Consider the following 115,343-nt stretch of genomic DNA (forward strand, 5'->3'; position numbering starts at 1 on the left):
TGAGTTTTAAACGGTGTAACGTCTCGTCGTACGTGTAGGACGTCCCCATGAGATCTGCAATGTAATACAGTGGGACGTAGAGCTTGCCGTCTTTAGTAAAAGTTGAATACTTCAAGTATTCGTGTTCGTTGTTCACTGTGATTTTATCCGATTCTGAACGGAAAACATAGACATCTTCATCATGACTAAGCACTGCGTACTTAGAATATTCGAGCCACTCCATCTCTAGATCAAAGCGCTCTACCCAATCGAAAAATTGAACATACAAAGTACCGTCCCTATCTAAAACGGTCTGTTCATTTTTGATGAGTTGGTCGTTGTAACTCACGATTACATCGTAATCTTGAGCAAAGCCTACGCCTAAAAGACATACGGCAGCGACCAAAGTCAAAAACAAAAGTTTTAACTTCATAAATCCTCCTTAGTTTTTTGGAAGGCAACCCTTCCGAGTTTAATAGTTTCCCTCGCAATACCATTTTTGCTATTTCTTAGTGTGCGAGAGGACTTTTTAAATACATTTATGCATTTTATCACACTTTCGCAAAATTGCAAATTTTTTTGTCTTTTCTCAAGTATAGTCACCTGTCTTAAAACTGCCAAGGGGGTTTAAATTTCGGCGATTAGTGGTATAATAAACACAAATAAATTTTTTAAAGGAGCGCGCCTATGTTTTTTCCGTTTAGCAGACAGTCTAAAGTCCAAACCAAGAAAAGCTGGTTCTCTAACAACGACAACCCGGTTCACAACCATTTTCGCTTCAGCTTTTTCGACATCAACCCGGTGAACCACAACAAGTCCATACACAGCAGTTCGCCTGAACAAGCCGCTCACATAGATGACATCGTACTCGACGCCAGCGAAGACGCCACAGAGACCATCGCTTGCTGCGGCGGCGAGACTTTGGAGTCGAACCTCGCCGCATTCCTCAAGGGCATCGTCATCGGCGTCGCCGCCACAGCGTTGATTTTCACCGGCGTTTTATGCCTCGTCAAATGGCTTCGAAAGAAAAACGCCAAAATCGAGCTGATGGACTAAAGTATCGCAGGCGTTTTGCCGATACCCTATACGTTAAGCGTTTTGCGTGCCCGTAGCGCGTCAAGCGCCACCGCGAGGAGGCTATTCATGTTAGGAAAAACTTTTAATAAAATCAACATCATCAACAAGGCACTGGACGGCGCTTGGATGAAGCAAACCACCATTGCCAACAACATCGCCAACGTCAATACGCCGGGCTACAAACGCCAAACGGTGAGTTTTGAAGACGCCCTGCGCGCCGAACTGGGCAAAGCGCAAACGGTGCCGATGACTCGGACGCATTCGATGCACATGGACCCTAATTTCCCCAATGTGCCGCGTGTGGAAAACGTCGGTGACAGCAGCTACAGAGCTGACGACAACAACGTCGACGTCGATGTTGAAAATGCGGAAATGGCAAAGAACACCCTTTACTACAACGCCATGATCGACCGCGTCAACGGCCAGTACAACCGCCTTAAAACCGTCTTTAACATCAGCAAGTAGGAGATGACTTATGACGATTAATCCCATAGCTGCGAACGCCATTGGCGTCCAAAATAAAATAGCCGATACACAGAAGACGCTTCAAAAATCCAGCGTGGATTTTTCGGAGCTGCTCGTGAACGCACTCAACGAGGTCAACAGCGCTCAAAAGGCCTCTGAAATCATCGGCGACCAGTTTATGCTCGGTGAAATCGACAGCATTCACGACGTCAAAATCGCCGGATTAAAGGCCGATTTGACCCTTAACCTCGCCGTCGAAGTCACCAACAAAGTGCTGGGCGCATACAGCGAAATCATGCGTTTACAGCTCTAACGCACCGTTTCGGTCTAAATAAAACAGCAAAAGCTTTGGACAGTTGTCCAAAGCTTTTTTTATGTCGATTTTCACCGCTGTTTTACAAATTGTCTTTAAAAATTTCTAAAAAAACCGTACAGATTTCCGCCAATCGCGCGTCATCCAGTTCGATGGGGGCACCGCCGGTAGCTGCCTTGAACTCCTTAACTGTCACTTCGCCTGAAGCGATGTCCATTTCCGCATACACATAAGGCCCTTCGACAGTGCCTGTCTGCGTACCGTCTGAACGGGTGATGCCAAAGGCAATCAGCTGTTCGCTCGGTTTGTACACAGCGCCGCCTTCATTGACGTCGCCAAACTCTTCAAACATGTTTATATCGGTGACGTAAAGCCACGGGTCCTTCGTTTCTACGAGTTCGAGATAGCCCCAATCTCCTTCAATCACTTTGCGCGCTTCTTTTACAATCACAGGCGTGGGTTCTGCGTCTTCGCCATCTTCAATGGCCACTGCGACAACGGGTTTGTCATCTTTAGAGTCCAATGTACCGATGAGTGAACAACCGGTCATACTGGCGATGGTCGCCGCACATACGACGCTGTAAAGCCATTTCTTCATAATCGCCTCCTACTGTCTTATCGACTTCTCCTCTATGGTAACACAGATGGCGGCGTCATTCAATCGCGAAGGCATCGACGCATCGTCTGTGCAAAGTGATTTAAAGCACGGGCAAAAGGGGGGCTGCTATTCTTCTAAATCGTAGACCACCGACGCCCGAACGCGCTCTGTCATCTCTACAATGGCCTTTTGAACCGCTTCGTATTTGACGCCTAAGATGCGCGCCGCCAACAGGCCTGCGTTTTTAGCGTTGTTTACGCCCACAGTGGCCACGGGCACGCCGCCTGGCATTTGAACGATGGAAAGCAGAGAGTCCAGACCGTCTAAGGCCTTCAGCTTTACAGGGACGCCGATAACCGGCAGCGGCGTTAACGACGCCACCATCCCCGGCAGATGTGCCGCGCCGCCGGCACCGGCGATAATCACTTCAATGCCCCTATCCGCCGCTTCTTTGGCATACGCCACCATGCGCTCAGGGGTTCTGTGCGCCGATACCACTTTGAGTTCATAGGGCACCGACAGCGCCTTTAAAATATCCACTGCGGCCTGCATCACAGGCAAATCCGATTGACTGCCCATAATAATGCCCACGCGTTTAATCGATTGATCCATTCTTAGCCTCCTTGCTTAAAACCGTTTACGCTTTAATGTACTCTATATCCGAAACAATTTGTCTTGCTATCCGTTGTGCCGTTTCCACATCGGCGTCGAGCACCGTTACATGCCCCATTTTCTTTCTCGGCGCCGTCTCCGGCTTGCCGTAGAGGTGCAAGTAACAGTCGTCGTGCATCAACGCCTTTTCAATGCCCTTGACGTAATACGTTCCCGTAGTTCCCGGCGTTCCCAAAATGTTGTGCATCACACATGGGGACAGAAGGCGCACATCGCTGAGCGGCATGCCCGTCATAACGCGCAGAAGTTGGCCGTACTGGGAGATGTTGCACCCTTCAATGGTGTAATGCCCCGTGTTGTGTGGTCTCGGCGCAATTTCATTGACCACGACGTCACCGTCTTCGCCCACAAACATCTCCACGCAAAACACGCCGTAGTCGTCGATGGCCGCCGCCACCTTTTCCGCCAGCGCCACAGCGCGCGCCTTGACCGCGGCGTCTATGGCCGCCGGCACTTTAGAGGTAATGAGGATGCCCTCGTCGTGGGTGTTTTCCGCTATGGGAAAGACCTTTACCCCGGCGTCACCTCTGGCGTAAATCACGGAAATCTCTTTGGTGTAATTGAAAAATGCCTCGACGTACAGCGGCAGATGTCCGATTTTCTCATAAAGGGGCTCAATGTCCGCCGCATCGGTGACAAACCAGTTGCCCTTGCCGTCGTAGCCGCCTTTACACGCCTTGATGACCACATTGCCGCCGTGTGCCTCGAAAAACGCCTTGAGCTGTTCGGCGCTTTCGACGGCTTCAAAAGTGTTTGTGGCAATGGCCGCCGCTTCCAGCATGCACTTTTGTTCGTACTTGTTCTGAATCAACTTCAGCGTCTTAGACGACGGGTACACGGTGTAACCGATTGCCTCAACTTTTTCGAGGACACCGGCGTCGATGTGTTCAAACTCGTAGGTGAGCACCTGCGTCTTCATGGCGAGGCGCTCTACAGCGCCGTAATCCGAAAACTCCGCCACAATCTGCTCGTCGCATATTTGTCCTGCCGGCGCGTGGGGCTTGGGGTCTAAAACGACCACCTTATACCCCATTTGCTTCGCCTCTTGTGCCAACATTTTTCCCAGTTGCCCCGCGCCGATAATGCCAATGGCCTGAGGCGGCACGATGCGTCTCACTTTTCTCATATAAGCCCCCTCCTATTTGAAGTAGTGTACACCTGATTTAAAGATGTCAAACATCTTGTCGCCGACAATGTTCTTGTACAGATGGTTGCCCATGCGCTCCACATGACCCATTTTACCGAAAATGCGGCCACAAGGCGATGTAATCCCTTCGATGGCATCTACTGAGCCGTTGATGTTGTGCGTGGCGGAAAGGGCTACCTGCTCGAGGTCGTCGACGTACTGTGTCGCAATCTGTCCGCCGGCACTGAGTTTTTGAATCATATCTTCCGATGCGTAGAAGCGCCCCTCGCCGTGTGAGAACGCCGTCTGGTACACTTTGCCCACCTCAGTATGTGCCATAAACGGCGACATTACAGAGGACACGCGCACCTTGGCCATACGCGCCACATGGCGGTTGATGGCGTTAAACGTCAACGTCGGCGACTTTTCGTCAAGTGGTCGGATTTCGCCGTAAGGGAGTAACCCCACCTTTACAAGCGCTTGAAAACCGTTGCAGATGCCCAGCATCAAACCGTCGCGCTCTTTGAGCAGCGCCATTACCGCTTCGGCAATCTGAGGGTTTCTGAGCACCGATGCGATGAATTTGCCCGAGCCCTCGGGTTCGTCGCCTGCACTGAACCCGCCTGGAAGCGCAATCATTTGAGCGTTTTTAATCTCCGCAGCCATGGCCTCAAGAGAGTGTTCAATGGCCGATTGGCTTTGATTTTTAAATACAAAATGCGTCACTGCCGCCCCGGCGTCTTCAAAGGCGCGAAGGGTATCGTATTCGCAGTTCGTCCCCGGGAAAACCGGCACAAATACTTTTGGCTTTGCCGTCTTTACCGCTGGGAACGCCGTGTTCTTTTTATAGTAATCGTGCTGTCGCGCACTGATTTTCTCGCCGTGTACACTTGGTAAAATCGGTTCGAGCGGCGCTTCCCAAATCTCTTTTAGCGCACTTAAAGGGTGTCGCTTGCCACAGAACGCCAAAACGGGTTCCTCTACCGTTCTACCGATGCGCTGTGCCCCCTCTATGGTACATGTGTGCCCTGCTTTCATCTCAAACACAATGCTGCCGTAAGCCTCTTCCATTAAGAGCGCTTCGTCAGCGACATCAAACTGTACGCCGATGTCGTTGCCCGCCGCCATTTTAAAGACACTTGTCAATACGCCGCCCTTGCCCACAGCGTACGCCGAGACGATATCGCCGGCGATAATGCCGCTGTGAATGGCCGCATAGCCCTTCTTCAGCGCTTCAAAAGCCACCATATCGTCGGCATCGCGCTCTGCTTTGAACAGGTACAGTGCCGCGTGTGGCGATTTGAACTCCGGCGAAATCACATCGTGTGCCTTGCCGTGCCCCACTGCAAAGGCAATGAGGGTCGGCGGCACGTTTAAGTCTTTAAAGGTGCCGGACATGGAATCTTTGCCGCCGATGGCCGCTGTGTCAAAAGCGTACTGCGCGTAAGCCGCGCCGAGAAGTGCCGAAAACGGCTTGCCCCATTTGACAGGGTCTTTGCCGAGGCGCTCAAAGTACTCTTGAAGAGACAGACGCACCTTTCTGTAATCGCCACCTGTCGCCACGATTTTCGCCATGGCGTCGACGACGGCATAAGCACCGCCGTGGAACGGCGACCAGCTGGCGAGGTCGGGGTCGTACCCGTAGCTCATCATGGAGACCGTCTCCGTTTCACCGCCTAAAACCGGCAACTTGGACACCATGGTTTGGATTGGCGTCTGTTCGTTGACGCCGCCGAAAGGCATCAACACCGTGGCGGAACCGATGGTGTTGTCAAAGCGCTCCACCAAACCTTTTTGAGAGCAGATGTTGAGGTCTGCCAGCGCCGTTTCAAGCGGCTGTGCCGGCTTTTGGAAAAACGATGGGCCCACCGGTGCCTCAACAGCGACTTCGGCGGTTTGACGCACGCCGTTTTCGTCGAGAAACGCGCGCTTGATGTCGAGGATTTTAGCCCCGCGCCATTTCATAACGAGGCGACCGGTGTCGGTGACCCGTGCCACCACAGTGGCTTCGAGATTTTCCTCGGCGCTCATTTCAATAAAGCGCGCCGCATCTGCCGCCGCTACCACGACTGCCATGCGCTCTTGAGATTCAGAGAGTGCGATTTCCGTCCCGTCGAGTCCCTCGTATTTTTTCGGTACGGCATCGAGGTCGATTTCGAGGCTGTCGGCCAGTTCGCCAATAGCCACTGAAACGCCGCCGGCGCCGAAGTCGTTGCATTTCTTAATCAGTGTCGTCAGTTCTTTTTTACGGAACAGACGCTGTATTTTGCGTTCTTCAGGCGGGTTGCCCTTTTGGACTTCCGCGCCGCAAGTCATAATACTGTCTTCGTCGTGTGCCTTGCTGGAGCCCGTCGCACCGCCGACGCCATCTCGGCCGGTTTTGCCGCCGAGTAAAATAATCACATCGCCGGCTTCCGGCGCCTTGCGCACGACGTTTTCAGCAGGTGCCGCGGCAATTACCGCCCCCACTTCCATGCGCTTGGCCATAAAGCCCGGGTGGTACACTTCTGAAACGAGGCCCGTTGCGAGACCGATTTGGTTGCCGTAGGCACTGAAGCCCGCTGCGGCTTTTTTGGTAATGACCTTTTGAGGCAGTTTGCCCGGTAGCGTCTCTTCCACAGGCATCAGCGGATTTGCCGCCCCTGTGACGCGCATGCTCTGGTACACGTAGCTTCTCCCTGAGAGCGGGTCTCTAATGGCGCCGCCGAGACAAGTGGCCGCGCCACCGTAAGGCTCGATTTCCGTCGGGTGGTTGTGGGTTTCGTTTTTAAACATAAGCAGCCACGGCTGTTCCACGCCGTCGACATCCACGGGCACCCTGATGCTGCACGCGTTGATTTCATCGGAGACGTCGAGGTCGTCGAGGCCGCCGGTTTGACGCAGGTACTTCATATTGATGGTGGCGAGGTCCATAAGCGTCTTGAGGCGCTTGCCGTCGGGGTACACCGTTTTGCGCATGGCTTCGTACACTTCGTAAGCCTTTAATGCGGGTTTAAAACCGCCGAGGTCAATGGCGTCAATGGCGCTCATAAACGTGGTGTGTCGGCAGTGATCCGACCAGTAGGTGTCCACCACTTTGAGCTCTGTTACCGTCGGGTCGCGCTGTTCGTCTTCTTTGAAGTACCCCTGTACAAAGGCGAGGTCTTCGAGGGTCATAGCAAAGCCCATGGACCCGTGGTACGCTCCCAACGCCTCCGGCGTCATCTCTGTAAAGCCCGTGACTTCTGCAACTGCTTCTGGCGCTTCAAACGCCATGTGCACTGTCTTCGGTATGTCCAGTGGGCACGCGTGTGCCTCTACGGGATTGATGAGGTAATCGCGGATGCGCTCGAAGTCGCCGTCGGACAAATCGCCGGCTAAAATGACGATTTTCGACACTTGGAGTGCCGGCTTCTCTTTTAGTGTGACGAGCTGGATGCACTGCATGGCAGAATCCGCACGCTGGTCGTATTGACCGGGTAAAAGCGCCATTCTAAAGCAGCGCGTACCCTTTACCGGTTCAAATGCCCCCATGCGCACGTGGTCCACATTGGGTTCTGAAAGCACGGTGCCGATGACTGTATCGAGGTCAGACGCCTCGATGCCTTCGAAATCGTAGCAGTTGACAATGCGCAAATCTTCGAGATTTAATGGATTCAGTGTCTGTCTGATATCGCTTAAAAGGCCTCTCGCCTCCACATCGAATCCGGCTTTTTTTTCCACAAGTACGCGTGTTACCATAAGTCTCTCCTCCAGGGCAATTTTCTTAATAGTTGCCTTTATTTTACCACGTTTATAACGATTAATAAAATTAATATTATTAATGTTTATTATTAGCCACACTAATTTAAAATTAGATAACAAAAACGAGATAGGTGTTTTAAGGGATTCAATAATTGGTATAATAGGAATAGCAATACGTATGACCATTTTTATATTAGGAGGCGCCAACGCCATGGACAAAGCAACACTCGATGCCAGCATTAACTTTGAACTCTACAAAATATTCTACTACAGTGCCCGTGCGCTCAACTTCTCCAAAGCGGCCATAGAGCTGCACGTCACCCAATCTGCCGTCAGCCAGGCGATTAAGTCCCTCGAAACGCAACTTGGCGTCGCCCTCTTCTCCAGACAAGGGCGACATGTAAAGCTCACCTACGAGGGCGAAATTCTCTACCAGCACATTGAAAAGGCGTTCAACTTCATCAAGTCCGCCGAGAACTCCATACGGAGCATCAAGTCCCTCGACGAAGGCACGGTGTTTATCGGTGCCAGCGACACGATTACGCGCTATTTTTTAATCTCCAAAATCAAGGCGTTCCACGCGCTGTACCCCAAAGTCAAAATCGCCATTAACAACCGGCCGTCACCGAGATCGGTGGCCCTACTCCAAAACGGCGAAATCGACATCGCTGTCATCAACGTAAACCCGACGGTTGAATACGACGGCCTCGACATGTTGCCCATAGCCGAAATTGAAAACGCCTTTATCTGTGCGGCGTCTCGAACTGACCTCACCGAAGTGCCTCAATCCCTTGAAGCCATCAGCGAGCACCCCCTCGTCTGCCTCGAGCAAAAATCCACCACGCGGACGGTGCTCGAGACTTACTACAAGGCACACGGCGTTCCGCTGACACCCGCTTTTGAATTCGGGTCCCTCGAGGTCATCCTGGAGTCGGTAAAATCCGACATGGGCATTGGGTTCGTGTCGCGCAACATCGCGCTAACCGCACTGGAAGCCGGCAGCGTAAAAGAAATCGAGGTGAACGAACAGGTGCCGAGCATCACCGTCGGCGTTTTAACCAATAAAAGCAAACCGCTCTCCATCGCCGCGCAAAAATTTTACGAACTTCTACAGTAACTGAAAGGAGCCGTCTATGAACCAAGAGCCTCTAAAAGAACACATTTACGAAAAAGGTTACTTTTACTTAAACGAAGGCGATTTCGACGTCCACCTCTTTCACGAGGGCACGTTTTACAAAAGCTACGAATTCTTCGGCGCCCACCCCATCGAGCGGTATGGCGTCGACGCCGTGCGCTTTACCGTCTACGCACCAAACGCCGCTCACGTCGCCCTCGTCGGCGCGTTTAACGATTGGTCAGACGACGGCTACCCCATGCAGCGCCTTATGGGCAGCGGCATCTACCAAATTTGCGTTCCCAATGTCCAGATTTTCGACGCGTACAAATACAAAATCCACACCCAGAGCGGCGACGTCCTCTACAAAGCCGATCCCTATGCGTTTCACGCAGAGGAGCGCCCGCACACCGCATCCAAATACTTCAACCTAGAGGGCTACATATGGCACGACCAAAAGTGGATGAAGCGCCGCGCCAAAAAGAGCGCCTACGATCGGCCCATGAGCATCTACGAAGTCAACCTGCTGTCGTGGCGCCAAAAACACGACGGCGCTCAGTACAGCTATCGAGACCTCGCCAAAGAGCTCGTGGCGTACGTGAAGACCATGCACCACACACATATTGAACTCATGCCCATTATGGAGCATCCTTTCGACGGTTCCTGGGGGTATCAAGTCACCGGCTATTATGCGCCCACCAGCCGATTCGGCACGCCGGACGACCTGATGTACCTCATCGACGTCTGTCACCAAAACGACATCGGCGTCATCCTCGACTGGGTGCCCGTGCACTTTTGTAAAGACGCCCACGGCCTCTACCGATTCGACGGCACGCCCACCTATGAGTCCGGCAACCCCGATCTCGCCGAAAACGACGCTTGGGGAACGGCCAACTTCGACTACGGCAAACCGGAGGTCCAGTCGTTTTTAATTTCGAACCTCCTCTACTGGCACGACCGCTACCACGTAGACGGCATACGCGTCGACGCCGTGGCGTATATGCTGTACCTGAACTTCAGCGGCAAAGTGCTCAAAAACAAATACGGCGGCTACGAAAACCTCGAAGCCATCGCCTTTATAAAAAAAATGAACGAAGTGGTCTTTCAGTACTACCCCGACACCTTGATGATGGCGGAAGAAAGCACCTCATACCCCATGGTTACTTGGCCCACCAGCGCCGGCGGCCTCGGTTTCAACTTCAAGTGGAATATGGGCTGGATGAACGACATCCTCGAGTACATGGCCCTCGATCCCGTTTACAGAAGCGGTTTCCACTCGGCGCTGACCTTTACCATGACCTATGCGTTTTCGGAAAACTTCGTGTTGCCGCTGAGTCATGACGAAGTGGTTCACGGCAAGAAATCCCTACTGGAAAAAATGCCGGGCAGCTACGAAGACAAATTTGCAAACCTGAGACTTCTCTACGCCTATATGTTCGCCCACCCCGGGAAAAAACTCCTGTTTATGGGCAACGAATTTGCGCAGTTCATCGAGTGGAACGAATGGCAAGCCCTCGACTGGCACCTTTTAAACTACGATTCCCATCACTTTATGCAGCTCTACATCCAATCACTGAACAAACTCTATCTTAAAGAACCCTGCCTATACGAATTAGACACCACACAAGACGGCTACGAATGGATCGAAGTCGACAACAAAGACGAAAGCATCATCTCCTTTGAGCGACTGGATAAAAAGGGACGGCGCCTCATCGCCCTCTTTAACTTCACACCTGTGCCCCGCCATCACCACCCCATCGGCGTCACAGAACCCGGCGCGTACAAAGTGGTGTTTAACGCCCAGTCCAGCGCTTACGGCGGCATCGTCACCACACCGCACCCAACTTATGAAGCACTGAACACCCCTGAACACGGCAGACCTTATGCCATCCGAGTGGTCGTGCCGCCTTATGGGGCACTCTATATAAAAAAGAAGGACAAAAGACAGAAGAAGAAGGAGGGCCAGTAATATGATTCACGGTAAAATGATTGCCATGCTCCTAGCAGGCGGACAAGGATCGAGACTAAAAGCACTCACTACTGAACAGGCAAAGCCCGCAGTTCCCTTTGGCGGCAAGTACCGCATCATCGACTTCCCACTGAGCAATTGTTCCAACTCCAATATCTTTGACGTGGGCATCCTCACACAGTACAAGCCCTATCAACTCAACGCCCACATCGGCATCGGCAGCGCGTGGGACCTCGACAGGCGCAGTGGCGGCGTGAGAGTTTTACCGCCCTACACCAGTGAACACGGCGGTCGGTGGTACAAAGGCACCGCCAACGCCATCTACGAAAACATATCGTACATCGACGAACTCGACCCCGAGTTCGTGTTGATTCTCTCAGGCGACCACATCTACAAGATGGACTACTCGCAGATGCTCGCCGAACACGAAGCCAAAGGGGCTGACGCCACCATCAGCGTCATTGAAGTCCCTTGGGAAGACACGTCGCGCTTCGGCATCCTCGCCTGCGACGCGGAAGACTTTATCGTCGAGTTTCAGGAAAAGCCCGAAAACGCCAAGTCCAACCTCGCCTCCATGGGGATTTACATCTTCAATTGGGAAGTCCTCAGACGCTATCTCCTCGAAGATGAAGACGACGAGACCTCAGTCAACGACTTCGGCAAAAACATCATCCCGAAAATGCACTCAGACGGTCTCAAAATGTTCGCCTACAGGTTCGACGGCTACTGGAAAGACGTCGGAACTGTGCGCAGCTATTGGGAGGCCAACATGGACCTCCTACGTGAAGACAACACGCTGAACCTCTACGACAGAAACTGGCGGATCTATACGAAAAACAGGCATTTGCCACCCCACTACATCTCGCCTAACGCCAGTGTTATCAACAGTCTCATCAATGAAGGCTGTAAGGTTTTGGGCTCGACGGAAAACAGCGTTTTGTTTAACGAAGTCACCATAGGCGTCGGCGCAAAAGTCAACCACAGCGTCCTTCTCTCAGGTGCCGTTATTGAAGACGGCGCGGAAGTTTACAACGCCGTCATTATGGAGAACGTCGTGGTCAAAGCCTGTATGAAAATCGGAGACCCCGATAGCGACACCGTCTACCTCGTCAGTGAAAACATCGTCATAGAAGCGAAAGCCTAAGGAGGGGAACTCATGAAAAATTGTCTCGGTATTATCAACTTAAGTGAAAACGATCTCGAGATGGGGGCACTGTGCCAAAGCCGCCCAGTGGCTATGCTGCCTTTTGCCGGCCGCTACAGGCTCATCGACTTCACCCTCTCCAATATGGTCAACGCCGGCATCACCGGCATCGGCGTCTACACGGGCAACAAAGTGCGCTCGGTAATGGATCACCTCGGCTCCGGCGGTCCTTGGGATCTCGACCGAAAAATCAACGGTCTCTACACGTTCTCGCCGACGTACAGCTACGACAGCATCCAGCAGCGCCCCGGCGACGTAAGCCTGTTTTACCGCAACAACGCGTTTATCGAAATGGCCAAGCAGGACTACCTGCTCTTTTCCAAATCCTATATGATTGCCAACATCGACCTCAGAGAAGCCTTTGAAGCCTTTGTGGATTCCGGTGCCGACATCGGCATCCTGTACAAAGAGGTGCACGACCGCAAGAACCGCTACATCGGCCTCGATAAAATACATTTAGACGCCGACGGCAACTTCGAGAGCATCGGCACCAACCTCGGCATGGACGACACCTTTAACCTGTCGCTGGAAATGTATTTTATGAAAAAGTCGGTCTATTTTGAGCTGTTTAACGACGCCATAGAAAAGGGCACGGCCAACTACCTCAAGCAAGCTGTGCTCGACCACCTCGGACAATTTGAAGTCACCACGTTTCCGGTGACGGGGGAACTGCTTTGTATCAACAACATCAAAAATTACCTCACAGGCAATATGGCGACGCTCAATCCGGAAGTGGCCGAAAGCCTGTTCAACCGTCAGAGACCGATTTACACCAAGGTCAAAGACGAGCCGTCGACGTTTTACAAAAGCGGCTCTAAGGTGCGCAACGCCTATGTGGCCAACGGCTGCGAAATCGCCGGCTTTGTGGAAAACTCCATCATCTTCAGAGGGGTTAAAATCGCCAAAGGCTGTATTGTGCGCAACAGCATCATTATGCAAAAGACGCACATCGGCGAAAACGCCCATTTAAACTATGTCATCTTAGACAAACGCCTTACGGTACAGTCCGGCGTCACCTTAATCGGGGACCCGAGCAGTCCGTTTATCAGCGGCAAGGACTACACCGTTAAAAAGGAGGCACGCTAATGAAACGACTGGCTTTTGTCGCTTCTGAAGCGACACCGTTTTCAAAGACAGGAGGACTCGCCGATGTGGCGGGTTCTCTGCCGAAGGCCTTAATGCAGACCGCTGAAAAAGCCGGAGAGGCCTTCGACGTCTGCGTCTTTCTCCCCCTGCACCCCACCATGCCGCTAGAGTTTAGAGAAGCGCTGACCTTTGTGGACAGAACCGATGTCCACATGGGGTGGCGCTGTCAGTATGTAGGCATCTTAACTTTGATGCACGACGGCGTGCGCTATTATTTTATCGACAACGAATTTTATTTTAAACGGCATCATCTCTACGGCGAAGGCGACGACGCCGAACGCTACATCTTTTTTTCAAAAGCCGTTCTCGCGGCGCTGAAACAATTGGACCTCAAACCGGCTATTATCCACACCAACGACTGGCACACCGCCTCAGTGAACATTTTGCGCCAAGAGTACGCGTATTACGACGATTTTTACAAGGACATCAAAACCGTGTTCACCGTCCACAACCTGAGATACCAAGGGATTTTCGACCCGTTTATCCTCGGCGACCTCCTCGGCCTCTCCTACGATTATTTCAACGAAGACGCCCTTAAATTTCACCAGAGCATCAACCTATTAAAGGGCGGACTCGTGTTTAGCGATCATATTACAACTGTTTCAAAGAGTTATGCCAAGGAAATTGGGTATCCATTCTTTGGGGAGAACCTCGAAGGAGTGATTCAAAAGTACGGCTACAAACTCACCGGCATCGTCAACGGTATCGACTACGACGTTTTTGACCCAGCCACTGACCCGGCGCTGAGGGAAAACTACAACCGGACGACGCTGGCACAGAAAAAAGAGAACAAGGTCCACCTTCAGATTCAATACGGTCTGCCGGTCGATCCGGCGATTCCGATGCTGTCCATGGTTACGCGACTTGCGGATATGAAGGGCCTCGACCTCGTGGAACACATCTTGGAAGAACTCCTGCTCGAAGACATTCAGCTCGTCGTCCTCGGCACCGGTGAAACCAAGTACGAAAACCTGTTCAGACATTTTCAGTACAAATATCCCCACAAAGTCAGCGCGCGCATCTATTTCAGCCCACAAGAAGCAAGCCGCATCTACGCCGCCTCCGATATTTTTTTAATGCCGTCTCTCTTTGAACCCTGCGGCCTAAGCCAACTCATCGCCCTCAGGTACGGAACGATTCCCGTGGTGCGACAGATCGGCGGCCTCAAGGACACCGTGGTGCCGTACAATCGGTACACCGGCGAGGGCAACGGTTTCGGTTTCTTAAACTACAACGCGCACGAACTCCTGTTTGCGATAAAAGACGCGCTGAACGCCTACCGAACCCCCGAGGTTTGGAACGGGCTTATGCAACACGCCGTAGAGGCCGACCACAGCTGGGCGGTGTCATCGAAAGCGTACATGGCCATCTACGAAGAGCTTTTAAAAGTATGAATTGAGAATTGAGGTGAACACATGAAAGTCACGGTAACACAGTTCAAAGAGGACTTTTTAAACGCCATCGCCACCACCACCGCCAGACAACCCGGCGACACCACACCACTGGAACGCTACAACGCACTCGGACTTGTTGTAAGAGAATATATTGCAAAACTTTGGGCGAGCACCAACAAAAGGTACCGCGATGAACAAAAGAAACAGGTGTATTATTTTTCTATGGAATTTTTAACGGGTAAGTTTCTGTCGAGCAACCTCCACTCACTGAGCCTCTACAAAGTCGCCGATCAGGCGCTGCGCGAACTGGACATGAGCCTCGACGACATCGGCGATGTGGAACTGGACCAAGGCCTGGGCAACGGCGGCCTCGGGCGGCTTGCCGCTTGTTTTCTGGAGGCGTTTAGCGCTCTTGAGATTCCCGGACACGGCAACGGCATCCGCTACAAAAACGGACTCTTTGAGCAAAAAATTATCAACGGGTACCAAGTAGAGTACCCCGACAGATGGCTGGTCAACAACAACGTTTGGGAGTTCAAGCGCACGAACAAGGCGGTAGAAGTGCACTTCAACGGTCGCGTGGAGTCGTATATGGACGGCGACCGATTGAAGTTTAAACACGTGGATTACGACGCGGTGCGCGCTGTTCCTTACGACACGCCGATTATGGGCTATGAAAACGACACTGTTAACACATTGCGCCTTTGGTCAGCTGAAGAAATCGAGGACGTTCTCGACTTTGAAACTTTTTCAAAGGGCAATTACGCCAGCGCTTTTGAGAAGAAACACTCGGTGGAAATCATCACGCAGATTCTCTACCCCAACGACTCGTACGAGGAAGGCAAGCTCCTCAGACTGAAACAAGAGTACTTTTTCGTCTCGGCGGGCATTCAGAGCATCTTTGGCACCTACAAAAAGACGGGAATGCCGATGAAAGACTTCGGCAAAAAAATCGCCATACACGTCAACGACACCCACCCGGCGCTGTGCGTACCGGAACTGATGCGCCTGCTCCTAGACGAAGAGGAGATGAGCTGGGACGATGCTTGGGCCGTTACGCAATCTTGCATCTCCTACACCAACCACACGATTATGGCGGAGGCCCTTGAAAAGTGGCCGTTGTTTATGCTGAGGGAACTGCTCCCGCGCGTTACGATGATTATCGAGGAAATCCATCGCCGCTTTATGTTAGATGTCCCTGAGCACCTCGCCCACGACATGGCCATTATCGACGGCGACATGGTTAAGATGGCGCATCTGGCCATTGTGGCGTCTCACAGTGTCAACGGCGTGGCTGCCCTGCACACGGAGATTCTCAAAACTAAGGAACTCAAGCCGTTCCACGAGTTCTATCCCGGCAAGTTCAACAACAAGACCAATGGGATTATGCACCGACATTGGCTCTTAAACGCCAATCCGAAGCTGACACAGCTCATTACACAAACCATTGGTGACGGGTTTAAAAAAGAACCTGTCGCCCTAAAAAATCTTTTAAAATACAAAAACGACAACGCTTTTCTGGACGACTTGTTTGAAATCAAGCATCAAAATAAGGAAGCACTTGCCAAATACATCTGGGAGACGGAGCACATTAAGGTCGACCCATACGCGATTTTTGACGTTCAGGCCAAGCGGATTCACGAATACAAAAGACAACATCTCAACATTTTGCACGTGATGCACCTTTACAACTGTCTCAAGGCGAACCCGAATCTCGACGTGCCGCCGAGGGTGTTTATTTTCGCCGGCAAGTCTGCACCGAGCTACTATGTCGCCAAGCAGATGATTAAGCTTATCACCACTGTCGGCGATATGATCAATCATGACAAATCCATTAAAAATAAGCTCAAAGTTGTCTTTTTACCGAATTATGGTGTATCATTAGCTAGTAGAATTATACCGGCGGCAGATGTCAGCGAACAAATTTCCACGGCTTCTAAGGAAGCTTCGGGCACCGGCAATATGAAGTTTATGATGAACGGTGCGGTGACGCTGGCGACGCTGGACGGTGCCAACATTGAAATCATGGACGCTGTGGGCGAAAACAACATCGTTATTTTCGGTCTGAAAGATGAAGAGGTGTACCGCTATTACCACGAAGGCGGCTACAGCGCTTACGACACGTACAACGGCAACCCGCACCTCAAAACGGTTGTGGACCAGTTGATCAATGGGTTCTTCCCCGTGTCGCGCGAAGAGTTTTTACCGATTGTCGACCGCCTCCTGCGGTTTAACGACGAATTCTTTATCTTAAAAGACTTCGAGTCGTACTGCGAAGCCCAAGAGCGCATGGCGCTCTACTACCGAGACAAGGTACACTGGAGCAGAATGTCTCTGCACAACATCGCGGCTTCTGGCAAGTTTTCTGCCGACTACACCATTGAACAGTACGCAAAAGAGATTTGGCACATTACCCCTTAGACCACGGTTCATTTCAAAAAGGTGAGATTATGAGTTATAACAATTACCCAACGACTAAGAAAAAGCTCGGCGTCACCTACACCCAAACGGCGACGACGTTCCAGGTGTGGGCGCCGCCTCAAAAACAGATGAGTGTCGCGCTGTACGAAGACGCGCGGCACGTCCACCGGACGATCTACCCGATGGAAAAGAGCCTCGACGGCGTATTTTCTGTCACCATTCCGGGCGATCTTCACGGTCAGTTTTACACGTACATCATCGACCACCACCTCGAAGTGACAGACCCTTATTGCGTTTCGTGCAGTGCCAACAGCATCAGAAGCGCTATTGTCGACCTCGAGCGCACCAATCCGGTGGGATGGGACAACCACAGCAGACCACCGGCTGCGAGCCCTTGCGACGCCGTTCTCTACGAGGTACACGTCAAGGACTTCACTGGGAACGTTTCCAGCGGTTCTGTCCTCAACGGCAAGTATTTGGGCTTTGTGGAGCCCGGTACTGACTGCGACGGTTACGCCACGGGCATCGACCACCTGGTCGACCTCGGCATCACCCACGTCCACTTGCTCCCCGTCTACGATTTTTTAACAGTGGACGAAACGGAGGATTCTGACGATAACTATAATTGGGGGTACGATCCGGAGCACTACAACGCACCGGAGGGCAGCTACGCCACCGACCCCGACGACCCCGTGCGGCGCGTAAAAGAGCTCAAGACACTGATTATGGCGCTTCACGAACGCGGTCTCAAAGTGGTCATGGACGTGGTTTACAACCACACGTACCGCACCTTGGACTCCAACTTTAACACGTTGGTGCCCAACTACTACCACCGCACCACACACGACGGGATTTTCTCCAACGGTTCGGGCTGTGGCAACGAGTTTGCCTCAGAACACGCCATGGGGCGCAAATTCATCGTGGATTCTCTGTGCTACTGGGCAGAGGAATACAAGATCGACGGCTTCCGCTTCGATTTGATGGCGCTTATTGACATCGACACCATCAAGCTGGCACGTGCCAAGCTCCACGCCATCAATCCGGATATCCTGCTCTATGGGGAGCCGTGGACGGGTGGCCTGTCGACACTCCCTGAAAACAAGCGCGTCTACAAGGGGGCGCAGTGCAATCAGGGCTTTTCGGTGTTTAACGACGACTTCCGAAACGCTATAAAGGGCGACAACGACGGCACCGAGCGGGGCTACGTTCAGGGCAACCGCAACGACATGCACGATGTCATGGTAGGGCTCCTCGGCTCTATCCCTTACGACCACTCGCTCATAGGGTTTGCAACGCATCCCAGTGAGTCGGTGAACTACTTCAACGCCCACGACAACCTGATTATGATGGATAAGCTGAAAAAATCCAATCCAGGGGCGAATCTCGAGACGCTTATCCGCCTGAACAAACTGGCCTTCGGCATCTTGTTCACCGCTCAGGGGATTCCGTTTTTCCACGCGGGCAACGAGTTCCTAAGGGACAAAAAAGGGCATCACAATTCGTACAATGCCCCTATGGACATCAACGGCATCGACTGGACGTACAAAGGGCGCTACTACGAGTTTTACAACTACGTCAAGGACTTAATCGCCCTGAGAAAAGCGTATCCTTGCCTCCGCATGGACGACGCAGAAGAGATTAAAAAGCGCATTCAGTTTTACGACGACGCCTCTATGCACGGCGCCATCGGCTTTGTCATTCACCAAGACCCGGACGATGACTTCGACTGCCTGTTCGTGGTGCACAACCCATCTCACGACCCGGTGATGCTGTCTATTGAGAACTTGGTCAAGCACATTTGCAGCTTGCCGAAACCCAATGTCAAGAAACTGATTTGCAACCTAAAAATCAAGCATTTGTTTGATGAAAACGGCCTCTTTTCAACCCCTGTAGAAATCGATGCCCTACACCACCATTTAATCAAACTCGATCCAATCAGTACCAATGTGTTTACATTTAAAAACGAGTGCCAATAAGTGATGCTACCCGTTGTCCGGGACAGTTTAACACCACGAGAAGAAGGAGTAACCTATGATCAAAAAACGCTATGGCCTAATCCTATTGATGCTTTTGGCCTTTGCATGGGCCGGGACTGCCTATGCGGCAAATACCCCCGGGGTTATCGTCGACGGCGACGCCGTCGACTTCACTGATGCAGAGCCCATGGTCAGCGACGCACAGCGCATCCTCGTCCCGCTGAGATTCGTCTCTAACGCACTGGATGCCGACGTCAACTGGAACGACGCGACAAAAGTCGTCACTGTAAAAGACGCCACCCGCACCATTGTCCTACCGGTGGACGTCCTCTCTGTTACGGTCAACGGCAAAACGCAGGAAATGGACACCCCGGCTGTTATCGACAAGGGCCGTGTCTACGTGCCTCTGCGCTTTATCAGTGAATACCTCGGCGCCGATGTTCAGTGGGATGGCAAGCGTTATACCGCTGTAATCGAAAGTGCCGAGTACCACAAACTCGACGACTACACCCTGCTCGTCTACATGAACGGCACCGACCTCGAAAGCACCCTCGATGAAGAAACCGGCTTGCTCTTCGGCGCCGCTTCACTAGACCTCGAAGAAATGATGGCTGTCGGCGCAGGCGCGGGCATCAACGTCCTCGTCGAAACCGGTGGCACCAAACAATGGGCCATTGAAAACATCGATCCCAACCTCAATCAGCGGTTTTACGCCGATAGGGGGCGACTCATTCTTCAAGAATCCGTGCCTCAAAGCAATATGGGCGCCCCGGAAACACTGGCGGCGTTTATCGAATGGGGCATGAAAAAATACCCGGCGAAGAAGACGGGGCTCGTTATGTGGAATCACGGCGGCGGCCCCATCTACGGTTACGGTGTCGACGAATGGTTTGACAGCGACGCCCTGACCCTCCCAGAGCTGGACAAGGCGCTTAAAAAGGCTCTTCCCGGTGGGGACAAACTGTCGTTTATCGGCTTTGACGCCTGTCTGATGGCTTCTGTTGAAACGGCCAATGCCCTCACACCATATGCCGACTACTTGCTGGCTTCTCAAGAATTGGAACCACAGGGCGGTTGGGACTACTCAGGAGTCATCAGCGCCATTATCGACTACCCTTACTACGAGACTGAAGGCATGCTCAAACTTATCGCCGACGGTTTTAAGGTGCACTCCATCGTCGGCGGCGTCGGCGAAGACGTGACCCTCTCTGTGGTGAAACTCGACCAAATGGCGGCGGTGAACACGGCTGCAGGCAATTTGTTTAAGGCCATGGGACAGAACCTTTCAAATAAGGACGCGCTCATTGCCATCAGCAGTGCTGTGGCCAAGACCAAAGCCTATGGCGGCAATACCACCGACCAAGGGTATACCAACCTCTACGATGTCGTCGGATTCGCTTCGAATCTGCCGAGCACGTACAGCGCTCAGGTCAATGCTTTAAAAGACGCCGTCAACCGTGCGGTACGCTACAAGGTCAGCGGCCCGATTAACGCTTCGGCAAGCGGCCTCAGCGTCTTTCTGCCGTACTACGGTTTAGACGACATCAAATACAGCCTCGACATCCACAAGCAGCTCCCGCTGCCGAATGCACAGCTGGCATTTGTCTCGGCTTTCCCGAGTATCCTCCAGTCTTCCGGTATCGGCGAAGGGATGGAAAACAGCTTTACGGTAACCGAACCTACTGACGACAAACCGTTCTACACGTTAAACGTCGATAAAGACCACCGAGACATGGTGGAAGGGGTTTACCTCAACCTGCTCCAATATGTAGAAAAGGGCGGTGCACGGTACCGACTCCTCGGCTACGACACCCTTGTTGAAAACAAAGGTAACGGCGTCTACGAAGAGGCATTTAACGGCGCTTGGACGACTTTTGGCGGCCATCCGGTGGCCATGCAGGTGGTGAATGAAACCGATGCCTTTGTGGAATACGAGATTCCCCTAATGATTAACGACAAGCGCATGACGCTTCTCGCGGCATGGTATTATGACAAGTCCCTCGATGCAGGCGGCTACTATAAGATTCTCGGCGCACGTGCCGGTATCGACGCCGACACCAATATGCCGGATCGTAAAATCATCCAGCTTAAAAAAGGCGATGTCATCCAGCCGATTTACCTGTCGGTGTATCTGGACAAGGAAGAAGTGGTTGAGGAACTGGGCGACGCCTTTACACTGGGTGCCGACTTCGGCCTCTCCTTTAGCCAACTCAGCGATAAAACCGGCGGCAGTTACGCGCTTCAGTTCTTGATTAGCGATTACGCCGGCAACACGTACACCACTGATGCGTACGACTTCACATTAGAATAGAGCACTGCAACGCCCCTATGCGTCAAGTGACGTATAGGGGCGTTTTTCAGTCCACGGTGTTTTTAGGCATAAAAAAAAATCCGTTTCACTTAATGTGAGACGGATTTTTACGCGCTGTGCTTAGCCACATGATGTACAAGAGCCGCAAGCAGAGGGTTGTACGTTAACAGGTTGTACGGAATAGCCGTTGCCTGCCCACTCTACTTTAATTTCGCCCATTGCGTCGAAAACTGCTTTTTCTACGACAAAGTTCACGCCGTGAATATTCTCTTGTAAATCGCCTTCGTTAACGTTGTCGAGACCGAGACCAAAGCTCGGGCCACTACAACCGTTTCCCGCGATAAATACTCTAATGTTTTGCGGCTTGTCGGCTTGTGCTGATAAGACTTCGCCGATTTGAGCGCATGTTTCTTCGTTTGTCACAATGTACATATCGTCACCTCCATAATATAAACCCATTATAATATAATTCCTACTAAATTAGTAGAGTAATATGCGTTTATTTACAATTTTTTTTTATTTTGTCCACATTTTTTGGCCTATATGAACGTACTGCTGGCACACCATTAACGCTTTGATGTCCATTTTTAGCGGCTTTTCCAGCAAGGCAGCCGCTTCGTCTTGTGAAATCAACACGGTTTCGATTTCTTCATCTTCTTCTTGATACGCGCTTGAGGGTTCGCCGCTGCAGATGCAGTACACGAGATCCACCGATTCGTCGGTCATCCCCGCCGATGCGTATGCGCCGTACTGAGTGAGCGAGGCCACCACCTCTGTCATGGTGAGCCCGGTTTCTTCTTTGAGTTCTCTTGCGGCACAGGTTTCAGCCGATTCACCGTCTTCCAAGAGACCCGCCGGCAATTCGTAGACGTAGTCGTTTACCGGTACTCGGTACTGGCGAATCAATACGAGTTTTTGTGCCGTTTCGTGGTACGGCACCAAGACCACGGCGTCGCTCTGCGGCGCCACTTGCTTTTTCATAATGGCTTCGAGGTGCTCTGCCGATTTTCTCGAAGCGACGATCCATTTCTTATCGCGCCCATATTTGTTTTTATACCCCACTTCATAGAGGCTTAGAAAGGCTGTTGTCGCGATGGTTTTTAGTCGATTAATTCTCATATAACCTCCAGGGGACGGTTCTTTTGTGCCAGAATCCACTATTTTTTTCCATATTCCATTTGTGCCAAACGCTCTAAAGCATCGCCGGTGACGCGGAAAACCGTCCACTCGTCCATGGGCACAGCGCCCATTTCTTTGTAAAAGTCTATCGAAGGCGTGTTCCAGTCCAGACACCACCAGTCGAGTCGCGCGCACCCTTCTTTTTGCGCGATGCGCCCGAGTTCAATAAGGAGTGCTTTACCGATGCCCTGTCCCCTCGCCTCCGGTGTGACATACAGGTCTTCGAGGTACAAATTGGCCTTGCCGATAAACGTGGAGAAGTTGTAAAAGTACAGGGCAAATCCCACGGGTACGCCGTCGAGTTCCGCGATAATTACTTCGGCGCTCTTTTTGTCAAAGAGACTTTCTTCCAGCACCACTTCTGTTGCAACCACTTCATGGCGCAGTTTTTCATACGTTGCGAGTTCCACTATAAAGTTTAAAATGGTTGAGACATCGGCTCTTTCAGCGCTCCTAATGTTCAGTTGTGACATGGTGACCTCCTACTGGCTTTTCTACAGTTTACCACTGATTGAAACAGATTTAAACCGGTGCGGCGATATTTGGCCTGTGTTGGCTCAATAAAAAAACGCCCCATGGGCTAGGGCGTTTTATAGGATCAAAGACGACCGCCGACATTACTGATTAGAAATGCAGAGGGTGTCGCCGGAAATGGTGACGGCGTCTTCGTTCGAAAAGAGAAGGGCAAATAAGTCTGCCGGTACATACGTGTTGCCTTCAATGGCTTCAGGTGCCGCACCTAGTGCGGTCTCCTGAGTTAAACCGAGGGCTCCACTGCTTTCTTTGTAGTATTTGTCTTCACCTAAGATGACTTTAGTCTGAACTTCGCCGTTGTCGAGTCTAACGCCGCCAATTGACGCGTCCCATTTGACTTTAAAGCCGAGGGCTTCGCTCACGGCTCTTAGCGGAACCATCAAGTGGTCGTCTTTAACCACGATGTCAAGACCGTTTAAGTCGAGGGTCTCACCATTGATGGCCATCTTCTTCGGCATCTCACTTTGACCGTAAATGACGGCTTTTGTAGCAGTTGTCTGTCCCGGATAACTCAACGCTACGGCGTCAAACCATGCAAACATCTTTGTACCAATGGTGATGTCGTCCAGACCGACCATTTGCTTTGTCTTATAAGGTGACAACGCGCTGTCTTTTGTGAGTGTGAGAATCAAGTCGCCTTCTTGGTTTAAGACGCGAACTTCGCCGTCTTTAGATGAGACAACTTTTTTAACTGTGAAGAGCTGTGGCACTTTTGTGTCTTTTTTAATGCCTGTGACAACGGCTACAGCATTGGATTGAGGCGGTAAGCTTTTCGTCATGATACCACTGTAGTAAACGAATACTTTTTCGCCGGCTACAAGGTCTTTTACCATGCTCGGCGTGCCGGTTTCCGCGTCGATGACGACGGTTTCGTCAGTGATGTTCAGCATCACATCTCCGTCTTTGGCGGTTACCAACACCCTGTCGTCTTCAACCGATTTTACGACAGCTTCGCCTCTTAAGTTCTCCAGTTCAGGTGCCGCCGGACAGATGGCGATTTTCGGAAGTTCCGCGTTTGTATTTTCAACTGGTACCGATTGTGCAAAAGCACTTGTACCAACACCGGCCATCATTGAAACGGCTAATACCACTGATAATCCTTTTTGACTTGCTTTCATTTTAGATCCTCCATTTCTCGGGCTTTACGCCCTTTTCTCTCTCTAAATTTTGTTAAGGGGTTCGGGGAGGTTACCGCAGGTCTGAGAAAGGGGCATTTCTTCGAGACCCGTTTCAAACTGGGGGGTTTTGAAAGGCCTTTTCAGCAACCTCTCCGAAGGTGTTTATACTGATTAGACGCAAAGGTTTCAAAATAGTTCCCTGGCATTTGTAAAGGAACTGTTAATGATTTTTTAAAGGGACGGTTCTTTTGGGCACGATTCACCTTGGATTTTCCAGCCCACCTAATTGAGGATATCGGCGCCGGCCTTGAAAGCACTTGGTGTCAGCGCTACGTGACGCATTTGGCTATGGCGTTAAACTGAGAACGACACGGGGCATATGGCCTATACGATTTTTGCACGCACCCGCTTTTTTTACGCTATAGAAGTCACGGAACCCCTTGCGGCGCCTGTGTTCTTTCACTTGTATGTGCCCAAAAGAACCGTCCCCCCGCGGCACAGGCCTGTGCCGCGGAAGTGTTTAACGCAACTGTAATATTACCATTCTGTTACAACTGTAATATTACCATGGGGTTATACGTTCTATGAGTAAGGGTGTTTATACACGCCTTAAGTTTCCGGCTATTTGTGGCCGGCTCTAACCCGACAGGTCTTGTGCCTGTTCTTTATGCAGAGATAGGAGGCATCGTGATGACGACACATTCTTTTAGGTTCTTTCAATGCATGACCCAAACGATGAGAAAGGCGGTGACGCTATGAAGGTCTGTTTTTTACCGATGGATTCGCGCCCGTGTACGTGTGATTTCCCGGCTCAGCTGGCGGCTGTCTTCGGGAACTGCGAGGTGGTTCAGCCCCCTGCGTCTATGATGGATTTTTTTAAGACGCCATCTAATGCCGACGCCATTTGGGCGTGGGTGACTGAAAACAGCGCCGACGCCGATTACTTGGTGTTTTCGGTGGAACAGCTGATCTTCGGCAGTTTGCTTGCTTCGAGAACGCCTGAGCGCTCTGAGGCCGAGGCCGTTAGGCGCCTAGAAGGCCTTTTGGCGCTGAAACATCAGAACCCGCGGCTGAAACTCTACGCTTTTAATGTGATTATGCGCACGACGGTGAGCGCTTTAAGCGATGACTCGGTGCACTGGCTCGCTAAGATTACGCGGTACTCGAAGCTCCGCTATTTGCTCGAAACGGCGCCGCCGGAAGAAAAGCCTGCGATTCAAAAAGAGCTGGACGCGCTTGTGGCGGAGATTCCCCCTGAGATTTTAAACACGTTTTTAGCGGTGCGAGAGCGCAACCACGTGGTGAACCGCCGCTGTGTGGAACTGTGTGCCGACGGCGTTTTTGAGAAACTGGCACTCCTTCAAGAAGACAGCTGGCCTGAAAGTCTCCAAGTGCTCGAACAGCAAAAGCTTCATCAGTTAATAGATGCGAAGGGGGTCCGCGACCGCGTATGGCTTCACAACGGCACTGACGAAGCGGGGATGGAGATGCTCGTACTGGCGGTTTCCGGTGGTATTCGTCGACCGGTGGCCATTAAGTGGCTCAGCGACAACACCGACTTTACGGCACGTTACGAAGACCGGCCTTTCAAAGACAATCTCTACAGCCATCTGCGCCTGATGCAGTTGACGGAGGACGCGTCTGCGGAGGACTGTCTGGTGATTTTGCCGCCGAAATCGCGACAACTGGATTGCTGTCCGGCCTACGACCCCGAAACGCATTATGCACCGGAGGTGTACCGCGAGATGTGCGAGGTGTTGTACGATCTGGAAAGACAGGGCAAGCGCTGTTACTTGTTAGATATAAATTACGCCAATGGCGGCGATTGGGCTTTCTTCGAGGCGCTGGACAACGCTTTTTCGCTCTACGGTTACGCCGGTTGGAACACCGCCTGCAACGCCCTCGGCACGATTCTGGCACAGCTCGTGGCTTCCAGGGGCTGTCATTCTGACGCCAATACGTGTTTCACTTTTGAACGGTTCCTCGACGATGTGTTCTATCAAGCGGTGGTGCGCCGAAAGCTGTCGGTGAAGTTAAAGGCGATTGGCGAGGATACGCTGTCGATTAAAGACACGGTGCGCGCACAAGCGCTGATGGACGAAACGGTGTGTGAGAACGTCGAAGCGTTGGAAGCGCTCTTTGGACACTGTCCGCCGTCGTTTGCGATGACGTTGCGCTGGCCGAGAATATTTGAAGCCAAGGCGGCGATTCGCCACTTCTAACGTCTTTAAAGCCTGAAAGATGTCAAGTTGCATCTTTGAGGCTTTTTTTGTTGCCATTTAGGGGCGGTCTGGCGATTTAAAACTATAAATTATGGGGGGAACTGTAAGATTTTTTAGAGTTGTACGTTATTATAATAGAACGCTACTCAATTTTTCTCTATTCAGCAAAGGAGTGCTTATGAAACGCTTTAGGAAAACAGGCGCTGTCGTCGTGTGCGTTGTGGTCACGGCCTGTGTGCTCATCTGTGCCTTTTTACGTCGACCACAGGCGTCTGCTGTGACGGTTTCGTGGTCCGAGTACCAAGACTTGTTTGAGTATGTGGTGGATCACTTTGAGGTGGACGGTCTCGAGGTGAAGGCCAGCACTAAAGGGCGCAATGTGGTGGCCATGGACGCTTACGCCCCTCTCGACAACCGCCGTTTTTTAACCCTGAGCGGTGGCCTAGACGGTGCGACGCCACAGACGACGCTGGAGCAATTTGTGGTGGAGGATGCGGCGCAGTCGGTTCAGGTGACGTTTTCACTGATTTATACGACGACGCCTCTTGGCAACGATATTTTGGCGTATACGACCAACGACGGGTTCGACACGCTAGACGCTGTGCTGAAGCGGCGGTCTACTGCTGTGCTGGGCACTTATGAAAACCTGCTCTTTATGGTGTCTCAAACGGCGCTGTCCGAGGTGGATGCGACGCTCAACCACCGCGTTGTCGACGGCGTTATGGCTGCTGTCGAGGCGTTTTACGACGGGAGATGATGCCTTCTCGGCGGCGGTCTGCTCTGTGGAAAAGCCACTGCAACACACGGCGATGGTGTGTTGTGGTGGCTTTTTTGTGTGGGGAACTTTTTGTGTGGCTTTTACAAGAGAGGCCTCTTGTGTTTGGGGGTGACAATGGTACTGTTATGAGAAACTGGACAGATGAAATATCTGAATACATCTCATGTTCTGGTTCAACCCAAAAAGGACCTGTCAAGAATTTTGTGTAAAGTTTGATTTAAAATTTTAAGTGAGCAGCGATTCTGTCAGAAAAAAGGATCTCTAATTGATTCATGACTTGACCCCAATTTTGGACAGGACGAGTCCACGATTGCTTTATATCCATGGTTCTTAAGTAAACCAACTTGTATAGAGCCATTTCATTAGGAAAAGCACCTTTGCGATCCGTAACCTTTCTAAGCTGATTATGATAACTTTCAATCGTATTGGTGGTGTATATAATTTTTCTTATCTCACTAGGGTATAGACACTATGATAAACGAACTAATCTACACTGTCTTATATAATATTGTAAGTCAAAGGTTCATGTATAGAACTGGATTACTCTATCCTAAATTAATAGTTTGTAAATGAACATGTCTATACACTAGTGTATAGACACGATGAAAATTGAAACAATTCATAAACTTTGATATGATAGTCTTTGATGATAAAATATTACTATCGGAGGTTATCCCTATGGCGCGTCCAAAGAAAAATAAAATATTGTTAACAGACATTGAGTTAAAACAACTAAAAGCTCTTCTAAAGAAGAAAAATACAACCCAAACCATCTGCAATCGTTGCCGAATTTTAATTGATCTTGATGAAAACCACTTACCTGCTCTAACATATGAACAATGTGTTCAGCGGCAAAATGTAAGTCGAGCGACTATCGCAAAAATGGTAAAACTATATGCTTCTGGCGGTATTGACTCAGCGCTTGCTACGCACCGAAATATCAATTCTGATAATGCACGCCGCAAAGTAGATGGAAGAGTTGAAGCACATATTATTGAGCTTGCATGTGGTCCCGTTCCAGAAGGTCATAGCCGCTGGACGATCCGTTTATTAGAAGAACATATGAGAATTGAATTTGATGAGTCGATCAGCCGAGAAGCAATCCGAAGATCATTAAAAAAAACAGGCTTCGACCTCACCGCTCCGACTATTGGTGTTTGCCAAGAAAAAGAGATCCCGAATTCATAGCGTGTTTAGAAGATATTCTTGATGTCTATGAACTGCCCTATAATCCAAACCTTCCAGTCGTTTGTATGGATGAGAAACCCTACCAATTACTTGGTGAGGCACGCGATTCATGGGCAATGCGACCTGGCGATCACAAAAAAGTGGATTCTGAATATGTTCGAAAAGGTACTTGTAGTATATTTTCATTTGTGGAACCGCTTGGAGGCAAACACCATGTCAGTGTTAGAACACAACGTACAGCTATAGACTGGGCACAAGAAATCAAATATCTTGTGGATGAATTTTATGCTCATAATGAAAAAATCATTCTTGTCATGGATAATCTCAATACACATAAACCATCGTCATTATATAAAGCGTTTCCACCAGCAGAAGCCAGAAGAATACTAAAGAAACTCGAAATTCACTATACACCAAAACATGGCAGTTGGCTGAATATTGCTGAGATAGAACTTAATGTTATGACCCGACAATGCTTATCACGAAGAATCGAAAATATCGATTTACTTCGCAAAGAACTTTTTGCTTGGGAAAGTAAGAAGAACAACAGCTATGCAAAAATCAACTGGCAGTTTAGAACAAAGGATGCAAGGATAAAACTGGCATCACTTTATCCTGAAATATAGAGAGGACAGGCTAATTATAGTTCGTTAATGAACGTGTCTGTACACTAGCTACATCCCGTCAAGCACATCCAATCATTCTTTTCGTGAATTTGCAAATCTGTAAAACCTAATTCATACATTAATTTTATTAGCTTTGAACTTGTCTCATAGCTATTCATATGATAATTCATCTTATAATTTTCAGCGAGTATTAGTACTCTACCACCACTTTTCAACACCCTTTTTATCTCAATAATGGAGCCTTTTATGTCTGGCCAAAAATAATGAGTTTGAACTGCTGTTACCAGATCAAACTCTCCGTTAGCAAAAGGTAGACTTTCAACATTCCCATGCTTTACCTTTACTAAACCTTGATAAACAGCCTTCTTATTCTTAATAGTTGACTGCTTAACAGCTTCATAAGAATAATCTACTCCCGTTACCTCTCCCTTTGTTGCTCTATTCAACAATAGCTTTATGTTTATTCCTCCGCCACAACCTATATCAAGTATTGATGCTGTTTCTTCTATCTCAATATTGCTAAGTCCCCATATCATCATTTTTTTATGTGCTGAGTTCATTATGGACACCATTATTCCACCTAAAGTTCCCCTTGGATTCTTCGCTTGCTCAATAAGTTTACTTAAAAGACTCATAATACGCTCCATTTCCAAAATATAACAATTAAACATCTTACGACAATTTGAAGCTAATCGATGCTTAAGCATACTTGAAATCGACTCATCGTCATATGGTTGTTGCCTTTTACTCAAACTCAACTTTCTTCGTGATCTTTCGCGTAATTTCTCTCAATATTCTTTTTAAATTTATCTCTATATATTTTCGAATATTCTTCTTGATTTACTCCAAATCGATTCAGTACATCCGAATAATACATCATTACATCACACATTTCCTCAACAAATCGTTCACGTACTTCTGCATTATTCGTTATTTGATCTTCACCTTTTTTCTTTACACAAAATATCTTACACCATCACTTTTTACTATAAATTTATCAAAATCGCTATTTCAATACATCTAATGTTTTGGTTCAACTGGAAAGGAGTACATAAAAACCCAGTATGAAGTTTAATTTCAATACATCTAATGTTCTGGTTCAACAGATGGTGCTTTTAATCGGCGGTATTAGTCTAGTGTATTTCAATACATCTAATGTTCTGGTTCAACGTAACTGCAACCACAAGTATATACGCCACAAAGGTATTTCAATACATCTAATGTTCTGATTCAACCGCCACAGGGTACGGTATCTACAAGAACTATTACAAATTTCAATACATCTAATGTTCTGGTTCAACGCGTGATATAACGACAATTAATGGTTTCAATATACTATTTCAATACATCTAATGTTCTGGTTCAACATTACAGCCAACCCACCTATCGCATTAAACGGTGCAATTTCAATACATCTAATGTTCTGGTTCAACATGAGAGCAGGTTATAGCCCTGAAACAATCAGCCAATTTCAATACATCTAATGTTCTGGTTCAACACCTTAATCAAGAACTTACAGGCATAGGAGCAGTAAATTTCAATACATCTAATGTTCTGGTTCAACGACGATGACGATGCAAAGGAACTTGTCCACAGGGTATTTCAATACATCTAATGTTCTGGTTCAACATCATGAGAGGTTTCATTAATCCAAAGACCGACAGATTTCAATACATCTAATGTTCTGGTTCAACACATAAAAATAAATGTTGACAAGTACACTAGATTTATTTCAATACATCTAATGTTCTGGTTCAACTTTGTTTATTAGTGTAAATAGCAAGGTAAAATTTCCATTTCAATACATCTAATGTTCTGGTTCAACTAAGGCACGCATCAAGAAAGCCGATGTGTGTATCATATTTCAATACATCTAATGTTCTGGTTCAACACCCAACTTTAACACCTGCCGTTCTTCTTCTATGTCCATTTCAATACATCTAATGTTCTGGTTCAACTATATCCCGTATGTATTCCGTGTGCTTATTGCGTAATATTTCAATACATCTAATGTTCTGGTTCAACAGATGAAGATGACGATTCAGAAGAATACGAAGATGAATTTCAATACATCTAATGTTCTGGTTCAACTAAAAAACAAGAAGATTGGATGGGAAAAAGAACGAATTTCAATACATCTAATGTTCTGGTTCAACTTAAACAACCAATAAGACTTATGGACTTTACCACAATTTCAATACATCTAATGTTCTGGTTCAACATTAAGAATTAAATGGAAAGGTGAACATTCGTATAAATTTCAATACATCTAATGTTCTGGTTCAACATCACAGGCGATGGTGGCGACGTCCTTATATTCGAATTTCAATACATCTAATGTTCTGGTTCAACCTGCAAACAGACCTTGACATGGCAGCTGTAAGAGCATTTCAATACATCTAATGTTCTGGTTCAACTTTAAAGTCTGAAAGGCATTTTGGGGACATAGACCCATTTCAATACATCTAATGTTCTGGTTCAACACTGTCCTCTTTGTGGCTCGGACATCGCAGAGGATAAATTTCAATACATCTAATGTTCTGGTTCAACCCAAGTGCCAACAACTAATCACATCGCACAAGTTGCATTTCAATACATCTAATGTTCTGGTTCAACCACTGTAAAATGCCCATTCTCACTTTCTATATTACCGTAAAAACACTGTATTTGCAAGCGTTTTAGAGATTTCTTTTCAATGAGTTTTCATTTTTTTCCATGTGCTTTTTAAACCGCCTGTATCTGTTCTTATAGCACACACAGGCGGTTTTTTGTAAAATTTTAGATAATAAAAATTGGAAATCACATCCTATTGTTACTGACGTCCTGAATACGGCACTGGTGGCATTAGCCCCGTTCGGTGTACCCCATGCCGAGGATGGCATTTTTCTCAAGTATTCCCGTCCCCAAAAGCAAGTTGCCCACAGCATTGCCGCATGGGTCTTGGCTGAGCTCGATTTGCACTTTGTAGCCGAGAATACCAATGGGGGTGTACGCAGAACAAGGGGCATTGCATCGCCGGCTGTTGTAAGGACAGCTCTCTCTGCCTTTCTTTTTGCACTTGTAGTGTGTCACGATGGGCTTGTCGCTGAGCACCTGAATCCCTTGTAGCCAATTTTCATGAGGAATCAAGGTGTTGTAAACCAGTTGGTATTTGTGCGCCGTATTTTTGACAATGGCGTCTGCTAAGGAGAGAATGCCTTTGTCTTTTGTCCACGGGGCGTTGTCTATAAAACTGCTCACTGGGGTCACGGTTTTAAGGGCTTTGATGTTGGCGCTGTCTTCAAAATGATCCAGTGATGCATGAATCACTTTGAAAAAAGGGCTTTCTGTAAGGGGAATCGCCGCAGTAAACATCTGAGCCAACTCAACAAAAGGCGTCTTAATATGAAAACTGTATAGGCGACCTTTTTTCACCGTGCCATCTGCTTCAAAGGGGTAGAGCCCGTCGTATACAAAGGGTTTGATGAGGTTGCTTGCGTGTAGTGCCTTGAGTTCCGGCACCTTGAGTTGGGCAAAGCCTAAAAACTGCGACAGTCTATAGGCCACGTCTTTTTTATACACCGCCGCTTTCATTTCAACGGTGACGGTTATTCTTGAGTACATGTATCGTCCTTTTCTTCAAATTCGTCTTTAAACAGTTTGGCGTAGGCATAATGCGGAAACAGCATCGGGTTGTTGATTAGCATAAGGAGTTGGTTGAGCTGGAAGTTTAAAGAGAGCAATGGGTTCCCCGGTACTTTAAGGGCGCTGAGTTTTGTGTACACTTCAAACCGGCCACCTTCAGCTTCTGTAACGGTTTCAAACAAATTTTCAAGTTGCTCTTTTAAAGCATCTTGATCTCCACCACTCTTTAGTTTAAATACAGCGTTTGTCAAGAGGGAGTTACCGACATTTAACTCATGGCGCCACCACTCGATGCTGTTGTCTTCGCAACGCATATAGTAATTTACTTTTGCCTCCTGAGCATCCTCTGTCTCTTTTTCAAAATAAAGGATAATATCAAATGTTTTACCTAGGGCCTTTGGAGACTTTTTATTAGAATATGTTTTCATACTCGCTAAGATCGTAATAGGTCTGGTGTTGGTTTGAGAAACGTTACCGAGGCCGGTTTCCAGACCATTAAACATTCGGGCGACTCCGCCGGGATTTGTACGAAGCGCCTTAATGCTATCGCACCATTCTTTAAGTTGCTTGGTCCTAGGGTCTGTGCTCTTACACTCGATGACCACTGACACCGCCTCAATAGGTACAAACTTAAACTGCCCATAGTTAAAGACAAATGGCGTGTACTGACAATCGATAACAGCAAGGTCTACTTCTCTAGAAAAGCGCCCTTCTGAGTCCATAATAATGATGTTGTGTTCTAGCGTAAACTTTTGGGGAATGATTTTTCTAAAATACTGTTCCCAAAAGTTTTCTCGCCCACCACCGGTGAGCCCCGGATGCGTGGTCATCATTTGAAGTTCGTTTTCAAGCACTCGGTTTAAGTTTAAATAGTTCTCTTTAATTTTTGAGAGAATGTCGTTTTTTTTCTGGGTATTCTCCACTGAAGCCTCCTTACATCTCTTTAAGCGCCTTAACAAACTCTTTGAGACGCCTCTTATAACCTTTGCCTTCTGTATCGGATACGAAACAGGTGTCTAGACCATCCTGTCTCAGCTTTTCCATCCACTCCAGCACATCCTTTTTGGGGTAGCCTCGATTGAGAAGTGCGTAGTAAATATAAGCGTACTCATCACTTGTAGTGGTAGCAAAGACACTGGGATCATCTGAGTTTATCGTCGTAATAACAGCTCGTGACGGTTCCACTTCCTGCCTTGAAAACGCGGTGTTAAGTTTCATAATATGCCCTTCAAAGATATCGTCAATCTCACCAATAACGCTGTTAGACGTGGGGTTGATTTCTACCACAATTCCCCGGCGCTCTATTTCGCTCAAAAGATGTGCCTGAGCAAAGGTCATAAGCGCCACATCGTTGGCTGTAATTTCAACACATTTCACCTGTTCCATACGCTTGAGCACTTTCCCGCAAGACCCCAGGTAGTAAAGGTGTTTTGGTTGCTCCTCAGCCATTAGCACACATGGACATTTGCTAGCGCCATTTGATTTTGAACCTTCTGAACAGTCTTCCACGGGAACTTGCACCGATTGGATTTCTCTGTAATCAGATGTAAACCGATCTTCATAGGCTTTGTAAAGGGCGCTTGTCCCATTTGAAAGCTTAGCCATTAAGTCTTCGCCGTACACGAAGTGCCCCAGTTCCGCTATTTTATCTTCTAAGTACCCACGATACAAATACGCTTTGTCCGAATGGTCGTTTAAGAGTTTCCAAAGCCACAAGTAGTCGTCCAGCAGCTCACCGTGGGTTACATACACGAAGGCATTTTTTTTGGCGTAATCTTCTGGGGATACCCCTAGCGCTATACCATGACCAATTCGGTCGCCGGACATGTAGCTGAAATGGGTCATAACTTCATGAATATGACGAAGGCCGGACAAAAGATGTCTAAAATCCTCTCCGACGTGAAACGAAAACGCAATGGCTTTTTTCCGACAGTCATAATTGGGCGGCAATTTTGCATAGTGCGCCCGAATGTCTCTGTAGAACTGCGCAAACACCCAGGGCTCTGCATCGTGTTCACCACTTGCGGCATCTAACCCCACCACAAACTCCGTATAATTCGGCACTTTTTCGGCATACATTGAAATCTTCTTAATCTGTTCTCGGTATTCTGAACGCACCTTATCGTAATAAAGATGCTTGTTAGCACCGTATCCATTGAGGCGGTATGCCATCACACAACAGTCAGATACCTGTGAAGGCTTTTTCTTAATTAAATGATGAACCACCCCGAGCTTTATAGGACTTCTTATGGGTTCGAGTTTGGAAGTGACCGCATCAAAGGCTTCAAAAATACGGAGAAGCGCGATTCGGTAGTTCTCTACATTAGGCGTCGTCCTAATTTCAAGCGCCGATAAGTTTCTATCGCTCAGTTGTTTTCTAAACATCATTCGGTAATCTTTCTTGTGGAACTGTTTAGTAGACGTTCTGAACACTTTCTTAAAGTAATCGAGGCCTTTAATGGCGTGGGCTTGTACCATCCAACAGTACAAATTGTTTTTAACGACGATGTACCTGTAGAGAAAAGCGCTGAGCAAGTCGTCTTTTTCAGTGCCCTTCTGCGCGGTTACGTACTCAATCAGCCTGTACAAAAAAATGTTTTCAGAATAAGTCAATACATATTCTGTACAAACATAAGCGTTAAATTCAGAATCTCCAACACTTTCTTTGGGATAGACGTGTTCTGAAAAGCTTGAGGTCTCTGAAAAGTAGTTTTCCATCAGCGTATCCTTGATGGCTAAAAAGTCTATGTCGTCATAGAGGGCGTTATCGCTAAACCGGGTGTTTAAAAAACGTTCTAGAAAGACTTCGAGATCATCCACTCCGCCACTGGCCGCTTCGTGTTTTGTTAAAAACATTTTCTTTAAAAATGCCTCAAAAGAGGCAAACATGTCACCACTATTGAGATAGACCACCACGAGCATCCTCAAGATTGCGAGCCCCTTAATTTGATTGTCAACAGCAGGCAAAGAGAGTTCAAAAAACTTAAACAGATCTTCAATAGGCCGAGATTTTCTTTCAGGACTTCGGGAGTTGAACGGCCTCAACAACATAAGGTTTTCCCAAAACATGGTGAAATCTGTTGCCGCACTAAAGTGAAGATGCGTTTCTGCAATGCCTTTAGAAAGTATTTTACTCAGTTGTTGATCTTCGAGGACGATGCTGCCGTAGTAATTGTTGAGAAAAGCGATGCTGTACCCATTTTGAACCAAGTAATTGATGACGAAGAAGTCTGTACACACCCGCCTTTTTAAATGGTTCCAAACGATGACGCGGTCAAAACCTTTATACGGCAGAACCGGTTCTTTTTTGCCATCGGTGTGTTTAATACTCAATGCGCCACTGTGGACTTCTAAGAGTTCACCTGCTATGTCGTTGTAGTGTACAAGGAGCGTTTCGATGTCTGTAGACGCTTCCACGCCATCTAGCTTATTAAAACAGTGCTGAATCATCAAATAGAGTGTGTCGAGGTTCTCAACGCGGCAATGCAGCCTCAAATAGGCGAGCAGTTCTTTTTCTTTAATCGTTTTCTTATTGACTGGGGTTTTCTTTATGTCAAAATACGGCGCCCCGTCACAAAAGTCAATGGCCTTTACAGGGGTAAAAAGGACTTCTAGCAGCAGACTGAGTTTGTGTACATCCATCTTAAGACGCTTCCTTTCGAGACTTTTCCTTATAGTCAGGGTATGCCAACAACTCGATAATGGCAGTATAATAAGCTTTTAGGACTTGAGCCTCGGTCACTTCGAGCAGTTCAAATGTGGCTTTCTTAAACAGCTCTTTAATTGGCGCCGCCCAAAATACTTTTGGTGGAAGAGCCGATTCTATGGTTGAGACGGCTCCAAAGAAGGCGTTTTTATCAATGGGTTCAGCCCCCTCACCGATTCCGCCGTCGAGGTACTGAATCGTCTCAGGCACTTTTTCATAATCTTTAAGAAAAGGCCAACTGCTTTGAAGGCGTTCGCTGTATTTTTGAGTTTCGACACACTTTAATTGGCGCCCATAAGTGTCGTTAATTTTTTTTAACGCTTCGACAAAATTCTTTTTGCGGTGCGTTTTTTTCTCAGTGTCAAAAGGCTTTTCGAACCACTCTTTTAGCTTTTCCTGAACATTCTTGTGTAATAGGCTCGCCTCGTAAAAGTTTACCTCTTTTAGCGCTACTATGACCTGTTGATTGTCCTCGCTGAAAAAAGTCGTGTCTGTTCTCGGCAACCTTTTTTCTTCAGTAAAAATAGCTTCCACTGTGGTTTTTGCTCGATCCAACCAACAATCTGGAGAGCCATAATTATCGACAAGTTCTTTTAAAATCGCTTTTCCACACGCGTCGTAATCATCTATCACGTGTTTGAGTTCGTCTATAGCGCTCTTTGAGGCGCTAAGTACAGCTTTTTCTGTATTAAAGGTCGCCTCTGCGGTCTCTAGAGCAGCGCCTAACGCCTCCACGAATTCTTGGGTGCGTGTGTCAAAAGAGCCGTCACTCTTTATGGCTTCTTCTACAGCGTTAAGAATGGCCGCCTGTTGATTTTTAGTGCCCTCAAACTTATAGGTGCAAGCTTTTTCTAAGGCCCCCTGAGTTTCTGAAAGTCTTTCACTTTTGACTTTCTGAGGCTCGATCGACCCTTGATCTTCTTTATCCAGCACCAATGTTTTAGGAATCTTAGACAACTGGTCTTTTAAATCTTCTAGCTCTTTGCCGAGTTTATCGAGGTCTTCAAGCATGCGGTATAAGTCTTTAGTTCGCTGAAACAACGGCATCAACTCAACCGGTATGGCATAGGCGCTTTTGGGGGCATCCAGCGCAATGGTTTTTTCTACAGCGTTAATGGCCTCTGACACTTTTGATAGCTGTTCTAGCAACGCCTCTTTGTCAACACCCTCCAAGTTTTTATTGAATTTGTCAAGCGCATCCTCAAGGGTCTTATCCTTTTGATACATCTCTTCTTTGTAGCGGACGCAGCGGTTTAGAAACACGTATTTGTAATCACTTTTTTGAGCTATTAAATCATCGCTACTCATTTTTTGATGCGCCACCTGGGTGATAATTTGATGCAGTTCTGCTAACAAATCGGTATCATGTACGTCCCCCTCCCCATGTGCTTTCACATAAAACACTTCCTCCATTACGGTTTCGCGTGCTTCAGTGTACACCTGATTATCTGCTTTTTCAACCGCCTTGTGGGTGCCATAATAATTGGCTATGGCTCTTAAACCCACGCGTTCCAATAAGTATTTTTTAGCTTTCTCCATACTTCACCTCGTTTGATGCCAATGCCAACAGGTAGTCGTAGTCCTCTGCATACGCCCAAATGTCTGCCGTAATCTCTGTTTGATTTTCGTCGTGTTCATAGGCGACAACGCCCATTTTGCGAAGGGTTGCCATGGCGCACTTTAAGTAGCCAAGCACCTGATCTGAATCCCAATCTAGCGGCATCGGGTGCCATCCTGCTCCCTTGCGTTTGGTTGCCAAACTGTTAATCAGCTGCGAAATGTATCTCATGAGCTCTCCTTTATGATTCGGCCCCTGTGTCGTCTTATCGTCTATATCTTTGCCTCTGAAAATCAACACAGACAGCAGCAGTTTAACCAACCTTATCTGTTCCTCAACATCCGAATGGTTAGAAATTTCACCGACGATGTCCTCTAGACTTCTCCAAGTGGTTGAATCTTTAGGGGCACGGGCAACCCTCTCAACGGCAAAATACGCATCGCTTTTATCTTCAAGGCCACTACAGTCTAAAAAGCGGTTTAAGACTTTCAGTCGCCAAGCGCTCTTATCAGTACCTTCTTTATTTTCTATGTCTTTAAGTTCTTCAGAGACTTCCGAAAACAGTGTGTAAAGGTTTATAAGTGTGCGCGGCTGACCACCGGCAATAGCGGTTAGCCATGTCGATGTACAGGCAGCATCATTTTTAGGGTCATTTTTAGAGTCTATCGACTTTAGGGTTTTTATAATCACCTCATTTAAGGGCGGACCATCTTTTGATGCCTCTAAAGGGACAAACGCCGCACGCACTTTAGGATCAGCATCCTTTAAATAATAACGCTTAGAAGGCGGAATGAACTTCTTTAACCGTTCTTCCACCAAGTGCTGTTTTTTAACAAGACCCTCTGACATACCCCACTTTTCCGCCATCTCGTGTTCAAAAAGAAACTTCAAGCTCTCTAAATCCCCCGAGATAACATTAACGATGCGCTCATGGGCACAAAAGTTGCCAATATCGAGGATAAACGACAGCGCTTTTTCCGGAAACATATCCAGGTCGTCTATCAACAGCACAAAGCGAAAACCATCGACTTCGTGAAGGACTTCGTAATACACAGAAAAAAAGTCAAGGAAAGAATGAAAATCGTCAATAAGATCAATTTCAGACTTTAAAACATCATTGGATTTATCTAAATAATACAAATCGTCATAATTCGTTTTAATTAAGTGCGTCTTGTACATTGTGTTGCACTTAAAATACCCTGCCGTCAGCTTTTCGTATGCGTTTTTCACCGGAAACGGCCGTGGGTAGTTTTTTGATTCACAGGGCTGTTGGGTCATCTGAACATACTTGTTTTTGTCTTTTCCCAGCTTCTCTTCGACGCATTTCTCAACATCTTCCTTTTTTATGACCGAAGAATTCGCCCACTCTTTCTCCAGTTTTTTCATAGGCGCACTTAAGGCGCCTATAATCCATGACAAGAGCTCACCATCTTTAACCCCTTCCAGTCGTAAGACACTGAGCACTGAAGCAGTCGAGGCCTTTCCCTCCATAGATGAAGGTAGGTTTTTTTTAAGGGCTTTCAGTATGGTGGTCTTACCGAATCCCCGTGCCCCCAGTATTGAAAAGGTGTTCAGGTCCCTAAAAACAGGGTCTTCGCTTATGGCCTTAAGACAGGCTTCGAACTCCGGAAAAGTTCTTTTTACTTTTTCGTTCTCAAATTCCATGTCATTACACATCATTTTCCATACGCCTCCAATAATCAACCAAGTTGTGAAAGTTCGGCATCACCGTCGGTGGCGCTGACGCAAATGCCTGATACGGTAGCGCTGCGGTTAACCCTCTGTCGATAAATTGACCTTTGTCGTTGTAGTAAAAAAAGAGTTTGTTTGGTGTCAATGAGATGATTTTAGCGATGATGTCGTAATCAGCATCTGTTTTCACCCCACTCAAGTTGTTAAAGAGAATCGCTTGACACGCCGTTATTGCCTCGCTTTTCTTCAGCACATCGCCTTTTAAGAGGAACACTGCGCTTTTGTACCTTCTAAACAACAGCTTGAATCGATTTTCATCTTCTCGCGAGTTTGAGAGCACCGCTATGTCTAGGTGTTTTTCTGCCCAGGCTTCCACGCCCTCAACGTCTAAGGTTTTATCAGGTTCAGCATGCCCCGATTGGTAGTTTGCCGATATCATGGCTTTGCGGTAGGGAATTTGCTCAATATACTCCTGAACCCCCCTGAGCATCGGTCTGTCTCTAAAGGCCTTTAGGTCCATGTACTGGAACGTTTCGTCTGTCTTAAACGCCGGCAACTCTTTGGACAAACGGTATGCCCACAGCACCTCGTTGTCAAGCGCTTCAAACTTACAGGCCGGACTGATTTTTTCATTGTAATACGCGCGGTACGCTTCTTTGAAACGCTTAATCATCCCTTCTTTAGGCGCAGAACCACTGTCATCGACGTAACGGCTCTGCATATCCAGAAGTGTCAGCGCATCAATGCCCACGTGGACTCTGCCAAAGCCGTACGGTTTGCCCTGTCCAATGCTCTCATAAGTGATGTACCCGTCGCTTTCTGGATCGTGCGTATCGTCCAGTTTTAAGCTGTAAATTAACAGCCCCAGTTCTGCTTCAGATAAGTTCTCAAAACGGATTCTCCCCTGAAAGCGCGTACCCGCTTTTACGGGCTTTAAGGTGCTGAAGCTTTTTTGAAACCGGTCGGGGGCCACATACGGGTCGACGGTCTCTTTGAGCCAGTAGAATTTTCTGCCGCGCAACGTGAAATTGGCGTTGCCTTCAAGATCTTCCGAGTTGTAGTGTCGGTATTTTTTCAAATCTGGCGACGTCTGTGTCAAGTACATTTGAAAGGCAGTGGGTTTAGGTTCTAGCAGCGCCCTTTGTTCCGTCTGGGCGAAGAAGTCTGTTTGGCCCGGTGTGAGGTCTGCATTTTCAAAAGAAACCCTCGACGCATAGCCTTTGGCGGTACCGAACAGTGCCTCGGCAAAGTCGATGCCTGCGGCCGCCTCACGGGTCGGTAACCCCGCATGGGTTGAATACTTATACGGTAGTCGCATGTAAGGGGTGTACCCAATGGCCAGAATGCCACCTGTTTTATTTTCCACGTAAAAACACGGTCTGCAGTTGCCTTTAGACGGTAGGGCGTCGTAATCGCTCGCCTGTGCCTGTCCTTCTTCGGTGCGTCCTTTTATGCGCTGGTTGCGGGCTTTGAACTCCGCCACCACTTTGCCGTGTACAGTTAGCGGCTTTTCTAAATAGTCGGCTTTAAAGGTGTAGTGACGCTTTTTTTTGTAAATTTTGTTGGAGTTCATCAAATAGACGTATTGGCCAGGGGCGTTTTCAACTTTGTCTTTAAGGGCCTTAAACGGCATTTGATAGCCTGTCGCTTCCACTTCATAGCTCCCCAGTTCATTTGAGGTGATGCTATTGGACAAAGAGGTGTTGTTCTTCATTTTGCACAGCATCACATAAGGCGCATAGCTTCTACTGTCCAGCGTTTTTTTGCTTATGGCGGCCTTGGCTGTACGCTTTATAGCAGCGTCTGTTACAAACTGAAAATACGTTTCTCTGCCAGTGCTGTCGTAGTTCTCTATGGGGCTAAACGGGTAAATCTTGTACACATCGTTTTCGTTGACGAGTAGCCCTACGCGAACGACGCTGTTGACTTTGCGTTCCTCAGTGGTTTTGATAACGGCCTCATAAGCCGTTTTTATGGAAGAGGCTCTGCTGGCCACTTCTCTATAGGAGAAGGTCTGGTCAGCGACAAACGCCGGAAACGCGTGACTCAAAACTTCGCAGTTGGCTCGAACGACGCCTTTCATCGTGGTGCCTGGGATGGCGTACCCGCTATTTGCCTTGTAAAAATCCAGTTTTGAGCCCGTTTCACCGTTGCTGACAAAAAGTTTGGTCTGAGCGGTTAAGGTATAGGTCAACCAACCGGTGAAGCGCTCGGAGTCGTAATAACTTCTGTCGGGTAGCGCCTCTAAACTTTTGTAAGCGCTGTGTGGCTCTGAAGGATAGGGGATAAAATTATAAGGGCTATCGGCATAGGTTTTACGCATGGCTTTTCTCCATTTCATAAAGACTTAGGTAAGTGTCTCCCGCTTTAAGGTAGGTGCGTACTTTGAGGCTCTGACAGCCAGCATCGGTGTAGACGAACTGGCGAACGGTGCGGTACGGCACAGAACGGCTCTGATTAGAGAGATGGGTAAGCCGGTAATATGTGCCCCCTGCTCGCACCGTCAGCTCTTCCATGGGATTGAATACCCGGCACTCTACGATGTCCTGCGGCGCTTCTTCAAAAAACGCCAACACCTCTTCTCGGGTAACTTCGGCATACATGATGTCAGAAGGGGTCTGTTTCATCCAGTAAACAGGCGGATGTAAAGTCGCCACTGCCGCTTTAAAGGCGTTAAAGTCGATCTTTTTACGCATGGGTCTCCTCCTCTATTTTTAGTAAACCGGCACCGACACTGCCCAGTGCCCCCATGGTTACGAGGCCATCGGCGATGTCTTTTTTAAACCACGCCATGTAGCGTTCGATGTCTTCTGACAGTTTGGACTGCTTGTTGTAGGCGATTGACAGTTTAAACGGTTGATTCGGGACAACCCACTGATAGGTTCTGAGAGCACCTCTATAAGCGCCACCTGTAAACCGGTCGATTTTAATTTGTGTCTTTTCATGCGACTCTAAGCACTTTGTAGCGTGTTCGCCTCTAAGAATGACATCTGAGAAGATCAAGTCGCCCTTTTTGTCGAGGGCTTGTGCTGCGTTCTCCCTTTCGTTACGGGTAGCCTCGGCGGATTCCATACGCCAGTGTTGACCGGTGCGATTGAGATATTCCTGTGTGTACCCGAACATTTCGGCTACTTTATCGCGCTCCTCTGTGGAGATGGCGTCCCTGCTGTTCATCCGGTCGATGGTATGGGCTATTTTCTCAAAATGTGCGCGCACCATGCCCTTCACTGTACTGGAAGGCACGATAATCTCCCGACTCTCGCCCTTGTAGTGACTCTCTGAAAAAGACGTCTGTTGATTGGTCATCTCTGAGTACTGTCCAATAAAGAACCCCTCGTCACAGCGCACTGCAAAACCGATGTCGACAAACGCCGGCTTAATACCGTGTTTTTTGACAAGCTTTTCAATAGGTTGATAGGCCTCCGACTCTCCGCTCCACCCCAAATACGTTTCAAGGTCTTTTGGGAAAGCAAAGCTTTTATGGGCGTAAGAAGTGATATCAAAACGGCCGTAGTCAAAAGTGGTTTTGCCACAAAATCGAATGTTGCCTTGGTGAATATGCGCCACAAATTGTTCAACCAGTGTTTCAATGGCGCTGAAAACGGCGGCGCCATCAAGGGTGTCTCTACCGGAAAGGGCGATGAGCGCACTTTCGACGTCTTGGCGAGACAACTTGTTTCGAGCAGTTGCGACGTCTTCTGTGCTTTTAAGCGCTCGGCGCAAGAAACGTTCTTCGTTTGTCAGTGCGCATATGTTTTCAGTACAGCCATCAAAGAGGTCATCTGACCATTGATCGACTTCTATCTCAAACTGAAAGGCGTTGCCGATGTCCAACAGCAGGTCTTGAAACAGTGCGTTCTTTTGAGCGGCTTGATGCGTTCTGCTCATAAGCAAATGGTCTCTCATGAGCACCTTCGCATTTTTGGTGCGCAGTGTGGCGTCTGTAAACTTTAAAAACCCTTGATTTTTGTAGAGTTCTATTAAGCCCTGCTCGACGATACACTGTTCTTTAGCCCCCTTATTCGCCAAAAAAGACTCTTGAAAAACCAACAACAGTGCAAGTCGCGCTGCGGGGTTTCTCGGCGCTTCCCCCTTGACGAAGTTTCTAAACAAGCCCGATAGGGTCGTCGCCGGGATAAAGAAGGGGGTTGCCCACTGAAATTTGTCAAAGACCGTATCGTTGTCCTGTGCCACATGTACTGGGGTTGTGTTCTGCATAACCACCACATGCTTCGATCTATTCACTAACATCTGAGCTCCTCTCTGTTGTAGATATTCTCTTAAAGGTCATCACTTTGTAAAGATGCGTGTAGACGATTTTTTCCATAACGCGATGGTTTTTACGAAGCCACTCTTCTAGAAAAGCCTCATTTACTGATTGGATAATCGCTTCCTTTAACGCATCGGAATTTTGAGACACCTCTTTTAAACACACGTCTCCTATCGAAGACGATGTCCAAGGCAGCGCATCTCTTGAAAAAAGCTGTAAGTCGCCAATTTTAAAGGCTTTGTGTTGACGCTCGTCTAGGGTCGATGCTTCTTGAATGACTCGCGCACTGTCATAAAGCTCAGTAAGACAGGCGTCGAGGGTGTTTTGTTCGGCATAGCTTTTGTGGATGAAACTTTGAATGCTCCCAATTGCGCTTTTAGAAAGCGAATTTACATTTGTACCGCTCACCATCGTGTAGTCGTAATAGGTGTCCAGCCACAAACTGATGCTCTCATACAAAAAGCGCTCTTCTACTTCTGTAAAGACGTGGTCACTAGGTATGCTAGGTGCTGCTTTATCAGACGGCTTTTCTTTGAACTTCACAATTTTTTCAACTTCTGTGATTTGAGGCACAAAGCGGAAAACACCAAAGCCTTCTTCTGTGCGCTTACCGTAAAAACGGCCTTCAAAATGGCTTGCCAAAGCATCGACATCAAGTGACTTAGAGGCAGTAAAGACGAAGACACTTCCCTTTTGAGCGTACTTTTCAACGGGTAAGAGCCCACCGATATGGTGATTGAACCCCGTTACCCATTCCGGCTGTAAGAACGCCCCTTTAAACGCTAAGCCAAAATCCGATTTCAGCTCTTCTTTTAGGGTTTCAACACCTTCTGCACTGACATCGGAATACGCCATAACCGTGACATACCCCGGCGCTGTTGGGACCTTCGAAGTGTCTTCAGGCGCTTGCTCAAAGCTCACTGAGCACCTACCGTAGCCGCTTGTTACAGAGCCGCCGATGTACAGGGGCTCTGTAAGGATGTCCACCAACTGCTGAACCTCTTCTTCTGACGCGTCCCCAAGGTCCACAGTGCCATAAAACCGCTGTCCTTTTTCTATAAATTCGTACCTGAACAAATTCTCGCGGGTGAATGTCTCCGCATCTGCCACAGGACTGGCATGGTGTAGCGCTTCACCTGTTTTTACAGTAGCTGCGTAACACTTGCCGGCGTCTATAAAGGCAAATTTATTATCTAAGAGGCGCTTTTCATACGCCCCGTCTTCGTCGTCTCTCTCTTTAAAATGGTACGCCAAAACATCGGCCATCTTTATAGAGACGGTGCCTTCAATGTCGTATGCCCTCTTGTGTTTCTTTTCGCCATAGAAGCAAAGCGGTATAGGCGCAAATGGACGCGGCGTCCCGTCAACCGCTTGATACAAGTAAGCATTTGAAAACTTAAATGTTTTTAAAAAGCGCTCCACAGTGCCGGTATCGACGTTCTGCTGGGTTAAGCTGTTGATTACAGCACCTCTTAATGCGCTACCGGTGATGTAGTGCTTGCTGCTTTCGTAGTCATAACCGTTAAATGAACGGCTGAGTTTAATGTTTTGCTCGGCTGTGAGAACAACATGCAGTGTTTTGCCATCGTGCTGAATGCGATTGCCACCGTCGTTTGAATCCCTATCCTCTCTTCCAGTGATTTCAAAAGCGATTTGACCGCGTCCTCGATTCTTTTTTGAGCCGAGATGTCTCAGCGCCCGAAAACCCAACTCGAGCTTTTCTATATCGACGTCACTCAAAGTGTCGCTTAATCGAACACGGGTTTCAAGTGTGGTACCTTTGAGAATGACCCGCTCTGCTCTCAAGCTATGGTCTTGTGCCAAACCGTCTTCCACTCGAATGCTCCGGCGCACAGTGGTGAAGGTATTTCTAACAGTTTCTTTAAGGGGATACGTCTCATCCACAGCGTTTTCCAAACGGGCTTTTATTGGGTTTAAACGCCTCTGCGTTTCGAGGTCTATAGTGAGGTCCTCAAAAAACACCGCCCCTTTATTTGAGCGCCCACTTTGGGTGCCCTCGGCGCCAAAATAGCGGCTTAAGGTTTTTTCATCACAAATCCCATAGTCTTTCATCACGCGTCTTAAACAGCCTTTTAAAGTTTTTGCTTTTAAATAGGGCCAGCCGTTTTTGTCTGTTTCAACCTCCGTGTGGACACCAAAAAGAACGGCTGTCCCATTGCCAAAGGTGGCGTCGGATAATAAGGTGGCTTTTAAATGAAGCTGTCTCATACGCGTTTCCTTTCCTTTAAACTGTTGAGGGTGACGGCATCTCTAATAACAGGATAACGGCTTTCAACAGAAACTTCAGATGCCGTTTTCAAAGCCGATAGTTCATGGGTTTTCAAGTACGCTGTGGCGGCTTTTTCGCCTTTTGTAAAGGCGGCTAAAAGCTTTACGACAGATGATTTGCCTTTGAGGTCGCCACCAAGCTCTTGCACGACGTTCTGAAGGCTTTCAAAATGAGAAAACTCACTTGTTTTTTCTTCTGCCGCTGCTAATAAAAACTGCGGGTAGACGGTACCAAAAACAGAACTGCTGCTCAACTGATAGATTGCCACCTCTTTATCGGAGTCCTTGGTATTCTCGATGTCTCCACGGTACAGTTTGAAAGCCATTAAAGTGGCATCGGCTTTTTCATCTGATTTAACCGTCTTACCCAGTTGGTTTTCATAATAGAGATTCAAATGCGCCAACTTTCTTTTACACAAACTTTGCAGATGCTCTGCCGCTGCTACAGCTCTGTAAAGTGGGTACTTGGAATCAATGAGCACGGTTCCAATGGCAAAATGCAGTGTTTTTTTGGCTATAGGGTCTTTTCGGTAGTCATTTTTATGAGGCGCACTGTTAAAGAAAGTGGCGATGTCATCGAGGTGCTTTGTCAGCTGTGCATCCCGTACATGCCCTACACCAAACAGCGCTGATGTCTTTCCCTGTTGGAATTGCTCTGTGAAAGAGTTTAGGAACTCGAGGTATTGCGCTGCGCCAACGAGGACGCTGATGTCATCTCCAGAACTGATTAAAACACGGTATGGGAATAAGGTTCTTTCCTCTGTATCTCGCTCGACAAGTGCTTCACGCGTCTGGTCGAGGGCAGATTTGAACGCGGTATGGATACAATCCGAAACCGCTTGTTGCTCTAAGATGCAGGAAAAGTTTACTGCCTCTAACGTTTCACCGGCGGTCTGCTGATTTTCAAAAGCCGTCAGTCGGTATTTCGGTAACCCTCTAATAAAGTCTCCCATGTGATTGCCGTCCATGGTGATGACGGCATAGAATTTATTGCCTTCATCTGACATAAAGGCATCGATGTCGTTGGTAAACTGCGCTCTTGTGGACGCATCTCCAAAGCCCTTTTCTTCACAGACCAAAGGAAAGAACTCAGCAAACCATTTTGCGATGACATCGAGTTCACGGTCTTCGAAGTTCTCTTGACAATAGATATTATTTTGTAATGTCCTCTTTATATCCGACTCCTCTTTAGATAGTCCAGTAAAGGGGTCTGTAATGCTGTAGTAAAGTTGTCTCAAGTAAGCGTCTGCCGAATAGGTGCTTTTTTTATTGTTGTCTTCTGTCTCCACCATATAGCCGGCGATGCCTCCAGTGGATTTGCACCTTTCGGTCTTTCCAAAACTCAGCGTCCCCAACTGTCCACAGTGATTTTTCTGCTTAAACAGCTCGCGGTTAGAAGCAGATAGCACATCGGTTAATTTTTCCTTTGTCATGTCAAAAGACGTTTTAACGAGGTGGTAGTGTATGCCTGGGAACATGCGAAAGGCGTAGGTATGAAACGTCTCTATAAACGCATCACAAGTACTTTCGCTGTCGAATATGTACATCGACTGACCACCTTTGTCAAACAACACGCATCCCTCTAGGTTGTTCTCTCCAAAGTAAGTCCCCGATCTCGGGTCTTCGCAGACGCGTTCTATGATTTTTTTTCCTAAAAACTCCGATAAAAACTTTATGGCGTACGAGCCGCCAACAATTTCTTTTAAGCTGTTGGAACTAAAGATGTACGCCTGTTTTTTGGCAACATCTAAGTTGACGATGTAACGATTGCCCATTTATGCCTCCTTGTAAATTTCTTTCTCCATTTAAAGACGCCCTTCTGATGTGTTGCTCTATCGACATCGTATTAAAAATGTTAAATGCTTTGTACCCAGAGTAAATTCAACTATCGATGACTACTTGGGATACATGGAGCGATTTTAATGCCACAATGTGATGTCATTTCTTTACTGTGAACGATACCACACACTAGGTCTAGGGTCTCATATCGCTCCTCCCTCTTATATTCCACACCCACGCATTTTTTCCTTCTTTTTTCAGCATTTTTGTTTGAAAAAAATAAAAAAGTTAATGATTGTCTCAATAGGTAATGCACATGACACAAAGAGACGCTCTGAGTCCAATAGAAAACCGCTTTACTTAGGCCTATGCTGGTAGGCTTTATAAAGCGGTGATGACAGGTGGTATTTTCTTTTGTAGTGAAAATGTTGTGCTACTCGCAGTTGTGTGATACAAACGTTTAGGCGACGATATAAGTCGCTTTTGAGTCTATTTAATGCCTTAATGACACATGGGAGAAAGCGGTTTTATTAATACCTACACAAGTGTGGTGTATCGTTCACCATTTAAAAACTGGGCATTTACTCGGCTTCATAGTGGCATTAAAATCTCTCGACAATGTCCTAGACGAATAAATCTCAACGAGATAGGGTGCGTGGCTACGGTCTGCTGTAATGTTGGGTTAATTAGTCAGAGGGGATTTGAGTACTCCGTTATAAGCGCTGCGGCTGTACTGAAGCCGAGTTCAATGAATACTTTTTAGTACATCTTGCGTTTGGGTTCAACGGAAAGTCAACATCAGGTTCGTTCAGATTATCTGCAATTTCAATACATCTCATGTTCTGATTCAACATTGAATGGGAACAACAAGACGGCTTATACACTATAACATTTCAATACATTTAATGTTCTGGTTCAACCATGGAATTTAATATCAAGTGTACATTTTTAAGCTCATTTCAATACATCTAATGTTCTGGTTCAACCTTAATAGATTACATGGCACTCATTGAGCAGTTTGAATTTCAATACATCTAATGTTCTGGTTCAACAGCATCAGAAAAAAATAAACTTTTGCTACAATCGAGATTTCAATACATCTAATGTTCCGGTTCAACGCAAGCTATGTTTGAAAGAGGCATGCAAAGCTTTAAATTTCAATACACCTAATGTTCTGGTTCAACTGTACTCAGTATCACTATACTCAGTATCATTACATAGATTTCAATACATCTAATGTTCTGGTTCAACAATTACTTAAGGCTTCTGGCGCTTAACGCCAATATATTTCAATACATCTAATGTTCTGGTTCAACAACAACATCTTCTGATATGAACATCTGGTCAACCTTATTTCAATACATCTAATGTTCTGGTTCAACCAGCAAACTATTGTTTTTGCCGTCTCAAGGTGGATGGATTTCAATACATCTAATGTTCTGGTTCAACGAAAAGGAACACAGGGAAGAAATTAAGACAAGGACACATTTCAATACATCTAATGTTCTGGTTCAACAAATCTGTCGAGAGACAAACACATTTTTAGTACAATATTTCAATACATCTAATGTTCTGGTTCAACCATAGAAGAAGTGAAGAAAAGCTCAACTTCTCAGTAATTTCAATACATCTCATGTTCTGGTTCAACGGCGAAGTAATCGAACCTAGGGTCAAGGCTATTGTATTTCAATACATCTAATGTTCTGGTTCAACCATGATCTCTGTTTATAAGTTAGCTTACGATATATGATTTCAATACATCTAATGTTCTGGTTCAACTTAAACCCCATGTCATCATATGCCGCCTTTATCTTCCATTTCAATACATCTAATGTTCTGGTTCAACTGTTTTAACGATTGATGGCGTTTACGGATCAACTGAATTTCAATACATCTAATGTTCTGGTTCAACAAAATGATAATGGCCGTGTTGAACAGGGGGAGAAAAATTTCAATACATCTAATGTTCTGGTTCAACAACAACTTAAAAAGAATTGTAAGAGAAATTGAAAGATTTCAATACATCTAATGTTCTGGTTCAACTAAGTGATAGGTTAAAAGACAACTTATCCATCGTGCATTTCAATACATCTAATGTTCTGGTTCAACTGTACTGAGTCTATGCCGCAGTTTGATACGGTCGAATTTCAATACATCTAATGTTCTGGTTCAACGGTGGTAGACCTACTCCAGTGAACTATCCTCACCTATTTCAATACATCTAATGTTCTGGTTCAACATAGGCTACGAAAGTTTTCTGTATTGAGAGCTTATAATTTCAATACATCTAATGTTCTGGTTCAACTTGTTGGGGACGCGTTCCCCACGATGCCAAATTTATTTCAATACATCTAATGTTCTGGTTCAACAGCCAATAAGGATATACCACGCATCAAAACAGGCATATTTCAATACATCTAATGTTCTGGTTCAACGAGATCCATGACGCCACAATGCTCTTCAATCAGTAATTTCAATACATCTAATGTTCTGGTTCAACCCGACTATCTGACGGATCAAGAAACGGTCTAATTCTATTTCAATACATCTAATGTTCTGGTTCAACTTGCCACAGATTCCCAGCCTTTAAGGCTTAAACCACATTTCAATACATCTAATGTTCTGGTTCAACATGTTTGAATGTTCCAATATCCCTTTTCTTAATATATTTCAATACATCTAATGTTCTGGTTCAACCTAACTGCCAAGGATTTAAATTTTATTGTGAATTAAATTTCAATACATCTAATGTTCTGGTTCAACAATATAAGTCTCCTATTTTAAAATTGTGTGGCGAATTTCAATACATCTAATGTTCTGGTTCAACTTGCAAGATATATACATCTTCATGTCCATTTCAAAAATTTCAATACATCTAATGTTCTGGTTCAACCGCTTACGTTAGGGTCATCGTTGGGGTCAACATCTATTTCAATACATCTAATGTTCTGGTTCAACTGGGCTTACAACGCTTTATACAAGCAATTGTCGTGTATTTCAATACATCTAATGTTCTGGTTCAACTGGATGTACTTTTAGTGCATCCCGATATATTCATCATATTTCAATACATCTAATGTTCTGGTTCAACCACTGTAAAATGCCCATTCTCACTTTCTATATTACCGTAAAAACACTGTATTTGCAAGCGTTTTAGAGATTTCTTTTCAATGAGTTTTCATTTTTTTCCATGTGCTTTTTAAACCGCCTGTATCTGTTCTTATAGCACACACAGGCGGTTTTTTGTAAAATTTTAGATAATAAAAATTGGAAATCACATCCTATTGTTACTGACGTCCTGAATACGGCACTGGTGGCATTAGACCCGTTCGGTGTACCCCATGCCGAGGATGGCATTTTTCTCGAGTATCCCCGTCCCCAAAAGCAAGTTGCCCACAGCATTGCCGCATGGGTCTTGGCTGAGTTCGATTTGCACTTTGTAGCCGAGAATACCAATGGGGGTGTACGCAGAACAAGGGGCATTGCATCGCCGGCTGTTGTAAGGACAGCTCTCTCTGCCTTTCTTTTTGCACTTGTAGTGTGTCACGATGGGCTTGTCGCTGAGCACCTGAATCCCTTGTAGCCAATTTTCATGAGGAATCAAGGTGTTGTAAACCAGTTGGTATTTGTGCGCCGTGTTTTTGACAATGGCGTCTGCTAAGGAGAGAATGCCTTTGTCTTTTGTCCACGGAGCGTTGTCTATAAAACTGCTCACTGGGGTCACGGTTTTAAGGGCTTTGATGTTGACGCTGTCTTCAAAATGATCCAGTGATGCATGAATCACTTTGAAAAAAGGGCTTTCTGTAAGGGGAATCGCCGCAGTAAACATTTGAGCCAATTCAACAAAAGGCGTCTTAATATGAAAACTGTATAGGCGACCTTTTTTCACCGTACCATCTGCTTCAAAGGGGTAGAGGCCGTCGTATACAAAGGGTTTGATGAGGTTGCTTGCGTGTAGTGCCTTGAGTTCCGGCACCTTGAGTTGGGCAAAGCCTAAAAACTGCGACAGTCTATAGGCCACGTCTTTTTTATACACCGCCGCTTTCATTTCAACGGTGACGGTTATTCTTGAGTACATGTATCGTCCTTTTCTTCAAATTCGCCTTTAAACAGTTTGGCGTAGGCATTGAGATATTTGTAAGCATGTAGACTTAGTTTGGATAATCTTCTCCTAGAACATCACAAACCCTATATATTTTTTTATTGTGTTTGGATTTATTCTTCTTTGGAAAAATCTTAAACTCCTTATTTTTTTTGTATACTTCTTTTAGCTTTTGAGCAATTACCCGAAGTAGTTCGCTGTCATTTTCGTCTACTTCTCTAAAGCACTTTTCCAGGTATGACTTTATATTTTCTGAAGACGTCTTATCAAGTTCGTAATAAAATTTGTCTACGGGTGTCATTGAGTCTAATTTTTGCTTTTCTTTTCTTGCCTGAATACGCTTGTCCTCTTTAATTTGTAACTCACGAGCTTTATTACAGCGTTCATCCACTAGCTGCCTAACATGGTCTAAAAGTTTTTCTCTTGAACCTATTGCCGTAAAGTAGCCATATCCCAAACTCCCCTTTGCGCCGATACCATGCTCTCTCAACATGCCATCAAAGCTTATAGCAACTTTTTCTTTTAACCCCTCAAGTCCTTTTACCCGTTTATCCAAGTGCTCTGGAAGCTGTTTAGAGTGCCGCAAATTAATAAGCAAAACAAAATGGAAAATGGCTTCCTCCACAACAATGAATGTGATGGGGGTTGGTTCGTTGTTGTCTTTGTATTCCTTTGTATAATGAGGCGTCATAATATCTAAGCCTTCATTAAAAGATGTCGGAAAGGCATCTAAAAAAGTTACATTTCCTTGATAGGCGATGCGCTCTCTCATACCACCAAAAACAAAAACAAAATAATCATCACTGAGAGCCTTTTCTTCACAGCCACCAAATTCTTCTTGAATGATGTAAGACCTTAAACAGCCTTTTATAGCAGACCCAGGGATATAAGGAACGCCGTAAGTGTGATGGTATGTCATGGCAGTTTCAAAAACTGAATGCGTTCCTAAACCCACCACCATTTTATCCGTCAAGGTACGTTTCATCTCAATAAATGATCTTGTCGGAATGTACGGCTTAACAACATTATCTCTGGTCTTTCGACTACTGCTTAAAACATTATTTTGAGGACTACACTTAGTTTTCAATTGCTCTGTACGGGAAAATTCAGCTACCTCCTTTTGGAGGTAAAGTTTCTCAAGGTAGAGTCCCACATGACAAGTGTCCTTTCTAACGCTCATTTTACTTGCCATTGTCTTCACCCTCAGAGACAATCATCGCCTCAGAAAAATTTTTAATCCAAGTAAACACCGCCCCCATTTCATGTGTTAAATGTCGAAGTTCTTGTGAACTAAGAGACCATAAATACTGACAGAAATCGTTTTCTTTATGCCCTTGACGACCGAGCGACGAGTGCTCCTTATACCATTCTTCCATATGTTTGTAGAAGATTCGCTCCACCCTCGTTTCCTTATTCTTTCCCTTTTCTTTCTTAAGAAATATAGCTGTTGCAATCAATCCGTTGTTATGAATGAGTGCAGGAACTTTTTTAGCAACGGTCTTATACTTCGTCTGATCCTCCTGACCCTTCTTACCTTTTACACCAGACACACAAGTATAGGCAAACTCTGCGTATAATTGATGCAAATTTCTTCTCATCACTACGCCTCCTTCTGTGGCATTAACTGCACAAATCCTTTTCCAATAGTTTCATTAGCACCCACTTGAAAAATTTCAATACTTAACTCATCTAAGTAGCCTAATGCACCCATTTCATTTGAAGTACACGCAAAGGTCGCCGATTGACATATGTTAAAATATAAAATACTCTCAGCAGGTAAATATTCTTCAGTGAATAGGCCTGTAGACTTTGCTGCACCTGTTTTTACATCTATACTATTTCTCGTGATAATTTCAGTATACATGGTCACCATATCCTTAAAAGCTTCATTTGATACAACACCGACTCTTTGAGAATCCAGCTCAAAAGGGATAAGAGCTTTTAAATCGAGTTCGGAGGAGCACTCCTTTATGCTAAATGCATACTCTTCCAGGTATACTTCACCTTTCTTTTTATGTGCCAATATTTCATCATCAGCTATTTCCAAGTTGTCAACTAACACTTTAGCCAGCTCTTTATTATTGCTTTCAGAGGCATAGCGCTTTAGCACATAGGGGCAAGTAATCAACATATAGATGTCCAAAGAGGCTCGAACCGGAAAAAACAACAGCTTTGCATCTGTTATCGCTATTTCGCTAGCTTGTTTAGCCCCTTCATCCCCAAAGACGCGGTACAAAGCTTCCAAACCGTCTTTTGTGTCCTTAACCCTATGATAAATCGTATGTTTTAAGGCACCTTTTAAGCTCGATCCCTCAATCTTAGGGAAATGTGTGTGCTTTTCTCTTTGAATTGGCAAATCAACGCTTGATAAAGTCTCTCCAGCTCCCACATGAATAGGGGATAATGCTTTTAGATAACACGTTCTTTTTTTATTAAACATATTGGCCTCCTTCTAAAACCATTGATTGAGTGTCTCTTCTGTAATTTCATCAAAGTGAACAACCTGTAAATTGGCCCGTTCCCCTGCCTTAATTGCTTTTTTAACCTTATCAAGTCGATTTATCTCATCATGAAAAGAGGGCGACATCAATATGGGCACCCCAAACACCCCTGCAAGCGCATAAGTCGTATAGTGTGTGCTCTTGGCGTTGTCTCCAGACATCGCTCCAGACTTACACTCTATATTAATAAGCTTCCCGTACTTCGTCAGTAATAAAATATCGATTTCATCAATAATTTTAAGCTCTCCACCTATATTTGCTTTTATCTTAATGCCCATCTGCATCTCTATAATATTCGGATTATCTTTAATTTTGTTGAATAGCTTATATCCCACCAATTTTTCGAACATGTACCCTGCTGGATACGAATAGTTGAAACAACAGTATTCAGCAATATCTTCTTCTATCGGTTCTAGATTTACTATTTCTTCGACATATCCCGTAATCAACTCTCTGCGTTTCTCTTTCGCATCATTTGATTCCGACAGTTTTTTTAAAAAATGATGGTCTTCTTTAGATTTAGCTTCCTTATCAATGTGACCGATGAGTGAATTGTAAAATTCGTGTTCTTTATTAGATTTGTTTTCATCACCATGTCTTTTTAGCACTTTCCCTTCGACTTCCTTAAACCCCATAAGCCTAAAACATGTATCGATCGTTAAATTAAAGTCAGCTTCATTATAGCGTTTTCTAATCTCCTCTTCGTGGGTCTTATTGTTGCCCATAAACATCAGTTTATTGTGGTTTCCTTCAATATAAAATAGTGCATCTTGTTCCAGTCTATTGTTCTTTGAAATAAATTCATAAGCTTTTAGGCTGAAAATGCGTTGTCCCCCTGTAATGTGCCAGAAATATGTCTGCTTATCCTCTTGGTAGTTTGGAAATATATTATCGAAAAAAGAAGATGAACTGTTTTCCAACTGTTTAATATCATCCTCAGTAATAGAATGAGTCACCACTTCTATTCTAGGCTCCTTTTCCAACTCTCGCGATAAGTTTTCATTCCATTTTGTCGTATGAATGTTGGCGCCTTCGTGTACATTTTCGTCATAAGTAATACAAATAACTTTTTGAGGCTGCGTTATTTTATAAGCGATATAATTTGTAATTTGGTTCAGCGTTGAAAAGACAACCAAAACCTTGTCACTTTTGTTAGTCATTTATCGTACCCCCTCATTTGTCTCCACAGTATAAATAAAGCGATTGAAACCATTGGTCTTCCCAGCCGTTATTATGTCCGTCAACATCTCGTGGTGCCTATTCGAGTTCTGACCTTTGTATTGAAGCAAGAGAACTGTTCCAGCAGCATAACCTCTAACCATTTTTCTTGATTGACCAGATGCTAAGTCGTACCCACCGATGTATCGAGGCTTATCCGAAACGACCGCCAGTAATTCAAAATCGGTTTTATTGAAAGTGGCAATAGGATCCTCTTGAAAGACAGCGGGAGAGGTAAAAACAACTTTTATCCGTTCATTGTGATGAATTTCCTTTGAGCACAACTCATCGTAGCATTTATTAAAATGCTCTAAACTAGGAATTGACGAGACATCAATCAGATTGAGTTCACAAGCCTTTTGTTCACCTCCCAGTTTAAGTTGTCCCTTGGTTAAAGGTACGATGTCGCAGTTGTAATTTTTCGAAACATAGGCTGTATCTACATCAAACTCAACAAGAAAATGCCAATTGCGATTACACGAAGAACTATCAAATCCAATTTGCTCAATCGTAAACAAGTGCCCTTCTTTTGCACTCTTTTTATTTCTATCTATTTCTAGTCTTGTGAAAAACTCCGAAGTAAAAATATCAGACATTTTCTTGATACTTGATTCTCTAATAAAGTCGTTGCTGTAACGATAATAAAAATTATAAAGATTTACATAGGTGTCGTCACAACGCTCCCCATCTAATATATCGGGGGTTTCTAGGTAATACTTTGTTTTAAGTGATGTCGAAAGCGTATCCAACGATTTGAACACGCCCTTTTTCACTATTCGAGAATTCCAAAACAAATCTTTAGGTGACTCCATATAAATCGCGTCGTGTTTCTCCTCGTATAAATACACGGTCCCTATTTCCAGGACTCGGTTGTGTACCTCTTTCTTTTTAGCTTGTCCTAAGTTCATAAAAACTTCTCTAAAAGTATCATTTTGCGCTAAAAGAGCCGTAAAAATCGCACCGTGAAAAGTTGAAGGATTGGGGACAAACATAGAGCTTATACGATTGCTCATATTTTTTGTGAAGGGCTTCCCATCCCTAAAAAACAACGTATCATAAGGGGTAATCTTTAAGTATTGCATGTATTCACCTCCAACGCTTTCATGTCAAACGTCGACAACTTTTCTAGAATATAAAGTGCCTGCATTGTGTTTCCATACGCTAAAGTAAAAGATTTTTTACTTCGAAGCATTCTTTCAAAAAATTCCATTTGCTGAGTAATAAACTGGTCAATTTCACTACATTCCCCTTGTATCGAGCGATTCAAACGTCTCTCAAACTCGATTTTCTGCATTTGTATCCAATCTTCTTGATCAAAATCAGATAGGTATTCCGCAAACTGAAAGGCGTGGTCGAAGCTTCTAATATAGTTGAATGAAATACGTTGCTTTACTTTATTCACTTGGTCAATTATTGTTTTATAAATCTCAAAGCAAACGGGGTTAAAGTAGGCGTTGACGACTTTACCATTATTGACAATGTAATTTAAGCCTACCGTTCCCTTATGACCGAAAAAAAGCTTTGCTTCTTCTAACGCCTTTCGATTCTCTACGAGAGCGGTTGCCATATCATCTTTACAAGCGCTAACTGTCACAGCTGTTGATATAGTTATTTCATCTGTAAACAAATTTGCCTTCGAGACGGGGACTTGAACATGCGCTTTGAATTGATTTGACAGAAAGTCAATTGTAGTCATAATAGCTTCTAAAGGCACCAATAAAAGAATGTCATCTCCACCGGCATAAATACAAGTCACATGTTTCGGCGCTTCATTTTTAAGCGCACAAGAAAACGCTCCAAGACACTCAGACAACTTCCTCTGTGCACTCTCTAAATCCTCTATATCAAATAGGTACCGACCTCTCATAAAGCGCCCAAGATTATCAATATCCGCCTGAATAAACGCGTATTTATACACAGGTTTTGGCACAGGTCCCTTATAAAGCTCATCAAGGGTTTCTTTTAGGTCTTTAAAATACAATTTAATTTTATCTAAATTATGTTTATCCGTCTTCTCTTCGAAATCAGAAATAACTTCTAATGCTTCATACTCTGAATACGTCTCTGCTCTAGCGAGCCTTTTAACCAAATCTAAATTATAATATTTGGATTTACAGCTAAAGCGATTCAACTTCTCATCGACTTTTTTCAGGTCAGCTTCATGTTTAGCATGCCAGACTTTAATGGCAACATCGTAGGTTGAAGGGATTTCAAATGAGGTGGGGCGTTCTCTTTTTTGATAGCAAACACCACAAATTTTTAAATTTCCTTCAGCTACTCTCACGCCACATACTTCACACTTAACGCCATCTCCTAACGACTTTTCTTCTGGGACAAAAACACTATATAAGTAAGTATTCTTTATGCTTTTCAACCTCTTCATTAAAACTGTATATACCTCATGGTAGGGGCGCGCATCTAATGGTTCTGCTACCCAAAATTTAAAATAGTGCGCTTCTATAAGATTTGACCACAGCTTTGAAGATTCTTCCTCTATTTTTCTAAGCAATTGTTCGACTTCTTCCACCCTACACAGTAGGTAATTTGTGGTGTCGACATCTTTTTCTATTTTAGGGTATATCACAACATTGTCTTTTGCGGCTCCTTCTATTCTCTCCCCTATGTTTTTTATAACATCTGATGTCAATTTACTTGTATTGATTAAATCTCTTGTTGAACGAGCCATTTGAATATTCGGTTGTATAGGCCCAATTGTAACCGCTAACAGGTACTGCATGGCTTCTCCTTTCATCCCTTTGTACTATTTAAGCGTTCGTGAAACTCTGAATCTTTTGTTTTCAGTGCTTCTCAGAAACTAAACTTTGAACACTCCCCATAAACGCATTTCATTTATCAATACTCTTGGCTGAGATAACAAATAAGTATAGTCCTTTAAAGACTTCTATTTTAAAACGTTCAAATTTCAATGACTACTTTTATACTCTGTTATTTTACTTGTGGATAAAATCAATTTTGCTTCCTCAATTACCTACCGTATACTATTTAAAAATGTGTTGTAAAGGTCATACATGACATCACTTTTATCACCCTTTAAAATATAGCCAAAATTGAGACATTTTACAATAACATAAGGGCCGTACTCTTTATATATAATAGGCGTCGCCATCCTAGGCTCATTATGGCTTCTTTTAAAGTCTTTCTTGAACTCTTTTACAGAATCTATTACTGGTTTTAAGTCTTTTAGTACACAAAAATAGCGTGCATAATGTAACTCTGCGTTATAGGACTCTAGCTCATACATTTGAGAGATTTTTAGCTCTTTAAAATCTCTCAGTTCGATGGAGACTTTCTTAACTGGGTCTTTTCCACCATCAACATTTGTAAACTCAAATCTTCTACTGAAAAAATCTTTACTAATCAATTTGCTGAACAACACCTGAAAATCCGTCTCACAGGGATTCCCATCTATAGCAGTCACAAAAAAAGTACCCTTGTTAGAACGCGCGCCTTTTCCTATGGAACCCGTTAGACTCGATAATCTTAAAAGGTCTATATAAAACTGCAAAATGTCCGGTTTCCCTCTTAGAAGCAGTGAAAAAGTATTGTTGGTCAGATTTTCAGCAGAAATAAAAGACACGGGCGCTTTGATTTGAGTACTTCCAAATAAATACTTTTGTTTGTCAATTACATCATCCATAGCATTTTCCTCATCAAACTTAAAAAATTCTCTAAATGTACTTCTCAAAAGTGCCTTTAACTCTGTTAAACGAAATAATACTTTATTTTGATTAAAGCCATGTCCATTGTAATTTTGCAGTTCAATCTTTACGGTTCTTAACTCCATTTCAACCTCCTAAGTCTCTCCTTTAGAATTACTTGAGATGTAGTATTGATACAGTTGCTAGGTCTAGGGTCTCATATCGCTCCTCCCTCTTATATTCCACACCCACGCATTTTTTCCTTCTTTTTTCAGCATTTTTGTTTGAAAAAAATAAAATAGTCAATGATTGTCTCAATAGGTAATGCACATGACACAAAGAGACGCTCTGAGTCCAATAGAAAACCGCTTTACTTAAGCCTATGCTGGTAGGCTTTATAAAGCGGTGGTGACAGGTGGTATTTTCTTTTGTAGTGAAAATGTTGCGCTACTCGCAATTGTGTGAGACAAACTTTTAGGCGACGATGCAAGTCGCTTTTGAGTCTATTTAACGCCTCAATGTCACATAGGAGAAAGCGGTTTTATTAGTACCTACACAAGTGTGGTGTATCGTTCACCATTAAAAAAACTGCACATTTACTCGGCTTCATTGCGGCGTTAAAATCTCTCTACAATGTCCTAGACGAATAAATCTCAACGAGATAGGCTTCGTGGCTACAATCTGCTGTAATGCCGGGTTAATAAATCAGAGGGGGCTTTGAGTGCTCCGTTATAAGCGCTGCGGCTGTACTGAAGCCGAGTTCAATGAATACTTTTTAGTACATCTTGCGTTTGGGTTCAACGGAAAGTCAACATCAGGTTCGTTCAGATTATCTGCAATTTCAATACATCTCATGTTCTGGTTCAAATGTAAACACTTTAACCTGCATTATTGATGATGGTTCACGAAACACGACCAGCTGATTTATCTTCTATGATAAGCATTATAGAGCGGAAAAACTTAAATCCACTCGATTTTTGGTGACATCATGGGTACATGAATAATTCAGGATTAATAGCCTACATCTTTCTTGCATATCCCTATCGTTACTTTTTATCGTTTTAAATCAACAATTCACTCTATAAATTAATATAACATCATTAATGAACTTAACTGCATCCTCTCTGTGCAAAAGGCATTCGTTTGGTGCAAGTTCATATATATAATTTACAATGTTAATTGTTTTCTCAGTAGCTTTTGAAACTACATATTCTCTTGCCGCTTGTTTTGAATAAATGTTCCCCGTCTCAATAGTATGGATAACGCGACACATACTTTTCACGCCATAGATTATATACTCGTCAGTCAAATCATCAGATTTAGCCAACATCGGTTGCCATGTATTATTTAACATTTTACAAACAGCTTCCTTAACCTCATCTTTCGAATACATTAAATCAAAACTTTTAAACTCTTCACCAAACAATGTAATTCCATTCAAAGCAAGAACCTGCTTTTCAAGTATAAACTCATATCCGTAAACTTCCCAGCTTATACCACGATTATAATATATTCTTGGTTCTAGCGGAGGATTTCTATCAATAAGTAAGTCTCGTCTTATATATGAGCACTCTAACTTTTCTCCCCATTCTGATTGCTCATTTAACTTCAAATGTAAATTGAGTAAGTTGTCTAAATCTGTGGAAGTACAGTCTTCACTTAATGTTATGACGATATCAATATCACTTGATTCTTCTATAAATTCATCAAGCACTATTGAACCATGTATATAAATACCATCAACCTTCCCCATCAACGTACTCAAAACTTCATTTTTATAAATTTCCAGAAATTCTTTAACTGATGATGTGATCATATTATATTACCTCTTCTGAATTATTCATGACGGTTCACAAAATACCCCCAGCTGATTTATCTTCTATGATAAGCATTATGAAGTGCAAAAACTTAATTCTGCTCGATTTTGGTAACATCATGGATACATGAATATTTCAGGTTTGATTTGGATGTATGAGTATTTCAATACATCTAATGTTCTGGTTCAACCACTTAGGAAAATCGAAATAACTACTGCGGTTTTCCAATTTCAATACATCTAATGTTCTGGTTCAACAAGAACGTTTTTCTTGTAGTTTCAAGAATGGTTATATTTCAATACATCTAATGTTCTGGTTCAACAATTACTTAAGGCTTCTGGCGCTTAACGCCAATATATTTCAATACATCTAATGTTCTGGTTCAACGGCTGAAGAAACTGTTTTTGTTGATGTCGTTGTCGATTTCAATACATCTAATGTTCTGGTTCAACCATAGAAGAAGTGAAGAAAAGCTCAACTTCTCAGTAATTTCAATACATCTCATGTTCTGGTTCAACAATAGATTTAGCGTTAACGATCATGTCAACCATTTCATTTCAATACATCTAATGTTCTGGTTCAACCCGGAAACGTGTACTTGCCGCACCCGATGCTGCAATTTCAATACATCTAATGTTCTGGTTCAACAAAGAACAAAAACTCCAAGAAATAAACATCGGGGTATTTCAATACATCTAATGTTCTGGTTCAACTGTACGATTTGGAAAAATGCTTGAATGCTTTAGAATATTTCAATACATCTAATGTTCTGGTTCAACTGCTTGAGTTTCACAAAAAAAGCATGGATTTAATTGAATTTCAATACATCTAATGTTCTGGTTCAACGATGGTGATATTGCAACCTATGATGTAACAAGCGTATTTCAATACATCTAATGTTCTGGTTCAACAGTTTAATTATGACGGTATGCACTTTCAAAGTGAAAGATTTCAATACATCTAATGTTCTGGTTCAACTTACCGATTATAGCGCCCCGGGCGTACACTCTACAAATTTCAATACATCTAATGTTCTGGTTCAACGCATATGTGAAGGAATCTCCTTCTCGTTGTAGTCCGATTTCAATACATCTAATGTTCTGGTTCAACGAAAACAAGTATCTTTTCATTCTTTCAATAGTGGTTATTTCAATACATCTAATGTTCTGGTTCAACTTAAATACATTAACGATAATAGATGGCTCTCTGTATCATTTCAATACATCTAATGTTCTGGTTCAACATGAAGTCGCCCTCAATTTCTGGCGTAATAAAGTATTTCAATACATCTAATGTTCTGGTTCAACCACAACCTTTCATATGCTTTTCGGCTATCTTTTGAGATTTCAATACATCTAATGTTCTGGTTCAACACGTTTGGGGATGTGGTCGGTTTACCGCCTCAAACATTTCAATACATCTAATGTTCTGGTTCAACTTTACTATGAACAAATTGAATAAGAAACCAAACGAGATTTCAATACATCTAATGTTCTGGTTCAACTGCTTTTTATTCTAAGAAGTATGATTATACATCACAATTTCAATACATCTAATGTTCTGGTTCAACCACTGTAAAATGCCCATTCTCACTTTCTATATTACCGTAAAAACCCTGTATTTGCAAGCGTTTTAGAGATTTCTTTTCAATGTGTTTTCATTTTTTCCCAACTGCTTAATAAAAGCGCTAAATCTATTCAAACACCTTAAACACAGCATTTTTTGTAAAATAATAGATAATAAAAAATGGATGGGGTACCCAGTATTTTGACGCGTTTTCTGTTCCCGCCATTTAAATTCAATTTTCAGATTGTTTTGAATTTACCTATTTACATTTAATAGAATTATTGATAAAATAACCACGTCAATGCACCAACACTATCTATTTAAGGAGGTTACAGCAATGAAAAAAAGAGTTTCACTTGGTCTCGTATTAATGCTCCTCGTCACGTCGATTATGCCGGCATTTGCCGAGGGCGTGACCGGCCCGGTAGGTGGCGACGACACAATCGTCATTCAACCCGACGCCAACCGCTTCAAGTATGAGTACGAAGAAACAGATTATGCGTACCACACCACCGGCATCGTCACAGAAGAAGACATTGCAGCCGCCATGCGCATGGCCGCACACGAACTCAACGCCATCGGTTACATATTCGGCGGACTCGCCCTCAAACCTATTAACGCCGCAATGGCAGCAGGCGTCACCAAAAAACAACTTATGAAAATCGTTACAAAATCTCTGCGCAATGCAGGTGCCATCGAAATCACCGAGCGCATTACCTCAGCGGGCCTCACAGAACTGCGGTTCAAAGCGACCAAACGCGTCGTCGAGAAAAAGTACAAATACAAATACCGCGTGAACCTCGCCACAGGCAGACGCACCAAAGTGGCCACATGGGTGACTTTTAAAACCAAAGTGTACTACAGAAGCGGCCCGAGCAGCTCTTGGCGCTACAGCAAGACCGAAACCAAAACCGTTAAAGAACGCTAGGCGCACATATGAGCGTCAACAGTGCGAGAACGCAAAAAAACCAACAGGCCCCTGTTGGTTTTTTTAACTTCCCGCTACCCCGACGCTTTAAGGCGCATCAGCGTCTCAAAACTGTCGACTAGGTACTCCAAATCTTTTAGCCGAACTTCCAGTTTAGAAATCGGCGTCCTCAGCAGGTCGTCGAGATCCACATAGAGACCGGTGCGGGTGAGAATCTTCAGTTCAGAAAACGGCAACAGCCACTCCGACCGGTTGCCTCTATAAGGGGCAAGGCCTTCAAAAGCCGTCCCCTCGATACCTTCAAACAACACCGTTTCATCAAAATCCGTAAAATCGATGACCCGGTTGCCAAACGTGTCTTTTAAAAACAGGCCTTCAGCCTCCAGCGTGCGCACCCTGTCCTTTAGCTTTGCCACCAGCGCTTCAGCGGTCTCCAGTTCTGCGTCAGTAATGGCGCCAAATGGTGGACTCTCCGCCACCTGTGTTTCAAACGTTCCCAGTACGCGGTCTAGCGCCACAAGGCCCTCTATAGGGATGTCCAGTGCTTTCGATTCACCACTGAGCACAGTCTCAAAAGCCACAGTGTGTTCATCGCCCAGCGACAAGTCAAAAGTGCCCTGTGGGTAGTGTTTTGCTATGGTCTCAACGGCATTAAAGTTGAGCGCGCCGTTTTGATAATACCCCTGCTCGTCAAAAAAAGCCACTTTCGTCCGAATCGCTTCTACGCGTTCGGCGATGGTCTCGGCATCGTCGGCACTTGGAAGGGCATAAGGCGGGCACCATTGTTCGATCTTTCCCGTAGGGTAAAGCGCGTTGACCTCTCCAGAAGGCTCCGTGTAGAGGAGGACTTCGCCGGCACTGCTGAACCGTCCGGCGGCAACCGTCGTTAAAACTTCTCGACCGGCTGTGGTGATGCGCGTAATCTCAGAAGTGCCGGACGCTTTGGGCGTCACAGTGTAAAGGGCGTCGTCCACCCATGTGTAATGCGTTCCCGTCATATTGAACAGCGCCGTTTCAGAGCCGTCGCTCAGTCCGGCTTCCACGAGGGCACCGTCTTTTGCATAGAGTGCCGTCAGACTTGAGAGGACAAACGGCGTCCCCCTAAGGCTTGGATATAGGGCGACATCCTTCAGCAGACCATTTTTAAACGCCTCGTCCAGCGCCGGGACGGGTATGGCCACCAAACCGCCCTCAAAAGGCGGCAGATACGTGTTGTCCATGCCATAGAGCGTGTTTTGAACGCGATGCACATCCCGCAGTGCCACCCCACGCACCGATTGATACCCACTGCCATTTAAGGCCACGCGTGAGAGGGCGTCGTCTTCCAATAGGTAGAGGGTAGCGCCACTGAGCGTCATTTGCCGTAGGCCGCCCTTGTCGAGTAAGCGTTTGCGGTGGCTGCCGTCCAGCGACATGCTGTAGAGCGTGTTCCCGTCGGATCGGTTGATGTAATAGAGCTTGTCGCCTGCGAGGACGAGGTTCACCGCAACGTCGTCAGAGAGTTTGGTAACCGTCCCCTCTGCTGTGCGTTTGTAGAGTTCGCCTGTGGCCAATGCCTCTAAAGCCCCCACCTGCACAATGCGGCTGAAATACGTGACGCCGTCTTTGTGTACAGCGGTGTTGAGCCCGGCTGAAAGCGCGTTGTCCATATGTGCCGTGAAGGCCTGCGCTTCTTTATCGTTTTTAAAGTCGATGACTGAGGGACTGCCCTGGACGGCACATGCAGTGAGCAAAAGCGCCACCAGAATCCCCGTTGCAATTCGCCTGAGCATAAGGCCTCCTTCCTGAAATCAGCAAAGTCCTTACAGCTTTGAGTTTGAAAATCAACTGTTAACTACATACCCATTTTAAGCGGCGCCCCAATGCCCCAGACGTTTTATAATGAAAACTTAATAGTGTCCCCCTACTCTTCTTCGCGTTTCTGCAGACGAATGGAAAGGTAAAGAAGCCCGCAGAGCCCCACCAACACGAGCAAATGCATTGTCAACGACGGCCGCTTGTTAATGAGGTAACTGAGCATCAAATACTGGACAAAGTAAATGCTGCCGACTGCAAGATACCTACGCCATTTGGTTTTAAAAATCATATTGAAACCCCTTTTCCCCTGTCAAACAGAAGCATCGATGCCGCATCCACCGCCCAGTACAGCGCAATTGGCCCACGTCTTCTGTCACACCTTTCAGCGTCACTTTTTGTATTTTGTAATTTTTTTTAATTTACTTATTGTTTCTTATTTGTTACAATTGGCTTAATACCTTAAGGCGGTTTTCTATATGAACTTAAAAAAACGTACTTTAAAAGTTCAGCATACCGTCTATCGTGTTTATAAAGTGACGTACGAAACGCTTACGGCTATTGAAACTGGACAAAGCTATACTTATGAAAAGTGTCGATTATTCGTAAGAAGCTCTGTCGAAACCATTTACATATAGAATGTGAGGTGTTTTATGAAATCGAAAAACGCAATCATTTGGATTTACTTAGGACTCGTTCTCTTATTTACGCTGTTTGTAATACCGGTGAACAAAGAAACGGGCTACCTCTTCGAAGGCCTACATAGAACTTATGAAAAAGGGATTGGCGTCGCCCCTATTTGGTCTATAGGTTACTCGATAGAGGTGAAAGAAGACGATAATGACCGTGAGGTCCATAGCATACCGTATTATCAGTCAGGCGATTGGGTGGTGAAGGATGATGCGTATAAAGGTGAGGTCTATCGCCTCACCAGTATAAATTACTACCTCCATGCCTTAAGCCTAATTGTAATAACCCTTTGTTGTGGCTTCTACTATTTTATGACGAAGTCCAAGCCCCGCGAGTAAACGTTGAGATACGGCCCATTGTCATCACTCAAATGGGGCGTATTTTTTTATTTAAGGCTATTTTTCCGTGGCACTTTCCAGCAGTACCAGCGTCTTTGCATCGCAATCAAGTGCCACAGCGACACCATAGGGCAGCACCGTCATCGGCGCCGTATGACCGAAGTTCATGTTGTAGAAAATCGGCAGGTCGACGAGGCCTTCTTCACCGGCGACCACATCTAAATAGGCGTCTTTGTACGCCGCGTCGTATACCCCGCCGTGGGGGTTGCCCACGATAATGGCGCTGAGTACCTTTAGCACCCCTTGTGCCGCAAGGTTGCGCAGTGTCCATTTGACGAAATCCGGTGTCGGCTGATCTTCACTGGTCTCTAAAAACAGCACTGCGCCGCGCCACTGATCCAGCGTCGGCCATATCGATGTGCCGATAACCATCATAAACACGTCGAGACAACCGCCGAGCAAATGACCGCGCACCTTTCCACGCCCTTGAAGCACCTCGAAACCGCGTGTGTCTATCTTCCGACTCTTTGAGACGTTTTGGTTTTTTTCTTCCCACGGCACCGTTTCATTTGACCAGTACCGGCTCGGCGTTACCGCGAGCCCCTCGGTGTCCCCGAAGAGCACCGCCTGCACTGCCTGCGCCGTGTAATCGAACATCTGGACATATTCTCCGAACTCGGCCATTACCGACGGCCCGTAAAACGACGTCACCCCGGCTTTGTACAGCATTAGGTGATTAACCGTCGTATCCGAATACCCCATAAAGATTTTAGGGTGTGCACGCATGACGTCAAAGTCCACATAGGGCAACAACCGGATAGTGTCGTCGCCGCCAATGGCGCTAAATACCGCCGCGATGCTCGGGTCTTTTAGTGCGTCCATCCAGTCCTTTGCACGACATTCGGGATGTGCGGCCACAAAGGCGCTCCCCTTGAGCGCGTGGGGCATGGCGACTACCTCTAGGCCAAAGTCCACCTCTAGACGCTGTTTGGCAATAGCGTACTTGTGGTGAAACTGCGCATCGCCGAGGCCACCCCAAGAGAGGCTTACCACAGCGACTTTATCGCCGCGCTTCAATCGTCTCGGTTTAATCATAACGAGTCCCCCTTTCTATGGCCGTTCTTTGGCGTGTGTGAAACGGCACACGCGTCTTCGGCAATCTTTAATATCATCATCTTTTGTTGAAAACTCGTGCGTTAAGTGATAAAATTCTAAAGACGACGAGACGGCCAGCGAAGCGCTTAAGCGCCGCCGTGCGGTCTCAACCCCTATAAACTGCGGAGGTGAATCTATGTACAAAATGCTGCACACATGTTTTCGAGTAATGGATCTCGAAAAATCGCTTAAATTTTATGAGGAAGTCCTCGGGTTTAAGGAACTGAGAAGAAGCGACTTCCCGGAACACGGCTTTACACTGGTCTATGTCGGCAACGCACTCAGCGATTATGAAATCGAACTCACATACAACTACAACCCCGAAAAACCTTATACCATCGGCAACGGTTTCAGCCACGTAGCGGTTTCTGTAGCGGATTTAGAAGCGTCACATGCCGCTCACAGCAAACTCGGTTACAAAATAACCGACTTAATGGGACTGCCGGGGTCAAAACCACAGTATTACTTTATTACCGACCCAGACGGCTATGAAGTAGAGATTATCAGAAGCAAGTAAGTCAAGAGCTGCCCTAAGGCAGCTTTTTTTGTGGTTGTGAACAAGTTGCTTATTTTAGGTTGCTGTTATCATACCACAACTGGCTTATTTTTAAAGGGTTTTTTCTGAAAATTCACACCCCTTTTGTTACTTTTTTTGGTAAACTGTCGTTAGGGTATTCGTTCGACCACTTAAGACACTTTTTAATACCATTTAGTCAAGGCGACCGTAAATTGATTTATAAATAGCAGGAGAAAAGCATTTAGAGCGCTTGCCTTGATGTGATGGAATTTTACACTGAAGAGTCGAAACCTTAAAGCATTCGCTTTAGCCAAAGATGCGTTTTACTGCTATAAAAAATCGGTTGTGACGATAAAAACGATTTAATGGCGTTAATTTTAAGACCTGATGCTTAGCGATTTTCCAAGAGCAGGCAATGCCTTAAAAGCCCTTTACAATAGCCTATTCTTTGCTGCTCTTACTCGAACTTAACTCTTTACTGGGTACCCAGACACCGACAGTCATAAAGGAGGCTTATTTTGCGTAAAAACCGACGACCTAAACCACTTACTGTTCTACTTGCCATTGGACTATTGATTCTCGTTATACAGCTCACAGGTGCTTATGATGCCGAACACTTTGAATCCATTGAGAAAAAAACATATAGTGAACCGAAGTAGACGCGTTCAAAAGCGCGCTATCGCCACCACTTAAGTTTCGCACATCCCTCATTTTTAAAGAGCTTTTTCTGAAAATTCGATTTACTTCATAGGATTTTTTGGTAAACTATAACTGTAGAGTTTGACACATTGTACCTAGGAGGTTTCTTATGAAGAAAAAGCCCTATTTGTTTATCTTACTGATTTTTGTCTGTGGACTGCTTATCGTCCCCGTGACCAAAGAGCGCGGTTACATACACCAAGGCACCTACACGCCTTATGAAAAAACGCTTAGCGTGGCGCCGATTTGGACCGTTGGCTACAGCGTTGAAGTCCGAGAAGGGAACTACAACTCGGAAATGTACGACGCCGTATCGGTTCACCGATACCTGCACGGCACTGTTCTCGTCCTGATTACACTGAGCTATGCGGCGCTTACGGCGTACCGCTTCACGCAGTCTAAATCACAGGCCTCGTGACATTAACACAAAAAGAACCTGCACTATGAATATGCACGTTCTTCTTGTGTTGAGCGCATATCAGATTTGTGAGAGGAAACTCATTCCATCTGGCTATTGGCTTATATTGTAAGTGCGGTGAGGAAACTCGACCTCGCCTACGCGTACAATCGTTTCAAACCGTAAGGGGTGATTACTCGTGCCAATCTCCCTCATCGTATTGAAAACTTCTGAGGCAGTTGCCCAGCACCTCGCCCGCTGACTAGAAGCGCTACACAACTTTTGTTATTATAGCAGATCGGTTTAGCTTTGGTGCTCAAATCCACCGAACAGCGTAATTTCCGTTCCATAAAGCTTTGACCACCTACCATAAAAAAACGCCAAGGCATCAAGTGCTTTGACGTTTTTTTAGATTACCAATCGCCCATCATGCTTTCCATGTCCATGGTTTCAAACACGATGTCCGCCGGCGGTTCAAACAGCGCTGCATCCACTGAAGTGCCTTCTTTAATAGAAGTCACTTTTAGCGACGCCATAGTGGTTTCACCGACGATGACTTCGTACTGAAGCGGCATGGCGTACTTTTCGCTGTACCACATCTTAACGCGCACAGCGCCCATTTCCTCATCGGTTTCCGTCGCCTCAATGTAGACCACGGGCTCGCCATCCAGCGTTTCTGTCCGTGCCACGAGGTCTTCAGGCATTTCTTCTGAAAGTTCGTCCAGCATGCCCGTATCCATCATCAGACCCATTTCCTCGGCGTAGTCCACTGTTGCGCCGGTCATTTTCACACCGGTACCGGTGCCTTCGACGTACTGGTACATAACGCCTTCCTCAGCTAAGTGAATCAAAACGCTGGTGCCCATTTCAGGCACTTGAACTTCCGTTCTGGAATCGGCGCCACTGTACACGGTCTTCATCTTTGTGGTCATCCCAAAAGCGTTCATTTCAAACGCCACTTCGAGGCGTTCCGGTCGCTTTGCGCTGATAGAAGTCAGCAGCGCCGCACCCTCGAGGTCGCTATCATCTGAGGCCGTATCGTCAGCCGGTGCGTCATCTGCCGCGTCGTCTTCACCATCGTCTGATGTGTCCTCTTTTGGTGCACCTGTTGTCTGATCTGCGGCACCGTCATCAGGGGTGTCCGCAGGTGTCGAACTGTTGCCGCAAGCTGTCAGTGCCAATAGGGCACATAGCATTACAACCACAAGCCATCGTTTATTCTTCATGGTCTCCTCCTTTATTCTGTTTCAAAGACAATCATCGCCTTTTCTGAAAATGCGTCGAGGTCCGGGGTCACCGTCATATAAAACGCCCTTTCGCCTCCTTCGATGTAATAAGCGAGGATGCCGGTCGCCGTTTCACCTGCCGCCACGGCGTCGTTTGGAAACGTCCACGGGTTCACAGCCACCTCTAACTGTTCACCGGCTTCAGTATAGACGCCGTTTAAATTGATGCCGCCCATAAAGTTTACAGGGGCGTCGGAGTTGTTGGCGACGGCGATATCGAGAAGCAGGATTTCCCTGTCCTGCACATCGACTTCGGCGCCGTTTAGGGTGATGGTCAGTTGTTTGGATTCTACAGGGACGCCTATGGTGTAGGCGCTATCGATGCCCTTGCTCTCAAAGACCGATTCAAAGGTCTTGTCGAAGTCAGCCGCCACAATATCTATTGCCGGTACCAGATCGTACGCTTCACCCACATGCAAAGTGTAGCGGTCAGATGCCGCGCCGGTAATGTCAAAGGCGACTTCCCCCATGAGTTTGTTTTCAGGTGCAATGGTGCCGCCGAGGTCGCCGTCTACTGCCGCCAACGGTGCCAGAGAACAGTAGTCGCCCTCGCCGTTAACCACGTCGAGCCTGCCCATTGGGCTGTAGTTCACCGGCGCCGAACTGTGGTTAAACACTTCCAGTTGAATCAACAGATATTCCGTGCCGTCGTCGTAGGTTTTTGTACGCAGTCCAAAGACGTTGTAAAGCAGCGCATCGTCTTCATAGACCGTCCCACACGATACTGTCGCAGCCCCAGTGACGTCACGGTCGTCTGTTTCTTCCGCGTCTTCATCTGCACCTATCGCCACCGGAGGCGCCTTCGGTTCCAAGGCCGCTTCTGCGTCTTTGCCACATCCCACAGCGGCCACAGTCAGAAGCGCCGCCACCCCCAGTGTCCAAAACCCTCTTTTCATCATACCCCTCCTCGTCTTTTTTAGTCAGTCGGCGACGTTAAATGCCTCTATATTAATGGAAGCCACACATCGCCGCTTACTTCTATTGTATGCCTATTGAGGAGAAAAACGAATCACCCGGCAGACCTTTTCTTTTGGCCCATCGGCCCTTTTTTTTAGCCAGTAGGCCAAAACACGCGTGCCGGACACTATGTGGGGCTCTCCGGAAAGAGCGTTTTTAAAAAGGCGACCAATGCCTCTTCTTCTTCGGCACCCAAGGTGCGCGCCCATTTGTAGACGCCTATACCCGCGGCGCCTAGAGCGCCCCAAAGCAGAAATCCCACAAGAGATGGAGTGCCTTGAACCCCCGCAAGTACGAGGCAAATCAGTGCCGCCGTCTGCATCAGCACATAGGCGCCTAGTGCCCATTGAACCCAGGTCATTAGGCGGAAGCGGCCTTCGAAAACCGCACCGCCTGCCACGCTGTAAAATCGGCCACACTGCACCTTGGAAAAAGGGTTTTTAAAAGCCATGGTGCGCTTTTGTAAGCGAACGCTTTGCCCCTCGATTTTGCCGACAATTGGGGCGTAGCTGTGAACCATGGCGCCAAAGCGCGTGTCCACGTGTTCGCAAAGTTTTGACAGACAGGTGTCAGCCGTCATCGATGTGGTCCATTTAACCGTCACAGCAGCCTCCTCAATTAAGTAAAAAGCGTCAAAGTTACAGTATTTTCGCACGCGGTTTTAAAGCCGCCGCCCAATGGTCACTGTGGCGGCAAACCCTTCGCCGGAGTCGCCGCTGTACTTGGCGGTGCCGCCAATTGCCGCCAGTCGGCTGTCGATGCCACTGAGCCCGTTCCCCTTTAAGAGCGTCTCCGCGCCCTTGCCGTTGTCCATGACTTGCAGGCGGATGTTTTCCTCTGTTGCGACCATTGAAATCAAAAGCTTGTCGGCCTCGGCGTGTTTCAGCGTGTTGGTGACCAGTTCAGTGACCACCCGCCTGAGGGCATCGTACACAGCGGCGTCTAAGGTCGCCTGTCCTCTGAGGAAAAAGCGGGCGTCGAGTCCGCTGACGTCCACGACTTTGAGCATGTGCGCAATCTCTTTTTCAAGTGCCGCGGTGCTGTACTGTCGGCGGCTGTCCTCTGCGGCAATTGCTTTCATCTCATCAAAGCCCCCTGCCAGTGCCTCGGCGGCTTTCTCAAGACTGGCCAGCGCCCGCTGAGGCCTCAAAGGTGCGTCGACTTTGGCCACTTCGAGGAGTTTCACCGTCACCACGAGGGCGTGTCCCAAGACGTCGTGCAGTTCTCTGGCAATGTAGTTGCGCGCCCCGACGAGAGACGATTGCCTCAACAGCTCAATGTGCTGTTCAAGCTGTGCATTGGCTGCGCGCAGCGACGCATTTTCCCGTGCCAGCGCCTTTTGTGCCGCTGCATAAGCGCTGATATCCGAAAAGCTCACCGTATACTGGCGGCGTTTGTAACTGTCCACTGCGTACTTGTAGCAGTGGTCGCCGCTCTCGAGCACCCCGCCGCCCAGCGCCAGTGTCTCAGTGGCTAAGGCGTCGTCCCCAAAGGCCTTCCCATACGCGGCGTTGGCGTAGAGCCGGCGCTTTTCGCCGTCCACTACTAAAATCGGCACGTCGAGCCGCTCCACCACCTCGTGTTTCATAATTGGCGAAAGGTCGAAAAAGGCGTATTTAAAAGTGGCGTAGACAAACAGCAAAATCGACCACGTGTACACAATGGGCGTAATGTCGAAAATCTGAATCCCCAAGTAGTCGAACACCGCTTCCAGCGTCCGCGTAATGTAGATGAAGTTAAACACCAGCGGCGTCACTATGGCGATGGCGATTAGCCACCGCGCCAGACGAGACCGACTCTTCAGCTGTTTTTTAAACTGGATGCTGCACCACACGGCGCCAATGGCAAACAGCAAATAGTTGATGCCCACGTGAACGTAAAAGAGCGGGCCGAAGGTGTCGCGCCAAAAGTCGTAGGTGCTGTAGAACAGGTGGTGGTACGGGTTGGTGGCCACCACTGCAAAGGATACGGCAGCCACTGTGTAAACGGCTATGCGCCACCCCTTTTTCATGGTGCGCCCTTTGTAATAGGCAAAGGCAAAATCCAAGAACCCCGCTTCGAGCCAACAGATGCCGAAGTAGTAAAACACGATAAAAAACCAGCGGAGGGGCTCATTGGGCGCCACGGTTTTAAGGACTTTTCCCACGAGCCAAACGATCATGGCGCCTTCTACCCGAAAGAAGGCCTGTAGCGCAACGCTCCGGTTGGCCTTCATGTAGATGACCGCAAACGCCGCCACATTGATTAAAAAGGCGAAAAAGTTCCAAAGGACGATGGTCGCCACCTCTGTCTGTGCCGAATACCCCATAGCGCCTCCTATACGATGCCGTTTTCTATGGCGAATATCGCAATCTGCATACGGTCTGAAAGCGACAGTTTCTCCAGTATTTTGCTCACGTCGTTTTTAATGGTGCCCTGTGAAAACGCCAGTGCCGCGGCGATTTCTTTGTTGCTGAGTCCCGACGCTATGTGCCGGACGATGGCCAGCTCCCGATCGGTTAAGCTGTCGGCGTACTGAGCCTTATAGGCACACAGCCCCCTAAAGCGCTCAATCATCATCAGCTTCACGCTCTTGTCGATTACCGTTAAGCCGCTGTGCACGCATTTAATCGACCGCACGAGATCCCTGTGCGAGATGTTCTTGACGATGTAGCCGTCGGCATCGTTGACAAAGGCTTCCATAATGTTGTCCGGATTTTCAAAGGTGGTCAGGATGATGAGTTTCACCTCTGGAAACTGCTGTTTAATGGCCCGTGTGGCGCAGATGCCGTTCATCCCCGGCATTTCAATGTCCATCAGCACCACATCCGGCGACAGCGCTCTGCAAAGGGCAATGGCTTCTTCGCCATCTCCCCCCATGCCCACCACTTCGATTTCCGAATCGTTTTCAAGCAAGTAGCCAATGGATTCCCTTAACAACTGTTGATCGTCCACGACGATGACTTTAATCATTTTACCCTCCATAATAAGCCCTGTATTGGGTCACTGTGTCGCGTACCGACGCCAAGAGCGCATTGCTCTCGGCCATCGCCGCTTCTATTGCCCGCTCAAAAGCCGCCTCCCCAATGTGCGCGCCGGCGGTTTCTATTTTCTGAGCCAATTGTACCATTTGCGTTTCCCGAGACCCGACGACGGCCTCCAGAAGCCTGTTGATGGCTTTCTCTTTCTCCACGTGGTACGCGACTTTGGCGTAGCCACTCAGCTGTGCATGTGCCGCTTCCGCCTGTTTTTTCTTAGTTTCTAAGGTGTCGAGGAGCGCCATGAGGTCGGTGATGTCTGTAAAGGTGAGGATATGCCCCGCACGGTCTTTTAGCGGGGTGACGCTGTGGTCGTAATACCGAATGCCGTCTTTTAACGCCACTGAAATAGGCGTTTTGCCTCCCCGCCGGACGATTTGAACCTCTTGACTGTTAAACACGGCGTCCAAGTGCTCGAGGTCGATAGAAGTGTTTGAGGCGAAGGATTTTGCCGCGCGATTTTTATAGACGCATCGACCGGCTGCGTCGAGGACGATGATGGCGCTGCTGCCCATGTCCCCGACGCGGTTAAAGGCCCGCAAGGTGTAGGCCGCTTCTTTGAAGCACATGTGCTGGTAGAGGGTGACGCCCCCCAGTAGGAGCAGTTCGGTGTAATCGACAATTGGGGCTTCTGTATAGACGGCGATGAGGGTGACGGCTGCCGGTAAGTGGACGCACCAAAAGGCGGTGCGATTGAGTTTGAGGCTAAGGGCGGTGTAGAGAACGGTGCAGGTGATAAGGCTTTTTGCAAATAAGGTGTACTGGATGTGATGAAAACGGTAGTTGTGTATGAGTGGCGCCCATAGAGCCAATAGACCAAGTGCGGCGGTCACGGCGATGAGCGGTTTTGTTTTTGGATTTTTGGCGATGCGGGCGGTTTGGACGATGAGGGCGCAGAGCACGACGATTTGAACGCGTCTCAATCCGGCACAGAGCACGAGATTCGGCAACACAGACTCAAAGACGCGCAAAACAGATACAATGAGACCCGTTGCAAAGCATATGTAAAGCGGGTTGTGTTTGTTTTTTCGGTAGTGGCTGTAGACCAGACTGAACACGGCCAGTGCCGCCACAACCAGTGCCACCAGTACGTCTAAAAATTGGTAGGTGGTGTAATACCTGCCGTCGCCCATTGTGCACGCCTCCTTTTTCTTCTATTATACCACAGGGGCGCCCTAAAACGACAAAAACCGCCTGTGGTGCGGCGGTGGGAGGGGGTGTGGTAACGCCACGGTTTTGCTTTTATGCAACCTCATACGCTCCCCCCTTCTAACATAAACCATGATGGCACTTAAAAATAAGCGCTGAAATATTACGGTTTATAAAAGAGAACATCCATCGCTATTGAGGACTATCAGCCGTCAAAAAGAATTGTCTGACAATTAAAAGGAAACTATGGTAAACTAAAACTAACCGTTTGGCGTTCATCTATAAAGGAGCTCTTAATGACTTATAAAACTTTTAAGCCACATCCAGATTTAGAAGCGTTGGTCAATTTTTATTGGACCTTAGAAGTCCCCGCCGACGACAACGCTCAAAAACAACGCATCATCCCAGATGGCTGTATTGAAATGGCTTTTATTTTAGGGGATGACATCAAACGCTATACTTCAGAAGACGCATTTATTTTACAGCCCAGAGCAATGGTTCTTGGACAGACACTGGAACCGTTTTATATTCAGCCGGTAGGTGCTGTCGATACATTTGCAGTCAGTTTTTACCCCTATGGCTTTGCCAATTTCATATCGGCGCCTGTTCAAAATTTGGTTAATAAAGAAACGCCTCTGGCTCTTATCTTCGGAGAGGTGACGGCCAATGCGTTAGAGCAACACATTATTGAGGCCAAAGACACCCAAGAACGCATAGAGGTCATTGAAAAATTCCTTTTCAATAAGCTGAACGACGAAGCAACTGTTCATGCGATTGTGAAAAACACCGTTGAGACGCTTTTATCGACAAAAGGCCATGCAAAAATTAGCACTCTCCTTAAAAACGATCTGCCTAAAAGAAGGCAACTGGAACGCAAATTTCTAAAGCAGATTGGCATTAGCCCGAAGCAGTTGGCTAAAGTCATTCGCCTACAATCCGCCTTAAAATTACTGCTCAACGAGGAGACTGAAAGCCTGACGACCATTGCTTACAAAAGCGATTACTACGACCAATCGCACTTTATCAAAGACTTTAAAGAGTTCACAGGGATTAGCCCAAAAGAATTTTTAGGAAACGACACCATGGCGCTTGCCTCTCTTTTCTACAAATAACGGGCTTGTGTCGCATTTTTACAATTATATGGTGTCTCGATTGTCTATACTATAGTTGACTTTACTTTTAAAGGAGGCTAACCGCTATGAAAAGTTTTGTTTCAATTTTTGAAATTCCCGCTCTCGACATTTCACGGGCAATCAAATTTTATCAAGCTGTTCTAGACATTAAAATCGAAAAAATAGACATACCGGAAATGCCCATGGGCCTGTTCCCAACTGAAGGACAAACGACTTTTGGCGTTATCGTGCGAGGGGAAGGCTATACACCTTCTGCAAATGGCGTCACCCTCTACCTCGACGGTGGAGATGATCTCCAGCTCGTTTTGGACAAGGTTGAGAGAGAAGGGGGCAAAATTCTTGTTCCCAAGACGCTTCACGCCGACGAAAGTGGCTATTTTGCTCTATTTATCGACACAGAGGGCAATCGACTTGGGCTGCATTCTCCGCATTAGTTATAGGGTGTAAAGCAAAAGCATTAAGCTACCTTTCGCTGGTGGCTAACAGTTGTTGTTATCTAAAAAGGCTCTAAAAAAAGCAATCGTGAGGGCTCACGATTGCTTTTTTTAATGCTCATCGCTCTTACTATCCGGCATTTAATGAAGTCTCAACGAGAGCGTACACTAGTCGGACCGCTCTCCCCCCAGCAAATCGTACTTCTTCATCAGCCGCCAAAGAGTACTCCTGTGAATCCCCAAGCTGTCGGCGGCCTTAGACTTGTTGCCACCTGCTACTTTTAAAGCCGTGAGAACATCGTCTCTTTCCGTTGCGGCTTTCTCAGGCACCGCATCGAGGACGTACTCGTATTTTTTCAGCATATCGCGAATGGTGGCGCCGTCGACAACTTCTTTTTTAGAAATTACACTGACTTTCTCCACAAAGCTTTTAAGCTGGCGGATATTTCCCGGCCAAGTGTAGGTACATAGACATTTCAGCGCTTCTTCGGACAGCACGCGCGTCGCGCCGTTGTACTTCTGCCAAAAAGTCTTCGCCAGAACTTGAATGTCCGCTTGGCGTTCTCTTAGCGGCGGCACCAGTAACGTCAGAACATCCAATCTGTAAAACAAGTCCTTTCTAAAGTTGGACGCATTGGCGAGCGCTTTGATGTCCCGATTCGTCGCCGCAATAATGCGAATATCAATGGGAATGACTTGATCGCTGCCGAGTCTGACGATTTGCCGTTCCTGCAAAACGCGCAACAACCGTCCTTGCAGCGCCAACGGCATCTCACTGATTTCGTCCAAAAAAATCGTCCCCTTGTGCGCCAACTCAAATAGGCCGATTTTACCGCCTTTTCGCGCCCCTGTAAACGCCCCTTCTACATAACCAAACAACTCGCTTTCCAAAATGCTCTCCGGTATAGATGCGCAATTAATGGCCACAAACGCCTCTCGGTGACGGCGACTGGCGTTGTGAATGCTCTGTGCAAGCAGTTCCTTGCCCACGCCGGTCTCACCGGTGATAAGCACTGTCGAATGGGTGCGCGCATAAGAATGGGCAATCTCAATCAGCTCTTTAGTGGCTTGACTCTTACCTACAATATCGGCAAATGTATACGACGCATAGAGGCCCTTGTTCAGCAATGCCTGCCTTATGTGGTGCTCTGCGCTCGCAATCGTTTTAATGTCGTTAAACGTCGCAATAGCACCGATAACGCTTTCATCGTCGAGTTTTAAGGGTTTCATGCGACAGATGATTTTGTGGCCGTTCACACTGAGCATTTCCTGTGACACAGCTGTATCGGCCTCCAGAACCTCTGTCAGCTTGACAAATTCGGGGTAGCAGTCCGTCAGGCGCTTGCCGATCAACGGCTCTGAGTCCGCCGACATCAGGCGCGAGGCGACGTGGTTCGCAATGGTGATTTTGCCTTGTCTATCAATGGCGAGATACCCTTCATCAGAGTGGTTGATAACCGTGTTGAGCACTTCGTTCTTTCGGATGTTGTAGATGATTTTTTCTAGGATGGAGGCCGCCTCGTTGTAAGCACTTTCCAAAGCCACTTCACTCAGCTCGATTAACACCGCCTGCATCCCAAGCTCGCGCGCCATCATCGTCTGGCAGATGCCGCCGACGATCACTTCAACGCCTTCATCTCTGAGCTCTACCATCTGCTGAAACATCTCTTCTTCATTTTGAACAAAGACTTGTTTTAAATCCACATTGATAATCGAGTTGAGCAGTTCGAGACCGTTTAACAAATTGGTATACCCGATGACGCCGATGGATTTAGAGAGGGTGCTGGCTTTTAAAAGCGCCTTAATCAGCTCGTCAAAGGGAATGGGAATCTCCACCACCGGCTTGTCCACCGCCGCCCTGATGTTGATGGCCGTTCCACCGCGGGCTATAATGACTTTTATTTTATCGTTTTGAACAAACGCCAAATCATCCGGATCCCAGACCTGAACCCAAACGTCCTTTCCAAGCTTCTCAAAAATGCGTTTTGCCGCCTCGGCAAATATACCGTTGTAGGCTGCATAACATATATAGCGCACTTCAAACACCCCCATCCGTTTGTCTTTTTTATATTGTACCACATGAATAAGAAAACACTGAGCGCCCCCTGTTCATGGCACTCAGTGTTTTTGACCTTATGAGGCCACGTTTTTAATGGCAGCTAATGCTTTGTTTTTCTTATCCTCCAAACTGGAGACAAACACCGTTCCCGCCAGATCGCCCAGACAGTTGTTGGTGGTGGTTCCCATATCGAAGATACGGTAGAACGCCGCGATAATCCCCACGATTTCAACCGGTAGACCAAATGCCTCGACCATGACGAGCAGCTTGACGATACCGCTCCCGGGAATACCACCGCCGCCAGTTGAAAAGATAGCCGACAGGACGATGACTTTCAACATCACCGGAATGCTCAGCGGCATGCCCACCACTTGGCTGATAAACACGATGACGCACCCATAGAGGATAACACTGCCGTCGTAGTTCATTTGCGACCCAAGTGGTATGGTGAAGCCCGAAATCCTCTCTGGAACGTCAAACTTCTCCTTGGCGACTTTGATGTTAATCGGTATCGATGCCACACTGCTACACGTGGCAATGGTGTAGACCCAAAGTTCAGAGCTCCGCTTTAAAAACTGAATCGGGTTGATACCCTTTGTAACCCAAATGACTGTTGAATACACCAGTAAAATTTGTACGAGACACGCTAAGTAATACGTTCCCGCTAGCGCCGCCATACTGGTGAAGATGCTGGCGCCGTATTGACCAAATGAAGCCGCCATTAAAAAGAACACGCCTATTGGCGACACAATCATAATCATGCCTATAAGCGAATAGACCATGTCGTTCAGCGCCTTAAAGCCGTTAATGACCCACTCTTTATGCGTGTCGTTCTTGATGCGCATAATGGCAATCCCCAGTAAAATTGAAATAATCAGCGTCTGTAAGATATTGCCATCAGCAAATGTCTTGAAGATGTTCTTAGAGAACATATTGACGAAAAACTCCTGAATGGTCACACTGGTCGCACCTGTGATTTCTTTGGATGCAAGACCTGTAAAATTCGCAAGTTCTCCCGGCTTAACCAGTGTCGCCACGGCGATACCCACTGCCGACGCTATAAGCGTCGTCACAATGTAAAACGCCATAATTCTAAAACTGATACGACCGAGCGATTTGATATCCTTTTGCGACGTAATACCCGTGACAATCGTTACGAGTATCATCGGGACGACAATCATTTTAATAGAATTCAGCCAAATGGTGCCGATAAATCCGAGATTCACCATTGGTTCCTTAAAGACGAGTCCAAACACTGCCCCTAAAATCATGGCAAACAAAACTTGTGTCGACAGGCCGATTTTTTTGTTTCCGATTTTCATAACCCCTCCCCTATTCTTACAAATTGTACAACGCGTCGTCTATAGACAAGATAATGGCCGCCGCTTCTTCTGCCTGCTCCAAGTCGATGGCGTTGTAAAACACCAGCCGCACACAGGTTTCCAGTATCGGCCGAACCCAAAGCCCTTTGTCGTAGGCCATCTCACAGAATTTTTCAGGTGAAATGGGGGCGCCGGACATATCGAGCATAACAATGTTGCTGTCGACGCGCTCAGGGGGGACGATGACTTTTAAAGCCTTTAACCGCTCCCACACGCGTTTGGCGTGAGAATTATCCACTTTGAGCTGTGCGCGATTTGCCTTCAAAGCGTACAAACCGGGCGCCGCTATAACGCCTGCTTGTCGCATGTTACCCCCCAGCTGCTTCTTCTTCTCCAAGACTTTTTTAATAAAGACGCGCCCGCCGCAAAGCATCGAGCCCATGGGGGCGCCCAAGCCTTTTGACAGACAAAACATCACCGAATCGACATGTTGACAGATTTCATGTACTTCGACCCCTAAGCCGGCAGCTGCATTGAAAACCCGCGCCCCGTCCATGTGAATCGGCACGCCATGGTGTCTTGCCAACTGGGAAAGGGCGCTTAGCTCTTCCAGCGTCATGCACACGCCACCGGTAAAGTTGTGAGTGTTTTCCACGCAAATGAGCTGAACGGACTTCTCCTCTAAGAGCCTCTTTATCGTATTGAGAGACGGCTTGTTTTCATCGTTTAAGTTGTAAAATAAAGGGTTCAATTGCCCAAAGGCTTCACTAAACGCCGCTTTCTCAGAGAGATAGATATGTTGCCGATCATCCAGCAACACGGTGTCTCCCGGCTTGCAATGGGTCAAAATTGCCGCTGTGTTAGCAAGAGTCCCCGAAGGAAACAACAGCGCCCGCTCTTTGCCAGTAAGCTGTGCTGCAAATGCCTCAATCTCATTGACTGCGGCATCCTCCCCGCACCCCTGTGCGTCGAGTCTACTAGCGTCGCCCAGCTTCGCATGCAAAATGGTTTCGAGCATGTCCGAAGAGGGCAGTGTCAGCGTATCACTTCTTAAATCAATCATTTTCTCCACCTTTGATTTTTTTCGCTACACGTGTTGGTTGTTTGTCATGACATCGCTTATGTATAACGCAAATTACGTGCCAAAATTCTCTCGTCTTGTCTACTGCGCCACACCCATTGACAAATCAGGGCATTCAACTTTTTAAGTCCTCAGTTACTTTTTGAATTTTCGTTGCAACGCAACACCGCGCAACGTTGCGCAACGCAAAAGGTGCTCACTTTTTTCTTTATTTTTTTGATTTGTACCCATAAGAATAGGTCTTTTAGGGGGCTCAAACGATTAGTGCTCTCTTTTTGCGGTCTAAAAAACCGACGTGTCTGTAGGTTAAACACGTCGGTTAGTGGCGATGTCGGTAAATTAAATTTTAGGGCAACACTCTTTGGAAGGACTGTCACCTTTATTTTTTTAACGGAGTTTCACAATAAAGCAGTTTTATGGATCCAGCAAAAATGAAGCATTTCAATACATCTAATGTTCTGGTTCAACAAATTGTACACAAAACCTCAAGTGGAGCGTGTTGGAATTTCAATACATCTAATGTTCTGGTTCAACATTGTAGACCAGAAACAACTATCGTGCATTCAAATATTTCAATACATCTAATGTTCTGGTTCAACCATCGCGCAAACCGCGCGCGATGCCGAGACAATCAAATTTCAATACATCTAATGTTCTGGTTCAACCTGTATTTTCAAATATCCCTTCATAATCCCAATCATATTTCAATACATCTAATGTTCTGGTTCAACCACTGTAAAATGCCCATTCTTACTTTCTATATTACCTTAATAATCGTGCAATTGCAAGCATTTCAGGAATTTCTCTACAATGATTTTTCATTTTTTTCCACCACGATTTTTAGCTACCTAAACCCATTGATACACCTTCCTTTCAGCGTTTTTTGTAAAATTATAGATAATAAAAATTGGATGGGATTTCCATTACAAAAACCATTCATCTTCCGATTCTTTTTGATCTCCTAAAATCTCCTCCTCAAAATACTTCTCACTCAACAGTTTGATAATGGCCACCGTGTCAACTTCTTTGTCGATGACTTTTAAGATTTCTGCCTTCATTTTAATCATTTGAGCTGGTGACAAACGCCCTCTAAACACGGAATACTGGTAGTGATTTAAATACTTCTTACAAACTTTGAAAACCTTCTGACAGCGTTTCTCGCCGACATCGTATAAAACAAACACATAATTGTAGCGATAGCCGCCTGCCATTACATCGCGCGCCCCTTGACAAAGGGCGTAAACGGCGTGCCCTCAATTAAATACTTCGAGAGCTTATAGCCTTCGTACTTTATAGCTGTTTCATACGTTACCTGTCGCCCGAGTTTGGCGTGCTCAAACGTCTTGTTCAGCGCCTTTTCCAGTTCAATCACGTATTTTTTACGACCGCTTTCGTTGAGATGACAGAAATTAGTCGCCTTTTCAAAGTGTTCACCGACGCGCAGCATTCCCCTATTGACCATATTCAGAATCACAGGAAAGACAATGGCGATTTTAAACACCTCAGAGACGTCCAGAGATAGAGAAAAGCGCCCTTCACTGGGTTCGTGTAGAAAACTAATCGACTGGTCGAGGTGCGTATGGTAAAGTTGCGTAATTGTTTTGGAGTAGAGCCAACTGTTGCCAAAAGAAATCAGCGCGTTAAGCGGGTTGTCCGGCGGTCGCTTAACGCGTTTGTCCGAGACAAATGCCGGGTCGATGAGTGCATTAATCGCCTCGTAGAAAAGCTGCCAGTACGCACCTTCTTGAGACAACAGCGCCTTAATATCCCCACAGGGTTCGCGGTATTTCTTAGAGTCCAGTGCCTGTACGATCGGCGTCAACACCTCAGGGGATTTGGCTTTTTTCTGTTTCAAAATCCCGAGCATGTTGTCTCGAATCCCCTCGACAAAAGCCGTGGCAAAGACAACAGTAAGCTCGTTAAATTATAATTATTCTTTACATCTTTGTTTTTTACCACTTTTAGCTTTCCCCCGAGATCAGCACCGTTTCAAAGTACGCGTTAGCCCCCAACTGTAACATCAATCGGTGTAATATACGCCGTATTCAGCGACACCTCAATTTGTCGGTTCGCTTTGGCTCAGCTCATCAAATGGGGATTGCCTAAAGAACAGCCGATTTGATGTGCCTGTAACCTCACAAGGTACAGTGTGGCCATCAGTAGAAGAGAAAAAAGGCAATCCAGCCGAAGATGGCGAGATTGCCCACGTTGTTATAAATGTCTAAAATCACATTAGAAAAGTCCTTTTTAGACCACATAACAACATATAGTCGTGCTCTTTTTTCTAACTACGGTCTTTGATAGCTGTTAGGCGACGTCATAAAGCCATCTTTATACTTAACAGTCATATACAAAGTTTCTTCACCGTTCACCAGTTTAATATAGCAAATGCCGTTTTCAAATTTGTCTGTAATATCGACTGTTTGATCGAACCAATATACCCAAACGGATCCGTCTTCTTTATACTCAATATCAGGAGCCATCAGCTCATCTAGGAGTTCTTCTTCAGTCAATGGCCTTTCGGTACCATCGTTTCCTATAGCGATGCCGCCACCCCCTCGATTTTTGGTGTTTCCTTCTTCATCAACATAGTCCATCGTGTAGTTGCCATTTCCGTCAAATTGAATTGTCACATCGGTTTCTTCTCCTCTAATCCAAAGCTGAATGGCACGCTGAACCCCACAAAAGTTAGTGGCGTAAGCAGCTGTGGCACTGCCTACAACCAGTACACAGACCGCAATACTCGCCACCAGGCGATTTAATTTTAGTTTTTTGCTTTTAGTTGTCATTTTATTTACCTCCAAATTGAGTTCATCAGAAATATGAATTGCAGAAAATGCCTGTTTGTACTTTTCCCTATTCGTCATCTTCCCATACCTCCTTTAGTGTACCTTTAAGCAACACTCTGCCACGTGATAGCCTCACTTTAACATTGCTCTCAGATATGCTTAGAATTTCTGAAATCTCTTTTATAGAATAGTCTTCATAATAAAATAAGTGAATCACCACACGGTATTTTTTAGGCAGTTTCATGACCGTTTCAAACAACTCAGATGACTCCGGAGACTCAAAAGTCAATGTGCCTATATAGTCCTCTAATGAGAGCGTGTTTCGTCTGAAAAAGGTCATATTTTTATTTTTAGCTTTATTAATCGCTACTCGAATGAGCCATGCGCGTATGTGTTGCTCTGTTTCAAAATCCTTTTTAAGTGATATGTACTGAATAAAAGTATCTTGAACAACATCCTCTGCATCATGACTATTTTTACAAACGTTAAATGCAATTACAAACAAGTTGTTCTTGTACCGATCAATCAGTACGTCCACTGGTTCCCTCATGAGTGCCTCCTTTGTGCTTGAAAAGCTTTTCACCAATAGTACAAATGAGATCGGCAAAAGGTTACATATAAATCAAATATATTTTAAAACAGCTGTCTCCCCATGTAAACAGCTATACCGAATCGACCTATTTATTTTAATGGTACTGGTTAGCCTGTGAAAGCAACGCAGAACGATTGCATACGCCAGGTCACACAATCGATAGATGAAAAAAACTCGTTTAACGGCTCTGTGTTCTTCATCTCTTTTAAATTCAAAATTTTAATAAACAATAACATCGTTCCAGAAGTAAATGTAAACCTAATAATCTATGAAACAATCTAGTGTCCTGTAGCGTTGAGATTTAATTAAAAATGTCAGATCGTCTGTATCAGTGCAAAGCAAAATATCGACAACAATGCGAAACATTGTCGAGAAATTTTAACGCCGCAATGATGCAGAGTAGATGAGCAGTTTTTTTAATTATGAACGCTACAGGACACTAGGCATCAGAGCACAGGTACTGTACTTTTAAAATGTTTAACTATTATAGGTTGTCTGTCGGATATCTACGCTTTTTTGTCACATTTAAGGGTGTCTTAATACGATTGATATGACTTTTTGTTTTTGTCTAATTTAGTGTAACCTATCCATATTTATGTTTTATGCAGTTAGCTCGCCATTTCTTGATAGCACACACTCATATTAAATTTCCCTGTTTTTTTTCAATGCAACAATAAAATTGCTAGCAACATCAACATTCAGAACAAAGCCTTCATCAAGTTCTTCTAGTTTATTCATGATACTAGCGATACAATCGCTGCCTTCATCACAATAGTCAAATGCATCAGAAAACCAAACAGTATTAACCCATTCGTGAATCCTATTCTCTGTCACTTGACCATTGATATATCCTTCTAGCAATTCAACCAAGTGTTGATTACAAATGACAACAACATCACTCATTTCTTTAAGCAAGTCTTGCCCACCTTGCCTTTCAAGTTCATCTCTATTTATTATCAGGTCTCTAAATTGTTCTAGCAATATTTTATCACTCATCTCATCACCTACTTATATTTCCTGTGTACAAGGTTTCCAAAGTTATCAAACGTGTCTTTGAATGTCTCTATGGTAGTACCACTAGGATCAAGAATCTTATAGTATTCTGCATACCCTGAGACATCACCTGGTTTTAACATCTTGACTTGATAGTTACCGTTTTCTAATATTTCAACCGCATACTCAGTGTAACCACTACCACTTTTCTTAATAAACCGCTTAACATTTGCTGCTACATCATCAGGTAGTCCTTCCAGAGATTGAAGCGCATCTGCTTTTGAACCAACTTTGAATACAAGATCACTCGTCCTCTCACCCCGGCCACCACCACCGGCATTCTGAATTAACCGGATGGACTCTTTTGAATTCTCATACCCATTGCCGACGGATAGCACGCCATCGACTATGAGACCTCCGCCAGCTGCAACCGCTCCCCAGCTCACCGCTACCGCCGGTGCCGCTGCACCGTAAGTAGCGCCGGTAGCCACTAAACTGCCTCCTGTTAAAGCAACGCCACCGACAGCTGTACCTGCACCACGAATCACTTCAACAACACCTTTAGTCATTATAGCTACATTGCCATAGAGATGTCCCAAACCGTAAACCCGTGGGTCTCTTACTGACGCCTCTGCCATAAGCTTGTGATTTTCTTTGTTACCCTCTACGATACCACTGTTCTTTTCATACGTTTCTGAGTAAGGTTTTACCGTAATCGCCGCTTGAAAAAAGGATCCTGTCTCCACAACTTGCTCCAATAGTGTTTCTGAAATCGCATCACCGACCCCCTGCGAAAAATCCATTGAATCATAAGCCATTTGTGTTATATGCGATTCGACTTTATCAACTACCGACGCCAAAAAGCCCTTCTTTTCAGGCGCCTCTTCTACTTTGAGTCCGCCCTTTTCGGACTCCGTGTAGACGCCCTGCTTCAGCTGATCTTTGTCATAGAGGATAATCGCCGGATCCCCACTCTCTGCATAAGCCGCATCCATATGGAACAGCGTCTCACCTGTGCGATTGACCTTAATCATATGGTCGTATTTATCTAATCTAAACTCATTTCCAAACAGTCGAACGGTCCCTTTACCGCCAGAAAAATAAGGTTCGGAAAAAGCTACCACCTGTTCTTGCCACGCCTTTTTTTGAGCCTCAAGTTTCATAACTTGTGGCGACTTAAGAGGTGAAAGACTTTGGGTGTACACATCTAAAGCCGCTCTGCCATAACGTCCATTGTAGACGGGCCGTTGCTTTTTTGTATACGCCGAATGTATTTTTTGAGCAAATGGAACAAGCTTTGAGAGCACCGGCTCAAACACCTTGGCACGCGCTTTTTGCTGTGGGGTCGGCCGCGTCGACACCTGTCTTCTTTCCAATTGTACCACAGCCTCTGTCACCGCTCTACCGCCTCTTAAAAGTGTCCTTTGAGTTCTTGAAAAGAGACGCTCTAAAGCCGTATCTGCGCTGTTGTCTTGTTTGGATTCAGCAACCGGTTCAGGTGGCTGTTTACCGCTAAGTACCTGTGTGGCAACGTAGGCAGCTTTCGCCAAACTGTTCTTAGACTGGGCCAGCAAGCGCTTTTCCCCTCGCCTCTGAGCCGCCGATGCTTGTGGACGTTGTGTCGGTGTCACCACAGGCCGATCGCTCTTATGGTTAAGCTTTTCGGTAACGGCATTAAACACCTGTCCCATAGCTTTTTGAGCTTTTGCCGCATTCTGCTTTGCTAAGCGGCGCTGTGCAACGACTTGAGCCGATGTTACGCGCCCTGTACCGTGAGAGCGTCCGGAAGTCGCATGACCTGTAGACGGTTTAGGTTTAGGTTTCGGTCTTGACACAGGCGAAGCTGTGGCGCTGCCCTTTTTAAGCTTTTGCGTGACAAACTTTGATACCGTGCTCACAGCGCTTTCAACTCTTGCCGCATTCTTTTTCGCTAAGCGCCGCTGTGCAGCCATCTGAGCTGATGTTACGCGCCCTGTACTGTGAGAGTGTCCGGAAGTTGCGTGACCTGCAGAAGGTCTAGGTTTAGGCTTCGGCCTTGATACAGGCAAAGCTGTGGCGCTGCCCTTTTTCAGCTTTTGTGTGACAAACTTTGATACTGTGCTCACAGCGCTTCCAACTCTTGCCGCATTCTTTTTCGCTTGACGCCGCTGTGCGGCCATCTGAGCTGATGTTACGCGCGCCGTACCATGAGAACGCCTGGAAGTCGTGTGGCCTGTAGACGGTCTAGGCTTCGGCTTTGATACAAGCGAAGCCGTGGCGCTGCCCTTTTTCAGCTTTTGCGTGACAAACTTTGATACCGTGCTCACAGCGCTTCCAACTCTTGCTGCATTCTTTTTCGCTTGACGCCGCTGTGCGGCCATCTGAGCAGATGTTACGCGCGCCGTGCTGTGTGCACGAGGTGGTGATTTCCGCGTACTGCTCGCCACCCGTTTGGCTTTAGATGCCACCTGTTTGACAATGCTGAACGTCGCTTTTTTCGAGGGCGAGGGAACCGCTTGATGTTTTCTCGCCACAGCTGCACGTGCCGCCGCTGATCGACTGGACTGCGTACTGGTTTTGGCTGTTGCCACGCGCCGTGTAACCGATGAGGGCGCTCTGTTAACCTTTGATTTGACCTTGGCACTGACAGTTGCCCTGGCCTTGGACGAAGCGTGTTTTGCTTTTGTCAGATGCTTTTTCGCCGACTGAACCGCCTGCCTGACGCGGGAAGACGCCGAAGACTTTGATGTACGCGTCGTCCGCGTAGCAGGTCTCGATGTAATTCGCGATTGTGTGCGGGTTCGAGACGGCGTCGAGCGTTTGGGCTGACTGCGTCGCTGAGTACGTCCGCTGGGGATGGCGCGATACGATGGCCTTTGAATTCTCATTTAAAACCTCCTGTAAAAATCAGATTTATTTAAAAGAGGTCTGTCGCCGCCAAAACAGAGCGGTGCAGCCCCTCTCTTATTGACATTGAAAGGGGGGCTTAAACCCTCTGATACACGAGCCCCGAAGTCTTTTCTATTGTAAAGGTATCTTCAAGCATCCATTGGCCGTTTAGGAACAACCTCAGCGACCAAGCACCTGGCGTACTGCCTTTAGCCACTTCTTCCGTCGATAGCCAAAACCAAACCGTTGCAGTAGCATCAGGTTTTTCCTCGTAAAAAGCGTTGTCGGCGTAACTATGTAGTTTGCCATCCGGTGTGTACCACGCCACCGTGGCCACGTGAATGCCCACAATGTTCTCAAAGGTAAAGCACGCTACCACTTGCTTGTCCTTCTGATACGTGTAGTGTTTCTGAAGGGGTGCCGAAGCTTCTGAAAGTACCGGAGACAAATTGTAATCGGCGACAGTCACCGATTGTTGCACCGCATTAAAAAGGCGGTCGCCGTTTGCGTCAATGAGTAAGAGCGACCAAAGCTTATCTGTGCTGTCGATGTCGTGTAGCCCGTTGTACGGATCCACCATCTCCAGTTCACCGTTGATTAAAAACCGATACGGGTACTCTCCTTGTGGTAGCGTACAGGCAAAGTGCCACCCGTCAGCTTCTTGACGCATAGCGCCGCGCACTGGATCGTAGTCGTTAAATGCGCCGATTACTGCAACCGTTTCAATGGCCTGTGCCGGATCGTCGTACTTGAGTAAGACATTCATTGTATCACCTCGTTTTAAATTTTGTAAGTTTACGGTAATCCTTGTATTTGATTTCATTATTATAGCGAATTTAACCGTATTATACAGCGTTTAAAACGGATTCAAGTCTGTAGCACCAACAAAATAAGGCGGTAGACCTAGTCACATTGCCGTCGACAGTTTTATATTTTGATACTCAATTTCTGCGAAAAGAAGTCTCACACCCCCTCTACAACACCCCATACGCCACGCGACCTGCCACTTCGGGCACACGGCTCAAACACAGCGGCACCAAACGGTTCGATCCTCCCGACACACCGCCCCCAACGACTAATCCGGTTTGTACAGCCCCTGTTTGAGCAGCTCAAAATGCGTGCGTAACGCAGTACCATACCGCGTTTTGGCGGTCTCCACATCTTCAATCGTCGCCACAAACGCCTCGTTAAAGCCCTTCAAAAACCACTGGACCGTGTTCAATGTCACCTCTGGGTCCGCCCTGAACACCGACGTGTCCACACCGTCGAGGAGCGCCTTAAAAAGCGCCGCGCTCTGTGCCGCATACCGCCCCATAATCACATCATAGAAAGGACCGTCCCGATGCCCCACCGCCGACTGAATCACCGCATACGCCTCGGGATGCTCGACATACCAACTGAACTCCGCTTCCGAATACGCCACCAAACGTTCGAACACATCGTCAGAAGTCGCCTCAAAAACCGCCGTCAAATCCGCCGTCATCCTCTCAATCGCCTGAAACACCACATCCAGATACAACATTTCCTTGTTCTTAAAATACTTAAACAAACTGCCCTTGGCAATCCCCGCCGCCTTAATAATCTGGTTCGTCGACGCCGCCTCGTAGCCATTTGCCGCAAAAGCCGCCTGCGCCGCCTCTAAAATCCGCGTCTGCTTCGCCGCGCTCAGCTCATAAAAAAGTGCCAGTGCCATCTCTACCGCCTTTCAAAACCTCTAAAAAACCTCTATTTTGGGGGGACAGACCCGTCTGTTAAGCACGCAGACAAACCGTTTGCCCCTTTTCACCTTAGGTCCATTGCCAAAACCCTTTTCTATCTGCACAAAAGAACCGTTAACGCGTCGCCATCGGGGTATAAACCCTATTGAACAGAGGATACCCGGTGTGCCGCCACGCCACAAGAACTCAAGAAAGGACTACGCCATGAAAAAACACCGTTTGAAAACCGCCGCCTGCTTTCTTTTAACGGCCCTCTTACTCGTCAGCTGCACAAAGGCGCCCTATGTGGAAAACTTCAAAACAGCGGGCGAAGGCCAGTTCAGCTATGACAACGCCACCGTCTACTTTGCCATCACCGACCGCTTTTACGACGGCAACCCCTCCAACAACAACGCCTATGGTCGCCCCACAGTGGATGCCCTCGGCAGTGACGCCGGCACCTTTAACGGCGGCGATATCGAAGGGCTGACGCAAAAACTCGAAGAAGGGTATTTTGAGGCCCTCGGTGTGGACGTCCTGTGGATTTCCGCCCCCTATGAACAGATACACGGGTACATCGGCGGTGGCGACGGCGCCTTTGCCCACTACGGCTTTCACGGCTACTACGCCCTCGACTGGACGTCCATGGATCAAAATTTTGGCACCGTCGAAGCCTTTAAAACATTTGTCGACACCGCACACGCCCAGGGCATTCGAGTCGTGCTCGACGTGGTCGTAAACCACGTGGGCTATCCCAACTACGCCGATATGGTCGACTTTGGTTACGGCGCTCCCACCGCCGCTATCGAAACCGTCGCGCCCAAGTCCGGAGAAACCTTTAACAAATGGACGGACTTCGTCGACTGGGACGCTTTTGACAACTGGTGGGGCCCTTGGGTCAGAGCCGGCTTCGACGGGTACAGCCCTCCGGGAAACGACGTCTACACCCAAAACTTAATGGGGCTGCCGGACGTGCGCACCGAACTCACAGAATCTGTGGGTCTGCCGCCGATACTAAAGACCAAATGGGCGGCCGCACCTCCTGACGACCCGTGGGCACTTCCCGGTGCCGATGCCCTCAGAGCAGACCGCGGCCTCTCGCCGGCAGGCTACATCGAACTCTGGCTCGCCGCATGGGTGGAGACTTTCGGCATCGACGGCTTTCGCATCGACACCGCCAAACACGTAGACGTATCCGTATGGAACAGCCTCAAAACACAGTGCGACGCAGCGCTACAGCGCTATAGAGCCGCTAATCCCCAAAGTCCCGCCGCCGACTTTACAGACCCCTTCTTTTTCGTCGGAGAAGTCTGGGGGCACGGCGTTTCCAAAGACTATTATTACGACAACGGCTTCGATGCTCTAATCAACTTCACCTTCCAAGGGGAGCGCAAAGACGGCCCCGCTTACAACCCCGACAAAATGCCTGCTGTCTTTAAAAACTACGCCGCAGCCCTCAACGCCGACAGCACCTTCAACGTCCTCAGCTACTTGTCACAACACGACACCAGCCTCTACCCGAGGAATCGCCTCATTGAAGGGGGCACCTTCCTCCTGCTCCTTCCAGGTGCCGTACAACTGTTCTACGGCGACGAAACAGCGCGTCCGGCAGCTACCGTCTCCGGTGACGCCACCATGGGCACGCGGTCTAAAATGAATTGGGACACGACCCACGCCGATGTGCTCGCCCACTTTCAAAAACTCGGTACCTTTAGAAAGCGCAACCTCGCCGTCGGTGCCGGAACACATGTCGTGCTCTCTGAATCGCCCTATGTGTTCACCCGTTCGTTTACAGGTGACGGTTTTGAAAACCGCGTGGTGGTCGCCCTCGGCGACTCGGGCCGCGTCACACTGGACGTCGGCGATTTTGCCGAAGACGGCACCGTCCTTCGAGACGCGTACACCCAGCGGTTCTACACTGTGAAAAACGGTGCCATCGTCGTCGATGTACACGCAAACGGCCTAGCGCTGATTGAATTTCCCGAATAGGCGGTGATGCCTATGACATCGAGAAAGCTTCTCCCCGCCATCGCTTGTGCCGCCGCAGTGGCCATCGCCTTCCTCTATCGCCCGGCTCTCGGCCTCGTCATAATCTTTATCGCCCTCTTCGCCTGCACACTTTGCGAACGGCTGAAACGGTAAAAGCAAAAAATCGCCTCCATACAGGACAGGCGATTTTTTGAGTGACACTGTGCTAATCGGCAAAGACGGTGTTTTTGACTTTCCACCGCTCCAATGCAATGCTGAGCCAAAACGAATAAATGCCTAACGTGATAAAGCAAAGCAACAGCCATTTGATCCAGTTGCCCCACTGCCATCGATTCTCTAAACGCCGACATAGTCCCTCCTTTTTCAGAGGGCTCAGCCCTCTAAAACACTTGAAAGTCGCCGTTATCTGTTTCATCCCATGGGGCAAAAGCCTCGTGGACATCCGGCTCCGTAAACAGCCGTAAGTAAGTGGCCATCCCCGGCGTCATCGTGCCCTTGCGCATGTCTTCAAGCGCCATCCACGTCACCTTGCCCTCCGGCGCGTTATCCAGTAAAGCGCCTTCAAACACATGGGTCTTATAAAGCATCACAATATATTTGCGCCCCGTTGTCCGGTGGTGCCAATGGACAATGCCGCAAAACTCGAGATTCGAGACGGCAAGTCCGGTCTCCTCTTTAACCTCCCGTATAGCGGCGTCTACAAACGCCTCTCCCGGTTCGAGTTTCCCCCCTGGAAACGTCAGCCCCTGCCAGTTGGAATGCACCCTGTGCTGAACGAGCACCTTGGAGGTGTCGGCGTCCACCACCATGCACATGTTGGCAAAACACGCTTCTGTTTGATAGCCCATCTCAAACCTCCTTAGGTGCTGCGGGTACATTGCAGGACAAAGAACCCCTTCTTCTTGTACAGGGTCGAAACCTGCGCCTCGCCAAACAACCGCTCCAGCTCCACTGTGCTGCTGTTGGCCCCGTGCTTCTTCTGTATGACGATAAAAAACTTGCCGCCTGGCACCAAATGCGCATACGCCCCTGCGTACATCTCAAAGATTTTCTGTTTGCCCGCGTGAATCGGCGGATTCAAGACGATGCTGTCAAACTGTCCCTCTATGCCGTTAAAGCAATCCGAGGCCACGATGGCACCGCTAAACCCGTTGCGCTTGCAATTTTCTTCAGTGTACTGAAGCGCCCGCTCGTTGACGTCGGCAAAGGTCACGTCGAGGCCGTAGGTCTTGCCGAGAACGATGCCAATGGGCCCGTAACCGCAGCCGAGGTCCAGCAAACGCCCCTCTAGCGCCGGCATCTCCCGCATTAAAATGTCCGACGCGTAATCCACATGGCCCATTGAGAACAAGCCGCTGTCGCTGACAAAGGTAAACGCCGCACCTTCAAAGGTGTACTGAAAAGTTTCTATTTTAGACGCCAATGTGTCGTCCGGTATAAAATAATGACTCATAATTGCTCCTTATGGGGTATTCTCCCGTACCGCTGTACGGGTCTTTTCTATTTTAGCACATTGCGCCGGCGCATTCACCTGATTGTTTGCGGCATAGATGAGCCGTTTTTTAATTGTGAACGTTCCCGCACACTAGTCCATTGCTTTCCCCATGTAGTATTCGTCCCAGTAAACGCCGTCTATGAGGACGGCCTTGCGCTTAACGCCCTCGCGGCGGTACCCCATTTTCTCGTATAGGGCAATGCCCGCGGCGTTATGTACCATAACGGTGAGCTCTTGACGCACAATGCCATGTGCCGCCGCCCACGTGTCCAGCGCCTCAAACAATCGAGTCCCCAGACCGCGTCCCCGGTGGCCGTCCAAGAGCCCCACCACAATGTACGCGCTATGCCTAATGCGTCTTTGTGCGCCGCGCATCCCACTTAAAAAACCGACGATGGCGCCGTCTGTTTCGACGACAAGCCTTAGACCGTCACTTTCTGCCGGCGTCAGCCGCGCTTTCAACTGTTCTTCTGTGAGGGTGCGCTCCCCCGGTTCAAACAACATAAACGAGGTCTGGGCATCCAGTGCGACCAACATTTTCAGATAGGCGGCTGTATCGGCTTCGGTGGCGGTTCTAATCGTGTATGTAGCGGCGGCAGCTGTATGTGTTGCTTCTACTGTAGATCCTTGTGTCATTGTAACCCTCCTTGTCTCTATTGTGGTCAATACGTCTTTAAAGCGCTCTGTAAACTGTGTCCCGCAGCGCTGAAGTTCGCCGAGGACTCTTTCGATGCCCTCCGGTGTCGTATGCCATGTGTGCCGGTCGATGCGCACGCCGCCCCGGTTATAGACACATGGGCTGACGTCAATGTGCGCCTCCGGAAAGGCCATCTGATAATACATCCACGCGCGGCGGGCGTGATGCGGTTTACAGCATAGGACGGCGCGCTTTACGGCGATGCCCTGCGCGTCCAGTACCCGTCTCGAAAAGTCGGCGTTCTCCTGTGTGTATGTCGACATGTCTTCTTTTAATATGGCGCGTTCAGGGACGCCGTTTTGCATGAGGACGTCTTTTAGAAAGGCCCATTCGGTGGGGTATGCTTTGGCGTACAGATGCGTCTTGGACTTAACGCCGTCAAAACGGCCGTTTTTGATGCTGTATTTGCCCGAAGGCAGTAAGGTCGTCACCACCCCCATTCGGTAGAGCGACGCGGCGTGTTCGCCGAGTTCAGGATCTGTTCCGCCGGGGATGAACGCGATGTCATAGGCGGTGGCGGTGTCCAGCGGGTCTTCTTTAAATACAAAACAGGTGATGGCTTCGATGAGCTCATTTTGCCACATGGTCACTCTCCTTTCAAGGGGGGACGGTTCTTTTGTGCCGGATTTCACTATATTTTTCCATTTACTGTGTAGCCGTTGGGCTAATAGGCGGGGTCTACGGCGCAAAAGCACTGTGTCGGGACCTTGGTCGATGTGGTATTACGCCGGGTACTTTCCACTGAGGCTTGAGGCCATATCAAAGTCGCCTCTTTGCCACAGGTGTTGAAATTTCACATTTTTCCGATTCCATTTATGGTAAATATATGGGGATTTTGGCACAAAAGAACCGTCCCCTTTAACCCATCGACTTTGACATTATTACCATACCGGGGGAATACCCCATTTTCTCATTGAGACGAATCATTTTTTTGTTGCTGTAATGGACGGTTGTGCGTAACTCTTTGGCCCCTTCGGAGCGACACCAAGCTTCTAGCATTTCTTTTAAGCCGGTTGCCACGCCTTTGCGCCGATAACTGTCTGCCACATAAAGCGACATTATGAGAACGCTGCTTGGTTGATCCGGCAACTTCTCCGCCCAGATGAAACCCATCATCTCCCCTTTGTGATTCTCAGCGACAGCGAGATAAAGGTTGCTAGGTGCCATCTGTACAAGTCTTTCTGCCACCTCGGTTATCATCTCGTCTGTGACGCGATGTGCCTTTGTCCATTGCTTTGGCGTCAAATTGTGCCAATAGGCAAGGCGCCTCAACAGTTTATCATCTGTGTTCATGTGTTGTACTTCCAGTCGTTTTACGATCATATGACCTCCCATGTACTTGAGGGGACGGTTCTTTTGTGCCGGATCTCACTATATTTTTCCATTTTCCGCACAACCGTTGGGCTGATAGGCGGAGTCTACGGCACAAAGACGCTGCGTCGAGACCTTGCTCGATGTGCCGTTACGCCGGGTATCGGTCACCGCGGTATGAGGCAATGTCAATGCCGCCTCCTTGCCACAGGTGTTGAAATTTTATAATTCAACAGTTCCATTTATGGCAAATATATGGGGATTTTGGCACAAAAGAACCGTCCCCTTTAGCTTAGCGTGTACTTTTCAAATAGCCCACAAAGGCCCTGACCTTTTCAACCTCATCTGTGCTCAAGTCTGAAAGATCCAATGTCGCTTTGGTGATCTTTTTGTTTTTTTCAACTGTGCGATGTTTTGTGAAGAACGAAGCAATCGACCCCGTCAATACACTTAAAAAGCCAATGCCCACAATCATCAAAAGCATGGAAATCAGGCGCCCTTCCTGTGTCGTCGGCACAATATCGCCATAGCCGACAGTGGTCATCGTCACAAACGCGAGCCAAATGCCGTCTTTATAACTCTCGACCCCTTGTGGCTCTACCTTGTAGAGCAAGCCGCCCCCCAGAACAGCCAGCAAAACGACGACGCCGATTACATAGTACAGCCCATTGTTGCGCAGCAACTTATGCACAAAGCGCCCGAAGCCCTTTACCCTCGATTTGTTGATGATTTTAAACAGCCTGAAGACCCTGAATATCGGGACGAAGGGCACCAGCGAAATCAGTTCCGGCCAGCTTTCTCTCAAGAAGACCTTGCGCTGTGTGCTCGTCTTCAGCCGATAAATGTACTCGATAGCCAGTATGGCAATCAAAACCAAGTCGAGAACGTTGCTCAGGGTGCGGCCGATGCCGCCGGCGCCAATAAAGCGCAAAAACCAGTTGGCGACTATGATAAGTGCCAACAGGTCGATCACATGTCCCAAAATGCGGTAACGTTTAGTCATCGCGCCTCCCTTGTTATTACATTATTTTAATGACTTCTACAGTCTTAGAATACCACATCTCGTGTGTATAAGCTATTGGGGACGGTTCTTTTGTGCCGGATGTTCCCCTCTCAAGCCCTTGCCAACAAGTGCACCCCCTCAAAATGCTCGCCGGACCATTTGCGCCTCAAAACACCCACCACCTATGCCTCAACTCACGCGACAGCCAATACACAGGCACCTTCGGCGACACTCACCACGCCCCTCTATACGTCAACCCCTTACAACCGCGACATCGACACCTTCAACGAATGGTAAATTCAAGGAGATTCCGGCACAAAAGAACCGTCCCTTTAAGTACAAAGTCCCAATTTATCACAGAGCACCCCAAAGGCGCCCCTTCTGTGGTATAATAAAACATCTCAAAAAGAGAACATACTTTCTGTTTATAGAATGAAGTAAGGAGAACGCATATGAGCAAATCAAAAAAATATTTTTACGACTATGAAGATTACGAAGACGGCGACAAAGACGTCAACACCCTTGCAGAAGAAATTTTAAACGATGCGGAACTGCCTACACTGAGCGAAATCATTGTCGGTTGCTGGGGCGAATGCTACGACGACAGCGTCCAGCCACTGCTCGACAAAATTGCCGAAAACAGCGAGAAGTTCAGCCACATTGAGCACTTCTTCATCGGCGATATGACCTACGAAGAATGCGAAGTGTCTTGGATAATCCAAGGTCGATACGACGCCTTCCTCAAAGCGCTGCCAAACCTCAAGCGTCTCACCATCAAGGGGTCAGCAGAACTCGTCCTAGGCGACATCAGCCATCCCAACCTCGAAATCCTAGAAATTATCTGCGGCGGCTTACCGGCAGAGGCACTCACCGGCATTGCAAATGCCGACCTGCCAAATCTTAAAAAACTCAACCTTTACTTAGGCGTTGAAGACTACGGCTTTGACGGCGATCTCGAAGACATCAAAGCGCTCCTCGAAAACAAGAGCTTTGAAGCACTCACCAGTCTCGGCCTTGGCAACAGTGCGATGCAAGACGAAGTGGTTGACGTCGTGCTCGAGAGTCCGCTCCTCAGCCAACTGAAAGTTCTCGATTTCTCAAACGGCACGTTGAGCGATAAAGGCGGCGCCGCCCTCGTTCAAAACGCCGACAAACTCAAGCACCTTCTGAAGCTCGACCTGCACCACCACTACATGAGCGACGACATGATGGCACAGCTTAAAGGCCTCGGCATTCCCGTCAACCTCGACGATCAAAATGAAAACGACGAAGCGTACGGCAATTACCCGATGCTCACCGAATAACTGCCATGACCCTCTACCTCATCGGCGAACCCGAAAGCAAACGCCGCCAATACTTTGAAAAGGCGTGCCGTGCTCAGGACATCCGCCTCGAGCACATCGATATGTGGTGCTTCCCCGAAGACGTCGGTCATCCTGTCCCCAAAAGCGGGTTTATAAAAATAGACCCGCCCACGGTGGGCACGAGCGCCTTCGGCGCTCTAGACGCCCATGTTGCACGCTACAAAAGCTACTTGCAGGCACTTGGCGAAAGACCATATCACTACTTAAATACACCACAGGCCATCTTAGATGTCCTAGATAAAAAACATTGCAAAACAGTCCTCCGTCAAAACGGCATTCCCACAGCTCCTGTCATCGAAACCAGCGGCATCAATTCTGCACGCGCGCTCGACGATAGGCTCTGCGCCAAGCGCATGACTGCCGTTTTCATCAAACCGCAGTTCGGCTCCGGCGCCGCAGGCGTCCTCGCATACCGCGTACACCCCAAGACCCGAGACGCCGTGCTCTACACCGCGCTGGCTTACCGAGACGGGCGCTTTCACAACACCAAGCACCTCAGAAAAATAACCGATCGCAGCACCGTCGACCGGTTTGTTGAGCACGCCCTTCAAACGCCGCATCTCGTGGAACGCTGGCAGCCAAAGCCCAGCACACCGGCGGGGATGACCTATGACCTCAGGGCCGTGTTCCAGTTCGGCCGCCTGGATTTTCTCGTTGCACGCGGCGCCAAGTCGTCTCCGATTACCAATTTGCACCTGAACAACGGCGCCATCGACCTTGAAGCCCTCGCGTACGAAGCGGCGGACATCTCGGTGATTGAAGCACTCTGCCATAGAGCGGTCGGCTGTTTCAGCGGCCTCAACAGCGCGGGCATCGACTTAATCTACAACCCCAAAACGAAAAAAGCGTCTGTCATTGAAATCAATGCTCAAGGCGATCTCATATACAAGGACATTTACAACGACAACCGCATCTACACCCGACAAATTCAGGGGATGCGGCAGCCATACGGAAGGTGACACTTATGACAAAAATCAGCCACGAAGTACCGAAGCAGGTCATTGGCGACCCTAAAAACGCCCGGTATTCCGTCAATATGAACGACATCGTCGGCACCCACGACATTCTCATGGTCTGCCTCGACACTTTACGGTACGATGTCGCCACAGAAGAAGAAGCGAACGGCGGCACCCCCGTGCTCAACCAATACGGCAAATGGCAAAAATGCCACGCACCGGGAAACTACACGTACCCGTCTCACGCCGCTATGTTTATCGGCGCGCTTCCAAGCCCCGTGGACCCGCACCCGTTGTTTGAACGCGAAAAACTCTTCGTGCCGAAGGACATCAGCGCCAGCCTCAAAACCCATCCAAACGCCTTTTTGTTTGAAGGGGCAAGCTTTGTGGAAGGCCTCGAAAAAGTGGGCTACGAGACACTCTGCGTCGGCGGCGTCGGCTTTTTCAACAAGCGCACGCCCATTAACAGCGTCTTTCCGAGTCTCTTTAAAAAAAGCTACTGGCACCCGTCGTTCAGTTGCCACATCAAAGAGAGCTTCGACCACCAGCTCACCTTTATCGAGCGCAAACTCAAAAGCTACGCGCCTGACCAGCGCCTCTTTATGTACCTCAACATCGACACCATTCACTACCCCAATGCCTTCTATGTCGAGGGGGCACGGGAAGACGACAAAACCACACACGCGGCGGCACTCAGGTACGTCGACGCGCGCATCCAGCAACTGTTTGACCTCTTTAAAGCGCGCGGCAAAACCTTCGTCATCGCCTGTTCCGACCACGGCAGTTGCTACGGCGAAGACGGCTACCACTTCCACTGCCACTCGCACGACATCGTGTCCACCGTCCCGTACAAACACTTTTTCCTATAGAGAAACGAGAAACCCATGAACCCATACCAGCACTACATGTACAGCTACCCGCACAAAACCGCCTACAGAGCATCGGCCACACTCGATCTCCCGGGACAACTCGACCGTTTGGTCAACAGAACACTTGGGGTCTACTTTCATCTGCCATTTTGCTCGAGCAAATGCGGTTATTGCAATCTATTTTCTGTACCGACTAGCAACAGAAACCGCATCAGCGCCTATATCGACGCCCTTGAACGCCACGCCCGTCAGTGGCATCAGCACCTTCGAGACGCGGGAGCAGGGCGCTTCCATTTCGACAGCCTCGTCCTCGGCGGCGGGACGCCCTTGATGCTCTCCGAAAGCGAACTGGAGCGTGTGTTCACCCTAGGTGAACAGCTCTTTGACGCCCCTGAGCACATTGTCGTCGAAACCTCGCCGGACGAAACCACCACCGGCAAACTCAAAGTGCTCAAAGAGCACCGCACACATCGCGTGAGCATCGGCGTTCAATCGTTTGTACAATCCGAACTGGACGCCCTAAGGCGCCATCACTCGGCAGACAGCGCTGAACGCGCCCTCTCACTGCTGAAAGCCTGCGATTTTCCGGTGCTCAACCTCGACCTCATCTACGGCATCCACGGACAGACGCCCAAGTCCTTCGCCTACTCATTGAAGAAGGCCCTAGAGTACGCACCGGACGAACTCTTTCTCTACCCGCTTTATCAGCAACCGGGGACTCAACTGCACGGCGCCTTTCATGTGGATGATTATACGAAACGCGCATTTTATCAACAGGCGCGGGATACCCTTGTGGACAGCGGCTACCATCAGCTCTCCATGCGCCGATTTGCCAAAAAACCACCGACTTCCTCTGAGAGCTGCGGCTTTGAAAACAGCATTGCCATCGGCTGCGGCGGTCGGACATACCTCGACGACTTGCACTTTTGCGAGCCTTACACTGTAGACGGCAAACGGTGCCTGCAACTGCTCGACACTTATTCGAGCAAAACGGCCTTTTTCACCAATCAGCACTTTTTCAGACTCAATGAAGACGAAATCAAACGGCGCTTTGCCGTTAAAAATATCTTGCACACCGCCGGCGTCGACGTCCTCGACTACGAAAAACTTTTTCTTTCGCCTTTCTTCAGGGATTTCCCCTTTGTCAAAGGCTGGATTGACGCCGGCTACGCTCAGCGCGACGGCGCCCGCATTCGCCTCACGCCAGAGGGCCTCGCCCTCTCTGATGCACTGGGACCTCAGTTTATCTCAGATGCCGTCAGCGCGCTTATGCACGCAACGTAGGAGGCCCTCTATGAAACAGCTTTACTACCGCGGCGTCCTCACGTCCTGCAACTACACCTGCGGCTACTGTCCCTTTGCCAAACACGCGCCGTCACCGGCGGAAGTCCTGCGCGACCAACACGCCCTCGCGGCATTTACTGACGCCGTCGCTCGACTGCCCCTCGACGAGCGCCTTTTAATACTGCTCACCCCTTACGGCGAGGGGCTGATTCATCCCCATTACGCGGTGGCAATGGCCAGACTGTCGAACTTGCCTCAGGTTGAGGCCGTAAGCGTTCAGACCAACCTCAGCATAGAGGCAGAGACCCTTCTCGAACGCCTAAAAACCGCTGGGGCCCAGCGCCATAAAATCAAGCTTTGGGCTACTTATCACCCGACTATGACCGATGTGGTCACGTTTTCCGAGAAAGTCAATGCGCTCTCCAAACACGTGGATCTCTGCGCCGGAATGGTCGCCGCCCCCACGCCGGAAGCCCTCTGTGAAGCCCGCGCCCTGCGCGATAAACTGCACCCGTCGGTTTATCTATGGCTCAACGCACTGGCCAAGCACAAGCGGCGCTATACTTCAGCACAAATAGAAGCGCTTTGCGCCATCGATCCGTTTTTCGACTACGAGTTCAACAAGTTGAGACCGTCGCCGGAGTGCCGCGCCGGCAAAACGGCGTTCTTTATAGAGGCAGACGGCGAAATCAAACCCTGTCACATGGTGAAAAAAAGTCTCGGCCATTTCTTAAAAGGCGGCCTCGATGCTTTGGTGGCTGCCCCTACGTGCAGACGCCCAATTTGCGACTGTTACCTCGCCTACAACAACGTTCCCGACCCAAATCTCGAGCAATTTTTCGGCAGGACGCTGCCCTTTCGCCTCCCTGAAAAAAGGGCGGTAAAGGCCCTGTTTCTCGACATCGACGGGACGCTTTGCCCAGGGGGAATGGTCAATGAGAAGACGCTAAAAATCCTCGAATACCTCAGCCAATGTGCCAAGCTCTATTTTGCCACTGCCAGAAATTACGACAATGTCAGGCGCCAATTCAGGGCGCTGCTGCCGTTTTTCTCCGGTGGCGTTTTCTCAAACGGCGCACATGTTGTGGACTTTGATGCACAGACCGACGAGGCCCCAAGCGGCGGCATCGACCTCAGCTTTATTGAGGAAGCGCACCCACCACAATGGCGCGTCGACAGCTGTGCCGGTAAAACGGTGCGCCTCGTTATCCCGGCGGGACACGCCGGACGCCTCCCCACTGTACCGCCTGGTAGCCGGATGGTCTACGACGGTGGCAAAGCCTATCTTCAACCTGCAGCCGCAGACAAACTCAGTGGCATTTTACACTTGTGTGCACGGTACAACTGGCGCTCTACAGACATCATGACTGTCGGCGACAGCGACACCGATGCGGTCATGTTGGCACATTTTCCCCTTTCTGTGGCCATGCCTTCAGCGCCCCCGGCCATTCGTGCGCACTGTGGCTACACGCTCGACCTTGAACTTTTGGGGACGGTTCTTTTGTGCCGCAAAACCCTATAATTTTCCATAAAGAACCCCGCCGTTCCTTCGAACAGCGGGGTTCTTTCAGTATAAACGCAGACGGCCCGATAAAGGCGCACGACGCACTCCGTTTAAACTACATACGACGATGCTGTTACCGTCTCCTATGTCAACTCTTCTCAGTTTCCAAGGCATGTAGCCGTCTGCAACACACTCGAAATGTTAATTTTTAGGTAATTCTGGCACAAAAGAACCGTCCCTTTAAACCATGCGCTTGAACACGGCCACGACGAACCGCGACATCCCATCCACCATGTTGGTGTCAAAAGTGTTTACAAGCTCCCATCCCTGCGCACCCAATTGGTTGAGTCGCGCGTTAAAAGCAGCGATATCGAGCTTTCCTCCAGAAAACCCCTTCGTCTCGAACTGTTCCGTGTGATACTCCCATTGATCCATTTGGCTTAGCCCCCTTTTAGTTTAGTAACTAAAGTGTATCACACACCTATTAACATTGAATTAAAAAGTGCTTAAAGGGACGGTTCTTTTGTGCTCGATTGCACTATTTTTTTACATTATTTCCACCTATAAATTTGTAGCGCCACTGATCAATAGCGCATTTTAGCCCGTGAAGAGCGCCCCAACATAAGCTGTGCCTTTGGCAAACATCACATTTTTACAAAAGCGATAGTTGCCATACAAAGCCGTAAAAAGCGCGACGGCAAAACGTCGCGCTCAATCCCCCAAAGTCCCCTATACTAAAGGCACAGCCGCGCTTTGTACAGGCATCTCAAATGGTAAATATTAGTGTTTTATGGCACAAAAGAACCGTCCCTTTAGAGTGGTTATCAGCTCTTGGTCGTGTGTTATCACAAAGACAAACTTGCCCATATCGGCGAGACGGCGCAGCAACTGTGCGACCCGTTGCATGCTTTCGAAATCGAGACCGCTTGTGGGTTCGTCGAAAACGAGAATAGACTTTTCGCACACCATGCTCACTGCAAGGGCTAACCGCTGTTTTTGACCGCCCGACAGCGTGGCCGGATGGCAGTCGGCGAGTGCATCGAGGTCGAGTGATTTCAGCACCTGCGCTACAACCGCATCCGATGCATTGGCGATGCCGTGCTTGCATTCGGCGTGGACGCTGTCGGCAAACAGCTGGTAATCCACGTCTTGCATGACCAGGTAGGCTTCTTTTAACAGCGCTTTTTGCGTCATGCGCTTGTGGTCGAGGTAAAACGCACCTGTTAAAGGCGCTTTTAGACCGCAGAGCACATGGGCAAACGTCGACTTGCCATTGCCGTTGCGCCCCGTAACCACGACGATTTCACCGGCGTACGCCTCATAGGAAAGATTGCCGAACACGGCATTTTTGTTGTAGCCCGCCGAGAGGCCCTCGATTTTCAGCTGCCGTTTGCCAGAGGTGGGCGCTTGTATACTCTCGTGGGGCTCGCTGGGTTTCAGCGCCCTGAGGCCTTTGGCGACGCGCTGGTCTTCAGGCTGATTGAAAAATGAAGCGGCGGTGCTTACGTCGACAATCGCCCCGTTTTCAAGGTACACCGCTCGGTCGACGATGTCTCGCAAATAGTGGAGGCGATGTTCGGTAATGACGATGGTTTTTCCCTGCGCCTTTAAGAGCTTCAGCTGTGCTTTCAACCGAATGGTAGCGTCGGCGTCGAGATTGGCAGACGGCTCGTCCAGTAGGTACACCTCGGGACACATGGCGTAGATGGAGCCAAAGGCCACTTTCTGCTTCTCCCCGCCGGAAAGTGCGTAAATATCGCGTCCCATTAGCGGCGATAGCTCCAGTGTGCGAACAGTGTCCTCTATGCGCTTCGACATTTCAAGGCGCGGAAACGAGAGGTTCTCGAGTCCGAAGGCCAGCTCGCTGTCTGTGTCCACATTAAAAAATTGGCTTCTGGGGTTTTGATACACCATGCCGATTTTCTCAGCCAGTTCGTACATAGGCGTCTCGTTAACTGTGCGCCCCGCCACTTTTACCGTTCCGGTAAGTGTGCCCTCGTAAAAAGCCGGGGCCAAACCGTTGAGCAACCTGAGCAGCGTCGTCTTGCCACAGCCACTCCTGCCGCACAGCAGCACGCATTCTCCGGGTTCAATGGAGAGAGATACCGATTTTAGCGTCGGCGCCGAGGCACCTTTGTACGCAAAAGTCACGTCGTTTACTGTTATCATTTAAAGCCTCCAAATAAGGATAAGGGCAACGCCTGCCGCTGTAGAGACGACGCCGTCCACCACGCCGAAACGCACCACTTGGACGCTGGTTCTCGGTTTCGGGTTTTCAATGCCCCGGCTCACAGCTGCCGCAGAGAGTTCATCGGCGCGCCTCGACGCCGACAACATAATCGGGACGTAGAGGCATTCGATGGTCGTCCACGGCTGTTTACAAAAGGACAGAGGCGTCGGTGAAATACCGCGCATTTTCATCGCATGGGTAATCTTCCGAGCGTCTTCTCCAATGGCGGGAATGTAGCGCATCATAACAGTCAGCGGCATGAGAATGCGCCGCGGAACTTTCATTTTTGTCAGTGCTGCCATAAAGGCGTTGACACGGGTTGTGGCAATTAAGGCGCCGCCGAGTAGCGCACATGGCATCACTTTTCTGATGAACCGCGCAAAGAGGGCGATGTATACGGCCACCCCCGAACCTATCCACACAATGGCGAGGTAATCGACGATGAGCAGGGTGAAGTAGATGGCGCCTATTTTCAGTGCTAGGCGTCTGACGCCGGTTAGGCACACCAATACGAGTGCCAAGGTGGTTAAAACGGCTTCGCCGCGCATTGAGGGGACGAAGAACAGGGCGACGTTGGTCATGACGATGAGCAACAGCCACGTTCTGGGATCGAGGGCAAGTGTTTGTTCACCCTGCCTTTTTCTCTTTTCTGCTGCTATCATCCGACGACCCCGGCTTTCTCAAATTGTTTTTTGAGCAGTTTGTGGCCGACGGCACAGCTGATGACGCTGGCGAGGACGATAGACGCCACCATGGCCGGCAACATCCAGTTTTTTGCCACGGCGCCCATGGTTTCTACATAAGACGACTCGGTGCCTTTGCCGACGAGGTAGCTGAAATACGCTTCGCGGTTGATCCAAAGCATCATGTACGAGCCGATGGGGTTCATGGAGAAAATGGCGAAACTGACGGTGTTTAATCGACTCGAGCGGTAGCGCCCAAGTCCCGCTACAAAATCGGCTAGGACGGCCATTACGACATAGAAGACGCTCCACATCCAGTACATGCCGGTAATCAGCATGAGCGCGCCCATAATGACGCCGAGGATGACTATGGGGCCGCGCTTTTGCACTTTGCTTATGAGCAACAGGTACACAGGCCCTGTGAGCAGCGCCGCGCCAAAGGGCATAAGGTAAGTCAATACGGGATTCGGCGCAAACAAAATGCTGCCGACCATTGTAAATACGAAAAATAAAGCCGTAAAAATCCCCGTGGTGACGAGGTCCTTCACGGTTAAATTGCTTTGAGAGTGCGCTTGGGTCATAAACTGCCTCCTTAGTAAAGTGATAATGATTTTCTTTAGCATTTGTATTGTAAGTGGCTTCAGGGTGTTGTACAATGCTTTTAATGAAGTTGTGTCTGTTTCAAACAGTTTTGCGCCTATTCGTGGCAAGGAGGACGAGATGACCGGTGGTTCACAAAATATTACACAAGCCTATTACAAGCCGCTGCTTGCGAAAAACGGCTTTGAGTTGAAAGTCGAAGACGCCCTTGGGACCCTTTGGGCCATCGACCCCGCCATCGGCTCCGGGACTTACTGGATTTACGGTCAAAAGAACCTCTACGACATAAAAATACACGATTTTACCTTTCACGAAGACCGCGTGGTGGAAGTGGCCATGCCGCCCTGTTTGAGCGTGACGTACTACGAATCGATTTCCGGCGAAGAACGGTTCCCCTACAGGCGCTTACGCCCCAACTGCGTCAAGAGCTTTATTGGGGGCAATAGACCCTTTAAGGCCACTATGCACGGGAAAGTTCCCATTCAAAGCATCGGTATTGAGATTCTACCCGCTTATTACGAGTCTTATTTGAAGGCACATTACCCTGATGTGTACGCCAACCCCTATGAGGCGTTTGAAACAATCGACGAGACCGACGACTTTCCCGAAATGGTGCATTTGCTTATGCAGATTAAGCACTACAACGGCGACGGGATTGCCGCCAAACTGTTTTACGACGCCAAGGTCGCCGAGGCGGTGGCGCTGATTGTGGCGCGACAACAAAACCGCGACGCCGCTGTACGCGCCCCTTTGTCAGAGGTGGACAAGAGGCTTTTACAATCGGTGACGGCCTACATCGACGTCCACTATGCAGAATGTCTCCGCCTCGAACACCTGTCGCAAATCGCCTGTATGGGCGCGACGAAGTTAAAGCGGTCGTTCAAGTTGTTGCACGGCTGCACGGTGACGGCGTACATCCAAAGTCGCCGTATGGCACAAGCCGAACATCTCCTGTCCGCTACGGAACTCTCTATCGCTCAAGTGGCGCACGCCGTGGGCTACAAAAGCGCCAGTCGCTTCGCCGAGCTCTTTCGAAAGGCCACGGGCCTTTTGCCAACTGCCTATCGACGCTTTGCCAGGGGGGACGGTTCTTTTGTGCCGTAAAACACTAAATTTTACCATAAAACGCCTGTTGCGCGGTAGCGCCTCAGGCGTTTTTCTGTGGGCAGGTGTGGCGGCCAATCCACTGTATGCCAACGGGTTTCGGTGCTATAGGTATCCCCTGCCCCCTTGTGACGGTACAAAATTCGCCGCCACACTTGCCATTTGCCCGCCGGCGCCTTCTCCTAGTGACAGGCGGCTTTTGTCCCCATGCGTTCACGGCTTTCAGTGGGGTTCTGAGAACGCATTGATTCACTGGGGACTATGGCTACAAGCCGCTAAACAGAAGTAAAAGAGGGCGACGGGTACATTGGTTTATATGGTAATTTTTAGTAGAATCGAGCACAAAAGAACCGTCCCCCCTGGTTTTAAACAGGTTGAGGCCATCGCCTAATCACCCTGTTTAACCCATTTGAAAACGACTGTGTAGGCGCCGCACCGCCTAGCGACGTTACAATGGGCGCATTGTGCCGGTGACCAACGGGTTGGCACTTAACTTGCAATGCAGTAAACGCGATAACCATTATACAACCATTTATGAAAAGGGGGGATCTCATGGAACACTATGGCATACTGTCTATACTGCCTGTTGCACTGGCCATTCTCATCGCCATTAAACTGAAGAACGTCATACCGGCGCTCTTTGCAGGCGTCTTGGTGGGGGTGCTCATACTCGTCGGCGGCAATCCCATTGCCGGGGTCACGACCATGATACAGGACTACTTCTTTGTACAGCTCACCGACAGCTACAACGCCGGCGTCTTGGTGCTGCTCGTATTCATCGGGGGCTTTGTGGGCCTTATGGAGAAATCCGGCGGCGCCGCCGCCTTTGCAAAATCCATGACCAAGGTCGTGGACAACCGCTTTAAAACGCAAATCGGCGCTTGGCTAGGCGGTATCGTGGTCTTTTTCTCAGACCTCGGCACACCGCTAATCGTCGGCCCGATTTTCGAACCGATTTTCGACAAGCTGAGGGTTTCTCGGGAAAAACTCGCGTGGATTATCGACTCCACCGCCTCGCCTGTGGCCGTCCTCGTCCCCTTTATCGGGTGGGGCGTCTACGTCATGGGGTTGCTTCAAAAAGAGTTTGAAGTGCTCAGTGTTGCGGAATCCGATTGGTCCGCTTTTATCAGCGCCATTCCCTTTCAGTTTTACCCGATTCTCGCCGTGCTGATGGTGCCGATTATCGCCTTTACCGGCTACGAGTTCAGCGCCATGGCCAAAGCCGAAAAACGCACCTTGCAAACCGGTGAAACTTTTTGGCCAAACGCCACGCCTATGCGCCAAACCGCCGCCGAAGAAGTGCCCGGCAGCAAGGCCATCCTCATTTGGCTCCCCCTCCTCGTCTTGTTCGTCACCTTGTTCGGCATTTTGGCCCCATTGGGCTTTCCCTTCAAAAAAGTGGCGGGCAGCGCCTTTAGAACGGCGCTGAGCACCGGGTACCTCTTCGCTGCACTCACTCTAATCGCCCTCATGTGCTTCAACAAAGTTAAAACCTTTAAAGAGAGCCTCGACATTTACTACGGCGGCATGAGCAAAATGATGAGTGTCGCAGTAATCCTCGTGCTGGCGTGGTCCCTTGGCGCAGTGGGCAAAGGCCTCGGCACCGCCAACTTCATTATCGACATCACTGAGGGCACTTTGCCCGCTTGGGCCGTCCCGTGTCTCGTCTTCCTCATCGGCGCCCTGATGTCCTTTGCCACCGGCTCTTCTTGGGGCACCTTCGCCATTATGATGCCGCTGGTGATTCCAATGGCCATCAGCCTTGGCGCACCGCTCCACGTCTGCATCGGCGCCGTCTTGTCCGGCGGTCTCTTCGGCGACCACTGTTCGCCGATTTCCGACACCACTATCTTGTCGTCCACAGGAGCGGGCTGTGACCACATCGACCATGTGAAGACCCAGTTGCCTTACGCACTTCTCAACGGCACTGTCAGCTTTCTCGCCTACGTCGTCGCCGGCATCACCGGCAGTGTCTGGGCACTGCTTGCAGCCGTTGTGGCTATGACCTGTGCCGTGGTTCTGTTGTCCAAACGCTTCGGCGAAAAAATGGCCAATCCCACGCTGGCTGAAATCGAACGCTTATCAAACTAAAGGAGAAAATCTCTATGACAAATTTATGGCAAGGCCGCTTTTCAAAATCCATGGACGCCTCAGTGGCGGCTTTCAACGCTTCCATCGGCTTCGATCACGTCCTGTACCCCTATGACATCAGAGGGAGCATTGCACACGCCACCATGCTCGGCGAACAGGGCATTATTACCACTGGGGAAGCCGAGCAAATTGTCGAGGCCCTCAAAATCATTGAGGCCGACATCGATGCCGGCAACGTCCAGTGGCGCGTCGAAGACGAAGACATCCACATGGCCATTGAGGGCCGATTGATTCAGATGCTCGGCGACACGGGCAAAAAACTGCACACCGCCAGAAGCCGCAACGATCAGGTCAACGTCGACATGCGCCTCTACTTAAAAGACGCCATTGGCGCGCTGACAGACGCTTTAATCGACTTCGAGTCGGTACTGCTGGAAAAGGCGTCGACACACGCGGCCGATTTAATGCCCGGGGTCACGCACCTTCAAAACGCACAGCCGGTCACCATTGGCTTTCACCTCATGGCGTACTTTCAAAAATTCAAGCGCGACATCGAACGCCTCGCCGATTGCCTCAAACGGGTGGACATCTGTCCGCTGGGCGCCTGCGCCCTCGCCGGTACGACACTGCCCATCGACAGACAGCGCACCGCGGAACTCCTCGGCTTTAGCGCCGTCAGCGACAACGCCATGGACACCGTTAGCGACCGGGACTTTATCACAGAATTTCTCGCCTGCGGCGCCCTGTGCATCACCCATTTGAGCCGTTTTTCAGAAGAATTCATCCTCTGGAACGCCCAACCCTTTGGGTACATCGACATCGACGACAGTTTTTGCACTGGGAGCAGTATCATGCCCCAGAAAAAGAACCCCGATATCGCCGAATTGATTCGCGGCAAATCCGGTCGCGTCTACGGCAACCTCATGGCACTGCTCACTGTGTCCAAGGGACAACCCCTCGCCTTCAACAAAGACTTTCAAGAGGACAAAGAAGCGTTGTTCGACACCGTCGAGACCTTGAGGGCCGCCATTCCCCTGTTTGCCAGAATGCTTGAAAAGACCCGGTTTAAAACCGACGTCATCGAACGCCATCTCACCAAGGGCTTTATCAACGCCACCGACATCGCCGAGCACTTCGTCGTCATCGGCATCCCGTTTAGAAGCGCGCACGAACTCGTGGGCAAAATGGTGCGGTACTGCGAGGCCAACGACTTGTTGCTCGAACACCTTCAGCCCGCAGACTTCCCCAAAATCGACGCCGGTCTCAGCGCCGACATGCTCCCCGACCTCTCCCTGAGCGCCTGTGTCACCCGCCGCACTTCTTATGGCGGCACGGCACCTGTTGAGGTCCTCAGACAAATCGAAGCGGGCCGCAACTTTTTAGCCGCAATTAAAGCCCAATAACACTGTTGACAGACCCTTTCCGATGCCGTTTGTCGGAGGGGGTTTTTCGCCGCTTGGTTCTGTAAGCCTCTACGGCACAGGGGTGCAGCGCGGGGGTGCAAAAAATTTGAATTGCCCGTCTATTTGCGCTAAACTAGGAGGGAGGTGATGCCTATGACTAAGAAAAAACTCGCGATTGTTTCCTTCCACGCCTATTCGGTGGCCATTTACAAGCAGATTGTCCACGGGCTGTTTGGCGACGCGCTCACTATAGAGGAAATCTATTTTGACGGCGGTAAACCCGCTGAAATCGATGTCGATCTCATTTTGATTTCTTCTTTTACCATCTACGAAGAAGTGCTGGAACGCGTGGTGAACGACGCCGAAATCATCGTCGCCGACTACACCATTACGAAAAAGGCCTTGACGGCGTTAAAGGCGCTGCCCGACGACACCAAGGCGGCACTTGTCAATCTCAATTACAAGGTCTGCATCGAGACCATTATTCTCATTCATCAACTCGGCATCAAGCATTTGGAACTGATGCCCGTCTATCCCGGCTCTGCGCCGCTGTCCAATGTGACGCTCGCCATTACCCCTGGCGAATCCCGTCTCATTCCCCCTGAGTTTACGACGCACATCGACATCGGGCACCGTGTTCTCGACCTCAACACGGTTATCGCCATTGCCAACGCGCTCTCCCTTGAATCGGTTTTACAGAGCGATGCCTTCGTCTCTTACGCCATGTCTTTGGCCTCCGCCGGCTACGGCGCCGAAGCGATTCTCGGGAAAAACCAGACGCTGAACCGACAACTGGACATGTTGCTCAAACTCATGGATCGAGCCATTGTTATCGTTACTGCCGACCACGTGGTGCACGCTTACAACCAGCGCGCCAGATCGATTTTCGACCTGCCTAAATCCGGCGGCGTCGGCGCATGTGCACAGCCGTTTTTGGAAAATGTGCCTTACACAAGCGTCCTAGACGGCGCACCTGAGGTGCGCGAGGCCATTGTGGCCATTGGCGGCGCCCATGTGGTGGTATCGGTACTGCCCATTGTGGAGTTCGGACAGGTGTACGGGGTCATCGTCCTAGCAGATGAACTGACGGAAATTGAGAAAAAAAACACGCTCTACGCGTGAAGCTGTTGGGAAAAGGGCATGTGGCGCGCTACACGTTTGACGCCATTATCGGCGACAGCCCCGCGATTCAGCGCGCGGTAAAAACGGCTTCGAGAATGGCGCAATCGACGTCTTCTGTTTTGATTACCGGCGAAAGCGGCACGGGGAAAGAGGTGTTTGCCCAAGCGATTCACAACGCGTCGGTGCGAAGGGCCTTTCAGTTTGTGGCAGTGAATTGCGCCGCCCTTTCGGAAAATTTGCTGGAAAGCGAACTCTTCGGCTACGCCGACGGCGCGTTTACCGGCGCCCAAAGAGGCGGCAAACAAGGGCTTTTTGAGCTCGCCCACAAGGGGACGCTGTTTCTCGACGAAATCGGGGAAATCACGCCGCTGCTTCAGAAAAAGTTGCTTCGCGTTCTTCAGGAACGGAACTTTATGCGCATTGGCGGCGACGCGGTAATCGATGTGGACGTGCGCATTATCGCCGCCACCAATCAGGATTTGAGGGCGCTTGTCACCGACAGGGTGTTCAGGGAAGATCTGTACTACAGGCTCAATGTCCTCCCCCTCGAATTGCCGCCGCTCAGAAGCCGCCGCGAGGACATCGTGCCGCTGGTGGATTACTATAAGGCGGCTTTTGACGACACCGTGGTGTTTTCTGAGGCGATTTACGCGACGTTCTGCGGTCACCTGTGGCCGGGCAATGTGCGGGAACTGATGAATTACGTCGAGTACCTCTGCAATATCGGCGAGTCCCATGTGGATGTGTGGCACCTGCCAAAGCATCTGCTTCAGCGGGAAGCGCCTACTGTTTCCACTTTCAAGCCCGCCGATTTAAAGGCGCTCGGCGGTCACTACGCCGCTGAGGAATACACGTTTGTTTTGACGGCGCTCTATCGGGCGCACAGAGACAGGCGAAAAATCGGGCGAAAACACCTCTGCCAAGAGGCGGCTATGCACAATCTCAACTTGTCCGAGCAAGAGATACGATCGATTTTAAAGCGCTTGGCAGACAACGGCTACGCCCATATCTCGAAAGGGCGTGCCGGAACGAAGATTACAGCCAAAGGGCTCGCTTTTTTTGGGGACGGTTCTTTTGTGCCGTAAAACACTAAATTTTACCATAAAACGCCTGTTGCGCGGTGGCGCCACAGGCGTTTTTTCTCGGGCAAGCGTTGGGGCAACTCCCGCCTATTCCAATGGATATACAAGATTTTGATACTCTCTTATCGGCAAGTTGCCCTTTCGCGAAGGGCCCCAGCGCTTGCCACTTACAAGCAGGCGCCTGTGTACGGCTTCCGGCGGCATTTGTGCTGTTACAATAGGCGCTACGAGGTGAAAATTTGTGCTCTTGAAATGGAATAAGATGTGTGCAGGCCGCCATACACCTGTGGTTGAGTGGCGACTGCTGTTTTGGAATAAATGGAATATAATAGTGGAATCCGGCACAAAAGAACCGTCCCCCCCTTGCAAAATTCTAATAAACCATTAACCTCTATCCAATCTCGACCTGTTAAAATACAGCTATAGAACATTACGGAGGCGAAAATATGTCATTACTCGGAAATCTTATATGGATACTGCTCGGCGGCTTGATAGGCGCCATTGGATGGACCATTGCCGGGGTGCTCCTCTGCATCACGGTCATCGGCATTCCTTTCGGTATGCAGTGCTTTAAAATAGCAGGACTCACCCTCACACCATTTGGCAGAGAAGTAGAAATCGGTCACTTTGGTGCCGGTGGCCTGCTGGGCAACATCTTGTGGCTCATCTTTCTCGGATGGGAACTCTGCCTGTTTCACTTGGGCGTAGGGCTCCTCCTCTGTGTGACCATTGTGGGCATCCCCTTTGGCATGCAACATTTCAAACTGGCGCAATTGGCACTTTTGCCATTTGGCAGCCGGTTTTAACAACAGCGTTTGTTGTTTAAATAAAATGCGGTTTGAGGAAATTCCCCAAGCCGCATTTTTTGTTTTTTGTCGCCCTTTGAGAGGGGTATAAAGACAGATGAGTGCCCGCTGTCAACCAACAGTTGATTTTTTCTACCAAAGTCAATTGACGCTCCCTTGCGCAGCGCATTCGATTGAGCGTACAATAGAGAAAAAGGAGGATGAACCGATGACATCGATACGCATGAGTGCAGTGCTCGCCGCCAAACGGCGCGAAAAGGGGCTGACCCAAGAAGCCGTTGCCGCATACCTCGGCATTTCAAAAGCTTCTGTCTCCAAATGGGAGACTGGGCAGAGCTTTCCGGACGTTCTGATGCTCCCGGAAATTGCCACTTTTTATAACATCACCATGGACGAGTTGTTCGGGTACGCGCCCACCTTGGCGCCGGAGGCCATTAAGGGGCTGTATGAATCCTATGGCAAGCGGTTTCAAACGGAAGCGTGGGCCGTTCTTGAAGCTGAGGTGGAACAGACCCTTCGGAAGTACTACGCCTGCCCTGAGTTGGTGATTGCCATGGCTCAATGGTTTTTAAACTACGGGCTCGTTTCTAAAGACGCGTCGATGCGGCGCCATATGCTCGGTCGCTCTGAAGCGCTTTCTGAACACCTGTTGACGTTAACCGAGGACACGTTTCTCAGAAGTACCGCCGAGGGGCTGATGGCACTTGTGGCTCTTCAAAAAGGCGATTTTGAACGCTGTTACACCCTTCTCGGCGAAACGCCTACGGTGAACGCACACGGTCTTAAGAGCAGTCTCATTGGACAGGTTCACCTCGCCACCGGGCGTATAAGGGACGCCAAACGCTGTGCACAAATCAACCTCTATCAAAGTCTGATGGCGCTTGTGAACGATTTGCTGATGTACCAGTCGATTAATGCAGGCGATCCGGCAGCGCACGATA

The 115,343-nt window shown here is 47.9% G+C and carries 94 protein-coding genes, 2 pseudogenes and 4 CRISPR repeat arrays (2 of these 100 only partly in view); of the genes and pseudogenes, 36 read left to right on the forward strand and 60 right to left on the reverse strand.

The genetic code is table 11. The annotated features are described in order from the left end of the window. On the reverse strand, positions 1-412 hold the 5' portion of the coding sequence (locus ACR6HW_RS08605; protein ID WP_455730724.1) for a cell wall hydrolase. The gene continues 401 nt to the left of window position 1, outside the view; only the first 412 of its 813 coding nucleotides appear in the window; it begins with the start codon at positions 410-412; its stop codon lies off the left edge, out of view. 254 nt (positions 413-666) lie between these two features. Here ACR6HW_RS08605 and ACR6HW_RS08610 point away from each other — a divergent pair, with 254 nt between their 5' ends. The 3 genes from ACR6HW_RS08610 to fliE all read left to right on the forward strand — a co-directional run bounded on the left by ACR6HW_RS08610 (position 667) and on the right by fliE (position 1,834). Continuing rightward, on the forward strand, positions 667-1,035 hold the full coding sequence (locus ACR6HW_RS08610) for a hypothetical protein (RefSeq protein WP_455730725.1): 369 nt from the start codon (positions 667-669) through the stop codon (positions 1,033-1,035). Positions 1,036-1,122: 87 nt separating this feature from the next. Beyond that, complete coding sequence (gene flgB, locus ACR6HW_RS08615; RefSeq protein ID WP_455730726.1) at positions 1,123-1,521, forward strand: flagellar basal body rod protein FlgB; 399 nt, start codon at positions 1,123-1,125, stop codon at positions 1,519-1,521. A 10-nt stretch (positions 1,522-1,531) separates the two neighbouring features. Then, positions 1,532-1,834 carry a flagellar hook-basal body complex protein FliE gene (gene fliE / locus ACR6HW_RS08620; RefSeq protein WP_455730727.1) on the forward strand — a complete coding sequence of 101 codons (303 nt, stop codon included), beginning with the start codon at positions 1,532-1,534 and terminating at the stop codon, positions 1,832-1,834. 82 nt (positions 1,835-1,916) lie between these two features. Here the strand turns inward: fliE and ACR6HW_RS08625 are convergent, their stop codons facing one another. The 4 genes from ACR6HW_RS08625 to ACR6HW_RS08640 all read right to left on the reverse strand — a co-directional run bounded on the left by ACR6HW_RS08625 (position 1,917) and on the right by ACR6HW_RS08640 (position 7,950). After that, positions 1,917-2,432, reverse strand: coding sequence for a hypothetical protein (locus tag ACR6HW_RS08625; RefSeq protein WP_455730728.1), 516 nt, complete (start codon positions 2,430-2,432; stop codon positions 1,917-1,919). 126 nt (positions 2,433-2,558) lie between these two features. Then, positions 2,559-3,044: a 5-(carboxyamino)imidazole ribonucleotide mutase gene (gene purE, locus ACR6HW_RS08630; RefSeq protein ID WP_455730729.1), complete on the reverse strand. Its 486-nt coding sequence runs from the start codon at positions 3,042-3,044 to the stop codon at positions 2,559-2,561. A gap of 25 nt (positions 3,045-3,069) precedes the next feature. Continuing rightward, a complete protein-coding gene (gene purK, locus ACR6HW_RS08635) occupies positions 3,070-4,230 on the reverse strand; it encodes a 5-(carboxyamino)imidazole ribonucleotide synthase (RefSeq protein ID WP_455730730.1) in 1,161 nt (386 codons plus the stop codon). Between the two features lie 12 nt (positions 4,231-4,242). Beyond that, positions 4,243-7,950: a phosphoribosylformylglycinamidine synthase gene (locus ACR6HW_RS08640; RefSeq protein ID WP_455730731.1), complete on the reverse strand. Its 3,708-nt coding sequence runs from the start codon at positions 7,948-7,950 to the stop codon at positions 4,243-4,245. A gap of 181 nt (positions 7,951-8,131) precedes the next feature. Here ACR6HW_RS08640 and ACR6HW_RS08645 point away from each other — a divergent pair, with 181 nt between their 5' ends. From ACR6HW_RS08645 to ACR6HW_RS08680, 8 genes are read left to right on the forward strand one after another with little or no spacing between them, the layout of a single operon-like run. Further along, complete coding sequence (locus ACR6HW_RS08645) at positions 8,132-9,070, forward strand: LysR family transcriptional regulator (RefSeq protein ID WP_455730732.1); 939 nt, start codon at positions 8,132-8,134, stop codon at positions 9,068-9,070. A gap of 16 nt (positions 9,071-9,086) precedes the next feature. Further along, positions 9,087-11,036, forward strand: coding sequence for a 1,4-alpha-glucan branching protein GlgB (glgB, locus tag ACR6HW_RS08650; RefSeq protein WP_455730733.1), 1,950 nt, complete (start codon positions 9,087-9,089; stop codon positions 11,034-11,036). A gap of 1 nt (position 11,037) precedes the next feature. Continuing rightward, positions 11,038-12,180: a glucose-1-phosphate adenylyltransferase gene (locus ACR6HW_RS08655; protein WP_455730734.1), complete on the forward strand. Its 1,143-nt coding sequence runs from the start codon at positions 11,038-11,040 to the stop codon at positions 12,178-12,180. Between the two features lie 12 nt (positions 12,181-12,192). Continuing rightward, complete coding sequence (gene glgD, locus ACR6HW_RS08660; protein ID WP_455730735.1) at positions 12,193-13,326, forward strand: glucose-1-phosphate adenylyltransferase subunit GlgD; 1,134 nt, start codon at positions 12,193-12,195, stop codon at positions 13,324-13,326. Continuing rightward, complete coding sequence (gene glgA / locus ACR6HW_RS08665) at positions 13,326-14,780, forward strand: glycogen synthase GlgA (RefSeq protein ID WP_455730736.1); 1,455 nt, start codon at positions 13,326-13,328, stop codon at positions 14,778-14,780. The genes glgD and glgA overlap by 1 nt, the downstream gene beginning before the upstream one ends. Before the next feature lie 21 nt (positions 14,781-14,801). Continuing rightward, positions 14,802-17,201, forward strand: coding sequence for a glycogen/starch/alpha-glucan phosphorylase (locus tag ACR6HW_RS08670; RefSeq protein ID WP_455730737.1), 2,400 nt, complete (start codon positions 14,802-14,804; stop codon positions 17,199-17,201). 29 nt (positions 17,202-17,230) lie between these two features. Continuing rightward, complete coding sequence (pulA, locus tag ACR6HW_RS08675) at positions 17,231-19,177, forward strand: type I pullulanase (protein ID WP_455730738.1); 1,947 nt, start codon at positions 17,231-17,233, stop codon at positions 19,175-19,177. 55 nt (positions 19,178-19,232) lie between these two features. After that, on the forward strand, positions 19,233-21,488 hold the full coding sequence (locus ACR6HW_RS08680) for a clostripain-related cysteine peptidase (protein ID WP_455730739.1): 2,256 nt from the start codon (positions 19,233-19,235) through the stop codon (positions 21,486-21,488). A gap of 120 nt (positions 21,489-21,608) precedes the next feature. Here ACR6HW_RS08680 and ACR6HW_RS08685 read toward each other — a convergent pair whose 3' ends face one another. The 4 genes from ACR6HW_RS08685 to ACR6HW_RS08700 form a co-directional block, all read right to left on the reverse strand. Then, positions 21,609-21,920, reverse strand: coding sequence for a hypothetical protein (locus ACR6HW_RS08685; RefSeq protein ID WP_455730740.1), 312 nt, complete (start codon positions 21,918-21,920; stop codon positions 21,609-21,611). An 84-nt stretch (positions 21,921-22,004) separates the two neighbouring features. Then, positions 22,005-22,607: an NUDIX hydrolase gene (locus tag ACR6HW_RS08690; protein WP_455730741.1), complete on the reverse strand. Its 603-nt coding sequence runs from the start codon at positions 22,605-22,607 to the stop codon at positions 22,005-22,007. Positions 22,608-22,645: 38 nt separating this feature from the next. After that, entirely contained in the window at positions 22,646-23,140 is a 495-nt protein-coding gene (locus ACR6HW_RS08695; RefSeq protein WP_455730742.1) for a GNAT family N-acetyltransferase, read from the reverse strand. A 144-nt stretch (positions 23,141-23,284) separates the two neighbouring features. Next, positions 23,285-24,319 carry a copper amine oxidase N-terminal domain-containing protein gene (locus ACR6HW_RS08700; protein ID WP_455730743.1) on the reverse strand — a complete coding sequence of 345 codons (1,035 nt, stop codon included), beginning with the start codon at positions 24,317-24,319 and terminating at the stop codon, positions 23,285-23,287. Between the two features lie 719 nt (positions 24,320-25,038). Here ACR6HW_RS08700 and ACR6HW_RS08705 point away from each other — a divergent pair. Further along, the gene (locus ACR6HW_RS08705) at positions 25,039-26,541 is read left to right on the forward strand and encodes a DUF4127 family protein (RefSeq protein WP_455730744.1); all 1,503 of its coding nucleotides are present in this window, start codon (positions 25,039-25,041) and stop codon (positions 26,539-26,541) included. 178 nt (positions 26,542-26,719) lie between these two features. Next, on the forward strand, positions 26,720-27,298 hold the full coding sequence (locus ACR6HW_RS08710; RefSeq protein ID WP_455730745.1) for a hypothetical protein: 579 nt from the start codon (positions 26,720-26,722) through the stop codon (positions 27,296-27,298). A gap of 238 nt (positions 27,299-27,536) precedes the next feature. On the opposite strand, the pseudogene ACR6HW_RS08715 reads toward ACR6HW_RS08710, so the two are convergent. Further along, a pseudogene (locus ACR6HW_RS08715) lies at positions 27,537-27,779 on the reverse strand (transposase); the annotation flags it as partial. 173 nt (positions 27,780-27,952) lie between these two features. Between ACR6HW_RS08715 and ACR6HW_RS08720 the strand changes: the two are divergent. Both ACR6HW_RS08720 and ACR6HW_RS08725 read left to right on the forward strand, forming a co-directional pair. Continuing rightward, the gene (locus ACR6HW_RS08720; RefSeq protein WP_455728033.1) at positions 27,953-28,507 is read left to right on the forward strand and encodes a helix-turn-helix domain-containing protein; all 555 of its coding nucleotides are present in this window, start codon (positions 27,953-27,955) and stop codon (positions 28,505-28,507) included. Further along, complete coding sequence (locus ACR6HW_RS08725) at positions 28,477-29,133, forward strand: IS630 family transposase (RefSeq protein ID WP_455728032.1); 657 nt, start codon at positions 28,477-28,479, stop codon at positions 29,131-29,133. The genes ACR6HW_RS08720 and ACR6HW_RS08725 overlap by 31 nt, the downstream gene beginning before the upstream one ends. Positions 29,134-29,177: 44 nt before the next feature. Here the strand turns inward: ACR6HW_RS08725 and ACR6HW_RS08730 are convergent, their stop codons facing one another. From ACR6HW_RS08730 to ACR6HW_RS08825, 20 genes are all read right to left on the reverse strand, one after another. Beyond that, a complete protein-coding gene (locus ACR6HW_RS08730) occupies positions 29,178-29,840 on the reverse strand; it encodes a class I SAM-dependent methyltransferase (RefSeq protein ID WP_455730746.1) in 663 nt (220 codons plus the stop codon). Positions 29,841-30,141: 301 nt separating this feature from the next. Beyond that, a CRISPR array of direct repeats spans positions 30,142-31,749; the repeat unit is 30 nt; unit sequence ATTTCAATACATCTAATGTTCTGGTTCAAC. Positions 31,750-31,977: 228 nt separating this feature from the next. Further along, a complete protein-coding gene (locus ACR6HW_RS08735) occupies positions 31,978-32,736 on the reverse strand; it encodes a hypothetical protein (protein ID WP_455730747.1) in 759 nt (252 codons plus the stop codon). Continuing rightward, positions 32,721-33,680, reverse strand: coding sequence for a DUF6602 domain-containing protein (locus tag ACR6HW_RS08740; protein ID WP_455730748.1), 960 nt, complete (start codon positions 33,678-33,680; stop codon positions 32,721-32,723). The genes ACR6HW_RS08735 and ACR6HW_RS08740 overlap by 16 nt, the downstream gene beginning before the upstream one ends. 10 nt (positions 33,681-33,690) lie before the next feature. Beyond that, positions 33,691-36,399, reverse strand: coding sequence for a hypothetical protein (locus ACR6HW_RS08745; RefSeq protein WP_455730749.1), 2,709 nt, complete (start codon positions 36,397-36,399; stop codon positions 33,691-33,693). Between the two features lies 1 nt (position 36,400). Continuing rightward, positions 36,401-38,002 carry a hypothetical protein gene (locus tag ACR6HW_RS08750; protein ID WP_455730750.1) on the reverse strand — a complete coding sequence of 534 codons (1,602 nt, stop codon included), beginning with the start codon at positions 38,000-38,002 and terminating at the stop codon, positions 36,401-36,403. Beyond that, entirely contained in the window at positions 37,989-39,701 is a 1,713-nt protein-coding gene (locus ACR6HW_RS08755; protein ID WP_455730751.1) for a hypothetical protein, read from the reverse strand. The genes ACR6HW_RS08750 and ACR6HW_RS08755 overlap by 14 nt, the downstream gene beginning before the upstream one ends. Then, a complete protein-coding gene (locus tag ACR6HW_RS08760) occupies positions 39,691-42,054 on the reverse strand; it encodes a TIGR03986 family type III CRISPR-associated RAMP protein (RefSeq protein WP_455730752.1) in 2,364 nt (787 codons plus the stop codon). The genes ACR6HW_RS08755 and ACR6HW_RS08760 overlap by 11 nt, the downstream gene beginning before the upstream one ends. Continuing rightward, the gene (locus ACR6HW_RS08765; RefSeq protein ID WP_455730753.1) at positions 42,029-42,409 is read right to left on the reverse strand and encodes a hypothetical protein; all 381 of its coding nucleotides are present in this window, start codon (positions 42,407-42,409) and stop codon (positions 42,029-42,031) included. Before ACR6HW_RS08765 ends, ACR6HW_RS08760 begins: the two co-directional genes overlap by 26 nt. After that, positions 42,402-43,964, reverse strand: coding sequence for an RAMP superfamily CRISPR-associated protein (locus ACR6HW_RS08770; RefSeq protein ID WP_455730754.1), 1,563 nt, complete (start codon positions 43,962-43,964; stop codon positions 42,402-42,404). The genes ACR6HW_RS08765 and ACR6HW_RS08770 overlap by 8 nt, the downstream gene beginning before the upstream one ends. Next, complete coding sequence (locus ACR6HW_RS08775; RefSeq protein WP_455730755.1) at positions 43,951-46,212, reverse strand: RAMP superfamily CRISPR-associated protein; 2,262 nt, start codon at positions 46,210-46,212, stop codon at positions 43,951-43,953. The genes ACR6HW_RS08770 and ACR6HW_RS08775 overlap by 14 nt, the downstream gene beginning before the upstream one ends. Then, positions 46,209-48,047, reverse strand: coding sequence for a hypothetical protein (locus ACR6HW_RS08780; protein WP_455730756.1), 1,839 nt, complete (start codon positions 48,045-48,047; stop codon positions 46,209-46,211). Before ACR6HW_RS08780 ends, ACR6HW_RS08775 begins: the two co-directional genes overlap by 4 nt. 826 nt (positions 48,048-48,873) lie before the next feature. Then, positions 48,874-51,142: a CRISPR direct-repeat array (repeat unit 30 nt; unit sequence ATTTCAATACATCTAATGTTCTGGTTCAAC). Between the two features lie 228 nt (positions 51,143-51,370). After that, entirely contained in the window at positions 51,371-52,129 is a 759-nt protein-coding gene (locus tag ACR6HW_RS08785; protein ID WP_455730757.1) for a hypothetical protein, read from the reverse strand. A gap of 73 nt (positions 52,130-52,202) precedes the next feature. Further along, positions 52,203-53,345, reverse strand: coding sequence for a type III-B CRISPR module RAMP protein Cmr6 (gene cmr6 / locus ACR6HW_RS08790; RefSeq protein WP_455730758.1), 1,143 nt, complete (start codon positions 53,343-53,345; stop codon positions 52,203-52,205). Beyond that, positions 53,335-53,751, reverse strand: a complete 417-nt coding sequence (cmr5, locus tag ACR6HW_RS08795; RefSeq protein ID WP_455730759.1) for a type III-B CRISPR module-associated protein Cmr5 — start codon at positions 53,749-53,751, stop codon at positions 53,335-53,337. Before cmr5 ends, cmr6 begins: the two co-directional genes overlap by 11 nt. A gap of 2 nt (positions 53,752-53,753) precedes the next feature. Then, positions 53,754-54,593, reverse strand: coding sequence for a type III-B CRISPR module RAMP protein Cmr4 (gene cmr4 / locus ACR6HW_RS08800; RefSeq protein ID WP_455730760.1), 840 nt, complete (start codon positions 54,591-54,593; stop codon positions 53,754-53,756). Positions 54,594-54,605: 12 nt separating this feature from the next. Further along, positions 54,606-55,814 carry a PDDEXK family nuclease gene (locus tag ACR6HW_RS08805; protein WP_455730761.1) on the reverse strand — a complete coding sequence of 403 codons (1,209 nt, stop codon included), beginning with the start codon at positions 55,812-55,814 and terminating at the stop codon, positions 54,606-54,608. After that, entirely contained in the window at positions 55,815-56,954 is a 1,140-nt protein-coding gene (locus ACR6HW_RS08810) for a type III-B CRISPR module-associated Cmr3 family protein (protein WP_455730762.1), read from the reverse strand. It abuts the gene before it with no gap. Beyond that, positions 56,942-58,609 carry a Cas10/Cmr2 second palm domain-containing protein gene (locus ACR6HW_RS08815; RefSeq protein ID WP_455730763.1) on the reverse strand — a complete coding sequence of 556 codons (1,668 nt, stop codon included), beginning with the start codon at positions 58,607-58,609 and terminating at the stop codon, positions 56,942-56,944. Before ACR6HW_RS08815 ends, ACR6HW_RS08810 begins: the two co-directional genes overlap by 13 nt. A 252-nt stretch (positions 58,610-58,861) precedes the next feature. Then, positions 58,862-59,677 (reverse strand): hypothetical protein, encoded by an 816-nt coding sequence (locus tag ACR6HW_RS08820; RefSeq protein WP_455730764.1) that lies wholly within the window; start codon positions 59,675-59,677, stop codon positions 58,862-58,864. A gap of 920 nt (positions 59,678-60,597) precedes the next feature. After that, positions 60,598-61,347, reverse strand: a complete 750-nt coding sequence (locus ACR6HW_RS08825; protein WP_455730765.1) for a nucleotidyltransferase domain-containing protein — start codon at positions 61,345-61,347, stop codon at positions 60,598-60,600. A 161-nt stretch (positions 61,348-61,508) separates the two neighbouring features. Then, positions 61,509-62,918: direct repeats of the CRISPR family, unit length 30 nt; unit sequence ATTTCAATACATCTAATGTTCTGGTTCAAC. Positions 62,919-63,251: 333 nt separating this feature from the next. Here ACR6HW_RS08825 and ACR6HW_RS08830 point away from each other — a divergent pair. Next, complete coding sequence (locus tag ACR6HW_RS08830; RefSeq protein WP_455730766.1) at positions 63,252-63,842, forward strand: hypothetical protein; 591 nt, start codon at positions 63,252-63,254, stop codon at positions 63,840-63,842. Positions 63,843-63,916: 74 nt separating this feature from the next. Here ACR6HW_RS08830 and ACR6HW_RS08835 read toward each other — a convergent pair whose 3' ends face one another. Next, positions 63,917-65,614 (reverse strand): DUF5050 domain-containing protein, encoded by a 1,698-nt coding sequence (locus tag ACR6HW_RS08835; protein ID WP_455730767.1) that lies wholly within the window; start codon positions 65,612-65,614, stop codon positions 63,917-63,919. A 131-nt stretch (positions 65,615-65,745) separates the two neighbouring features. Then, a complete protein-coding gene (locus tag ACR6HW_RS08840) occupies positions 65,746-65,928 on the reverse strand; it encodes a hypothetical protein (RefSeq protein WP_455730768.1) in 183 nt (60 codons plus the stop codon). A gap of 361 nt (positions 65,929-66,289) precedes the next feature. Between ACR6HW_RS08840 and ACR6HW_RS08845 the strand changes: the two genes are divergently transcribed. After that, on the forward strand, positions 66,290-66,664 hold the full coding sequence (locus tag ACR6HW_RS08845; RefSeq protein WP_455730769.1) for a hypothetical protein: 375 nt from the start codon (positions 66,290-66,292) through the stop codon (positions 66,662-66,664). Between the two features lie 57 nt (positions 66,665-66,721). Here ACR6HW_RS08845 and ACR6HW_RS08850 read toward each other — a convergent pair whose 3' ends face one another. Further along, positions 66,722-67,759: a S66 family peptidase gene (locus ACR6HW_RS08850; RefSeq protein WP_455730770.1), complete on the reverse strand. Its 1,038-nt coding sequence runs from the start codon at positions 67,757-67,759 to the stop codon at positions 66,722-66,724. 196 nt (positions 67,760-67,955) lie between these two features. Here ACR6HW_RS08850 and gloA point away from each other — a divergent pair, with 196 nt between their 5' ends. The 3 genes from gloA to ACR6HW_RS08865 all read left to right on the forward strand — a co-directional run bounded on the left by gloA (position 67,956) and on the right by ACR6HW_RS08865 (position 69,453). Continuing rightward, entirely contained in the window at positions 67,956-68,336 is a 381-nt protein-coding gene (gloA, locus tag ACR6HW_RS08855; RefSeq protein ID WP_455730771.1) for a lactoylglutathione lyase, read from the forward strand. A gap of 518 nt (positions 68,337-68,854) precedes the next feature. Next, the gene (locus tag ACR6HW_RS08860; protein ID WP_455730772.1) at positions 68,855-68,995 is read left to right on the forward strand and encodes a hypothetical protein; all 141 of its coding nucleotides are present in this window, start codon (positions 68,855-68,857) and stop codon (positions 68,993-68,995) included. A gap of 149 nt (positions 68,996-69,144) precedes the next feature. Continuing rightward, positions 69,145-69,453, forward strand: coding sequence for a hypothetical protein (locus ACR6HW_RS08865; protein WP_455730773.1), 309 nt, complete (start codon positions 69,145-69,147; stop codon positions 69,451-69,453). A gap of 392 nt (positions 69,454-69,845) precedes the next feature. Here ACR6HW_RS08865 and ACR6HW_RS08870 read toward each other — a convergent pair whose 3' ends face one another. The 6 genes from ACR6HW_RS08870 to ACR6HW_RS08895 form a co-directional block, all read right to left on the reverse strand. Next, complete coding sequence (locus ACR6HW_RS08870; protein WP_455730774.1) at positions 69,846-70,658, reverse strand: hypothetical protein; 813 nt, start codon at positions 70,656-70,658, stop codon at positions 69,846-69,848. Positions 70,659-70,669: 11 nt separating this feature from the next. Then, positions 70,670-71,617, reverse strand: a complete 948-nt coding sequence (locus tag ACR6HW_RS08875; protein ID WP_455730775.1) for a DUF4352 domain-containing protein — start codon at positions 71,615-71,617, stop codon at positions 70,670-70,672. Between the two features lie 185 nt (positions 71,618-71,802). Continuing rightward, complete coding sequence (locus ACR6HW_RS08880; protein ID WP_455730776.1) at positions 71,803-72,279, reverse strand: hypothetical protein; 477 nt, start codon at positions 72,277-72,279, stop codon at positions 71,803-71,805. Positions 72,280-72,336: 57 nt separating this feature from the next. Further along, positions 72,337-73,983 carry a sensor histidine kinase gene (locus tag ACR6HW_RS08885; protein WP_455730777.1) on the reverse strand — a complete coding sequence of 549 codons (1,647 nt, stop codon included), beginning with the start codon at positions 73,981-73,983 and terminating at the stop codon, positions 72,337-72,339. Positions 73,984-73,991: 8 nt separating this feature from the next. Beyond that, positions 73,992-74,639, reverse strand: a complete 648-nt coding sequence (locus ACR6HW_RS08890) for a response regulator (RefSeq protein ID WP_455730778.1) — start codon at positions 74,637-74,639, stop codon at positions 73,992-73,994. Next, entirely contained in the window at positions 74,629-75,825 is a 1,197-nt protein-coding gene (locus tag ACR6HW_RS08895) for a hypothetical protein (protein ID WP_455730779.1), read from the reverse strand. Before ACR6HW_RS08895 ends, ACR6HW_RS08890 begins: the two co-directional genes overlap by 11 nt. Positions 75,826-76,137: 312 nt before the next feature. Here ACR6HW_RS08895 and ACR6HW_RS08900 point away from each other — a divergent pair, with 312 nt between their 5' ends. Both ACR6HW_RS08900 and ACR6HW_RS08905 read left to right on the forward strand, forming a co-directional pair. Beyond that, entirely contained in the window at positions 76,138-76,953 is an 816-nt protein-coding gene (locus ACR6HW_RS08900; RefSeq protein WP_455730780.1) for an AraC family transcriptional regulator, read from the forward strand. An 86-nt stretch (positions 76,954-77,039) separates the two neighbouring features. Beyond that, positions 77,040-77,408, forward strand: coding sequence for a VOC family protein (locus tag ACR6HW_RS08905; protein WP_455730781.1), 369 nt, complete (start codon positions 77,040-77,042; stop codon positions 77,406-77,408). A 168-nt stretch (positions 77,409-77,576) separates the two neighbouring features. Here the strand turns inward: ACR6HW_RS08905 and ACR6HW_RS08910 are convergent, their stop codons facing one another. The 11 genes and pseudogenes from ACR6HW_RS08910 to ACR6HW_RS08960 all read right to left on the reverse strand — a co-directional run bounded on the left by ACR6HW_RS08910 (position 77,577) and on the right by ACR6HW_RS08960 (position 90,805). Beyond that, a complete protein-coding gene (locus ACR6HW_RS08910) occupies positions 77,577-79,487 on the reverse strand; it encodes a sigma 54-interacting transcriptional regulator (protein WP_455730782.1) in 1,911 nt (636 codons plus the stop codon). Positions 79,488-79,541: 54 nt separating this feature from the next. Next, positions 79,542-80,789 (reverse strand): dicarboxylate/amino acid:cation symporter, encoded by a 1,248-nt coding sequence (locus ACR6HW_RS08915; RefSeq protein ID WP_455730783.1) that lies wholly within the window; start codon positions 80,787-80,789, stop codon positions 79,542-79,544. 16 nt (positions 80,790-80,805) lie between these two features. Further along, on the reverse strand, positions 80,806-81,852 hold the full coding sequence (locus ACR6HW_RS08920) for a threonine aldolase family protein (RefSeq protein ID WP_455730784.1): 1,047 nt from the start codon (positions 81,850-81,852) through the stop codon (positions 80,806-80,808). Positions 81,853-82,308: 456 nt separating this feature from the next. Then, positions 82,309-82,601: a CRISPR direct-repeat array (repeat unit 30 nt; unit sequence ATTTCAATACATCTAATGTTCTGGTTCAAC). A 192-nt stretch (positions 82,602-82,793) separates the two neighbouring features. Then, complete coding sequence (gene cas2, locus ACR6HW_RS08925) at positions 82,794-83,081, reverse strand: CRISPR-associated endonuclease Cas2 (RefSeq protein ID WP_455730785.1); 288 nt, start codon at positions 83,079-83,081, stop codon at positions 82,794-82,796. Continuing rightward, a pseudogene (gene cas1, locus ACR6HW_RS08930) lies at positions 83,081-83,767 on the reverse strand (CRISPR-associated endonuclease Cas1); the annotation flags it as partial. The pseudogene cas1 and the gene cas2, both read right to left, overlap by 1 nt. A 391-nt stretch (positions 83,768-84,158) precedes the next feature. Beyond that, positions 84,159-84,737 (reverse strand): hypothetical protein, encoded by a 579-nt coding sequence (locus ACR6HW_RS08935; RefSeq protein ID WP_455730786.1) that lies wholly within the window; start codon positions 84,735-84,737, stop codon positions 84,159-84,161. Next, positions 84,727-85,209 (reverse strand): RNA polymerase sigma factor, encoded by a 483-nt coding sequence (locus ACR6HW_RS08940; RefSeq protein ID WP_455730787.1) that lies wholly within the window; start codon positions 85,207-85,209, stop codon positions 84,727-84,729. The genes ACR6HW_RS08935 and ACR6HW_RS08940 overlap by 11 nt, the downstream gene beginning before the upstream one ends. A gap of 684 nt (positions 85,210-85,893) precedes the next feature. Further along, the gene (locus tag ACR6HW_RS08945; protein ID WP_455730788.1) at positions 85,894-86,247 is read right to left on the reverse strand and encodes a hypothetical protein; all 354 of its coding nucleotides are present in this window, start codon (positions 86,245-86,247) and stop codon (positions 85,894-85,896) included. Positions 86,248-86,255: 8 nt separating this feature from the next. Next, complete coding sequence (locus tag ACR6HW_RS08950; RefSeq protein ID WP_455730789.1) at positions 86,256-89,111, reverse strand: hypothetical protein; 2,856 nt, start codon at positions 89,109-89,111, stop codon at positions 86,256-86,258. 98 nt (positions 89,112-89,209) lie between these two features. After that, positions 89,210-89,878: an early set domain-containing protein gene (locus ACR6HW_RS08955; RefSeq protein ID WP_455730790.1), complete on the reverse strand. Its 669-nt coding sequence runs from the start codon at positions 89,876-89,878 to the stop codon at positions 89,210-89,212. Positions 89,879-90,187: 309 nt separating this feature from the next. Next, complete coding sequence (locus tag ACR6HW_RS08960; protein WP_455730791.1) at positions 90,188-90,805, reverse strand: TetR/AcrR family transcriptional regulator; 618 nt, start codon at positions 90,803-90,805, stop codon at positions 90,188-90,190. A gap of 229 nt (positions 90,806-91,034) precedes the next feature. Here ACR6HW_RS08960 and ACR6HW_RS08965 point away from each other — a divergent pair, with 229 nt between their 5' ends. Then, positions 91,035-92,798, forward strand: a complete 1,764-nt coding sequence (locus ACR6HW_RS08965) for an alpha-amylase family glycosyl hydrolase (protein ID WP_455730792.1) — start codon at positions 91,035-91,037, stop codon at positions 92,796-92,798. Positions 92,799-92,810: 12 nt separating this feature from the next. Next, complete coding sequence (locus ACR6HW_RS08970) at positions 92,811-92,951, forward strand: hypothetical protein (protein WP_455730793.1); 141 nt, start codon at positions 92,811-92,813, stop codon at positions 92,949-92,951. Positions 92,952-93,003: 52 nt separating this feature from the next. On the opposite strand, the gene ACR6HW_RS08975 is transcribed toward ACR6HW_RS08970, so the two are convergent. From ACR6HW_RS08975 to ACR6HW_RS09000, 6 genes are all read right to left on the reverse strand, one after another. Next, positions 93,004-93,213 carry a hypothetical protein gene (locus ACR6HW_RS08975; RefSeq protein WP_455730794.1) on the reverse strand — a complete coding sequence of 70 codons (210 nt, stop codon included), beginning with the start codon at positions 93,211-93,213 and terminating at the stop codon, positions 93,004-93,006. Next, on the reverse strand, positions 93,179-93,646 hold the full coding sequence (locus tag ACR6HW_RS08980; protein WP_455730795.1) for an 8-oxo-dGTP diphosphatase: 468 nt from the start codon (positions 93,644-93,646) through the stop codon (positions 93,179-93,181). Before ACR6HW_RS08980 ends, ACR6HW_RS08975 begins: the two co-directional genes overlap by 35 nt. An 11-nt stretch (positions 93,647-93,657) precedes the next feature. Further along, positions 93,658-94,251, reverse strand: a complete 594-nt coding sequence (locus ACR6HW_RS08985) for a class I SAM-dependent methyltransferase (RefSeq protein WP_455730796.1) — start codon at positions 94,249-94,251, stop codon at positions 93,658-93,660. 132 nt (positions 94,252-94,383) lie between these two features. Further along, on the reverse strand, positions 94,384-95,574 hold the full coding sequence (locus ACR6HW_RS08990; RefSeq protein WP_455730797.1) for a GNAT family N-acetyltransferase: 1,191 nt from the start codon (positions 95,572-95,574) through the stop codon (positions 94,384-94,386). A 274-nt stretch (positions 95,575-95,848) separates the two neighbouring features. Continuing rightward, the gene (locus tag ACR6HW_RS08995; RefSeq protein ID WP_455730798.1) at positions 95,849-96,313 is read right to left on the reverse strand and encodes a GNAT family N-acetyltransferase; all 465 of its coding nucleotides are present in this window, start codon (positions 96,311-96,313) and stop codon (positions 95,849-95,851) included. A gap of 280 nt (positions 96,314-96,593) precedes the next feature. Then, positions 96,594-97,304 carry a potassium channel family protein gene (locus ACR6HW_RS09000; protein WP_455730799.1) on the reverse strand — a complete coding sequence of 237 codons (711 nt, stop codon included), beginning with the start codon at positions 97,302-97,304 and terminating at the stop codon, positions 96,594-96,596. Between the two features lie 452 nt (positions 97,305-97,756). On the opposite strand from ACR6HW_RS09000, the gene ACR6HW_RS09005 reads away from it, so the two are divergent. The 5 genes from ACR6HW_RS09005 to ACR6HW_RS09025 are packed head-to-tail and all read left to right on the forward strand — an operon-like array spanning position 97,757 to position 103,299. Continuing rightward, the gene (locus ACR6HW_RS09005; protein ID WP_455730800.1) at positions 97,757-98,608 is read left to right on the forward strand and encodes an STM4015 family protein; all 852 of its coding nucleotides are present in this window, start codon (positions 97,757-97,759) and stop codon (positions 98,606-98,608) included. A 5-nt stretch (positions 98,609-98,613) separates the two neighbouring features. Next, on the forward strand, positions 98,614-99,627 hold the full coding sequence (locus ACR6HW_RS09010; protein ID WP_455730801.1) for an STM4014 family protein: 1,014 nt from the start codon (positions 98,614-98,616) through the stop codon (positions 99,625-99,627). A gap of 5 nt (positions 99,628-99,632) precedes the next feature. Next, complete coding sequence (locus ACR6HW_RS09015; protein ID WP_455730802.1) at positions 99,633-100,493, forward strand: STM4013/SEN3800 family hydrolase; 861 nt, start codon at positions 99,633-99,635, stop codon at positions 100,491-100,493. Between the two features lie 15 nt (positions 100,494-100,508). After that, entirely contained in the window at positions 100,509-101,777 is a 1,269-nt protein-coding gene (locus tag ACR6HW_RS09020; RefSeq protein ID WP_455730803.1) for an STM4012 family radical SAM protein, read from the forward strand. Positions 101,778-101,787: 10 nt separating this feature from the next. Then, positions 101,788-103,299: an STM4011 family radical SAM protein gene (locus ACR6HW_RS09025; protein ID WP_455730804.1), complete on the forward strand. Its 1,512-nt coding sequence runs from the start codon at positions 101,788-101,790 to the stop codon at positions 103,297-103,299. Positions 103,300-103,521: 222 nt separating this feature from the next. Here ACR6HW_RS09025 and ACR6HW_RS09030 read toward each other — a convergent pair whose 3' ends face one another. The 4 genes from ACR6HW_RS09030 to ACR6HW_RS09045 form a co-directional block, all read right to left on the reverse strand. Then, the gene (locus tag ACR6HW_RS09030) at positions 103,522-103,716 is read right to left on the reverse strand and encodes a DUF4177 domain-containing protein (protein ID WP_455730805.1); all 195 of its coding nucleotides are present in this window, start codon (positions 103,714-103,716) and stop codon (positions 103,522-103,524) included. Between the two features lie 345 nt (positions 103,717-104,061). Then, complete coding sequence (locus tag ACR6HW_RS09035) at positions 104,062-105,450, reverse strand: ABC transporter ATP-binding protein (protein WP_455730806.1); 1,389 nt, start codon at positions 105,448-105,450, stop codon at positions 104,062-104,064. Continuing rightward, the gene (locus ACR6HW_RS09040; protein WP_455730807.1) at positions 105,451-106,173 is read right to left on the reverse strand and encodes an energy-coupling factor transporter transmembrane component T family protein; all 723 of its coding nucleotides are present in this window, start codon (positions 106,171-106,173) and stop codon (positions 105,451-105,453) included. Next, the gene (locus ACR6HW_RS09045) at positions 106,170-106,775 is read right to left on the reverse strand and encodes an MptD family putative ECF transporter S component (RefSeq protein ID WP_455730808.1); all 606 of its coding nucleotides are present in this window, start codon (positions 106,773-106,775) and stop codon (positions 106,170-106,172) included. The genes ACR6HW_RS09040 and ACR6HW_RS09045 overlap by 4 nt, the downstream gene beginning before the upstream one ends. 139 nt (positions 106,776-106,914) lie before the next feature. Between ACR6HW_RS09045 and ACR6HW_RS09050 the strand changes: the two genes are divergently transcribed. From ACR6HW_RS09050 to ACR6HW_RS09080, 7 genes are all read left to right on the forward strand, one after another. Continuing rightward, complete coding sequence (locus tag ACR6HW_RS09050; protein ID WP_455730809.1) at positions 106,915-107,898, forward strand: helix-turn-helix domain-containing protein; 984 nt, start codon at positions 106,915-106,917, stop codon at positions 107,896-107,898. 552 nt (positions 107,899-108,450) lie between these two features. Beyond that, positions 108,451-109,989, forward strand: coding sequence for a Na+/H+ antiporter NhaC family protein (locus tag ACR6HW_RS09055; RefSeq protein ID WP_455730810.1), 1,539 nt, complete (start codon positions 108,451-108,453; stop codon positions 109,987-109,989). 14 nt (positions 109,990-110,003) lie between these two features. After that, positions 110,004-111,392 (forward strand): argininosuccinate lyase, encoded by a 1,389-nt coding sequence (argH, locus tag ACR6HW_RS09060; RefSeq protein ID WP_455730811.1) that lies wholly within the window; start codon positions 110,004-110,006, stop codon positions 111,390-111,392. Positions 111,393-111,545: 153 nt separating this feature from the next. Then, complete coding sequence (locus ACR6HW_RS09065) at positions 111,546-112,514, forward strand: transcriptional regulator (protein ID WP_455730812.1); 969 nt, start codon at positions 111,546-111,548, stop codon at positions 112,512-112,514. Continuing rightward, positions 112,511-113,599: a sigma-54 interaction domain-containing protein gene (locus tag ACR6HW_RS09070; protein ID WP_455730813.1), complete on the forward strand. Its 1,089-nt coding sequence runs from the start codon at positions 112,511-112,513 to the stop codon at positions 113,597-113,599. Before ACR6HW_RS09065 ends, ACR6HW_RS09070 begins: the two co-directional genes overlap by 4 nt. 443 nt (positions 113,600-114,042) lie before the next feature. Further along, positions 114,043-114,402 (forward strand): YccF domain-containing protein, encoded by a 360-nt coding sequence (locus ACR6HW_RS09075; protein ID WP_455730814.1) that lies wholly within the window; start codon positions 114,043-114,045, stop codon positions 114,400-114,402. Between the two features lie 208 nt (positions 114,403-114,610). Continuing rightward, positions 114,611-115,343, forward strand: the 5' portion of a protein-coding gene (locus ACR6HW_RS09080) for a helix-turn-helix domain-containing protein (protein WP_455730815.1). It continues 389 nt past the right edge of the window; 733 of the gene's 1,122 nt are visible here — the first part of the coding sequence; the start codon lies at positions 114,611-114,613; its stop codon lies off the right edge, out of view.

It is taken from the genome of Fusibacter sp. JL298sf-3 (assembly GCF_053842995.1).

Bases quoted from the DNA above. Each gene is read 5' to 3' on its own strand.
- ACR6HW_RS08610 (WP_455730725.1), top strand. From the start codon at position 667: ATGTTTTTTCCGTTTAGCAGACAGTCTAAAGTCCAAACCAAGAAAAGC.
- flgB (WP_455730726.1), top strand. From the start codon at position 1,123: ATGTTAGGAAAAACTTTTAATAAAATCAACATCATCAACAAGGCACTG.
- fliE (WP_455730727.1), top strand. From the start codon at position 1,532: ATGACGATTAATCCCATAGCTGCGAACGCCATTGGCGTCCAAAATAAA.
- ACR6HW_RS08625 (WP_455730728.1), bottom strand. From the start codon at position 2,432: ATGAAGAAATGGCTTTACAGCGTCGTATGTGCGGCGACCATCGCCAGT.
- purE (WP_455730729.1), bottom strand. From the start codon at position 3,044: ATGGATCAATCGATTAAACGCGTGGGCATTATTATGGGCAGTCAATCG.
- purK (WP_455730730.1), bottom strand. From the start codon at position 4,230: ATGAGAAAAGTGAGACGCATCGTGCCGCCTCAGGCCATTGGCATTATC.
- ACR6HW_RS08640 (WP_455730731.1), bottom strand. From the start codon at position 7,950: ATGGTAACACGCGTACTTGTGGAAAAAAAAGCCGGATTCGATGTGGAG.
- ACR6HW_RS08645 (WP_455730732.1), top strand. From the start codon at position 8,132: ATGACCATTTTTATATTAGGAGGCGCCAACGCCATGGACAAAGCAACA.
- glgB (WP_455730733.1), top strand. From the start codon at position 9,087: ATGAACCAAGAGCCTCTAAAAGAACACATTTACGAAAAAGGTTACTTT.
- ACR6HW_RS08655 (WP_455730734.1), top strand. From the start codon at position 11,038: ATGATTCACGGTAAAATGATTGCCATGCTCCTAGCAGGCGGACAAGGA.
- glgD (WP_455730735.1), top strand. From the start codon at position 12,193: ATGAAAAATTGTCTCGGTATTATCAACTTAAGTGAAAACGATCTCGAG.
- glgA (WP_455730736.1), top strand. From the start codon at position 13,326: ATGAAACGACTGGCTTTTGTCGCTTCTGAAGCGACACCGTTTTCAAAG.
- ACR6HW_RS08670 (WP_455730737.1), top strand. From the start codon at position 14,802: ATGAAAGTCACGGTAACACAGTTCAAAGAGGACTTTTTAAACGCCATC.
- pulA (WP_455730738.1), top strand. From the start codon at position 17,231: ATGAGTTATAACAATTACCCAACGACTAAGAAAAAGCTCGGCGTCACC.
- ACR6HW_RS08680 (WP_455730739.1), top strand. From the start codon at position 19,233: ATGATCAAAAAACGCTATGGCCTAATCCTATTGATGCTTTTGGCCTTT.
- ACR6HW_RS08685 (WP_455730740.1), bottom strand. From the start codon at position 21,920: ATGTACATTGTGACAAACGAAGAAACATGCGCTCAAATCGGCGAAGTC.
- ACR6HW_RS08690 (WP_455730741.1), bottom strand. From the start codon at position 22,607: ATGAGAATTAATCGACTAAAAACCATCGCGACAACAGCCTTTCTAAGC.
- ACR6HW_RS08695 (WP_455730742.1), bottom strand. From the start codon at position 23,140: ATGTCACAACTGAACATTAGGAGCGCTGAAAGAGCCGATGTCTCAACC.
- ACR6HW_RS08700 (WP_455730743.1), bottom strand. From the start codon at position 24,319: ATGAAAGCAAGTCAAAAAGGATTATCAGTGGTATTAGCCGTTTCAATG.
- ACR6HW_RS08705 (WP_455730744.1), top strand. From the start codon at position 25,039: ATGCATGACCCAAACGATGAGAAAGGCGGTGACGCTATGAAGGTCTGT.
- ACR6HW_RS08710 (WP_455730745.1), top strand. From the start codon at position 26,720: ATGAAACGCTTTAGGAAAACAGGCGCTGTCGTCGTGTGCGTTGTGGTC.
- ACR6HW_RS08720 (WP_455728033.1), top strand. From the start codon at position 27,953: ATGATAGTCTTTGATGATAAAATATTACTATCGGAGGTTATCCCTATG.
- ACR6HW_RS08730 (WP_455730746.1), bottom strand. From the start codon at position 29,840: ATGCTTAAGCATCGATTAGCTTCAAATTGTCGTAAGATGTTTAATTGT.
- ACR6HW_RS08735 (WP_455730747.1), bottom strand. From the start codon at position 32,736: ATGTACTCAAGAATAACCGTCACCGTTGAAATGAAAGCGGCGGTGTAT.
- ACR6HW_RS08745 (WP_455730749.1), bottom strand. From the start codon at position 36,399: ATGGATGTACACAAACTCAGTCTGCTGCTAGAAGTCCTTTTTACCCCT.
- ACR6HW_RS08750 (WP_455730750.1), bottom strand. From the start codon at position 38,002: ATGGAGAAAGCTAAAAAATACTTATTGGAACGCGTGGGTTTAAGAGCC.
- ACR6HW_RS08755 (WP_455730751.1), bottom strand. From the start codon at position 39,701: ATGATGTGTAATGACATGGAATTTGAGAACGAAAAAGTAAAAAGAACT.
- ACR6HW_RS08760 (WP_455730752.1), bottom strand. From the start codon at position 42,054: ATGAAATGGAGAAAAGCCATGCGTAAAACCTATGCCGATAGCCCTTAT.
- ACR6HW_RS08765 (WP_455730753.1), bottom strand. From the start codon at position 42,409: ATGCGTAAAAAGATCGACTTTAACGCCTTTAAAGCGGCAGTGGCGACT.
- ACR6HW_RS08770 (WP_455730754.1), bottom strand. From the start codon at position 43,964: ATGTTAGTGAATAGATCGAAGCATGTGGTGGTTATGCAGAACACAACC.
- ACR6HW_RS08775 (WP_455730755.1), bottom strand. From the start codon at position 46,212: ATGAGACAGCTTCATTTAAAAGCCACCTTATTATCCGACGCCACCTTT.
- ACR6HW_RS08780 (WP_455730756.1), bottom strand. From the start codon at position 48,047: ATGGGCAATCGTTACATCGTCAACTTAGATGTTGCCAAAAAACAGGCG.
- ACR6HW_RS08785 (WP_455730757.1), bottom strand. From the start codon at position 52,129: ATGTACTCAAGAATAACCGTCACCGTTGAAATGAAAGCGGCGGTGTAT.
- cmr6 (WP_455730758.1), bottom strand. From the start codon at position 53,345: ATGGCAAGTAAAATGAGCGTTAGAAAGGACACTTGTCATGTGGGACTC.
- cmr5 (WP_455730759.1), bottom strand. From the start codon at position 53,751: ATGAGAAGAAATTTGCATCAATTATACGCAGAGTTTGCCTATACTTGT.
- cmr4 (WP_455730760.1), bottom strand. From the start codon at position 54,593: ATGTTTAATAAAAAAAGAACGTGTTATCTAAAAGCATTATCCCCTATT.
- ACR6HW_RS08805 (WP_455730761.1), bottom strand. From the start codon at position 55,814: ATGACTAACAAAAGTGACAAGGTTTTGGTTGTCTTTTCAACGCTGAAC.
- ACR6HW_RS08810 (WP_455730762.1), bottom strand. From the start codon at position 56,954: ATGCAATACTTAAAGATTACCCCTTATGATACGTTGTTTTTTAGGGAT.
- ACR6HW_RS08815 (WP_455730763.1), bottom strand. From the start codon at position 58,609: ATGCAGTACCTGTTAGCGGTTACAATTGGGCCTATACAACCGAATATT.
- ACR6HW_RS08820 (WP_455730764.1), bottom strand. From the start codon at position 59,677: ATGGAGTTAAGAACCGTAAAGATTGAACTGCAAAATTACAATGGACAT.
- ACR6HW_RS08825 (WP_455730765.1), bottom strand. From the start codon at position 61,347: ATGATCACATCATCAGTTAAAGAATTTCTGGAAATTTATAAAAATGAA.
- ACR6HW_RS08830 (WP_455730766.1), top strand. From the start codon at position 63,252: ATGAAAAAAAGAGTTTCACTTGGTCTCGTATTAATGCTCCTCGTCACG.
- ACR6HW_RS08835 (WP_455730767.1), bottom strand. From the start codon at position 65,614: ATGCTCAGGCGAATTGCAACGGGGATTCTGGTGGCGCTTTTGCTCACT.
- ACR6HW_RS08840 (WP_455730768.1), bottom strand. From the start codon at position 65,928: ATGATTTTTAAAACCAAATGGCGTAGGTATCTTGCAGTCGGCAGCATT.
- ACR6HW_RS08845 (WP_455730769.1), top strand. From the start codon at position 66,290: ATGAAATCGAAAAACGCAATCATTTGGATTTACTTAGGACTCGTTCTC.
- ACR6HW_RS08850 (WP_455730770.1), bottom strand. From the start codon at position 67,759: ATGATTAAACCGAGACGATTGAAGCGCGGCGATAAAGTCGCTGTGGTA.
- gloA (WP_455730771.1), top strand. From the start codon at position 67,956: ATGTACAAAATGCTGCACACATGTTTTCGAGTAATGGATCTCGAAAAA.
- ACR6HW_RS08865 (WP_455730773.1), top strand. From the start codon at position 69,145: ATGAAGAAAAAGCCCTATTTGTTTATCTTACTGATTTTTGTCTGTGGA.
- ACR6HW_RS08870 (WP_455730774.1), bottom strand. From the start codon at position 70,658: ATGAAGAATAAACGATGGCTTGTGGTTGTAATGCTATGTGCCCTATTG.
- ACR6HW_RS08875 (WP_455730775.1), bottom strand. From the start codon at position 71,617: ATGATGAAAAGAGGGTTTTGGACACTGGGGGTGGCGGCGCTTCTGACT.
- ACR6HW_RS08885 (WP_455730777.1), bottom strand. From the start codon at position 73,983: ATGGGGTATTCGGCACAGACAGAGGTGGCGACCATCGTCCTTTGGAAC.
- ACR6HW_RS08890 (WP_455730778.1), bottom strand. From the start codon at position 74,639: ATGGAGGGTAAAATGATTAAAGTCATCGTCGTGGACGATCAACAGTTG.
- ACR6HW_RS08895 (WP_455730779.1), bottom strand. From the start codon at position 75,825: ATGGGCGACGGCAGGTATTACACCACCTACCAATTTTTAGACGTACTG.
- ACR6HW_RS08900 (WP_455730780.1), top strand. From the start codon at position 76,138: ATGACTTATAAAACTTTTAAGCCACATCCAGATTTAGAAGCGTTGGTC.
- ACR6HW_RS08905 (WP_455730781.1), top strand. From the start codon at position 77,040: ATGAAAAGTTTTGTTTCAATTTTTGAAATTCCCGCTCTCGACATTTCA.
- ACR6HW_RS08915 (WP_455730783.1), bottom strand. From the start codon at position 80,789: ATGAAAATCGGAAACAAAAAAATCGGCCTGTCGACACAAGTTTTGTTT.
- ACR6HW_RS08920 (WP_455730784.1), bottom strand. From the start codon at position 81,852: ATGATTGATTTAAGAAGTGATACGCTGACACTGCCCTCTTCGGACATG.
- cas2 (WP_455730785.1), bottom strand. From the start codon at position 83,081: ATGGCAGGCGGCTATCGCTACAATTATGTGTTTGTTTTATACGATGTC.
- ACR6HW_RS08935 (WP_455730786.1), bottom strand. From the start codon at position 84,737: ATGACGAATAGGGAAAAGTACAAACAGGCATTTTCTGCAATTCATATT.
- ACR6HW_RS08940 (WP_455730787.1), bottom strand. From the start codon at position 85,209: ATGAGGGAACCAGTGGACGTACTGATTGATCGGTACAAGAACAACTTG.
- ACR6HW_RS08945 (WP_455730788.1), bottom strand. From the start codon at position 86,247: ATGAGTGATAAAATATTGCTAGAACAATTTAGAGACCTGATAATAAAT.
- ACR6HW_RS08950 (WP_455730789.1), bottom strand. From the start codon at position 89,111: ATGAGAATTCAAAGGCCATCGTATCGCGCCATCCCCAGCGGACGTACT.
- ACR6HW_RS08955 (WP_455730790.1), bottom strand. From the start codon at position 89,878: ATGAATGTCTTACTCAAGTACGACGATCCGGCACAGGCCATTGAAACG.
- ACR6HW_RS08960 (WP_455730791.1), bottom strand. From the start codon at position 90,805: ATGGCACTGGCACTTTTTTATGAGCTGAGCGCGGCGAAGCAGACGCGG.
- ACR6HW_RS08965 (WP_455730792.1), top strand. From the start codon at position 91,035: ATGAAAAAACACCGTTTGAAAACCGCCGCCTGCTTTCTTTTAACGGCC.
- ACR6HW_RS08970 (WP_455730793.1), top strand. From the start codon at position 92,811: ATGACATCGAGAAAGCTTCTCCCCGCCATCGCTTGTGCCGCCGCAGTG.
- ACR6HW_RS08975 (WP_455730794.1), bottom strand. From the start codon at position 93,213: ATGAAACAGATAACGGCGACTTTCAAGTGTTTTAGAGGGCTGAGCCCT.
- ACR6HW_RS08980 (WP_455730795.1), bottom strand. From the start codon at position 93,646: ATGGGCTATCAAACAGAAGCGTGTTTTGCCAACATGTGCATGGTGGTG.
- ACR6HW_RS08985 (WP_455730796.1), bottom strand. From the start codon at position 94,251: ATGAGTCATTATTTTATACCGGACGACACATTGGCGTCTAAAATAGAA.
- ACR6HW_RS08990 (WP_455730797.1), bottom strand. From the start codon at position 95,574: ATGTGGCAAAATGAGCTCATCGAAGCCATCACCTGTTTTGTATTTAAA.
- ACR6HW_RS08995 (WP_455730798.1), bottom strand. From the start codon at position 96,313: ATGATCGTAAAACGACTGGAAGTACAACACATGAACACAGATGATAAA.
- ACR6HW_RS09000 (WP_455730799.1), bottom strand. From the start codon at position 97,304: ATGACTAAACGTTACCGCATTTTGGGACATGTGATCGACCTGTTGGCA.
- ACR6HW_RS09005 (WP_455730800.1), top strand. From the start codon at position 97,757: ATGAGCAAATCAAAAAAATATTTTTACGACTATGAAGATTACGAAGAC.
- ACR6HW_RS09010 (WP_455730801.1), top strand. From the start codon at position 98,614: ATGACCCTCTACCTCATCGGCGAACCCGAAAGCAAACGCCGCCAATAC.
- ACR6HW_RS09015 (WP_455730802.1), top strand. From the start codon at position 99,633: ATGACAAAAATCAGCCACGAAGTACCGAAGCAGGTCATTGGCGACCCT.
- ACR6HW_RS09020 (WP_455730803.1), top strand. From the start codon at position 100,509: ATGAACCCATACCAGCACTACATGTACAGCTACCCGCACAAAACCGCC.
- ACR6HW_RS09025 (WP_455730804.1), top strand. From the start codon at position 101,788: ATGAAACAGCTTTACTACCGCGGCGTCCTCACGTCCTGCAACTACACC.
- ACR6HW_RS09030 (WP_455730805.1), bottom strand. From the start codon at position 103,716: ATGGATCAATGGGAGTATCACACGGAACAGTTCGAGACGAAGGGGTTT.
- ACR6HW_RS09035 (WP_455730806.1), bottom strand. From the start codon at position 105,450: ATGATAACAGTAAACGACGTGACTTTTGCGTACAAAGGTGCCTCGGCG.
- ACR6HW_RS09040 (WP_455730807.1), bottom strand. From the start codon at position 106,173: ATGATAGCAGCAGAAAAGAGAAAAAGGCAGGGTGAACAAACACTTGCC.
- ACR6HW_RS09045 (WP_455730808.1), bottom strand. From the start codon at position 106,775: ATGACCCAAGCGCACTCTCAAAGCAATTTAACCGTGAAGGACCTCGTC.
- ACR6HW_RS09050 (WP_455730809.1), top strand. From the start codon at position 106,915: ATGACCGGTGGTTCACAAAATATTACACAAGCCTATTACAAGCCGCTG.
- ACR6HW_RS09055 (WP_455730810.1), top strand. From the start codon at position 108,451: ATGGAACACTATGGCATACTGTCTATACTGCCTGTTGCACTGGCCATT.
- argH (WP_455730811.1), top strand. From the start codon at position 110,004: ATGACAAATTTATGGCAAGGCCGCTTTTCAAAATCCATGGACGCCTCA.
- ACR6HW_RS09065 (WP_455730812.1), top strand. From the start codon at position 111,546: ATGACTAAGAAAAAACTCGCGATTGTTTCCTTCCACGCCTATTCGGTG.
- ACR6HW_RS09075 (WP_455730814.1), top strand. From the start codon at position 114,043: ATGTCATTACTCGGAAATCTTATATGGATACTGCTCGGCGGCTTGATA.